Consider the following 112930-nt stretch of genomic DNA (forward strand, 5'->3'; position numbering starts at 1 on the left):
AGCGTGAGGGAAACGCCCGGTTACATTCCGAACCCGGAAGCTAAGCCTCACAGCGCCGATGGTACTGCAGGGGGGACCCTGTGGGAGAGTAGGACGCCGCCGAACAATCTTTGGAGGACCCCTGGTCACCAGCGTTCAGCTGGGACCAGGGGTCCTTTTGTTTTTACAATGCTTGCAGTACCTAAGACAGGAGTCACCATGTCCACCAACTCTCCCGACGAGCGACCGGAGCGCGACCAGCGGCGACGGGACAGTGGTGACCGCGGTGACCGTGGTGACCGGGGCGGCTTCCGCCGGGACAACGACCGCCGTCCCAACGACCGTGCCGGCTACGGCCGGAGCGATGGCCGCCGGAGCGACGACCGCCGTGACGACCGTGGCGACCACCGTCCCTCCTTCCGCCGTGACGACGACCGCCGTAGCGATGACCGTCGTGGTGGTGGCGGTTTCCGCCGCGAGGGTGAGCGGGGCGCGCGTCCGGGCTTCCAGCGCGACGACCGCGACCGTGGTGACCGTGGCGGCTTCCGCCGTGACGACCGGCGCGATGACCGTCGCGACGACCGCGGTGGCGACCGCCCCTCGTTCCGCCGCGACGACCGCAGCGGCGACCGTCCCTCGTTCCGCCGTGACGACGACCGCGGTGGCCACGGCCAGCGTGGCGGCGACCAGCGTGGTGGCGGCTTCGGACGCCGGGACGACCAGCGCGGTGGCGGCTTCGGACGCCGGGACGACCAGCGCGGTGGCTTCCGCCGCGACGACCGGCGTGACGACCGCCGCGATGACCGTGGCGGCGACCGCCCCTCGTTCCGTCGTGATGACCGCAGCGGTGACCGTCCCCCCTTCCGCCGCGACGACGACCGCCGTAGCGATGACCGCCGTGGTGGTGGCGGTTTCCGCCGCGAGGGTGAGCGCGGTGCGCGTCCGGGCTTCCAGCGCGACGACCGCGACCGTGGTGACCGTGGCGGCTTCCGCCGCGATGACCGTCGTGACGACCGCACCGGCGACCGCCCCTCGTTCCGCCGCGACGACCGCACCGGCGACCGTCCCCCGTTCCGCCGCGACGACCGTGGCAGCGACCGTCCCCCGTTCCGCCGCGACGACCGTGGCAGCGACCGTCCGTCCTTCCGTCGCGACGACGACCGGGGTGGCCACGGCCAGCGTGGCGGCGACCAGCGCGGTGGCGGCTTCGGACGCCGGGACGACCAGCGCGGTGGCTTCCGCCGCGACGACCGGCGCGATGACCGCCGCGATGACCGTGGCGGCGACCGCCCCTCGTTCCGCCGCGACGACCGCAGCGGTGACCGTCCCCCCTTCCGCCGCGACGACGACCGCCGTAGCGATGACCGCCGTAGCGACGACCGCGGTGGCTTCCGCCGTGACGACCGCCGTGGCGACGACCGCGGTGGCTTCCGTCGTGACGACAGCCGTGGTGAGCGGGGTGGCTTCCGGGGCCGGGACGACCGGGACGCCCGTGGGCCGCGCCGTGACGACCGGGGCGGACGCCCCGGCGGCTTCCGCGGCCACGATGACCGGGACAGCCGGGACAGCCGGGACAGCCGGGACGACCGCCGTGGCGGTGGCCGGTTCCGCGACGAGCGGGACCGGGACCGGGAGCCGATCAAGCGGCTGCCCATCCCGGAGGACGTCACCGGCGACGAGATCGACAAGGACGTCCGGCAGGAGCTCCAGAGCCTGCCCAAGACGCTCGCGGAGGACGTCGCCAAGAACCTGGTGATGGTCGCCCGTCTGATCGACGAGGACCCCCAGAGCGCCTACGGCTACTCCAAGGTGGCTCTGCGTCTGGCCTCCCGCGTGGCCGCCGTACGCGAGGCCGCAGGTTTCGCCGCGTACGCGAACCAGAAGTTCGGCGAGGCCCTCGCCGAGTTCCGGGCGGCCCGGCGGATGACCGGCACCGTCGAGCTGTGGCCCGTGATGGCCGACTGCGAGCGCGGGCTCGGACGGCCGGAGAAGGCGCTGGACATGGCCGGCGCCCTCGAGGTGCACAAGCTGGACAAGGCCGGACAGGTCGAGATGCGGCTCGTGGCCGCCGGTGCCCGGCGGGACATGGGCCAGCTGGACGCGGCCATCGTGACCCTGCAGAGCCCGGAGCTGGCCTCCAACTCGGTCCAGCCGTGGACCGCGCGCCTGCGGTACGCCTACGCCGACGCCCTGCTGGCCGTCGGCCGGGAGCGCGAGGCACGCGAGTGGTTCGCGAAGGCCGTCGAGGCCGACCGGGACGGCAGCACCGACGCCTCCGACCGGCTCGCCGAGCTGGACGGCGTGGAGTTCGTCGACGCCCTGGCCGAGGACGCTCCCGAGGACGCCCTCGAAGACGCTCCCGAGGACGCCCTCGAAGATGTCTCCGAGGATGCTTCCGACGAGACCGAGGAGCCCTCCGGCAAGTCCTCCGAGGACCACGCGGAGAACGCCGAGGTCGCGGAGAACGCCAAGGTCGCCGAGAACGCCGAGGACGCGAAGGCCGCGGAGAACGCCGAGAACGCCGAGGACGCGAAGGCCGCGCAGGACGCAGTGGACGCGGAGGACGGCGACAAGGACTGACGCCGCTCACCGGCGACGTCACCGGAAGAGAAGCCGACGAGAAAAGGGCAGGCCCCCCGGGGCCTGCCCTTTTCCGTATCGCCGTTCTCTTCCGTATGCCGTCCGCTCAGATCTCCAGGGCCCGCAGCACCAGCCCGGACGCCGGTTTCGGACCGAACGACGTGGACTTGCGGGGCATCGTCACGCCCTGCCGGGCCAGGTCGCGGACGACCTCCTCGCGGACGGGGTGCATCAGCACGGCCGTGGCACCGTCGCGTTCCGCCTTCTCGACCGTCGCGGCCGTGTCGTGGATGTAGGCGACGTGGGCCGGCGAGTCCTCGGGGATGTGCCACACGTGCTCCAGCAGCACGGTGTGCAGGACCGTGGCGTCCAGGGAGCGCCAGGCGGACGGGCGGTCCGTGCGGATGGTGCGGGCCAGCAGGTCCGGGTCGGGCCGGTCGACCAGGTGGAAGGCGCCGTCGCCGGCCAGCAGGAAGGCGTTGCCGTCCCGGGCCGCGTCCGCGAGCGCCGCCAGGGCGTCGGGAAGGGGCTTGTCGAGGCGCCGTACCCGGAACCGGCCGTCCAGCGCCCGCAGCGCGTCCGCGACCGGCAGGCCGTGCAGCAGCCGGTGGATGGCGCGCACCCGCAGCGGATAGCGGGCGGTGTCGACCAGCAGGACCAGGCCGTAGTCCCAGGGGCTGGGGGAGGGGTGTTCCGCGCGCAGCCGGCGGTAGGTGGCCCAGCGGTGGTGGCCGTCGGCGATCAGGGCCTGCCGGCCGGCCAGGTCGGTCCGGACCCGGGCCAGGACCTCGGCGTCGGTGAGGGACCACAGGCGGTGCCGGAAGCCGTCCTCGGTGGTCGTGGCCAGCAGCGGCGGGCGCTCGGCCGTGCGCTCGACCACCTCGGCGGCCGCGCCGTCGCCGCGGTACGTCAGCAGCAGCGGCTCCAGGTTGGCGCGGGTGGCGCGCATCAGCGCCGCCCGGTCGGCGACCACGGGCGGCATGACGTCCTCGTGCGGCAGCACCACGCCCTCGGCGGGCTCCGTGACCCGCAGCGCGCCGATGATGCCGCGCTGGAGCAGGCCGTCGCCGTCGCGCTGCTCGTACACGTACAGGCCGGGGTCCGGGTCGGCGACGAGGATGCCCTCGGCCAGCCAGCGGCGCAGCGTGTCGGCGGCCTGGTCGGTGCGGGCGCTCGGGGAACCGGCCTGGGGCAGGATCAGCCGGACGATGTTGTGCGGGTCGGCCGACTGGAGGTGGTGCAGGCCGTCGGGCCGTACGACGACGTCGTAGGGAGGGGAGGTGACGGAGGCGAGGCTGCCGACCCGGTCAGGGTCGTAACGGAGACCTCGGAACGGGGTGAGTTCCAGGCCGCGGCGCGTCGTTGCCTCCGAGTGACCTGCTGTCTTCATCCCGGCATCGTACGTGTGCCGGTGGCATGCGGGATGATCGAGGGAAGGCGAGTCGACGAGGAGCGATACGGATATGAGCCAAGGCGTCAGGACGAGGCCCGAGGGCAGTGGGCGGCCCCTGAGCGAGACGTACGACACGGCGCTGCTCGATCTGGACGGGGTGGTGTACGCGGGGGGCAGCGCGATCGCGCACGCGGTCGACTCGCTGGCGACGGCGCGGGCGGGCGGGATGCGGCTCGCGTACGTCACCAACAACGCGCTGCGGACCCCGGACGCGGTGGCCGGGCACCTGACGGAGCTGGGCATACCGACGGGCGCGGACGACGTCATCACCTCCGCGCAGGCCGTCGCCCGGCTGATCGGCGAGCAGTTGCCGGCCGGGGCGCGGGTGCTGGTGGTCGGCGGCGAGGGGCTGCGGGTGGCGCTGCGCGAGCGCGGCCTGGTGCCGGTGGAGTCGGCGGACGACGACCCGGCGGCGGTCGTGCAGGGCTACGGCGGCCCGGACCTGCCCTGGAAGCGGTTCATGGAGGCGTCGTACGCGATCCGGCGGGGACTGCCGTGGTTCGCGTCCAACACCGACCTGACGATCCCGAGCGGCCGGGGCATCGCGCCGGGCAACGGGGCCGCCGTGGAGGTGGTGCGGATCGCGACCGGTGCCGAGCCGCAGGTCGCGGGCAAGCCGCTGCCCCCGATGCACCGGGAGACGATCATCCGGACCGGGGCCCGGCACCCGCTGGTGGTGGGCGACCGGCTGGACACGGACATCGAGGGCGCGTTCAACGGTGGGGTGGACTCGCTGCTGGTGCTGACCGGTGTCACCGACGGCGCGCAACTGCTGGCCGCGCCGCCCCGGCACCGGCCGACGTATGTGGACGCGGATCTGCGCGGGCTGCTCGGCGGGCAGCCGGAGGTCACCGAGGAGGGGGACGGCTTCCGCTGCGGCGGCTGGACGGCCGCGCCCGGCGACGGACGGCTGGAGCTGACGGGCGACGGTGCGCCGCTGGACGGGCTGCGGGCGCTGTGCGCGGCGGCCTGGACGGCGGCCGGCGACGGCTCCTGCGCGCTGGACGGGGAGAAGGCACTGACCCGGCTCGGTCTCTGACGGGCCGGCGGCACACCGGGGATCGAGAAGCAGCGCAGGGTAGGCTAACCTAACTCCGTGTTGGTCGACAGTCCTCCGGTACCGCGCGCGGAGAACGCCCCCGCGCCCCCAACCCGCCGAGCGGCCAGGGCCCTTGGGCTCCTGCTGTCCGCCGTGCTCCTGGTGCTCGTCGCGCTGGCGAGCATCGCGGTCGGGGCCAAAGGACTGTCCCCGGAGCAGGTCTGGCACGGCCTGTTCCACGACACCGGGACGTACGGCGACGTGGTCGTGGACGAACGGCTCTCGCGCACGGTGCTCGGCCTGCTGGTCGGCGCCGCGCTCGGGCTGGCGGGCGCGGTGCTCCAGGCGCTGACCCGCAATCCGCTGGCCGATCCCGGGCTGCTCGGCATCAACGCGGGCGCCTCCGCCGCCGTCGTCACGGCCATGACCTGCTTCGGCGTCACCAGCCTCACCGGCTATGTGTGGTTCGCGTTCCTGGGCGCGGCGGCGGTCGGCGCGCTGGTGTGGTTCCTCGGCGGCGGCCGGGGCGCCACCCCGGTGCGGCTGGCACTCGCCGGCACGGCGATCAGCGCGGCCCTGTACGGCTATCTCCAGGCCGTGATGATCACGGACGGCGCGGCCCTGGGCAGGATGCGCTTCTGGACGGTGGGCTCCCTGGCCTCGGCGGACCGCTCGACCATCCTCCAGGTGCTGCCGTTCCTCGCGGCCGGCACCGTCCTCGCGCTCGCGCTGGCCCGGCCGCTGAACGCCGTGGAGATGGGCGACGACACCGCCCGCGCCCTCGGCGCCCACCTCGACCGCACCCGCGCGCTGGCCATGCTGGCCGCGGTGGTGCTGAGCGGCGCCGCGACGGCCGCCTGCGGCCCGATCGTCTTCGTCGGTCTGATGGTGCCGCACGTCGTGCGCTCCTTCACCGGCCCCGACCTGCGCTGGATCCTGCCGTACGGCACGCTGCTGGCGCCCGTGCTGCTGCTCGGCGCCGATGTCATCGGCCGGGTCGTGGCCCGGCCGGCCGAGCTCCAGGTCGGCATCGTCACCGCGGTCGTCGGCGGCCCGGTCTTCATCTTCCTCGTACGACGGCGCAGGACGGCCCAGCTGTGAAGACGTACTCCAAAAGCCGTGCCGTACGCCTCCCCGGCGGGCTCTCCCTGCGCCTGGACCCGCGCGCCCTGCTCGTCGTGGTCCTGCTGCTGGCCGGGGCCGGAGCGGCCGGTGTCGCGCTGATCGGCACCGGCGACGCGAGGATCCCGGTCGCCGACGTGCTGCGGACGCTCGCCGGGCAGGGCACCGCCTACCAGGACTTCATCGTCAACGAGCTGCGGCTGCCCAGGGTCCTCGTCGGACTGCTGGTCGGGGCCTCGCTCGGGCTCGGCGGCGCGCTGTTCCAGTCCGTCTCCCGCAATCCGCTCGGCAGCCCGGACGTGCTCGGTCTGTCGCAGGGCTCGACGGCCGGCGCGCTCGTCGTGATCGTGCTGCTGTCCGGCAGCGCCGCCCAGGTGACCGTGGGCGCCCTCGCCGGCGGCCTGGCGACCGGTCTCGCGGTCTACGCGCTCGCCTGGAAGCGGGGCGTGCACGGGTACCGGCTGGTCCTGGTGGGCATCGGTGTCAACGCGATCGCCACGGCGGTCAACGGCTATCTGCTCACCAAGGCCGACCTGGTCGACGCGACCCGCGCGGTGGTGTGGATGACCGGCTCGCTCAGCGGCCGGGACTGGGAGCAGGTCTGGCCGCTGCTCGGGCTGTGCGCCGTCGTCGTCCCGCTGGTCCTCGTCAACGCCCGGGGCCTGCGGATGATGGAGATGGGCGACGACACCGCGCACGCGCTCGGTGTGCGCGTCCAGCGGGTCCGGCTGCTGCTGATGGTCTCGGCCGTGCTGCTCACCGCCGCCGCCACGGCCGCCGCGGGCCCGGTCAGCTTCGTGGCGCTGACCGCGCCGCAGCTCGCCCGCCGCCTCACCCGCTCCCCGGGACCCAACCTGGTGCCCTCGCTGTGCATGGGAGCGGTGCTGCTGGTCGCCGCGGACTGGGCCTCGCAGCGCGCCTTCGGCGCCGACCAGCTGCCCGTCGGCGTCGTCACCGGCGTCCTCGGCGGCGCCTATCTGCTGTGGCTGCTGGTCGCCGAGCGCAAGGCGGGCCGGATATGAGCGCCACCCCCGAGTCCGACCGCAAGAGGAGCACCGTGAACCGCCTGTCCGCCGAGAACGTCACCCTCGCCTACGACCAGCGCGTCATCGCCGAGCAGTTGTCGGTGGAGATCCCCGACCACTCCTTCACGGTGATCGTCGGCCCGAACGCGTGCGGCAAGTCGACGCTGCTGCGGGCGCTGTCGCGGATGCTGAAGCCGAGTCAGGGCCGGGTGCTGCTGGACGGGCAGGCCATCCAGTCGCTGCCGGCGAAGAAGGTCGCGCGGACCCTCGGCCTGCTGCCGCAGTCGTCCCTCGCGCCCGACGGCATCACGGTCGCCGACCTGGTCGGCCGGGGCCGCTACCCGCACCAGGGGCTGCTGCGCCAGTGGTCGGCGCAGGACGAGCGGGTCGTGCGGGAGTCGATGCGCCAGACCGGGGTGGCGGAGCTGGCCGGCCGGTACGTGGACGAGCTGTCCGGCGGGCAGCGCCAGCGCGTGTGGATCGCCATGGCGCTCGCCCAGCAGACCCCGCTGCTGCTCCTGGACGAGCCGACCACCTACCTGGACATCCAGCACCAGATCGACGTCCTCGACCTGTGCGCCGAACTCCACGAGGAGCAGGGCCGGACGCTGGTGGCGGTGCTGCACGACCTCAACCACGCCGCCCGCTACGCCACGCACCTCATCGCGCTGCGCGGCGGCAGGGTGATCGCCGAGGGCGCCCCGAACGACATCGTCACGGCCGGGCTGGTCGAGGAGGTCTTCGGGCTGCGCTGCCAGGTCATCGAGGACCCGGAGACGGGCACCCCGCTGGTGGTGCCGGCGGCCCGCAGGACCCGCGCCGGGCGGGTCACAGCAGCTTCCTGAGCCGGAACAGGTCCAGCAGGCCCGCCTCCAGCCGTACCCGGCCCGAGCCCCAGGCGGTGGCGAAGTCCAGCGCGCCGTCCACCAGGGCCACCAGGTCGTCGCCGGTCAGGGCGAGCCTGATCCGGGCCTTCTCCCGGGGCGGCCCCGGGTGGGTCGCGTCGACCTCGATCCGGCCGCCGGTCATCCGGCCCGCGAAGGTGACGTCCAGATCGGTGAGGTGGCAGCTGACCGAGCGGTCGAGCGCGGCGGCGGCGCGGGCCCGGCCCTCGGCCCCTCGCATATTGGCCGAAAACCGCCCCAGTGCGGCGCGGCACTCCTCGATCGTGGCCATCGCCCCCGACGGTACCGCGGCGGTTCGGGGTAGCGTCGGGGCATGAGCGAGTCCGTCTCCGCGGCCGAGACCGCCAGGCCGGCCGAGTACGCCACGCGGGCCGGGCACGACCACGGTCCCGACTACGACCGTGAGGCCGGGCCCGAGCAGGAACCCGTACCCGGGTCCGGGCGTGCGTCCGGACAGGAGCCCGGGTCCGGGCTCGACCCCGCCGCCCCGGCCCCGCTGGACATCCCGCGCACCCCCACCGGCGACGCCGGGATCGACGCCCACCTGGACCGGCTGGGCGACGCCGACCACCTCGCCACCGACGGACACCTCCAGGTGTACGAGGATGTACACCGGGGGCTGCGCGACGCGCTCACCGCGCTCGACGCCCGCCCGGGACCTCCGGCGCCCCCACGGCCTTACTGAAGCAGGAGCTGAACCGAACGTGGCAGGAGTCGCACGTCGCCGCCTCGACGCCGAGCTGGTCCACCGCAAGCTGGCGCGCTCGCGCGAGCACGCCAGCCAGCTGATCGCCGCCGGCCGGGTCAGCGTCGGCAAGATGGTGGCGACCAAGCCGGCCACCCAGGTGGAGACCGCCGCGGCCATCGTCGTGCGGGCCGACGAGAGCGACCCGGGCTACGTCTCCCGGGGCGGCCACAAGCTGGCGGGCGCGCTGGAGGTCTTCGTGCCCGGCGGGCTCGTCGTCGAGGGCCGGCGCGCGCTGGACGCCGGCGCCTCCACCGGCGGCTTCACCGATGTCCTGCTGCGCGCGGGCGCCGCCCATGTCGTCGCCGTGGACGTCGGTTACGGACAGCTCGCCTGGTCGCTGCAGAGCGATGAACGCGTCACCGTCAAGGACCGTACGAACGTACGCGAGTTGACGCTCGACGCGATCGATGGGAAACCCGTGGACCTTGTCGTGGGCGATCTGTCCTTCATCCCGCTCGGCCTGGTGCTGCCCGCCCTGAAGCAGTGCGCGGCCCCGGACGCCGACCTGGTGATGATGGTCAAGCCGCAGTTCGAGGTGGGCAAGGACCGGCTCGGCAGCGGAGGTGTCGTCCGCAGTCCGCAACTGCGGGCGGAGACCGTGCGGCAGGTGGCCGGGCGGGCGTGGGAGCTGGGGCTCGGGGTGCGGGGCGTGACCGCCAGTCCGCTGCCCGGCCCCTCGGGCAATGTCGAGTACTTTCTCTGGCTGCGGGCGGGGGCACCCCGGGTGGACCCGGCCGACGTCGACCGTGCAGTGGCGGAGGGGCCGCGTTGACACAGAACCTGGCGCGTACTGTTTTCCTGCTCGCCCACACCGGGCGGCCCGCGGCGATCCGCAGCGCGGAACTCGTCGTCAAGGGCCTGCTGCGGCATGGCATCGGGGTGCGGGTGCTGGAGGAGGAGGCGCGCGACCTGCCGCTCCCGGACGAGGTCGCCCTGATCAAGGAGGCCACCCCGCAGTGCCTGGACGGGTGCGAGCTGCTGATCGTGCTCGGCGGCGATGGCACCCTGCTGCGCGGCGCCGAGTTCGCGCGGGCCTCCGGGGTGCCGATGCTCGGCGTCAACCTCGGGCGCGTCGGGTTCCTCGCGGAGGCCGAGCGCGACGACCTCGACCGGGTGGTGGACCGGGTGGTGTCGCGGTCGTACGAGGTCGAGGAGCGGATGACCGTCGACGTCGTCGTGCACCGCAACGGCGACATCGTGCACACCGACTGGGCGCTGAACGAGGCGGCCGTGCAGAAGGCCGGCGCCGAGAAGCTGCTGGAGGTCGTGCTGGAGATCGACGGGCGGCCGGTGACGGGGTTCGGCTGCGACGGGGTCGTCCTGTCCACGCCCACCGGGTCCACGGCGTACGCCTTCTCCGCCGGGGGACCGGTGGTCTGGCCGGAGGTGGAGGCGCTGCTGATGGTGCCGATCAGCGCGCACGCGCTGTTCGCCAAGCCGCTGGTGACCTCGCCGGACTCGGTGCTCGCGGTGGAGGTGCTGCCGCACATCCCGCCCGGCGTGCTGTGGTGCGACGGCCGGCGGACGGTCGAGCTGCCGCCCGGCGCGCGGGTGGAGGTGCGGCGCGGGGCCGTGCCCGTGCGGCTGGCCCGGCTGCACCACTCGTCGTTCACGGACCGGCTGGTGGCCAAGTTCGCGCTGCCGACCACGGGCTGGCGCGGGGCACCGCACCACTCCTCCGAGTGAGACCGCCGGGCCATGTGCGTTCCCGGCCCCGGACCTCGTATGGTCTGTTCCGTGCTGGAGGAGATGCGGATACGGTCGCTCGGGGTCATCGACGATGCCGTGGTCGAGCTGTCGCCGGGGTTCACCGCGGTCACCGGTGAGACGGGCGCGGGCAAGACCATGGTCGTCACGAGCCTGGGGCTGCTGCTCGGCGGCCGGGCGGACCCGGCGCTGGTGCGGATCGGGGCCGGCAAGGCGGTCGTGGAGGGACGGATCGCCGTGCCCGCCGGCGCCGCCGCCGTGCTGCGCGCCGAGGAGGCCGGGGCCGAGCTGGACGACGGCGCCCTGCTGATCAGCCGTACCGTCTCCGCCGAGGGCCGCTCCCGGGCGTTCCTGGGCGGGCGCAGCGTGCCCGTCGGGCTGCTCGCCGAGCTGGCCGACGACCTGGTGGCCGTGCACGGGCAGACCGACCAGCAGGGACTGCTGAAGCTGTCCCGGCAGCGGCAGGCGCTCGACCGGTACGCGGGCGACGCCGTCGCCGTGCCGCTGACCAAGTACAGCGAGGCCTACCGGCGGCTGCGGGCCGTCTCCGCCGAGCTGGAGGAGATCACCACGCGGGCGCGTGAGCGGGCGCAGGAAGCCGACCTGCTCCGCTACGGGCTGGACGAGATCGCCGCCGTGGAACCCCGGCCCGGCGAGGACGCGGAGCTGGCCGAGGAGGCCGAGCGGCTCGGGCACGCCGAGGCGCTGGCCTCCGCCGCGACGGTCGCGCACGCCGCGCTCGCGGGCAATCCCGAGGACCCCGAGGGCATCGACGCGGCCACGCTCGTCGCGGGCGCCCACCGGGCCCTGGAGGCCGTGCGCGGCCACGACCCGGCGCTGGCCGCGCTCGCCGACCGGATCGGGGAGATCGGCATCCTGCTCGGTGACGTGGCCGGTGAGCTGGCCGGATACGCCGACGACCTGGACGCCGACCCGCTGCGGCTGGCCGCCGTGGAGGAGCGCCGGGCCGCGCTGACCGCGCTGACCCGCAAGTACGGCGAGGACGTGGACGCGGTGCTGGCCTGGGCCGAGCGCGGCGCCGCCCGGCTCACCGAGCTGGACGGCGACGACGGGCGGATCGCGGAGCTGACCGCCGAGCGGGACGCGCTGCGCACCGGTCTCGGGGCGCTCGCGCAGGCGCTGACGGACGCGCGGACCGAGGCCGCCGAGCGGTTCGCCGCGGCGGTGACCGCCGAGCTGGCCTCGCTGGCGATGCCCCACGCGCGCGTGTCCTTCGACATCCGGCAGACCGAGGACCCGGAGGGCGTCGAGGTCGACGGCCGGACGGTCGCCTACGGCCCGGCCGGCGTGGACGAGGTCGAGCTGCTGCTCGCCCCGCACCCGGGCGCCCCCGCGCGGCCCATCGCCAAGGGCGCCTCCGGTGGCGAGCTGTCCCGGGTCATGCTCGCGGTCGAGGTCGTCTTCGCGGGCACCGATCCCGTGCCGACGTACCTGTTCGACGAGGTCGACGCCGGAGTCGGCGGCAAGGCCGCGGTCGAGATCGGCCGCCGGCTGGCGAAGCTGGCCAAGACCGCGCAGGTCGTCGTGGTCACCCATCTGCCCCAGGTCGCCGCGTTCGCCGACCGCCAGCTCCTGGTGGAGAAGACCGACGACGGCTCCGTCACCCGCTCCGGCGTTAAGGTCCTGGAGGGCGAGGACCGCATCCGCGAACTGTCCCGCATGCTGGCGGGCCAGGAGGACTCGCAGACGGCCCGGGCCCACGCGGAGGAACTCCTGGCCACGGCCCGCGCGGAGGTCTGAGGGACCCGGAGGCGGGAGCGGCCCGGAGCGGGGTCCCTAGAGTGGGGCCGTGATCGACAAGCGCGCGCTCCGCTCCCTCCTGCCGGCCGCAACCCTCACCCGGACCGGCCAGACCCTGCTGCGCGCCACCGCGCCCGGCGGGCGCGGGCGGTGGGAGCGCAGGAACCACGCCGGGCGGGACGTCGGGATGTACGCCGGGCCCGCCGTGGCGATCGGGGCGGCGGTGGCCGCCGGGCGGGTGTGCCCCGCGGCCGGGATCGCGGTGCTGGGCGCCGGGGCGTGCGGGGCCTACGACGATGTCGCCGGGGATCACCGGCGGGGGTTCCGGGCGCACCTGCGCGCGCTGCGGGACGGCGAGGTCACCAGCGGGTCCGTGAAACTGTTCGGTATAGCGGCCGCGGGGCTGGCGGCGGGCGCGCTGCTGAAGGAGCGGCCGCTCGACAAGCTGCTCGCCGGGGTCGTGATCGCCGGGACCGCCCACTTCGTGAACCTCCTCGACGTACGGCCGGGGCGGGCCGCCGGCGCGGTGGCCCTGCTCGCGGCGCCGGGGCTGCTGCGGGCGGGGCCCGGGACCGGGCCGGCCGCCGCCGCGCTGGGGGCCGCCGCCGCTGTGCTGCCCGACGACCTCGGCGAGCGGGTCATGCTCGGGGACACCGGGGCGCACGCCCTCGGTGCCGCGCTCGGGGCGGCCGTGGTGGCGCGGAACCAGCGCGCGGGATTGCTCGCGCACGCCGTCGCCCTGGTCGCCGCGGCCCGTCACGGGGACCGGGTGACCGCCTGGGCGCGGCGCACGGCACGCGGCTGACCTCGCCCGATGCCCGCGGGCACCGCCCCGGCGGGGTGAGCCTGGCCTCGCCCGTGCGGGTGATGTGCTCCGGCGCGTTGCCCCGGTCCGCCGTCCGCTGCGCCCGCCCGGATGTGCCCGAACGGCCCTGCGCCCTGGCATGCTTGGCGCGGAACGCGGGGCGGCCCAGGAGGCCGAACGGTCCGTGCGGGAGGCGCGCGGGATGCGTCCTTCCGCCCCCCGGAGCCCGCTACCTTCGGTACGTTTCCCCGTGACCCCTCCCCGTGAACCAGGAGCCCCGGCCCCGTGACCCCCGTGAGCCCTCTGAGCAGCAACGCACCGCACGGCCAGTCGCCGCTGCGCACCGTGCAGGTGCTCGGCGGAGGCAACACCGGCAGCAGCGCGCACGTGCGCTCCCTGGCCGAGGGACTGGTGGCGAGGGGCGTACGGGTCACCGTGTGCGCCCCCACCGAGGCCGACCGCGCCTACGACTTCACCGGCACCGGCGCCGGCCACGTGCACGTGCCGCGCAGCAGCGACCCCGTCTCGGTGGCCGCGCTCCGCACGGCCTGCGCCCACGCCGACCTGGTGCACGCGCACGGCCTGCACGCCTCCTTCCGGGCCGTCCTCGCGCTCAGCGGGCGCACCACCCCGCTGGTGGTCACCTGGCACGGCCGCGCCCACGCCGAGGGCCCGCGGGCGCACCTGCTGCGGCTGCTGGAGCGGCGGGTGGCCAGGACGGCGGCCGTGGTCCTCGGCACCAGCCCCGAACTGGTCGACCGCGCCCGGCGCAGCGGCGCGCGCGACGCCCGGCTCGCCGCCGTCGCGCTGCCCGGCCGGCACCGGCCCGGCGGCCCGTCCGGCGCCCACGGCGGCACCGCCGCCGACCCCGACCGGCGCCGGCCCAAGGTCCGCGCCGAACTCGGCGCCACCGGCCGCCCGGTGATCCTGGTGGCCGGCTCCCTGGACCGCCACCGCGGCTACGACGTACTGCTCGACGCGGCCCGCTCCTGGCGGGAACTCGACCCGGCGCCGCTGGTGGTGATCGCGGGGGAGGGGCCGCTGCGGCCGGTGCTCCAGCGGCGGATCGGCGACGAGGAGCTGCCGGTACGGCTCCTCGGGCGCCGCGAGGACGTGCCCGAACTGCTGGCCGCCGCCGACCTGGCCCTCCTGACCGGCGCCCCGGAGCCGCGGCCCGTCCTCGCGCAGGAGGCGCTGCGGGCCCGCGTGCCGCTCGTCGCGCCCCGGACCGGCGGCATCCCGGACCTCGTCGGCGACGCCGCCGCCCTCGTCCCGTACGGCGATCCGGCGGCCCTCGCCGACACGGTCGTACGGCTGCTCGCCGACCCCGAGTGGTGCGCGCTGCTGCGCGAGCGCGGCACCCGGCAGGCCGCGACCTGGCCGACCGAGGAGGAGACCGTGGCGCAAGTGCTCAGCGTGTACGACGAACTGACCCAGCCGCGGCCACTGCCCTAAGCGACGTGCCGGCGCGCCCGCAGGGCCAGGCTGAGCGCCAGCACCGTCTGCGGGTCGTCCAGGTCGGTGCCGAGCAGCTCGCCGATGCGGGCGAGCCGGTTGTACAGCGTCTGCCGGTTGAGGTGCAGCTCGCGGGCCGTCTCCGCCTTGCGGCCGGCGTGCGCGAGATAGGTCTCCAGCGTCGGCAGCAGCGGCGGCCGGGAGCGCTGGTCGTGCGCGCGCAGCGGGCCGATCGCCCGGTCCACGAAGGCCGCCAGGTCCGGATGGTCCCGCAGCCGCCACAGCAGCAGGTCGATGTCGAGGCGCCGGGCGTCGTACCAGGGCCGGTCGGGCAGGCCCTGCGCCGCCGTCGCCGTCTCCGCCGCGTGCCGCAGCCCCGCCGAGGCCGCCGCCCAGCCGCCGGCCACCCCGACCACCACCACCGGCGGCGGCGAGCCCGGCCGCCGCATCCCGGCCCGCTCCGCCCCGGCCCGCAGCGCCGCCGCGACCCGGTCCGCGACCGCCGCCCGCTCCGGCTCCGCGCGCAGCCCCAGCAGCACCGGCACCCGGCCCTCCACCGGCCGCACCCCCAGCAGCACCGGCACGCCCACCGCCGCCAGCCCCTCCGCGACCGCCCGGGCCAGCACCGCCCAGCCCCCGCCGGCCGGGAGCGTGTCCCCGAGCCGCATCACCACCGGCAGCAGCGGGCCGTCACCGGGCCGGAAGCCGAGCACCCGGGCCTGCGCCGGCGCGTCCTGGGCCGCGATCCGGCCCTCGGCCAGATCGGTGAGGAAGTCACCGCGCCCGCGCGCCGCCAGCTCCTCCTCCTGCCGGGCCTGCATCAGCACCACCGCCAGGATGCCCGCGGTCCGTTCCGCGGCGATCCGGTGCACCGGGGCCGGCGCCGCGCAGACCGGCGGCAGGACCAGCCGGGCGCGCACCGACCCCGACGTGCCGGGCCCGCCGCCGGGCACGTCCACCAGCACCGAACCGGCCGGCGGCGGGCCCTCCTTGTGCGGGCCGCGCAGCCCCTCCCACACCTGGAGCGGATCGGCGCCCTCCGGCCCGGCCCCGGCGGCGTACAGCAGCCGGCCGTCGGCCGTCTCCAGGAACACCGGGTTGCCGCTGAAGTCGGCCAGGATGCCCAGCACCTGCGGCACCCCGCCACCGCCCAGCAGCGCCTCGGTGCAGCGCCGGTGCACCTCCTCGGCGCGCTGGAGCAGCGCGTAGTGGCCGTTGACGATCTCCGTGTGGATCTCCTCGGTCACCGTCACGAACGGCACCTCGCGATGGAGCTGGACCAGCGGCAGGCCGGCCGTCCGGGCCGTCTCCACCAGCGCCGCCGGCAGCCGGGCGAAACGCGGGCCCAGCTCCACCACCAGGGCGGCGATCCCGCGCTCGGCCAGGGTCCGCACGAACGCCCGCTGCTCGGCCGGCCGGGTGCCGAAGCCGTAGCCGGTGGTGAGCAGCAGCTCGCCGCCCTTGAGCAGCGAGGCGATGTTCGGCACCTCGCCCGCGTGCACCCAGCGCACCGTGCGGCCGAGCCGGTCGGCACCCGCCACGATCTCCGGCAGCCCGCTGCGCAGGCCGGGCAGCTCCAGGGCCCGCCGCACGGTGATCCCGGCGCCCTGGGTGTCGAAACGGTGGTCGGTACGGCTGTCCATGCAGCGGACGCTACCTGCGCAAACGCGCCGACGACAGGTGCGCGGGCCGGCTACAGCGGGCGGATGTTGTGGTTGGCGCGGAAGACGTTGTCGGGGTCGTAGCGCCGCTTCACCCGCTCCAGGCGCAGCAGGTTCCCGGCGCCCAGCCCCGCCCGCACCCGCTCGGCGCCCTCGTCGCCGACGAGGTTCAGCGGGACGGCGTCCGCGCTCCACGGTCCGAGAGCGGCCCGCGCCTCGCGCACCCAGCCGGCCGCCCGCTCGTCGTCGGCCGGGTCCGCCCACGCCGCGTGCGGGTGCGCGGTCCAGGGAGCGTCCCGGCCGGACACCGGGGACCCGCGCGGGCCCGCCGCGACCGCCCCGCCTCCCGGGAACAGCGCGAGCCGGGTCCCGGCCGGCTCCGGCGCGGCGGCCGCGCGGGCGCAGAACGCCTCCACCGCCGCGTCCGGCAGCCCGGTCAGACACTGCGCCGACCAGTGGGCGCGCAGCCCGGCCGGGGTGTCGAGCAGGCGCTGCGCGCCGGCGTACGGCAGGTCGCCGGCCAGCTCCGCGTCGTACGGCAGCGCGCGCAGCGGCGCGGCGAGCGCGCGCAGTCCGGCCCAGGGTCCGGCGTAGGTCAGCAGCGCCGCGCACAGCGGCCGGCCGGCCGGCGCCCACGGCCCGCGCGGCCCGGTGACGCACAGCACCGCGCCGCCCACCTCGTCCGGGCCGGTACGGATGATCTCCCGGAAGGCGCGGACCACCCGCGGTCCGTGCCGTGGCGCGAAGGCCAGCAGGGCGAGGGAGAACTCCGGCAGCGGGTGCAGCCGCAGGGTGAGCGCGGTGGCGACGCCGAAGTTGCCGCCCGCGCCGTGCAGCGCCCAGAACAGCTCGGGATGCTCGCCGGCACTCGCCCGCACCCGCTCCGCGCCGGCGGTTACCAGCTCGGCGCCGAGGAGGTTGTCGGCGGCCAGGCCGAAGACCCGGTCCAGCCAGCCGGTGCCGCCGCCGAGGACGAAGCCGGCCACGCCGACGGCGGAGTCCCGCCCGCCGGTCGTCGCGAGCCCGTGAAGCTGGGCGGCCCGGTCCAGCCGGCCGATCGTGGCGCCGCCCTCGACCCGGGCCGTCCCGGCCGCCGGGTCGACCGTCACCCGGCGCATCCGGCGCAGGTCCACCAGGAGCGCGCCGTCCGCCCCGGCCCCGCCGGCCAGGCCGTGGCCGCCGCCGCGCACCGCGACGCGCAGGTCCAGCTCCCTGGCGAAGCGCACCGCCCGCACCACGTCGGCCGTGTCCGCGCACCGGGCGATCACGGCCGGCCGCCGTTCGGCCCGCGCGTCGAAGACCGCACGGGCCGCGTCGTACCCCGGGTCGTCCGGGGCGAGCACCTGGCCGGCCAGCTCCGCGCGGAGCGCGGCCAGAGCCGTGTGCGCCTTGGAACGGAGAGCCATCACCCGCCCCCTGCCGGAAGGGAACTCCCTCCCAGCGTAGGCCGCGCCCCGCGGACGGCGGGGCGCGCCCGTCCGGGCGGGGCGGCTAGCCGCCGTACGCCCCCGAGGCCGTCAGCCGCAGCGCGGTGTCGATCAGCGGGACGTGGCTGAACGCCTGCGGGAAGTTGCCCACCTGGCGCTTCAGGCGCGGGTCCCACTCCTCGGCGAGCAGACCGAGGTCGTTGCGCAGCCCGAGCAGCTTCTCGAACAGCCGGCGGGCCTCGTCCACCCGGCCGATCATCGCCAGGTCGTCCGCCATCCAGAACGAGCAGGCCAGGAAGGCGCCCTCGTCACCCGGCAGACCGTCCACGCCCGCGTGCCGGCCCTCGGTCGGGTAGCGCAGGATGAACCCGTCCGGGGTGGACAGCTCCCGCTGGATCGCCTCGATGGTGCCGATCACCCGCTTGTCGTCCGGCGGCAGGAAGCCCATCTGCGGGATGAGCAGCAGCGAGGCGTCAAGCTCCTGGGAGCCGTAGGACTGGGTGAAGGTGTTGCGCTCCTTGTCGTAGCCCTTCTCGCACACGTCCCGGTGGATGTCGTCGCGCAGCTCGCGCCACCGCTCCAGCGGGCCGTCCGCGTCCCCGGACTCGATCAGCTTGATCGTGCGGTCCACCGCGACCCAGGCCATCACCTTGGAGTGCACGAAGTGCCGGCGCGGCCCGCGCACCTCCCAGATGCCCTCGTCCGGCTCCTGCCAGTGGTCCTCCAGGTAGCGGATCAGCTTGAGCTGGAGCAGCGAGGCGTAGTCGTTGCGGGCCAGGCCCGTCATGTGGCCCAGGTGCAGGGCCTCGGTAACCTCGCCGTACACGTCGAGCTGGAGCTGGTGCGCGGCGCCGTTGCCGACCCGGACCGGGGCGGACCTCTCGTAGCCCGGCAGCCAGTCCAGCTCGGCCTCGCCCAGCTCCCGCTCGCCGGCGATGCCGTACATGATCTGGAGGTTCTCCGGGTCGCCGGCGACCGCCCGCAGCAGCCACTCGCGCCAGGCGCGGGCCTCCTCGCGGTAGCCCGTGCGCAGCAGCGAGGACAGGGTGATCGCCGCGTCCCGCAGCCAGGTGTAGCGGTAGTCCCAGTTGCGCACGCCGCCGATGTCCTCCGGCAGGGAGGTGGTGGGCGCGGCGACGATGCCGCCGGTCGGGGCGTAGGTGAGCGCCTTGAGGGTGATCAGGGAGCGGATCACCGCCTCGCGGTACGGCCCGTGGTACGTACACTGCTCGACCCACTCGCGCCAGAAGCTCTCCGTGGCCTCCAGGGACTGTTCCGGCTCGGGCAGGGCCGGGGGCTCCTTGTGCGAGGGCTCCCAGGAGATCGTGAACGCGATCCGGTCACCGGGGCCGACCGTGAAGTCGGCGTAGGTCGTCAGCGCCTTGCCGTAGGTCTCGGCCTCCGTGTCGAACCACACGGAGTCCGGCCCGGCGACGGCCACCGTGCGGCCCTCGTGCTTGTGCACCCACGGCACCACCCGGCCGTAGGAGAACCGCATCCGCAGGGCCGAGCGCATCGGCACCCGGCCGGTGACGCCCTCCACGATCCGGATCAGCTGCGGGGCGCCGTCCCGCGGGGGCATGAAATCGGTCACGCGCACGGTGCCGCGCGGGGTGTCCCACTCGGACTCCAGGATCAGCGAGTCGCCGCGGTAGCCGCGCCGGGCGGCCGTGGGCGGCGCGGCGTCGGCGGCGTGCGCCGGGCCGAGCCGCCAGAAGCCGTGTTCCTCGGTGCCCAGCAGGCCGGCGAAGATGGCGTGCGAGTCGAAGCGGGGCAGGCACAGCCAGTCCACCGTGCCGTCCCGGCAGACCAGTGCGGCGGTCTGCATGTCTCCGATGAGTGCGTAGTCTTCGATGCGCCCGGCCACGTGCAACTCCAGTCGAACGGCCACGTCACCCCCGCGCAGGGGGATATCGCTTAGTGCGGTCAAGGGGTCGTTGTTATGCGTCGTTGAGCGGTGAAGCAAAGCAGTCCGCCGAGCCTTGAGGCAACAACACGACAGTCCTTGCTCAACGAACTGCCGCGCTCTCGTTGTTCCGGTGATACAGGCGGGGGTGTGCCCGTCGTTCCGGCCGGGCGCGGCAGTGAGTGTCCGAGCAGGATACGACGCACGTAGATGATGTGTGTGCCGCTCCGGGCAACCCGTGTGAGCCGAACGGATGAGCGGCGGGTGATTACCGTGTGTCTGGGTGGTGCCCGGAGTGACACGAGTGACACCTGCGGGTCCGCAGGGTGCCCGGGCGGGTGCGGAGCGTGGCCGGAAGCCATCCCGTTCCGGCGCTGATACCCTGGTAGCCCGTGGACCGGTGGGAGAAAAACCCCCGAACCGCAGCGACGGCACCCCCGGAGATCCCCGGGCGGGAAGCCGCCCGGCATCACAGACAGCGACCACGGGAGCCCCCTCTTGGCCATGCCGCCCAAATCCTCGACGACCAAGCACATCTTCGTCACCGGGGGTGTCGCCTCCTCGCTCGGCAAGGGACTGACCGCCTCCAGCCTGGGCATGCTGCTCAAGGCCCGCGGCCTGCGTGTCGTGATGCAGAAGCTGGACCCGTACCTGAACGTCGACCCCGGCACGATGAACCCCTTCCAGCACGGTGAGGTGTTCGTCACCAACGACGGCGCCGAGACCGACCTGGACATCGGCCACTACGAGCGCTTCCTCGACCGTGACCTGGACGGCAGCGCCAACGTCACCACCGGCCAGGTCTACTCCACGGTGATCGCCAAGGAGCGCCGCGGCGAGTACCTGGGCGACACCGTCCAGGTCATCCCGCACATCACCAACGAGATCAAGCACCGCATCCGCCGCATGGCCACCGACGAGGTCGACGTGGTCATCACGGAGGTCGGCGGCACGGTCGGCGACATCGAGTCCCTGCCGTTCCTGGAGACCGTCCGCCAGGTCCGCCACGAGGTCGGCCGCGACAACGTCTTCGTGGTGCACATCTCGCTGCTGCCCTACATCGGCCCGTCCGGCGAGCTGAAGACCAAGCCGACCCAGCACTCGGTGGCCGCGCTGCGCAACATCGGCATCCAGCCCGACGCGATCGTGCTGCGCTGCGACCGGGAGGTGCCCACCGCGATCAAGCGGAAGATCTCCCTGATGTGCGACGTGGACGAGGCCGCCGTGGTCGCCTGCCCCGACGCCCGCTCCATCTACGACATCCCCAAGGTCGTGCACACCGAGGGCCTGGACGCCTACGTGGTGCGCAAGCTGGACCTGCCCTTCCGGGACGTGGACTGGACCACCTGGGACGACCTGCTGGACCGGGTGCACAACCCCGACCACGAGATCACCCTGGCCCTGGTCGGCAAGTACATCGACCTGCCCGACGCCTACCTGTCGGTCACCGAGGCCCTGCGCGCCGGCGGGTTCGCCCACCGCGCCCGGGTGAAGATCAAGTGGGTCACCTCCGACGACTGCAAGACCCCGGCCGGCGCCAAGGCGCAGCTGGCGGACGTGGACGGCATCTGCATCCCCGGCGGCTTCGGCGACCGCGGTGTGCTCGGCAAGGTCGGCGCGATCCGCTACGCCCGCGAGAACCGGATCCCGCTGCTGGGCCTGTGCCTGGGCCTGCAGTGCATCGTGATCGAGGCCGCCCGGAACCTGGCCGGCATCACCGACGCCAACTCCACCGAGTTCGACCCGGCCACCGGCCACCCGGTGATCTCCACCATGGCCGAGCAGCTCGACATCGTCGCCGGCGAGGGCGACATGGGCGGCACGATGCGGCTGGGCATGTACCCGGCCAAGCTGGCCGAGGGCTCCATCGTCCGCGAGGTCTACGACGGCAAGGAGTACGTCGAGGAGCGCCACCGGCACCGCTACGAGGTGAACAACGCCTACCGCGCGGAGCTGGAGAAGAAGGCGGGCGTCCTGTTCTCCGGCACCTCCCCGGACGGCAAGCTGGTGGAGTACGTCGAGTACCCGCGTGACGTCCACCCCTACCTGGTCGCCACGCAGGCCCACCCGGAGCTGCGCTCCCGGCCGACGCGCCCGCACCCGCTCTTCGCCGGCCTGGTCAAGGCGGCGGTCGAGCGGAAGACCGCCGAGTAACACACCGGTTGTACGGTGGCCGGGGTGCGTACCCGCAAGGGCGGGCACCCCGGTCTCTGTTCCCGGCCGGACCCGCGACGTGTCCGGCCGGCTGTGTGGGAAAGACGTGGAAGGACAGGCATGACGATCAAGGACACTCCCGCGGAGTGGGAGATCCGGGCGACGGAGACCCCCTTCACGGGCAACAAGACCTCCGTGCGCACCGACGACGTGGTCATGCCCGACGGCTCGGTGGCCCGCCGGGACTACCAGGTCCACCCCGGCTCGGTCGCCGTCCTCGCCCTGGACGAGGAGGACCGGGTCCTGCTGATCAACCAGTACCGGCACCCGGTGCGGCACAAGCTGTGGGAGATCCCGGCCGGCCTGCTGGACGTGCCCGGCGAGAACCCGCTGCACGCCGCCCAGCGGGAGCTGTACGAGGAGGCGCACGTCAAGGCCGGCGACTGGCGGGTGCTGACCGATGTGTACAGCACGCCCGGCGGCTGTGACGAGGCCGTGCGGATCTTCCTCGCCCGGGACCTGTCCGACGCCGACGGGGAGCGCTTCGCGGCGGAGCACGAGGAGACCGACATGGAGCACGCGCGCGTGCCGGCCGACGAGCTGGTGCAGCGGATCCTCGCCGGTGACGTGCACAACAACTGCCTGGTGGTCGGCGTCCTCTCGCTGGTCGCCGCCCGCGGCGGGGCCGGGCTGGACGCCTTGCGCCCGGCCGACGCGCCCTGGCCGGCCCGTCCGTTCGGGAACTGACGGGCACGTCCATGGCCCGCGCCGGCCGTCGGGAGCCGGCCGGCGCGTCCTGCCCGGCGCGTCCCTTCGGCAGTCGGCCGGTCGGCGCGCGCCTTCGGTAACCGGCCGGCCCGCGCGTCCGTCCAGGGGCTGTCCGGTGCTTCCCGCCCACCCGGACCTCCCGGCAGGCCCGCACCCGTCCGGGGGACTGGTGTGACGATCGCCTGATCCGATCGGGGGATGCGTGCGCCGCGCTCCTCCGGGCACGTCGCAGAGCGTGAACTAGGCTCTTGAACGCCCGTACCGGAAGACACCGGCGGGCTTGCGCGTGCGGTGGGACGGGAGTGTGGCCCGTGACGGATCAGGTGGTGGACACAGACGGCGCGGAGCTGCCCGCGCACCCGGCCACGAAGGACCGATTCCTGGGCCGTAGCCGGGAGTTGAAGGAACTGCGCGCCGACATCGAGCGCGCCGGACTGGACACCCTGTCCGGCCGCAAGGCGCCCCGCGCGCGCGTGCTCCTCATCGCGGGCCGCCCCGGTTCCGGCCGGACCAGCCTCGCCGGGGAACTCGTCCGGCGGATCGCCGGCCGTTACCCCGACGGCGTGCTGCGGGCCCGGCTCAGCGAGCCCGGCGGCACGCCGGTGCCCGTCGAGCAGGTGGCCCGCGACCTGCTCGGCGCGCTCGGACTGCCCGCGCCCGCGGGAGCCGCCGAGGACGACCTCACCGCGGCCCTGCGGGCGGGCCTCGCCGGCCGGCGGGCGCTGCTCCTGCTGGACGACGCGGCCGGCGCCCGACAGGTCGACGCGCTGCTCCCGGACAGCCCGGACTGCCTGGTGGTCGCCGTGTCCCGGGGCCCGCTCACCGGGATCGCGGACGTCCGCCCCTGCACGCTCGGCGGTCTCGACACCAAGTCGGCGGTGGAACTGCTCACCGGCTACACCGGCGCGGTCCGCGTCACCGTCGACCCGCGCTCCGCGGAGAGCCTGGTGGAGGCCTGCCAGGGCCATCCGGCCGCGCTGGTGCTGGCCGGCGGCTGGCTCGCCGCCCGCCCCATGTCCGCCGTCTCCGACCTCGCCAAGCGGCTGCACGCGGCCACCGAGGACGGCACGGAGGGCGCCGACGGCACTCCGCTGTCGCGTGTCTTCCGGCTCGTGTACGACCAGTTGCCCGCACCGGCCGCCCGGATACTGCGCCTGCTCAGCCTCGCCCCGGCCGGGCTGGCCGACCCGCACACCGCCTCGGCCCTGGCCGGCTGCTCGGTCGACGCCGCCCGCGCCACCCTGGACGACCTCGTCGCCCTCGGCCTGCTGCGCCCGGTGTCCTCCCCGCTGCCCCAGTACGAGGTCCCCGGCTGTCTGCACCCGCTGCTGCGCGCCCTGGCCGAGAGCCAGGAGCGGCCGGCGGAGCTGCAGCTGGCCCGGGCCCGGATGCTGGAGCGGACGGTACGGCTGCTCCAGTCCTGCCGGGCGATCACCGAGACGGACAGCCCGCAGGCCCGGGAGAAGCTGAGCGGCATGCCCCGGGCGCTGCGCTTCCCGAACCCGCGGGCCGCCGCCGACTGGCTGCGGCTGCGCCGGCCCGCCCTGCTGGCGTCCGTGCGGCTCGCGGTGGCCGACGGCGAGCTGGACACCCTCGCCCGCCGGCTGATGTCCCAGCTGGTCCGGGCGCTGGCCGCGCACGAGGGGACCCAGGCCGCCGCGCCCGACCTGTACGGCGTGCACCGCTTGGTCCTGGACGTCGCCGAGCGGCGCGGGCTGCCCCGGGAGAAGGCCGCGGCCCTGCTGAACCTGGGCGATCTGGACGCGCAGACCGGCCGCACCCGGGAGGCGCTGGCCCGCTACCGGGCCGCGCTGGACGCCGGACGCGAGGCGAACGACCCGTACGCGACCGGCCGCGCGATGGAATCCGTAGGCGGCGCCTACCAGGAGCTGGGGGACCACGACCGGGCCGCCGACTGGTTCGGCCGGGCGCTGGCCGAGCGGCTGGCCCGCGGCCAGGCCCCGGAGGCCGCCCGGCTCTACGGCAGGATCGGCACCGCGCACACCTACGCCGGCCGCTACGGCGAGGCGCTGCGCAACTGGCGGGCCGCCCTCGCCGGCTACCGCAGGAGCGGCGATGTCGCCGCGAGCGCAAGGGCGTTGAGCGAGATCGCCCGGGTGCAGGAGTACGCGGGCCGGCCCGAGGAGTCGCTGCGCACCTGCCAGGAGGCCGTGGAGTGGGCGCGGCGCGCCGAGGACGGCCGGCTGCAGGCCGCTCTGCAGCTGCGGCTGGCCGACACCCTGGACCGGCTCGGCGACCCGGCGGCGGCCCGCCTGCACCGCGCGGCGGCGGAGCGCATGCTGGGTGAGGAGGCACCGGAGGGCGACGCCGAGCCGGAACACGACGCTAACGCCTGCGAAATCCGCAGTGCATCCAGTGAAGATTGATGCAATGAAAGGCTAGACAGCCGGAACGCCTTCATTAAACTGGCTCTGCCGCACTTTCTCCTGCGGTGTCTCCCGGTGTGCCCCCGCATGTCTGGGTACGTCTGCATTGCACCCCCATACCCTCTGAGCCAAGGACCGTGATCGACGTGAAGGTCGGCATCCCCCGCGAGGTCAAGAACAACGAGTTCCGGGTGGCCATCACCCCCGCCGGTGTGCACGAGCTGGTGCGCCACGGCCACCAGGTCGTCGTCGAGCGCGGCGCCGGCCTCGGCTCCTCGATCACGGACGAGGAGTACGTCTCCGCCGGTGCCGGCATCCTCGACACCGCCGACGAGGTGTGGGCCGCCGCCGACCTGCTGCTGAAGGTCAAGGAGCCGATCGCGGAGGAGTACCACCGGCTCCGCAAGGACCAGATCCTCTTCACCTACCTGCACCTGGCCGCGTCCAAGGAGTGCACGGACGCGCTGCTGGAGTCGGGCACCACGGCCATCGCCTACGAGACCGTCGAGCTGCCGAACCGCGCCCTGCCGCTGCTCGCCCCGATGTCCGAGGTCGCGGGCCGGCTGGCCCCGCAGGTCGGCGCCTACCACCTGATGCGCGCGGCCGGCGGCCGCGGTGTGCTGCCGGGCGGCGTCCCGGGCGTGACCCCGGCCAAGGCCGTCGTCATCGGCGGCGGCGTCTCCGGCTGGAACGCCACCCAGGTCGCCGTCGGCATGGGCTTCGACGTGACCCTGCTCGACCGCGACATCAACAAGCTGCGCGAGGCCGACAAGATCTTCGGCACCCGGGTCAAGGCGATCATGTCCAACGCGTTCGAGCTGGAGAAGGCCGTCCTCGACGCCGACCTCGTCATCGGCGCGGTCCTCATCCCGGGCGCGAAGGCCCCGAAGCTGGTCACCAACGAGCTGGTGTCCCGCATGAAGCCGGGAAGTGTCCTTGTCGACATCGCGATCGACCAGGGCGGCTGCTTCGAGGACTCGCACCCGACCACGCACGCCGAGCCGACCTTCCGGGTCCACAACTCGGTCTTCTACTGCGTCGCCAACATGCCGGGCGCGGTGCCCAACACCTCCACCAACGCGCTCACCAACGCCACGCTGCCGTACATCGTCTCGCTCGCCAACAACGGCTGGGTCGAGGCGCTGCGCCGGGACGCCGCGCTCGCCAAGGGTCTCAACACCCATGACGGCAAGGTCGTTTACAAGGAGGTCGCCGAGGCCCACGGCCTGGACCACGTCGAGCTGGAGTCGCTGCTCGGCTGAGCCCGCCAGCGGCTGACGGCCAGGTGAGCCGCCAAGTCACCGCGAGCAAAAAGGCGATTCGTCAACACGACTCGTCAACCGCACACACCCGGCCGGACCTTGCCCGACAAGGTCCGGCCGGATGTGTGTATGGTCACTTTGCGGCTCTCGGTCAACTCGCCTCGAACGTAACCCTTCGACCGATTCGCACACCGGTGAAACCTGCGGTGCGACGGCCGTACGCCCTTGACAGCGACATGTTTCATTGCCGACACATCCTGCCGGGTCCGGCGGATTGTGTTGCTGCGGACCGCCGACACGCCATAGAGTCGCCAACCGTCGGCATGGTGCCACGCTGACCTTGTCTAGAAGTTTCCTGGTCACCAAGGAGGTAAGACGACTTGTGAATGAGTCGACATTTTCTCCCGGGGGTGGTCAACCAGGAATGCCGGTCCGGGGCCAGGGCCCCGCGGGATTCGAGGCTGTCGGCTCCGTAGCTGTGCGCACCTTCGCAGCCCACCAGAGTTCCGGTCCGCAGACGGCCGGGACAGCACACCAGAGCATGGATGGCCATCACGTGAACGCCATGGCCGGCGACGGAAGTGGCGCGCCCCACAACCACTTCGCCGACTACGACGAACTGCCCGAGGGGCACTTCTACGACCCCGACGCCGAGTACGAGCCGGATCCCGAGTACGCGGCCACGCTCGCGCCCGACGCGGCCCGTCAGCGCCGTGAGCGCGTCGGCCCGACCGGACGCCCGCTGCCGTACTTCCCGATCCCGGGCCCGCTGACCGACCACGGCCCCGCGAAGATCATCGCGATGTGCAACCAGAAGGGCGGCGTCGGCAAGACCACGTCGACCATCAACCTGGGTGCCGCGCTCGCGGAGTACGGCCGGCGCGTGCTGCTCGTGGACTTCGACCCGCAGGGCGCGCTGTCGGTGGGACTCGGGGTCAACCCCATGGAGCTGGACCTCACCGTCTACAACCTGCTCATGGAGCGGGGCATGTCCGCGGACGAGGTCCTGCTGAAGACGGCGGTCCCCAACATGGACCTGCTGCCCTCCAACATCGACCTGTCGGCCGCCGAGGTCCAGCTGGTCTCCGAGGTCGCGCGCGAGTCGACGCTCCAGCGGGCCCTGAAGCCGCTGCTGCCCGACTACGACTACATCGTGATCGACTGCCAGCCCTCGCTCGGCCTGCTCACCGTCAACGCGCTGACGGCCGCTCACAAGGTGATCGTGCCGCTGGAGTGCGAGTTCTTCGCGCTGCGCGGTGTGGCCCTGCTGACCGAGACCATCGAGAAGGTCCAGGAGCGGCTCAACCCCGAACTGGAGCTGGACGGCATCCTCGCCACGATGTACGACTCGCGCACCGTGCACAGCCGTGAGGTGCTCGCGCGGGTCGTCGAGGCGTTCGACGACCACGTCTACCACACGGTCATCGGGCGCACGGTCCGCTTCCCGGAGACCACGGTCGCCGGCGAGCCGATCACCACGTACGCCTCCAACTCCGTCGGTGCCGCCGCCTACCGCCAGCTCGCCAGGGAGGTGCTCGCCCGGTGTCACGCCGAGTGAGTCTGCCCGGGGCCGACGAACTCTTCCGTACGACAGGAGGGACGGCGCTCCAGCCGTCGACTCCCCGGCGCGGCGCGGGCGGCGAGGCCCGGGTGCCGGCTCCCGCGGGGGAGAGCGACGAGACGGCCGCCGCCGAGGACGCACCGGCGTCGGTGCCCGTCCGGGGCGGGGACGGAGAGGGCGCGGAGCACGCGGCGGCGGAGGCCGAGCCGGCCGACGCCGGCGAGTCCCGCAGCCGCCCGGTGCGCCGGCAGCAGGCGCCGGACGCCGCCGCACAGCCGCGCAAGCGCGGCCGGTCGGCGTCCCGGCGGCCCAGCGGGCGCGAGCGGCACGACGAGAAGATCACCGTGTACGTCTCGGCCGAGGAACTGATGGACCTGGAGCACGCGCGTCTCGTGCTCCGCGGTGAGCACGGGCTCGCGGTGGACCGCGGGCGGATCGTCCGCGAGGCGGTGGCCGTGGTCCTGGCCGACCTGGAGTCCCGCGGGGACGCGAGCATCCTCGTACGCCGGCTGCGCGGACGGTAGCGATAGCCTGCGGGGGCTATGACCTCGTACGGAGCCCCTGCCCCCGGCGCAGCCGCCGGCCGCCGGCGTGCGCTGGGCCGGGGCCCGGGCACCTCGCCGGCCGGGCCGGCGGAACCCCGGGAGCCCGAGGAATTCCGGGAGCCCGAGAAGCCTGGCGAGCCTGGGGAGCCGACCGCGCCGGAGGACCGGCCCGTCGAGCCGGCGGTACGGCCCGTCGAGCCTGAGGTACGGCCCGTCGAGCCGGCGGTACGGCCCGTCGAGCCTGCGGTACGGCCCGTCGAGCCTGCGGTACGGCCGGCCGGGGCCAGGGCACGGCGTGGCGGGCCCGAGCGGCCCGGGGAGCCCGTCGAGCCCGGCGAGGCCCCGGAACAGGCCCCCGGGCCGCCCAGCGGGCCCGAGCCGTCCGAGCCGCCCCAGGGCTCCTCCGACGGTGTCTTCACGGTCCGGCTGGCGAACTTCGAGGGCCCCTTCGACCTGCTCCTCCAGCTGATCTCCCGGCACAAGCTGGACGTCACCGAGGTCGCCCTGTCGAAGGTCACCGACGAGTTCATGGCGCACATCCGGGCCATGGGACCCGACTGGGACCTGGACCAGACCACGGAGTTCCTGGTGGTGGCGGCCACGCTGCTCGATCTGAAGGCCGCCCGGCTGCTGCCCGCCGCCGAGGTGGAGGACGAGGCCGACCTCGCGCTGCTGGAGGCCCGGGACCTGCTGTTCGCGCGGCTGCTCCAGTACCGCGCCTACAAGCAGGTCGCCGACATCTTCGGCCGGCGGCTCGACGAGGAGGCCCGGCGCCGTCCCCGTACCGTCGGACTCGAACCGCACCACGCCGAACTGCTGCCCGAGGTCGTCATCAGCATCGGTCCCGAGGGCTTCGCCCGGCTCGCGGTCAAGGCGATGCGGCCGAAGCCCCGGCCGCAGGTGTACCTCGACCACATCCACGCCCCGCTGGTCAGCGTCCGCGAACAGGCCGCGATCGTGGTGGCGCGGCTGCGCGAGCTGGGCGAGGCCAGCTTCCGGGTGCTGGCCGGGGACGCCGGTGACACGCTCACCGTCGTGGCCCGGTTCCTCGCCCTGCTGGAGCTGTACCGCGAGAAGGCCGTCGCCCTGGAGCAGGAGGCCGCGCTCGGGGAGCTGACCGTGCGCTGGACCGGCGGCGACGCGGACCCGGCGCCACTGGTCACGGACGAGTTCGACCGGCCAACGGAGCCGCCGAAGGAGGAGGAGAAGCCGTGAGCGAGCAGACCGCCGGGGCACAGGCCGTCGCCGGCCTCGATCTCAAGCCGGCCCTGGAGGCCGTGCTCATGGTCGTGGACGAACCCGCGACCGTGCGGCACCTGGCGAAGATCCTGGAGCGGCCCGAGCGGCTGATCGCGGACGCCCTGCGCGAGCTGGCCGACGAGTACACGGCCCAGGGCCGCGGCTTCGAGCTGCGGTACGTCGCCGGCGGCTGGCGCTTCTACACCCGCGCCGCCTACGCGCCCGCCGTCGAACGGCTGGCGCTGGACGGCCAGACCGCCCGCCTCACCCAGGCGGCACTGGAGACGCTGGCGGTGGTCGCCTACCGCCAGCCGGTCAGCCGCAGCCGGGTCTCCGCCGTACGCGGAGTCAACTGCGACGGCGTCATGCGCACCCTCCTCCAGCGCGGTCTGGTCGAGGAGGCGGGCGCGGAACCCGAAACAGGTGCGATCCTGTACAGGACGACGAACTACTTCCTGGAGCGGATGGGCCTGCGCGGCCTGGACGAACTTCCGGAACTCGCGCCCTTCCTCCCGGAGGCGGAGGCGATCGAGGCCGAGACCCAGGAGGGAGTCCCGTCGTTCGACCCGGACGCGCCCGACGCGCCCGGCGGTCAGGACGCAGACGACTAAGACGGAAAACCTTGATGCGAAGCAGCGGCAGCGGCAAGAGCGGCGGGCGCGGTAACTACCGCGGAGCCGGCAACGACAGGGACCAGAAGCAGGGGCAGGGCCGTCCCAGCAAGCCCCGCCCCGAGGAGCGCCGCTACGACGTGGGCCCGGGGGCCACCAAGGACGGCCCCAAGGCCGGACGCGGCGGTGCCGCGCGAGGCGGTGCCAAGGGCGGCCCGAAGCGGCCCCAGCCGGGCGGCCGCAGCGCCCCGGCGCGCTCGCGGGAGTACGACACGCGGGTCGAGGAGCGCAACCGGGAGCGGTACGCCGGCAAGAAGGACGTCAAGCTGCCGAAGACCTTCCCGGGCGCCGAGCAGGAGGGCGAGCGGCTGCAGAAGGTCCTCGCCCGCGCGGGCTACGGCTCCCGGCGCTCCTGCGAGGAGCTGATCGAGCAGGCCCGGGTCGAGGTGAACGGCGAGATCGTCACCGAGCAGGGCCGCCGGGTGGACCCGGAGAAGGACGAGGTCAAGGTCGACGGCCTGACCGTGGCGACCCAGTCGTACCAGTTCTTCTCGCTGAACAAGCCCGCCGGCGTCGTCTCCACGATGGAGGACCCGGAAGGCCGGCAGTGCCTCGGTGACTACGTCACCAACCGCGAGACCCGGCTCTTCCACGTCGGCCGGCTGGACACCGAGACCGAGGGTGTCATCCTGCTCACCAACCACGGCGAGCTGGCGCACCGGCTGACCCACCCCAAGTACGGCGTGAAGAAGACCTACCTCGCGGCCATCGTCGGCCCGATCCCGCGCGACCTGGGCAAGCGCCTGAAGGACGGCATCCAGCTCGAGGACGGCTACGCGCGCGCGGACCACTTCCGGGTGGTGGAGCAGACCGGCAAGAACTACCTGGTCGAGGTGACCCTGCACGAGGGTCGCAAGCACATCGTGCGCCGCATGCTGGCGGAGGCGGGCTTCCCGGTCGAGAAGCTGGTGCGCACCGCCTTCGGCCCGATCACCCTCGGCGACCAGAAGTCGGGCTGGCTGCGCCGCCTGTCGAACACCGAGGTCGGCATGCTGATGAAGGAAGTCGACCTGTAGCAGGCCCTTGCGGTCCGCTCGTCATCCCCTTTATGGTCAAGCTGACGATAAAGGGGATGATGATCCGCATGTCCGCACGAGCCGCAACCGGCGCACTCCTCGGCCTCGCCCTCGGGGACGCCCTCGGCTACCCGGCCGAGTTCAAGACCGTCCCGCTGATCCTGTCCGAGTTCGGACCCTGGCGGGAACGGGAACTGCCGCGGCCCGCCCGCGTCTCCGACGACACGCAGATGACCCTCGCCGTCGGGCGCGCCCTGCGGACCGCGACCGGGCACGGCGCCCTCGCCCCGCAGGGCCTGGAGCGGGCCCTGCGCGAGGAGTTCGTCGCCTGGTACCGGTCGCCGGAGAACGACCGGGCCCCCGGCGCCACCTGCCTCGCGGCCTGCGACCTGCTCCAGGACGCGCGCCGGCCCTGGCAGGACGCCAGCCGGACCGGGTCCAAGGGCTGCGGCGCGAACATGCGCGTCGCCCCGATCGGCCTCGCCCCCGGGCTCAGCGGTGAACAGCGTGCCGGCGCCGCCCAGTTGCAGGCCGCGCTCACCCACGGCCACCCCACCGCGCTGGCCGCCTCCGACCTCACCGCCCACGCCGTCCACCTGCTCGCCCGGGGCGCCGACCCCGCCGGACTCGTCGGACAACTGCGCTCCTACGCCCTGGACCACCGCACCCGCTACCACCACGCCTGGCTGGGCGACCTGTGGACCCGCGCCCAGGACCCGGACCCCGAGCACTTCATCGCACGCGGCTGGGACGAGTGCCTGGCGGTCCTCGAACGGCTTCAGCGGGCCGCCCGGACCGTCTCCCCGGAGACCGACCCCTGCCTCGCCACCGGCCAGGGCTGGATCGCCGAGGAGGCGCTCGCCACCGGCCTGCTGTGCTTCCTGCTCTTCCCCGGCGAACCCCTCACCGCGCTGCGCCGGGCCGCCTGCACCGAAGGCGACTCCGACTCCCTCGCCTGCCTCACCGGAGCGTTCGCCGGTGCCTGGCTGGGCGCGAACGCCTGGCCCGCCGGCTGGACCGGCAGGATCGAGTACCGAGAGGGCCTGTCGGCGCTGGGAACGCTCTGGGACGCTTAGGCCCATGATCGACGACCTCGACATAGACCTGGCTCCGGTGGTCGCGGAACAGCCCGACCCGGTGCTGTTCGCCACCGTCTGCGGAGCCCACCTCCACGGCTTCCCCTCGCAGGGCTCCGACGTCGACCTGCGAGGCGTCCATCTGCTGCCCGCCGCCGACCTCCTCGGACTGCGCGAGCCGGCGGAGACCCGCTCGCGCACCTGGGTCCGCTACGGCGTCGAGCTGGACCTCGTCACCCACGACCTGCGCAAGTTCGTCCGGCTGATGCTCCGCCGCAACGGCCATGTGCTGGAGCAGCTGGTCTCGCCCCTGGTCGTGCACACCTCCGAGGCCCACCGGGAGCTGACCGCGCTGATCCCCGGCGTCCTCACCAGCCGCCACGCCCACCACTACCGCGGCCAGGCGGTGACCCAGTGGCGGCTGTTCGAGAAGACCGGCGAACTCAAGCCGCTGCTCGGCACCTTCCGGGTGCTGCTGACCGGCGTCCACCTCATGCGCACCGGCGAGGTCCAGCCGCACCTGCCCACGCTCGTGGAACAGGCCGGCGGCCCCGCGTACCTGCCCGAGCTGATCGCCGCCGCGAAAGAGCACGGACACGGCGCCGCCGACGTCGACCGGACGCGGGCGGAGGACGACGTGGAGCGGCTGCACACCGCGCTCGACGAGGCGCAGGCCGGCTCGGCCCTGCCCGCCGCGGCCGGCGCCCGCGACGCGCTGCACGATCTGGTGGTCCGGCTCCGGCTGCACGGCTGAGGCCCTCCCCGCCCGGAACGCGCCCAGGGCCGTACGCCCGCCGCTCAGGCCAGGTGGATCGCGTCCCCGTGGACCATGATCGGCGCCTCGGGCAGCGGCCGGGTCGCGGGGCCGTCGGCCACCGAGCCGTCGGTGATGCGGAACCTGCTGCCGTGGCAGGGGCAGTCGATGGTGCCGTCCGCGACCCGGTCCACCGCGCAGCCCTGGTGGGTGCAGACCGCCGAGAACGCCTTGAACTCCCCCTTCGCCGGCTGGGTCACCACGATCTTCCGGTCCGGGAAGACCTTGCCGCCGCCCTCGGGGATGTCACCGGCCGCGGCCAGCCGCGGCCCGGCGGGAGAGGCCTCCCGCGCGGCCGGTGACGTCTCCTCGGCGGCGGGGGACGCCGGGGACGCCGACGCCGCAGCGTCGCCGTCCCGGTCGCCGCCGCACCCCACGCATCCCAGGGCGAGCGCGCCGGCGCCCGTGGCGAGGAGTGTGCGCCGTGTCGCTGGCTGGGTCATCGCAGACCTCCGTACAGAAGTGCATATCGGTGCATACCGGATCACCCGCATCGTCTCAGCGGGCGGGCGGCGCACGTCCGTACCGCGCGGGCTGACTACGCTGGACGGACCAAGAACAGAACACGCACGTCAGCGAGGAGCAGCGCCGTGGCGGTACGAGCGGTCCGGGGGGCCGGCCCCCCGGTGAGGGACGGGGCCGGCCACCCGGCGCAACGGGCCGCGGAGCCGGACACCTCCCGCGCCGGCGCCGACCGCGTCTGCCCCGCCGCCACCCCGCGCAAGGACATCGCCCAGTGAGAACCGCACTCGTCATCGGAACCGGTCTGATCGGCACCTCCGCCGCCCTGGCCCTCGTCCGGCGCGGCGTGACCGTCCACCTCGCCGACCACGACCCCGGGCAGGCCCGCACGGCCGCCGCGCTGGGCGCCGGCACCGACGAGGCGCCCGCCGGCCCGGTCGACCTGGCGCTCGTCGCCGCACCGCCCGCCCATGTGGCCCGGGTGCTCGCCGACGCGATGCGCCGGGGCGCGGCCCGCGGCTACCTGGACGTCGCCAGCGTCAAGGGCGGCCCCCGCCGCGAACTGGAGGCGCTCGGCCTGGACCTCACGGCCTACCTCGGCACCCACCCGATGTCCGGTCGGGAGAAGTCCGGCCCGCTGGCCGCCACCGCCGACCTCTTCGAGGGCCGCCCCTGGGTGCTCACCCCGACCCGGGACACCGACACCGAGGTGCTGAACCTCGCCCTGGAACTGGTCTCGCACTGCCGGGCCGTACCGGTCGTCATGGACGCCGACGCCCACGACCGCGCCGTCGCCCTCGTCTCCCACATGCCCCACCTGGTCTCCAGCCTGGTCGCCGCGCGCCTGGAACACGCCGATGAGGCCGCCGTACGGCTGTGCGGGCAGGGCATCCGGGACGTGACCCGGATCGCCGCCTCCGACCCGCGCATGTGGATCGACATCCTGTCCGCGAACCCGGGCCCGGTCGCCGACCTGCTCTCCGACGTCGCCGCCGACCTGGACGGGACGGTCCGGGCGCTGCGCGCCCTGCAGTCCGCCGACGAGGCCGAGCGGACCGCGGGGACCGCGGGCATCCGGGACGTGCTGCGCCGGGGGAACGCCGGCCAGGTGCGGGTACCCGGCAAGCACGGGACCGCGCCGCGGACCTACGAGACCGTGGTCGTCCTCATCGACGACCAGCCCGGCCAGCTCGCCCGGATCTTCGCCGACGCGGGCCGCGCCGGGGTGAACGTCGAGGACGTCCGCATCGAGCACGCGACCGGGCAGCAGGCCGGTCTCGTGCAGCTGATGGTGGAGCCGCAGGCGGCGGCGCCGCTGAAGGAGGCGCTGCGGGAGCGGGGCTGGGCGCTGCGGCAGTAGCACCCGGCACCGGATGCCGCACGCGTCCGGACGAGTGACCCGTACCCAGTAACCTTGTGCGGGGCGCTCTCGCTCCCCGCCTCCCCGCCCGCACCGCCCAGGAAGGTGTCCCCCCGTGGAAAACGGCGCCGCCCCGACCGCCAAGCCCGTGATCGTCGCGATCGACGGTCCCTCCGGCACGGGCAAGTCGAGCACGTCGAAGGCCGTCGCCGCGCAGCTCGGCCTCAGCTACCTGGACACCGGTGCCCAGTACCGGGCGATCACCTGGTGGATGGTGACCAACGGCATCGACCTGGAGGACCCCACCGCCATCGCCGCCGTGGCCGGCAAGCCGGAGATCGTCTCCGGCACCGACCCGGCCGCGCCGGCCATCACGGTCGACGGCGTGGACGTGTCCGCCCCGATCCGCACCCAGGAGGTCACCTCCAAGGTCAGCGCGGTCAGCGCGGTGCCCGAGGTGCGCACCCGGATCACCGAACTGCAGCGCTCGCTGGCCGCCGCCGCGGAGCACGGCATCGTGGTCGAGGGCCGGGACATCGGCACGACCGTCCTCCCGGACGCCGACCTGAAGATCTTCCTCACCGCCTCCGCGGAGGCCCGCGCGGCCCGCCGCAGCGGCGAGCTGAAGGGCGCCGACGTCAACGCCACCCGCGAGGCCCTGATCAAGCGGGACGCGGCCGACTCCAGCCGCAAGACCTCGCCGCTCGCCAAGGCCGCCGACGCGGTCGAGGTGGACACCACCGAGCTGACCCTCGCCCAGGTAATCGAGTGCGTCGTCACCCTGGTCGAGGAGAAGCGAGCCGCGAAGTGAGCGGGTTGCCGGCCGTGTCGGAGCGGGGCGCCGAGGTCGGGCGGCGCATCGGCGTCGGCCTGATGTACGGGCTGTGGCGGCCGCGGGTGCTCGGCGCCTGGAAGGTGCCGGCCACCGGCCCGGTGATCCTCGCCGTGAACCACTCCCACAACATCGACGGGCCGATGGTGATGGGCGTGTCGCCCCGGCCCACCCACTTCCTGATCAAGAAGGAAGCCTTCGTCGGCCCGCTGGACCCCTTCCTGACCGGCATCGGCCAGCTGAAGGTGGACCGCACCACGGCCGACCGGGGCGCGATCACCCAGGCCCTCGGCGTGCTGGCGGCCGGGGGAGTGCTGGGCATCTTCCCGGAGGGCACCCGGGGCGAGGGCGACTTCGCCGCGCTGCGCGCCGGGCTCGCCTACTTCGCGGTCCGCGGCGAGGCGCCGATCGTCCCCGTGGCCGTGCTGGGCAGCTCCGACCGGCCCGGCCGGCTGACCAAGGCGCTGCCTCCGCTGCGCTCCCGCGTCGACGTCGTCTTCGGCGACCCGTTCGACGCGGGCGACGGCAGCGGACGGCGCACCCGCGCGGCGCTGGACCAGGCGACCGAACGCATCCGGAAGCAGCTCACCAGCCACCTGGAAAACGCCAGGCGCCTGACCGGGCGCTAGGCGACACTTGAGTAGTGGATCAGCCCTTTTGGGGCCGGTGCACCGATCACCACCGATGAACGACGAGGTACGGACTTCATGAACGACGACATCCAGCCCGCCGGCTCGGCCGAGCACGAGTACGAGCACGGGGCTCTCGGCGACGCCGAGTACGCGCAGTTCATGGAGCTGGCCGCGGAAGAGGGCTTCGACGTCGAGGACGTCGAGGGCGCCATCGAGGCGGCGGGCCACGGCCCGCTGCCCGTGCTCGCCGTCGTCGGCCGCCCCAATGTCGGCAAGTCGACGCTGGTCAACCGGATGATCGGCCGCCGCGAGGCGGTCGTGGAGGACCGGCCGGGCGTCACCCGCGACCGCGTCACCTACGAGGCCGAGTGGGCCGGCCGCCGTTTCAAGGTCGTCGACACCGGCGGCTGGGAGCAGGACGTCCTCGGCATCGACGCCTCGGTGGCGGCCCAGGCCGAGTACGCGATCGAGGCGGCCGACGCGGTCGTCTTCGTCGTGGACGCCAAGGTCGGCGCGACCGACACCGACGAGGCGGTCGTCCGGCTGCTGCGCAAGGCCGGCAAGCCGGTGGTGCTCTGCGCCAACAAGGTCGACGGCCAGAGCGGCGAGGCCGACGCGGCCTACCTGTGGAACCTCGGCCTCGGCGAGCCGCACCCGGTCTCGGCCCTGCACGGCCGGGGCACCGGCGACATGCTCGACGCCGTCCTGGAGGTGCTGCCGGACGCACCCGAGCAGTCCTTCGGCACGGCCCTCGGCGGTCCCCGCCGCGTGGCCCTGATCGGCCGCCCGAACGTCGGCAAGTCCTCGCTGCTGAACAAGGTCGCCGGCGAGGAGCGCGTCGTCGTCAACGAGATGGCGGGCACCACCCGCGACCCGGTCGACGAGATCATCGAACTCGGCGGCAAGTCCTGGAAGTTCGTCGACACCGCCGGCATCCGCAAGCGGGTCCACCTCCAGCAGGGCGCCGACTACTACGCGTCGCTGCGCACCGCCGCCGCCGTGGAGAAGGCCGAGGTCGCCGTCGTCCTGGTCGACGGCTCGGAGTCCATCTCCGTGCAGGACCAGCGGATCATCACGATGGCGGTCGACGCGGGCCGCGCGCTGGTCGTCGCCATCAACAAGTGGGACACCCTGGACGAGGAGCGCCGCTACTACCTGGAGCGGGAGATCGAGACCGAGCTGGGCCAGGTGGCCTGGGCGCCGCGGGTGAACGTCTCGGCGCGCACCGGCCGCCACATGGAGAAGCTGGTCCCGGCGATCGAGACGGCCCTCGCGGGCTGGGAGACCCGGGTCCCCACCGGCCGGCTGAACGCCTTCCTCGGCGAGCTGGTCTCGGCCCACCCGCACCCGGTCCGGGGCGGCAAGCAGCCGCGCATCCTGTTCGGCACCCAGGCCGGCACCAAGCCGCCGCGGTTCGTGCTCTTCGCCTCCGGCTTCATCGAGGCGGGCTACCGGCGCTTCATCGAGCGCCGGCTGCGCGAGGAGTTCGGCTTCGAGGGCACCCCGATCCACATCTCGGTGCGGGTGCGCGAGAAGCGCGGCACGAAGAAGAAGTGACCCGAGCGGGTACGACATGACGGGCGGCCCCTGGTTCTCCAGGGGCCGCCCGTCGTTCGTGCGGGTCCGTCAGGCACCCCGGCGCGGTCCCGGCGGCAGCGCGGCGGCCGGGACGTACTGCGCCCCGGTGTCCTGCTGCCGTCCCAGCGTGCCGACCCGCTGCCACTGCGACTGCTGCCGCGCGCTGTAGGCCCCGGCGCTGTAGGCGCTGTACGTGCTGCCGAAGGTGCCCGCGCGGTGGTCGCCGTAGCGCCCGCTGCCGTCCGGGAACTCGCCGAACGGGCTGAACCTCAGCCCCTCCTCGCCGCTGCGGTCCCCCGGCAGGGTGCGGAAGGCCTTGACCCACTCCGTGTAAAGCGCGTCGTAGATCGGCGTGGCCGAACCGCCGCAGTGCTCCTGCGCCGACCGGGCAGCGGGCACGGAGGAGAAGGACCGGCGTGGAGAAGCGTCGTATGCGTGCACGTATGTCCAAACGACCGGGACCCCAAAGGGATGCGGTCGTACCACTCTCCGGTGCGGTCCGGTCCGCACGACGGGTCCCGGCTCACGTCCCCGCGAGCGGCAGCGCCGCGGCGACCAGCCGGCCGCTCGCCGCCGCCTTGTCCAGCGCGTCGCGCAGCAGGTCCTCCCGGGGCTGGCGTCCGATGGAGCCCACCGGCGCCGCGAACAGCAGCACCTGCTGGTGCTTGTTGGCGGCGGCCCGCCAGCCGTCGGTCACCTGGAGCGGCTGGTGCGCCTGCCACCACGCCACCGGCTGTCCGCCGTTGCTCCCCGGCTGGAGCACCGCGTGCAGCCGGCCCACGGCCAGCAGGACGGACCAGCCGTGCAGCACCGGAGGCACGGAGGACAGCTCGGTCACCGGCAGGAAGCCCTGTTCGACCAGGAGCGGCAGGAAGTCGTCGCCGGGGCCGGCCGTGCCCGGGCGGACGATCGGCGAGGTGGGCTCGACGACGAGCGCGGGGTGCAGCTCGCCGTCGAGCAGGACGAGGCCGCTGGTCACGCCGAGCACCGCCTGCTCGGGCACGGTCCTGTCCGGCACACCGCCGGGCACCTGCTCGTCCGCGGCGCCGATGGACCGGACGGCGCCCTGCAACTGCTCCTCCGTGACCTGGACGACCTGCGAGGGCAGGCAGCCGGCGTGGGCGAAGGCGAGGACGGCGGTCTCGTCGCCGACGAACAGGACGGTGCTGGTGCGCTCCTGCTCGGAGTCGCCCGGGGTGCGACAGGACGTGCAGTCGTAACTGCCCGGGGCGTTCTCTCCGGCGAGCAGCCGGTCGGCTTCTTCGTCGCCGATCTCGGCGCGTACGGCGTCGCTGACGTCGAGCATGCGCGGCACGGGTGGCTCCCTCGGGATGGGGTGCTGGGGTCGGCCGGGTGGCTCCCGGCCGATGAGCCCCCGGGGTTGCGGGCTCATGAAGAAGACAACGGGCGTCCTGTGGTGGGAGTCACGCCCCGGGCCGGACCGGTTCGGACCTTCCGCCGTACGCGGTCACCTTCGGTGCGGTTTCGGCCACGGACCGTCAACTCCGGATTTCTTCAAGGAACTTGAAGGGGTGAGGTGGGTCACAAGTCAACGCGGCCGGTGGTCGAAAAATCGGGAAATCGAACCATGTAGTGGGTGACCGGAAATCGCCGCTACCTCCGGTAACGGGCAACTGGCCTGGCCGGACGGCGGGTTGGTTGATTCCCGCGGCCCGTCCTCCCTAGATTCCTCCGCCGTGTGCAACGAGCACCGCTCGGGTACGTCCGCCGGCCGGCGTCAGGCAGAGCACAGCGCCTGCACCGGTCACGACGGGCGGGGCGGGGCGCGCGGCGGCCGCGGGTCATGCGCGGCCGGGGCGTGCCGCGTCCGGGGGAGCCCGGGTTCGTGGAGAGGGAACTACATGTCCGAGTGTGCCGATACCACCCGTAGCACCGCCCGTCCCGACAGCGCCCGCAAGGGCCGCACCACGGCCGCGCTCGCCGGGGCCGCCCTGCTGGCCCCGCTCGGCCTGCTGGCCGCGACCGGCAACGCCGCCGCGGCGGACAACGGAGTGTGGGACCGCATCGCCCAGTGCGAGAGCGGCGGCAACTGGCACATCAACACCGGCAACGGCTACTACGGCGGGCTCCAGTTCTCCGCCTCGACCTGGCGCGCGTACGGCGGCTCCGCCTACGCCCCGACGGCCGACCAGGCCTCCAGAAGCGCGCAGATCTCCGTCGCCACCCAGGTCCAGCAGGCCCAGGGCTGGGGCGCCTGGCCGGTCTGCTCGGCCCGCGCCGGGGCGTACGGCGCCGCCCCCGCGGCGGCCCGCACCGGCTCCGCCGGTACGCAGTCGTCCCAGGGCGGCACGACGACGAAGTCCGCACCGGCCGCCTCCGCACCCGCAGCCTCCGCCCCTGCGCGGACACCGGAGCGTCCGGCCACCGGCACCGGCCGCGCCGCCTCCAGCGGCGGCTACACCGTCCGCGAGGGCGACACGCTGAGCATCATCGCCGCCCGCCACGGGACCACCTGGGAGCGGATCTACGCCGCCAACAAGGCCGTCATCGGCGACGACCCCGACCTGATCGTGCCCGGCCAGAGCCTCGCGCTCTGAGCGCCGGCACACCGCGCGACCGCGGCCGCCGTCCCGGCACACCCGGGGCGGCGGCCGTCCGCGTCCCTCTTCCCGGCGGCCGCGCGGCCGGCGCGGACCGGGGTGGACCGGTGCGGCGGCGGCCGGGAACGGGAGCCCGGGCCGTGCGGGATCCGCGCGCACCAGCGGTGCCGTGTCCCCGCCGGTCCGCCGGGCGGTCAGCGCGCTGCCCGCCGGGCGCCGCCGGACGGCCGTGTGCCGAATCCGTGAAAATTCCCATGGCCCGTCAGCTGCGGTACGCCCGCACGGGATTGCCCGACAATCGCGTCCCGGCCCCGCCCCGATCCCCACTGCGGCGCTTTCCGCAGGTAATTCGGCAGGCCCTTCCGGCGCGCGTAAATTGTGTTCGAATACCCCGGTAAGCCGAACGGAAACCCCCGTACGTGTGATGGTGTCCGGCAAAACGCGGAACGGGAAGCTGTGACGAAGATGTGACCGGGGGCGGACACTTCTCATACCCGGCCGTGCCCGGCTAGCGTGGCCTCATGGCACCGATCACCCCTCCGCCGACGGAGCCCCAGGACAGTCCCGACGGTTACGTCGGCCTCGACGCGGCGCACGCCGAGCGCCTCGCCCGGCGGCGCGGCTGGCCGACGGTGCGGTCGCTGCCGCCGGGCGCGATCATCACCATGGAGTACCGGGCCGGACGGCTGAACTTCGAGGTACGGGACGGCCGGGTGGCCCGCGCCTGGAAGGGCTGACCTCCGGCGGTGACTCCCGGCGGCGCGGCGCGGCCCGGCGCTGCGGACGCGGCCACGGCGAAGGCCCCGGCTCCCTCTCCGGGAGCCGGGGCCTTCGTGCGACCGGGCGTCGGCGGTGGCGCGGCGCGCGAAGCGGTGGTGCGTACCGGACTTCGCCGCCGTGACGCTTCGTACCCGCCGTGGCGTTTCGTGCCCGCCGTCAGCCGCCGGTCAGCGGGCGGGCGGCCGGCTGGGACGTGCCGCGGGGCAGGCGGTCGGCGTGCGGCGGCCGGCGGCTGCCCGCCGGGGTGACCGGGGTGCGCTCCGAACGGGCCGTGTGCGGTCCGGGTGCCAGGTGCACCAGGCCCCGGGAGGCCCGGGTCGAGGCGGCCGGCTCGCGGGCCGGCTGTTCCGCCGGGGTGCCGAGCGGCCGCAGCAGGACCGGTGCGACCGGGACGGCGGGCTCGGGCACGGTCCGGCCGCGGCGGTCGCGCCAGCGGTCGCGCAGGTCGAACAGGACCAGCTCGGCCCTGGCGATCAGCGGCTCGCACCAGGGCAGCGCCAGCAGGATCAGCAGGCCGGCGGCCCAGCCCAGCAGCACGTCGCTCAGCCAGTGCGTACCGAGGTAGACGGTGGTGAGGCCGACGCCGAGCGAGGTGACCGCGGAGAGGGCCGACAGCCAGCGGCGCGCGCGCGGGGTGGAGGCCAGATAGGCGAGGATGCCCCAGGTCACGACCGCGTTGGCGGTGTGGCCGCTGGGAAATATATCGCCGCCCAGACCCATCTCGTTCGAGCCGATCACGGTCGCGTAGTGCGGGCCGAGCCGTCCCATGCCCAGCTTGGCGGCGCCGACGGTGACGTTCAGCAGCAGCAGCGAGGCGGCGAGGGTGAGCAGCGGGCGGACGGTGTGCTGCCGCCAGGAGCGCCAGCCCAGCCAGGCCGCGACCATCACGGCGGTGGGGCCGCGCTGGCCCAGCACCACGTAGTAGTCGAGGAACGCGTGGATCTGCGGCCACTGCTGGTACGGCCGGAAGAACATGACCTGCCAGTCCAGCCGGACGAGCCAGGACGTGGTGACGATGGCCCACACGATCGCGAGGTAGAAAGCCAGGGTCGCGGAGAACAGCACGACCCGGTGCCGGCTCATCCTCGGCACATCGATGTGGGCCGGTCGTTCCGGCTCACGGTCCAGTCTGGCGAACACCCGGTCCAGACGCCGGGTGAGGTTTCGTTCGGTACGCACCCAATCGACGTTACAGCGAGTGAGCTGTGTTCCCGGTCGAAACAGCGGCTTTGTGATGACGATGTGATGTGGGAAACGTCTCAAGGGCGCCCAGAATTCCCGGGATTCCGCAATCCGGGAAGCCCGGTCGGGTCAATTCCTTTGATCATGCCGGGTGTTGTTTATATGGCGCTTATGAATGCGTTAACCCGGTCCTGGTGCGGAATTCTCCCGGACGTCATCGGCCCGTCCTGTCGATCATGGCGGACCGGAACCGTTCAGCCAGAAGGCGCCGTAGACCGCCGCCAGGACCGCCAATCCCGCCGTGACCAGGGCCGAACGGGAGGTGCGCGCCCGGGCCAGGGCCCCGGCGAGCGGCAGCAGCAGCGGGAAGGCGGGTATCAGCAGCCGCGGCTTGGAGCCGAAGTAGCTCGACGCGCACAGGGCGAGGGCGAGCACGACCCCCGTGTAGACCAGCAGCCCGGCCGGCTGACGCTCGCGCACCCCGGTGACGTACAGCCAGATGAGCAGGGCCACCCCGGCGATCAGGCCGCAGCCGGCGAGGGCGGACGGGAACGACGTGAACTTGTCGGCCACGAAGCGGGCGAAGGCGTAGCCGCCGTCGAAGCCGTTGCGCCAGCCGGCCTGTACGTCCAGATAGCCGAGTGGGCCCCCGCCGGTGCGCCGGCCCACCCACAGGACGTAGCCGGCGGCGCCGAGCGGAGCGAGCAGCATGCCGAGCGCCCGGCGCGTGGCCAGGGCGCGCGGTGACGGGAGCGCGCCGGGCGGGCGGAGCGGAGTGTGCGGGGCAGGGAGTGCGCCGGTGGCGCGCTCGTCGTGGTGCGCGCCCGGCGCGTGCCGCGTGCTCCGCGCTCGCGCGAACGAGATCAGGCCCGCCGTCCACACCGCGGCGATCACCGCCGCTCCCACCGGCCGGGTCAGCCCCGCCAGCGCCGCGAGCGCGCCGGCGCTCACCCACCGCCCGGTCAGCACCGCGTACAGGGACCAGGCCGCCAGCGCCGTGAACAGTGACTCGCTGTACGCCATCGACTGCACGACGCCGACCGGCAGGACCGCCCACAGCAGGACGGTGAAGAACGCCGCGCGGGGGCCGCGCACGTGCTCGGCGACCGCGAAGATCCCGGCCGCGGCGGCGAGCGAGGCCAGGACGCTCACCGTGAACCCGGCGTCCGCGTACGACAGCGGCGTGAGCGCGTGCAGCAGCCGCTCCAGCCAGGGCAGCAGCGGGAAGAACGCCAGGTTGGAGTGGACGTCCCCGTTCGGCAGCCGCACCTCGTAGCCGTAGCCCAGCTCGGCGACCCGCGTGTACCAGAGCGCGTCCCAGCGGGCGGTCAGCAAGGTGTGCGCGCTGGTGCCGCGCGCGGCGCTCCACACCGCCAGCACGGCCAGCCCCAGGGCGCGGACCGCCGCGTAGCCCAGCAGGGCCGGGGCCGCCCGGCGCGGAAGAGGGGCGCGGGGCGGGGCCACGCGCGGGTCAGGATCGGTCACGGGCCCGATTATCGACGGCGGTCCGGACCGGACCTGCGGCCGGGTCACGGCAGGCCGGCAGCGGCGTGCTGTACGCCACACGGGTTGCCTCGCGCGGGTGAGAGGTCCGCCACGCGGCCCCGAGGCGGACTCGCGTACGCTGACGAGCCACCCGCGTGGGTTCGCGCGGGCCGGAGACGCCGCTCCGCTCCGGCCGCACGACAGGGAGTCCCCGTCCCGTCGGTCCGCCCCACGCGAGGGATCATCTGGGAGGTACGTACATGTCCGGGACGACCACGGCTGCCGTCCGGCAGCACGGTCGGGTGGCCGGAGCCGGTGCCCACCGGTGGGTCGTCCTCGTCGTCCTCTGCGCCAGCCTGCTGCTCGTCGCCCTCGACGCGACCGTGCTGCACGTGGCGGTCCCCGCCGTCACCGAGGACCTCAGGCCCGGCGCCGTGGAACTGCTCTGGATCGTCGACGTCTACCCGCTGGTCTGCGCCTCGCTGCTGATCCTCTTCGGCACCCTCGGCGACCGGATCGGCCGCAGACGGGTCCTGCTGCTCGGCTACGGCCTGTTCGGTGTCGCCTCCGCCCTGGCCGCGTGGGCGGGGAGCGCGGAACTGCTGATCCTGGCCCGCGCGCTGCTCGGCGCCGGCGGCGCGATGATCATGCCCGCGACGCTGTCGATCCTCCGCGAGGTCTTCCCGGACCGGCGCGAGCGGGCCGTGGCCATCGGCGTGTGGAGCGCGGTGGCGGCGGTCGGCGCGGCGGTCGGACCGCTGCTCGGCGGCTTCCTGCTGGAGCACTTCTGGTGGGGCTCGGTCTTCCTGGTCAACATCCCGCTCATGCTGATCAGCATTCCGGCGGGCCGGCTGCTGCTGCCGGAGTCCCGGGGCGCGGGCGACGGCCCGTGGGACGTGACCGGCGCGCTGCTGGCGGCGGCCGGGCTCTTCGGGGCCGTCCTCGGGGTGAAGCGGCTCGGCGGGGGAGAGGCGGCCGGCCTGTTCACCGTGGTGCCGCCGGCGGCCGGCTGCGCCCTCCTCCTGCTCTTCGTACGGCGGCAGCGCCGCCACCCGTACCCGCTGGTGGACCTGCGGATGTTCCGCCGGCCCGCGTTCGGCACCGCGGTGGGCTGCATCGTGCTGGCCATGCTCGCGCTGGTCGGCCTGGAGCTGATCGCCGCCCAGTACCTGCAACTGGTGCTCGGCCTGTCCCCGCTGGAGACGGGCCTCAGACTGCTGCCGCTGACCGTCGCGGCCATGGTGGCGGGCCTGGCGGGTGCGCGCGTCCTGCGCCGCTTCGGGCCGCGCCGGACCGTGTGCGCCGGCTTCTGCCTGACCGCCGTCGCGGTGCTGACCCTGACGGCGATGGGCGGCACCGACGACCCGCCGCTGCTGCTGACCGGCTTCGTGCTGCTGGGTCTCGGCCTGGAGACCACGCTCTTCGGCGCCTACGAGTCGATGCTGAGCGAGGTCCCGGCCGATCGGTCCGGCGGGGCGGCGGCGATCGGCGAGACGTCGTACCAGCTCGGCGCCGGCCTGGGCATCGCGCTGCTGGGCAGTGTGATGAACGCGGCCTACGCGCCGGGGCTGCGCGCGGTGCCGGGTGTGCCGCGGCGCGCGTCGGCCGCGGCGGGCCACTCGCTCGGCGAGGCCTACGAGGTCGCCGGCCGGCTCGGCGGGCCCGCCGGGGCCGCGCTGCGCCGGGCGGCGCGGGAGTCGTTCGTGCACGGGCTGCATGTGACGCTGCTGGTCAGCGCGGTCCTGCTGCTGCTGGGCGCGGTGCTGGCGCTGCGGCTGCCGCGGCTGATGCAGTGTGGTGCGGAGCCGGCCGGTGACGGGGTGGGACTGCCGGCGCCCCGGGAGGCGGAAGGCGGCGGCCCCGGCGCCGCGGGTCCCCGGCCGGCCTCCTCTGGACGTGCGGGACACCGCACCGTAACGTCGGCCGGAGAGCCGTAACTAGCGCTGCTAGTTTTGTCGAGTCTTCCTCCCGGAGGGTGTCTCATGTCCGCGTCCGCGAAGCTGCCCCCGTTCGACGCCGCCGACCCGCTCGGCATCGACGACCTGCTGGAGCCGGAGGACCTGGCCGTCCGGGACACCGTCCGCGCCTGGGCCGCCGACCGTGTGCTGCCGTACGTCGCCGACTGGTACGAGCGGGGCGAGCTGCCCGGCATCCGCGACCTCGCCCGGGAACTGGGCTCGCTCGGCGCGCTCGGCATGTCGCTCACCGGCTACGGCTGCGCGGGCGCGAGCGCCGTGCAGTACGGCCTGGCCTGTCTGGAGCTGGAGGCGGCCGACTCGGGCATCCGGTCGCTGGTCTCCGTGCAGGGCTCCCTCGCGATGTACGCCATCCACCGGTTCGGCGGCGAGGAGCAGAAGCAGCAGTGGCTGCCGCGCATGGCCGCCGGTGAGGTGATCGGCTGCTTCGGGCTGACCGAGCCCGACCACGGCTCCGACCCCGCCGCGATGCGCACCCACGCCAAGCGCGACGGCGACGACTGGGTCCTCAGCGGCCGCAAGATGTGGATCACCAACGGCTCGGTCGCCGGGGTCGCGGTCGTCTGGGCGCAGACCGAGGAGGGCATCCGCGGCTTCCTCGTGCCCGCCGGCAGCCCCGGCTTCTCGGCACCGGAGATCAAGCACAAGTGGTCCCTGCGCGCCTCGGTGACCAGCGAACTGGTCCTGGACGAGGTCCGGCTGCCCGGTACGGCCGTGCTGCCGGAGGCCGTCGGGCTGCGCGGCCCGCTCAGCTGTCTCTCGCACGCCCGGTACGGCATCGTCTGGGGCGCGATGGGCGCCGCGCGCAGCAGCTTCGAGACCGCCCTCGACTACGCCAGGTCACGGGAGCAGTTCGGGCGGCCCATCGGCGGCTTCCAGCTCACCCAGGCCAAGCTGGCCGACATGGCGGTGGAACTGCACAAGGGGATTCTGCTCGCCCACCATCTGGGGCGGCGGATGGACGCCGGCCGCCTGCGTCCCGAGCAGGTCAGCTTCGGCAAGCTCAACAACGTCCGCGAGGCCATCGAGATCTGCCGTACGGCGCGGACGATCCTCGGTGCCAACGGGATCTCCCTGGAGTACCCGGTGATGCGGCACGCGACCAACCTGGAGTCGGTGCTCACCTACGAGGGCACCGTCGAGATGCACCAGCTCGTGCTGGGCAAGGCGCTCACCGGGCTCGACGCCTTCCGGTGAGCCCCGTCGACAGGCAGGGCCGGTGAACGGCCCTGCCTCAGCTCTGGTTGAAGAAGCCGTCGGAGCGGTGCGCGGACGCCTCACCGCTGATGATCTCCGTGTCGGCGGGGGTGAGCAGGAACACCCGGTTGGACACCCGGTCGATGGAGCCGCGCAGCCCGAAGATCAGCCCGGCCGCGAAGTCCACGACCCGCTTGGCGTCGCCGGGCTCCATGTTGGTGAGGTTCATGATGACCGGGACACCGTCCCGGAACAGTTCGCCGATGGCGCGGGCGTCCCGGAAGCTGTCCGGGGTCACCGTGCCGATCCGGCGGCCCTTGTCCTCGGCCGTGTCCGTGGCCACCTTCACCCGCGGGTCGGTGACCCAGGCGTCCCCGGACTCGGTGCCCTCGGAGTAGTCGTCGTCGTAATAGCGCTCGTCATCGTTGTCGTCGACGAGGCCGAGCCATGCACTCGCCTTGCGTACCGATCCCATGGACGCCTCCTCTCACAGCGTTCTCTCTTGCTTTCCGCACCCCTATGGTCATCCATGATGCGGACGGCGTGCCAAGTGGATAGACGCCGCGCGGGGGGTTTGTGACGGTACTGGTGCACAGCGGATCCGTCGAGAGTCCTTGTGCCCCAAGGGCCGAGACTCATACGGCTGCTGACTGAGAGTGAAATATGATTGTTCGCGGCGGACGGGTGACGGGCGGTGCGTCCGGGTGAACGCCGGACTCGTCACACAAACGCGGCGTGCGGGTCCCCGGCCGGGAACCCGCACGCCGCGCTGCCGTGCCGGACGGTGTCGCTGTCAGTTCGTCAGCTCCGGCGGGCTGATGCGGGATTCCTTGATCGCCGAGCCCGTCGTGCCCCACTTCTTGAGGATTTTCTCGTAGGAGCCGTCGGACAGCAGCTTGTTGACGGCCGCCTGGAAGGCCGGCGTCAGCGCCGAGCCCTTCTTGAAGGCGAAGCCGACGTCCAGGCGGTGGTACTCGTTGAGGAACTTCAGTCCCTCCTGGTGCGCGACGGCATAGCGCAGGCCGTTGATCGTGGACATCACCACGTCGCTGCGGCCCTGCTGGACCGAGGACCAGATCGCGCTCGGCTCGGCGTACGTCTGGATCTGGTACGCCTTCTTGCCCGCGTCGGCGCACACGTGCTTGTTCTGCTCCAGCGTGGCCTCGAACGTGGTGCCGGCGCCGGTCGCGATGTTCAGACCGCACAGCTGCCTGAGATCGGTGATCTTCGACAGCTTGCTGTCCTTGCGGGTGGCGAAGCCCTGCCCGTCGTTGACGTAGGTGACGAAGTCGATCGTCTTGCGGCGCTCGTCGGTGACGCCGAAGTTGCTCGCGCCGAAGTCGTACTTGCCGCTGTCCAGGGCGGGCAGGATCGCCTCGAAGCCGGCCTGCTCCACCTTCAGCTTGATGCCGAGCACCCGGGCGACCGCCTCGGTGAAGTCGACGTCCTGGCCGGTCAGGGTCTTGCCGTCGGAGAGGTAGGCGGTGCCGGGCGGGGTGCCGCCGACGCTGACCGCGACGGTGAGCTTGGTGGTGCCGGCGGGCAGCAGCTTCGCCGCGGCCGGGTCCTTGCGCACGCCGGAGACGACATCCGTGGTGGGCACCTCGGCGTTCTTGGCCGCCACTGCGGAGGCGTCCGCGCCGCCCGGGCCGCCGGATCCGGAGCCGCAGGCGGTGAGCAGCAGGGCGGCCGAGGTGATCAGGGCGAAGGGCATGGCGTGCCGGTAAAGGGACGTACGCATCGGGTAGCGGTCTCCTGAAGCAGAAGGGTGTGCGGAAGCGCGAGGGGAGGGGAGCGCGTGTGAAGGCGGCAACGCGGAGAGAACGCGAGAAGGTCCGCCGCGAGGGGCGGACGCGCGCAGGGGGTCAGCTCAACAGGAAGAGGACCACACGCGACCGAAGTCGATGTGGGAGCGGGTGACCAGCCACTGCTGTGGATGCATGGGCCAAGTGGAACAGGCATCCGGTTCCGCGTCAACTGACTTGAGATGTACGGCTCACAGTATGGACAGCCTTGACAGTGCACCGAAACGCCCACGTACTCTCGACGCACGGTCCTGCTGAGGGGCTCGGCCGTATCCGCGCCGCGCGGCGCGCTCGTGTGAAGGCATCACCCGTTCCGACGATCCCACGCGTCACGGAGCCTTCCCATGTCATCCGACACCCTCGCCAAACTTCCCACCGCCTCGGACACACCCGAGCCCGCGGACGCCCCGCGGATCGTCCCGCAGCGCCGCTACGGCCAGTGGACGGCGGCCGCCGCCGTCCTCGTGCTGCTGGGGTTCGCCGTCAACTCCGTCCTGCGCAACAAGGCGTTCCAGTGGGACGTCGTCGCCGACTACTTCACCTCCGACTCGATCCTGCGCGGACTGTGGCTCACGCTGTGGCTGACCGCCGTCGTGATGGTCCTCGGCTTCGCCCTCGGCACCCTGCTCGCCGGGTTCCGGCTGTCCGCCAACCCCGTGCTGCGCGCGGTCAGCTGGGGTTACGTGTGGCTGTTCCGGTCCATCCCGATCCTGGTGCAGCTGCTGCTGTGGTTCAACATCGGGGCGCTGTACCCGCAGGTGCTCGGTGTGAAGACCGTCAACCTGCTCAGCCCGGTCGCCGTCGCGGTCGTCGGCCTCACCCTGCACGAGGCCGCCTACGCCGCCGAGGTCGTCCGCGGCGGCATCCTCTCCGTCGACCGCGGGCAGATCGAGGCCGCCCAGGCGCTCGGCCTCGGCCGGCTGCGGCGCTGGTGGCGGATCGTGCTGCCGCAGGCGATGCGCTCCATCGTGCCGCCCGCCGCCAACATGCTGATCGGCACCCTCAAGGGCACCTCGATCGTCAGCATCATCGCCGTCAACGACCTGCTGTTCTCCGCCCAGTTGGTCTACCACCGCACCTATCAGGTGATCCCGCTGCTGATGGTCGCCACCCTCTGGTACACCGTGGTCACCTCGCTGCTCGGCATCGGCCAGTACTACGTCGAGAAGCGCTACGCGCGCGGCACGGTGAACGCCCGATGAGGCGGCAGCTGGTGATCGTCGGAGCCGGGCCGCGGGGGACCGGCATCCTCGAACGCCTGGCCGCCAACGCGCCCGAGCTGTACGAGGGGGCGGGCCTGGACATCCACCTGGTCGACCCGCACCCGCCGGGCGGCGGACGCATATGGCGGCAGGCGCAGTCCCCGCTGCTGTGGATGAACTCGCAGGCCGAGGACGTCACCATGTTCACCGACGACACGGTGGTCATGGACGGCCCGGTCCGCGAGGGCCCCACCCTGCACGAGTGGGCCGGGCTGGCGGGCCGCACCTTCCCCGACCGCCGGCTCCAGGGCCGCTATCTGCGCTGGGTGTACGAACGGGCCCGGGACGCCCTGCCCCCGGACGTCACCGTCCACCACCATCCGCACCGCGCCCTGCGGGTCGACGGGCCGCGCGAGGGCCGGCAGCGGGTGTGGCTGGAGGGCCGCCCGCACCCGCTCCTCGCCGACCTGGTGATCCTCGCCCTGGGCCACCTGGACGCCGAACCCGACGGCGAACAGGCCGCACTGGCCGCCTACGCCCGGGAACACGGCCTGACCCACCTGCCGCCCGACTTCACCGCCGACAGCGACCTCTCCGCGCTCAAGCCCGGCGAACCCGTCCTCGTCCGCGGCTTCGGGCTGGCCTTCGTCGATCTGATGGTGCTGCTCACCGAGGGACGCGGCGGACGGTACGAGGGCGAAACGTATCTGCCCTCGGGGCGGGAGCCGGTGCTGTACGTCGGCTCCCGGCGCGGGGTGCCGTACCACTCCAAGATCGGCTACGACTGGACCGGCGACCGGCCCCCGCTGCCCCGCTTCTTCGGGCCCGCCGAGGCGGAGGAACTGCTGGCCCGGCCCGGCGGGTTCGACTTCCGGCGCGATGTGTGGCCGCTGGTCGAGAAGGAGCTGGGCTTCGCCCACTACCACCGGCTCTTCACCGCCCACCCCGGGCGCACCGCGATGGCCTGGGCCGACTTCGAGGAGAAGTACGCGGCGGCCGACGGCCCCGCCGAGACCCGGGCCCTGGTCGCCGCCGCCGTGCCCGACCCGGCCGACCGGCTCGACCTCGCCGCGCTCGACCACCCGCTGGACGGCGTGCGCTACGCCTCCCACGACGCCTTCCAGGACGGGCTGCGCGACTACATCGACGCCGACCTGCGCCGCCGGCACGACCCGGCGCACAGCCCCGACCTGGCCGTCTTCCTCGGACTGCTCTCCGTCTACGGGCAGCTGGTGCGGCTCGGGGACATCGGTCCCTGGTGGCACGGGTTCTTCAGCTACCTGGCGTCCGGGCCGCCCGCGCCCCGGCTGCGGCAGATGCTCGCGCTGTCCCGGGCCGGGCTGCTCCGGTTCGTCGGGGCCGGGATGACCGTCACCGCCGAGGACGGCGTGTTCCGGGCCGCCGGCGCCACCGTGCCCGGCTTCTCCGTCGAGGCCCGCGCGCTGGTGGAGGCCCGGCTGCCCGACCCCGCCGTCGGACGGGTCCGCGACGGCCTGCTGCGCGGCCTGCGCGCCGACGCCGCCGAGACCCCCGACGGGCTGCTCCGGGTCGACCCCGTCGACGGCCGCGTCCTGGACACCGCCGGGCGCCCGCACCCGAGGCGGTTCGCGCTCGGCCCGTACACCGACACCCGCACCCCCGGCGTGTTCACCCGCCCGCGCACCGGTGGTCCCGCGTTCCGGCAGAACGACGCGACCGCCCGGGCGGTGCTGTCCTTCCTCCGCGCCCCACGAACAAAGGAACTCGCGCGATGAGCGTCATGGTCGACATCCGGTCGGTGCACAAGAGCTTCGGCTCGCTCGACGTGCTCAGGGGCATCGACCTCCAGGTGCGCGCCGGTGAGGTCACCGTCGTGCTGGGCCCGTCCGGCTCCGGCAAGTCCACCCTGCTGCGCACCATCAACCACCTGGAGAAGGTGGACCGGGGCGAGATCAGCGTGGACGGCGCGCTGATGGGCTACCGGCGGTCCGGGGACAAGCTGTACGAGCTGCCCGAACGCGAGGTCCTGCGGCAGCGCACCCGGATCGGGTTCGTCTTCCAGAACTTCAACCTCTTCCCCCACCTCACCGTCCTGGAGAACGTCGTCGAGGCGCCGGTGTCCGCGCTGAAGCGGCCCCGGAAGACGGCCGTGGAGAACGCGCGCCGGCTGCTGGAGCGGGTCGGGCTCGGGGACAAGGCCGACGCCTACCCGCGCCAGCTGTCCGGCGGGCAGCAGCAGCGGGTGGCCATCGCGCGGGCGCTCGCGCTGGAACCGAAGCTGCTGCTGTTCGACGAGCCGACCTCGGCGCTCGACCCCGAACTGGTCGGCGAGGTGCTGGACGTGATCCGGGACCTGGCGGCCCAGGGCACGACGATGATCGTCGTCACGCACGAGATCGCCTTCGCCCGGGAGGTCGCCGACACGGTGGTGTTCATGGCCGACGGCCGGATCGTGGAACAGGGGCCGCCGGCCGCGGTGCTGGGCGCTCCGCGGGAGGAGCGCACCCGGGCGTTCCTGGCGAAGGTGCTGTGAAGGTGGGGGACATGGGGCCGGGGTACGGCGCCGCACGGCCGGGGCGGCAGGGACGTACGCCCGCGCGGCGGGCACGGGGGTGCCGGGGATGAACGGGCTGCTGCACCTGGCCGCCGCCCTCGACCAGCCGGCCGCCGCCGGCCGGCCCGGTGTGCTCGACGGCGGGGCCTGCGCCGAGCTGGCCCGGCTCGCCGAACGCGGCGGGCTGGACTTCGTGACGCTGGACGACTCCTTCGCCCGGCCCGGACCCGACGCGCTCGGCGTGCTGTGCCGGGTGGCGCCCGCGACCCGGCGGATCGGACTGGTGCCGACGGTCACCACCACCCACACCAAGCCCGTCCAGGTGCAGGCCGCCGTGGCCACCCTGGACTGGATCAGCCGGGGCCGGGCCGGCTGGCGGATCGACGTGTCCGCCACCGAGGGGGAGGCCCGGCTGTTCGGCCGCCGGCCCGCGGCACCCGCCGACGCCCTGTGGCAGGAGGCCGGCGAGGTCGCCGACGTGGCCGCGCGGTTATGGGACAGCTGGGAGGACGGCGCGGAGATCCGGGACGTGGCCGCCGGCCGCTTCCTCGACGGCGACCGGGTGCACCGCGTCGACTTCACCGGCACCGCCTTCTCGGTCCGGGGCCCGTCGACCGTGCCCCGGCCGCCGCAGGGCCACCCGGTCCGCGTGGTCGACGCCACGGACGGCCCCGCCCGCGCGGTCGCCGCCCGGTACGCGGACGTGGCCCTGGTCCGGGCCGCCACACCCGCCCGGGCCGCCGAGGCCCGTGCCGCGCTGCGGGAGGCCGCGGCCGCCTGCGGACGCGGCCCGGACGTGCCGCGGGTCCTGGTGAGCCTGCTGGTGGACCTCGGCGACGGCGAGCACGCGGCCGAGCCGGGGCACGGCGGCGGCGGTCCGCGGATCACCGCGCAGGGCCCGCTGTACCGGGGCGGCCCGGTCGACCTCGCGGAACTGGTGGCCGGCTGGCACGCCGAGGGCGTCACGGACGGCTTCCACTTCGTCCCGGTCGCACCGCGCCGCGATCTGGAGCGGCTGGTCAACGGCACGGTGGCACTGCTCCAGCACCGCGGTCTGTTCCGCACCTTCTACCCGGGCGGCACCCTGCGCGAGCACCTGGGCCTGGCCCGGCCCGCGGGCCGGTACGCCCTGACCGGGGGAGCCTCGTGACCGTACGCCACCAGGTGCATCTGGCGGCCCTGGCACCGGGGGCCGGCCGGGACGGCGACGCGGCCGGCCGGTCGGTGTGGGCCGGCACCCGCGCCGGCTCGCGGCTCGCGTTCGCCACCTACGAACGGCTCGCCGGCACCGCCGAGCGCGGTCTGTTCGACTTCCTCCTGCTCGACGAGGAACCGCCGCTGCCCGAGCACCGCGGCCGGCTGCACGAGCTGGACCCGGTGGGCGGGCCCGAGCCGGTCGCCGTGCTGAACGCGCTCGCCGGGATCACCACCCGGCTCGGGCTGGCCGCCACCGTGAACGCCGTCTTCGGGGAGCCGTACGAACTCGCCCGCAGGCTGGCCACCCTGGACCACCTCAGCGCGGGCCGGGCGGGCTGGCGGGTGACGGCGCCGGCGGATGTCCGCCGGGGCCCGGACCACCGCTTCGAAGGGCCCTTCGACCCCTGCGGCCGGGCCGCCGAACTCGTCCTGGCGGCCCGGCGGCTGTGGGATTCGTGGAGCCCCGGCGGGGTGCCCCGGCCGTTCGCCCACCGCGGCCGGTACTTCGACATCGCGGGCGAGTTCGGGCTGCCCCGCTCGCCCCAGGGGCAGCCCGTGGTGATCCAGTCCGGGGAGACCGAGCGGGCCCGGGAGCTGGCCGCGGCCTCGGCCGACGTGCTCCTGGTCCGGCACGCCCCGCCGGGGCCGGCCCGCGCCCGCTACGCCGACGTCAAACGGCGGCTCGCGGCGTACGGCCGTACCCCGCGCGACCTGCGGATCATGTCCCTGATCACCGTCGTCCTCGGGGACACCGCGGCCGAGGCGCAGGAGCGGGCCGCCGGGATCAGACGGCACCTGGTCACCCCGCGGTACGCGCTGTACGCGCTGGAGCGCGTCTGGGGAACGGACCTGCCCGGATACGACCCGGACGGCCCGCTGCCCGACAGCGAGCCGGAGACCCGCGACCCCCGCCTGCGCGCGCTCGCCGCCCGCTGGCGGGCGCTGGCCGAGGAGAAGGGGCTGTCCGTCCGGGAGACGGTGATCGAGGCGAGCGGCCGGCAGTCCTTCGTCGGCACGCCCGACACGGTCGCCGCCGATCTGCACCACTACGCCGGGCAGGGGGCCGCCGACGGGTTCGTCCTGGTGCCGCAGCTCCCGGCCGGCGGGCTGGAGGAGTTCGTGGACCGGGTGGTGCCGCTGCTCCAGGAACGCGCCGCGTTCCGCACGGAATACCGGGGCGACACGCTCCGCTCCCATCTCGGGGTGCCGGGAGGGATCACCGATGAAAGGAATCTGAGATGACGACCGATGCGTCCGACGCCTGGAAGCAGTGGCACGAGCAGCGGGTGGAGAGCGTCTCGGCGCCCTACGGACCGCTCGCGCTGACCGCGACGCACTGGATCGAGGACTATCCGGAGGGGCGACTTCCGGACATTCCCGGGAACTGGGTGGCGGACGGCGACGGCGTGGTCCTCACCGCCGCCGCGGCCGACGGCCTGACCGTGTCCGGACGGCCCTTCACGGGCGAGGTCCGGCTGGCCGCCGACCAGGGCCCGGAGGCCGAGTCGCAGGTCGCGCTGGGTGCGCGGCGGCTGGTCGTCCTGGTGCGCGAGGGCGTGTGGGGCGTGCGGGTGTACGACCCCGAGTCCGCCGCCCGGCGGACCTTCCCGGGCATCGAGGCCACTCCCTACGACCCCCGCTGGGTGGTGCCGGGCCGGTTCACGCCGTACGAGAGCACGCGCACGATCCGGGTCGGCAACGCCGACGGCCGGGAACGCGGCTTCGCCCTCGCCGGCGAGCTGACGTTCCCGCTGGCCGGCCGGGAGCGGACGCTGAAGGTCGCGCAGCTGCCGGACGGGCGGCTGTGGGCGGTGTTCGCCGACGCCACCAGTGGGAGCACCAGCTTCCGGTTCCGCTTCCTGTACCCGCAGGCACCGGACGCCGAGGGGCGCACGAGCGTCGACTTCAACCGGGCCCAGCTCCCGCCGTGCGCCCTCGCCGACCACTTCATCTGCCCCTTCCCGGCCCCCGGCAACACGCTGGACGCGGCCGTCGAGGCGGGTGAGCGCCGCGTGGGCTAGGCGTTCGGGTGGTGGGGAGCGTGGTCCGACGGCCGAAAGGCACTCTTGTGCCGACCGGCCGTTCGGCCGAATACTCCCCACCAGCGCTTGTCAGGGGCATGCGTATGCCGAATCCGGCCGGGTCCCTGGCTGCGCCTCACGGGCCCCGACCCCACGCGGGCCCCCGACTTCCCTTGGAGGGAACGAAACGTGAGGATCAAGCGCACCACTCCCCGCGCCGGCACCACAAGACGCACCCGGCTGACCGCCGTGGCCGCCGGCTTCCTCGCCGCCGCCGCGTTCGCCGCCCCCACCGCCAACGCCGGTGACGCCCACACGTTCAGCGCCGCCCAGCTCACCCAGGCGAGCGACTCCGTCCTCAAGGCCGACGTCCCCGGCACGGCCTGGGCGGTGGACGCCCGGACCCACCGCGTCGTGGTCACCGCCGACAGCACGGTGACCCAGGCCGGGATCGCCAAGATCAAGAAGCAGGCCGGCGCGGCCGCGGACGCCCTGGTCGTCAAGCGCACGCCGGGCAAGTTCAACAAGCTGATCTCCGGCGGCGACGCCATCTACGCGAGCAGCTGGCGCTGCTCGCTGGGCTTCAACGTCCAGGACTCCAGCGGCGCCTACTACTTCCTGACCGCCGGGCACTGCACCGACGGCGCGGGCACCTGGTGGTCGGACTCCTCCCACTCCACCACGCTCGGCACCACGGCCGGCTCCAGCTTCCCCGGCAACGACTACGGCATCGTGCGCTACACCAACAGCTCGGTCGCCAAGTCGGGCTCCGTGGGCAGCCAGGACATCACCAGCGCGGCCACGCCCTCCGTGGGCACGACCGTCTACCGGCGCGGCTCCACGACCGGTACGCACAGCGGCCGGGTCACCGCGCTCAACGCGACGGTCAACTACGGCGGCGGCGACGTCGTCTCCGGTCTGATCCAGACCACCGTCTGCGCCGAGCCCGGCGACTCCGGCGGCCCGCTGTACGGCGGTACCACGGCCTACGGCCTGACCTCGGGCGGCAGCGGCGACTGCACCTCCGGCGGCACGACGTTCTTCCAGCCGGTCACCGAGGCGCTGAGCGCCTATGGAGTGCACGTCTTCTGACCGGCCCCGCACCGGTCCGGCCCCCGCGCGCCCCAGGGCACGCGGGGGCTTCGTCATGCGGTCGCGCAGATGTTTGCGCAGGTCGGAGGGGTGCTCCGATAAGTCGTACACATGTTCGGAATGGAGGTAGGGTGGGAAGAGAAGTAGGGAACTAGTGTTCGAGAGTCGTTCGGGACTCCATGTGTGCGGGAGGTGGCTGTGCCGGGCTTCGCGCATCTGCACACCGTCTCCGGGTTCTCCCTGAGGTACGGGGCGTCCCACCCGGAGCGGCTGGCCGAGCGCGCCGCGGAACGGGGCATGGGCGCCCTCGCCCTGACCGACCGCGACACCCTCGCCGGCACCGTGCGCTTCGCCAAGGCGTGCGCCGGGGCGGGCGTCCGTCCGCTGTTCGGAGTGGACCTGGCGGTGGCGGCGCGGCGGACCGCGCCGCGGGAGCGGCGGCGCACCCCGGTGCGCGGCGGCGCCTTCGTGGACGAGTCGGCGCCCCGGGTGACCTTCCTCGCCCGGGACGGCGCCCGGGGCTGGGCCGGCCTGTGCCGGCTGGTCACGGCGGCGCACGCCGGGGGAGGGACCCCGCTGCTGCCGTGGACCGCCCACCGGGACGACGGACTGCTGGTGCTGCTCGGACCGGAGTCGGACGTCGGACGGGCACTCGCCGCCGGGCGGCCCGACCGGGCGGCGGAGCTGCTGGTCCCGTGGCGCGAGGTCTACGGCGACGCGCTGCGGCTGGAGGCCGTCTGGCACGGGCGGACGGGCACGGGGACCGGTTCCCTGCGGCTGGCGGCCCGTACCGTCGGGTTCGCCGCCGAGCAGGGGGTGCGGCCGGTGCTCAGCAACGCCGTCCGGTACGCCGATCCCGGGCAGGGACCGGTCGCCGACGTGCTGGACGCCGCGCGCCGTCTGACGCCGGTCGACCCGCGGGGCGGGCTGGACTCGGGCGAGGCGTGGCTGAAGGACGGGCGGGCCATGCTGGACGCCGCCGAGCGGGTCGTGGAGGCCGCCGGGTTCCGGCGGGAGGCCGCCGGCCGGCTGCTGGAGCAGACCCGGGCCGCCGCCGCCGAGTGCCGGGTCGACCCCCGGGACGACCTGGGCCTGGGCAGCGTGCACTTTCCCGAGCCGCACCTCGTCGGCGCCGGCCGGCGCACCGCGCAGCGGGCGCTCGCCTCCCGGGCGGCGGCGGGCATGCTGCGGCTCGGCTACGGCGGCCGGCGCGCGTACTGGGAGCGGATGCACGACGAGCTGGACATCATCGCCCACCACGGCTTCGCCTCGTACTTCCTGACGGTCGCCCAGGTCGTTGACGACGTCCGGGAGATGGGCATCCGGGTGGCCGCCCGCGGCTCCGGCGCCGGGTCGCTCGTCAACCACCTGCTGGGGATCGCGCACGCCGATCCGGTCGAGCACGGACTGCTGATGGAGCGCTTCCTGTCCAGGGAGCGGGTGGTGCTGCCCGACATCGACATCGACGTGGAGTCCGCGCGGCGGCTGGAGGTCTACCGGGCGGTCATCGGCAGGTTCGGCGGCGAGCGGGTCGCGACCGTCGCCATGCCGGAGACCTACCGGGTCCGGCACGCCATCCGGGACGTGGGCGCCGCGCTGTCCATGGACCCGGCCGAGATCGACCGGGTCGCCAAGTCCTTCCCGCACATCCGGGCCCGGGACGCCCGGGCCGCCCTGGAGGAGCTGCCCGAGCTGAGGCGGCTGGCGGCGCGCAAGGAGGAGTACGGCAGGCTGTGGGAGCTGGTGGAGGCGCTCGACGCGCTGCCGCGCGGGATCGCCATGCACCCGTGCGGGGTGCTCCTGTCCGACGCCTCCCTGCTCGCCCGTACGCCGGTGGTGCCGACCAGCGGCGAGGGGCTGCCCATGGCGCAGTTCGACAAGGAGGACGTGGAGGACCTGGGGCTGCTCAAACTGGATGTGCTGGGCGTGCGGATGCAGTCGGCGATGGCGCACGCGGTCGCCGAGGTGGAGCGGGCGGCCGGGCGGCGGATCGACCTGGACGCGGTGCCGCCCGGGGACCCGGAGACGTACCGGCTGATCCGCTCGGCCGAGACGCTGGGCTGCTTCCAGATCGAGTCGCCCGGCCAGCGGGACCTGGTGGGACGGCTCCAGCCGAGCACCTTCCACGACCTGGTCGTCGACATCTCGCTGTTCCGGCCCGGGCCCGTCGCCGCCGACATGGTGCGGCCCTTCATCGAGGCCCGGCACGGCCGGGCGCCGGCGCGCTATCCGCACCCGGACCTGGAGGAGGCGCTGGCGGGGACGTACGGGGTCGTCGTCTTCCACGAGCAGGTCATCGACATCGTCGCCACCCTGACCGGCTGCGGACGGGGCGAGGCCGACCGGGTGCGGCGCGGACTGTCCGACCCGGAGTCGCAGGGACGGATCCGGGTGTGGTTCGCGCAGCGGGCGGCGCTGCGCGGGTACGACGCGGAGACGATCCGGCGCACCTGGGAGATCGTGGAGGCGTTCGGGTCGTACGGCTTCTGCAAGGCGCACGCCGTCGCCTTCGCCGTGCCCACCTACCAGTCGGCGTGGCTGAAGGCCCATCACCCGGCCGCCTTCTACGCCGGACTGCTCACCCACGACCCCGGGATGTACCCGAAGCGGCTGCTGCTGGCCGACGCCCGGCGGCGCGGGGTGCCGGTCCTGCCGCTGGACGTGAACGTCTCCGGGGCCGCCCACCGGATCGAACTGGTGTCCGAATCACCGGAGGTGTGGGGACTGCGGCTCGCCCTCCGCGACGTCCACGGCATCAGCGAGGCCGAGGCGCGGCGGATCGAGGACGGACAGCCGTACGCCTCCCTGCTGGACTTCTGGGAACGGGCCCGGCCCAGCAGACCGCTGGCCGGACGGCTCGCCCAGGTGGGCGCGCTGGACGCCTTCGGCGCCAACCGGCGCGATCTGCAACTGCACCTGACCGAGCTGCACCGGGGCGCCCGGGGCGGCGGCGGTGGCCAGCTCCCGCTCGCCGGGGGCCGGCGGACCGCGCCGGCCGGGCTGCCGGACCTGACCCCGGCGGAACGGCTCAGCGCCGAGCTGGGCGTGCTGTCCATGGACACCTCGCGCCATCTCATGGACGACCACCAGGAGTTCCTGGCGGAGCTGGGCGTGGTCTCCGCGCGCCGGCTGCGCGAGGTCCGGCACGGGGAGACCGTGCTGGTCGCGGGCGCCAAGGCGGCCACCCAGACCCCGCCGGTCCGGTCCGGCAAGCGGGTCATCTTCTCCACCCTGGACGACGGCACGGGCCTGGTCGACCTCGCGTTCTTCGACGACTCCCACGACGCCTGCGCCCACACCGTCTTCCACTCCTGGCTGCTGCTGGTGCGCGGAGTGGTGCAGCGGCGCGGACCGCGCAGCTTCAGCGTGGTGGGCTCCGCCGCCTGGAACCTCGCCGACCTGGTGGAGGTGCGGCACGCGGAGGGCCTCGACGGGGTCGCGGCCCGGCTGGCCGGACCGTCCGGGACCACGACGGAGGACGGCGGCGGGGACGGTCCGCTCCGGGCCCGGCTCGCCGGTTCCGACGGACGGCCGGCGCCGGCCGGCTCCGCCGCCCCGGGCGCGGGGACGGGCCGGACGATCCGCCTGCCCACGGGCTACGAGATGCACCCCTGGGCCGATCTGCGGCCCGCGGGTCAGGACGCCGCGCAAGCACCCGCGGCGATACGGAAGTTGTGGCACCAGAGTCCGGGGAGTGCGGGATGACCATCCTCTGCGTACGTTTCCAGCTGCCGCCGGCGTCCGAGGCGGCCCTGCCCGGACTGCTCGGGCTGCTGGAGGAGTTCACCCCGGTCGTGGAGGCGCTGCCGCCGGACGGGGCGCTGGCCGATCTGCGCGGCGCCGAGCGGTACTTCGGGCGCGACGCGGTGGAGCTGGCCTCGGTGATCCGGGTGCGGGCCCTCGCGCGGTACGGCGTCGACTGCGTGATCGGCGCCGGTCCGGACCCGATGCTGGCCCGCGTGGCGCTGCGCGACGCCCGGCCCGGGACGACCCGCGCGGTGCCCGCGGACGCCGTCGCCGGGTTCCTCGCGGACAAGCCCGTGACCGCGCTGCCCGGCGTCGGCCCGGCGACCGCCCGCGTCCTGGGCGAGTACGGCCTGGACACCCTGGGCCGGGTCGCCGCCGCACCGCTGTCCACGCTCCAGCGGCTGATCGGCGCGCGGGCGGGCCGGGAGCTGCGGGAGAAGGCGGGCGGCGTCGACCGCGGCCGGGTCGTCCCGAACGGCGTCGCGCGGTCGCTGATGACGGAACGGGCCTTCGGCATCGACGAACTGGACCCGGACCGGCACCGCAAGGCACTGCTGTCGGCCACCGAGGAGATCGGCGCCCGGCTGCGCGCGGTGGAGAAGGTCTGCCGCACCCTGACCCTGACCGTGCGCTACGCCGACCGCTCCGCGACCACCCGCAGCCGCGCCCTGACCGAGCCGACCGCGCACTCGGCGGCCCTGACGAAGGCGGCCTACGGCATGTACGAGGCGCTCGGGCTCCAGCGCGCCCGGGTCCGCGCGCTCGCCCTGCGCGCCGAAGACCTGACCTCCGCCGACCGGGCCGCCCACCAGCTCACCTTCGACCCCGTGGACGAGAAGGCCCGCCGCATCGAGGAGGTCGCGGACCGCGCCCGGGCGAAGTTCGGCCCCCACGCGATCCGTCCGGGCACGCTGGCGGCCTGACCGGCGGGGCCGCTCCCGGGCCCGGCGGGCGCCGGGTCCGGTGAGCACCGGAAGTTTTTACCGACGCGTAACTTCACGCGTGCGCTACTCGCCCGTAACTTGACGGATGAACAGCATCCCGTGATCCGGATCACAGGGTCAGGCCCGTGCACCCCCCTTGAGCCGCAAGGAGATCACACGATGCTGCCCTGGAAGAGAGCGCTCAGACCGCTCGCCGCGCTGCTCCTCGGCGTCGCCGCCGCCCTCGTGCCGGCCGCCGCCGCAAGCGCCTCCGGCACCGCCGCCGCCGCCCCCAGCCGGGGCTGGAACGACTACACCTGCAAGCCGTCCGCCGCGCACCCCCGCCCCGTCGTCCTCGTCCACGGCACCTTCGGCAACTCGGTCGACAACTGGCTCGGCCTCGCCCCGTACCTCACGGACCGCGGCTACTGCGTCTACTCGCTCGACTACGGCCGGCTCCCCGGCGTCCCCGTCTTCCACGGCCTCGGACCCATCGCCGAGTCCGCCGGGCAGCTGTCCGCCTTCGTCGACCGGGTGCTCGCCGCGACCGGAGCCGCCAAGGCCGACCTGGTCGGCCACTCCCAGGGCGGCATGATGCCCCGCCACTATCTGAAGTTCCTCGGCGGCGCCGCCAAGGTGAACGCCCTCGTCGGCCTCGCCCCCGACAACCACGGCACCGACCTGGACGGCCTCACCCGCCTGTTGCCGTACTTCCCCGGCGCCGCGGACCTGCTCGAAGCCGCCACTCCCGGCCTCACCGACCAGATCACCGGCTCCGACTTCGTCACCCGGCTCAACGCGGGCGGCGACACCGTCCCCGGAGTGCGCTACACCGTCATCGCCACCCGGTACGACGAGGTGGTGACCCCCTGGCGCACCCAGTACCTGAGCGGCCCCGGCGTCCACAACGTCCTGCTCCAGGACCTGTGCCCGCTGGACCTGTCCGAGCACCTCGCGATCGGCCTGACCGACCGGATCGCCTTCCACGAGGTGGCCAACGCCCTCGACCCGGCCCACGCCACCCCCACCACCTGCGCCTCGGCCCTCTGAGGCCCGTCGGGGCCTGTCCGGCCTGAGCCGCCGGACAGGCCCCGGCACCTCACCACCGGTGACGGCGCACCGGGCGCGATCCCGTGGGTGATCCGAAGCTAGCCCGGGGACGGCGGGAAGTCGCCGGCCGCGGCGATCCTTATGGTCTGCTTAAGGCTGCGCTGAGCCCCCGCTCAGACGGAGGCGTCAGCCGTCGGGCCACCAGACGCGTGCGATGTCCTTGCGCACCTCCGGGCGGTCCGCCGGGCGCTCTCGCGCCTCCTCGCGGATCCGCCGGCTGTCGGTCCTCTTCGGGAGCTTTTGCAGGGTCACACGGCGCATGGCTGCCTCCTCCAGTGCCCGCCGGGCTCCGCTGTGCGCGGAGGCGGACGTTTGTGGCGAGAGTTCCTCGGGTGCCGGTATGTCGGTGGCGGCTGTCACGACCGCACTGTCAGTGGCGTGTGTCACCCTCTGGGCATGACGAGCGAGAACACGTCCAGCGTTGCGGCTGCCCAGGAAACGGACTGGGATGCGCGGGCCGCCGCTTTCGACGACGAACCGGACCACGGGCTGCGCGATCCCGAGGTCCGCGCGGCCTGGGCCGGCCGCCTGCGCGCCTGGTTCCCCGCGCCTCCCGCCCACGTCCTCGACCTCGGCTGCGGCACCGGCAGCCTGGCGCTCCTCGCCGCCGGACAGGGCCACCGCGTGACGGCCGTCGACCGCTCCCCGGCGATGACCGAGCGCGCCCGGGCCAAGCTGACCGGGCACCCGGCGGAGGTCCTGCGCGGGGACGCCGGGGCCCCGCCGGTGGGCGGGCGGCGCTTCGACGCGGTCCTGGTCCGGCATGTGCTGTGGGCCCTGCCGGACCCGGCCGGCGCGCTGCGGCACTGGCGGGAGCTGCTGCGGCCCGGCGGCCGGTTCGTGCTCGTGGAGGGCGTCTGGGGAACCCTCGCGCCGGTCGGCATACCCGCCGATCGGCTCACCGCCCTGCTGGAGCCGCTGGTCCGGGAGGCGCGCGTGGAGCGGCTCTCCGGGGACTCGGCGCTGTGGGGCAAGGAGGTCGACGACGAGCGGTACGCAGTGGTGGCCATGGTGTGACCCGGTGACCCGGTGACCCGGTGACCCGGTGACCCGGTGACCCGGTGACCCGGTGACCCGGTGACCCGGTGACCCGGTGACCCGGTGACCCGGTGCCGCCCGGCCCGGTCAGGCCAGCAGCGCGGTGAAGCCGCCGTCGCGGACCGCCAGCGCCTCCAGCGTGTCGAGCGCGGCCACCGCGGCGGCCGCGGCCCCGGGGTCCGCCGCCGCGAGCCCGCCGGCGGCGAACTCGTCCTCGTCCAGGCGCCGCACGTCCCGCCCGTCGGCCGACCGCCACAGGTCCAGGTCGAGGTCCTCCACGACCAGCTCCGCGCCCGAGCGCACCGCGGGGCGTGTGACGTCGCAGTACCAGCCCTTGACGGAGCCGTCCGCGGCGCGGACCTCCTTCACCGCGTACCACCGGTCCCGCCAGTAGTACTCGGTGAACACATCGCCCGGCTCGAACCGCACGAACCCGAAGTCGCGGACCCCGGCACCCGCCCACGGCGCGCGCACGGCGATCCGGGTGCCGTCGTCCTGGAGCAGCTCCGCCGGGTAACGGATCTTCGTCCGGCCCGCCTTGCGCAGGACGACCTCCAGCCGGCCCGCCGGTTCAGCAGAGTTCGCGGACAGGGCGCACCTCCGGGTTCGGATTCCGCATGAGCACGGTCATGAGCAGGCACCGTACGGGCCGGGAGACCGGACCGCCTCTGATTTTCCGGCGGATGCGGGACAATCGCCCCTGTGAGCCTGAAGATCCGCATCGATGACAGCGCGCCCCCGTACGAGCAGGTGCGGGCGCAGATCTCCGAGCAGGCGCGGTCCGGGGCGCTCCCGGTGGGGTACCGGTTGCCGACCGTGCGCGGGCTGGCCGAGTCCCTGGGGCTCGCGGTGAACACCGTGGCCAAGGCGTACCGGGCGCTGGAGGGCGACGGGGTGATCGAGACGCGGGGCCGCAACGGCACCTTCGTGGCCGCCGCCGGCTCGGCCGCGGAGCGCGAGGCGTCCCTCGCCGCCCAGGCGTACGCCGAGCGGGCCAGGCGGCTGGGGCTGGGCGAGCCGGAGGCCCTGGCCGCCGTACGCGACGCCCTGCGGGCGGCCTACGGGGGGTAGGGGGCCCACCGCCCCAGGCCGGGGCCCGGCAGCCCCGGGCCGGCCCCGGCACCATCGCGCCGTACCGGCCGGAGAGGACAAGCCGACCGGGCCGCCGCTCGCCTCTCGCCCGCCGGTGGCGGGAGGTCGCGTGTGTCTCGCCCGCCGGTGGCGGGGCAGGTCACGTGCGTCTCGCCGGTTCCGGTGCGCGGCTGGTCGGCAGGCCCGCTCGCCTCGCCGTCCGGGCGAACGCCACCGCGTCCGCCACCGCCGCACCGCCCGGATCGTTGTTGAAGTACGCGTACACGTCCTCCCCGTCCGGCCAGGTGGTCGCGATCCGGTCCGCCCAGGTCTCCAGGCTGCGCCGGCCGTAGCGCGGCCAGGGGCGGGCCCGGCCCTGGTGGAAGCGGACGTAGCCCCAGCCGGTGGTGCGCCACAGCGGTGTGACCGGGCGGGCCAAGACGTCCGCCCAGCACAGAGCCGCGCCCCGGGACGTCAGCACCTCGCGCACCTCGGCCGTCCACCAGGAGTCGTGCCGGGGTTCCACCGCGACCCTCGTGCCGGGCGGGAAACAGGCCAGGCAGGCGTCCAGCAGGGCCGGGTCCGCGCGCAGGGTGGGCGGGAGCTGGAGCAGGACGGGGCCGAGCCGGTCGCCGAGGCCCGCCGCCTGCGTCAGCAGCCGGTGCACCGGTTCCCCGGGCTCCTTCAGCCGCTTGACGTGGGTGAGGAACCGGCTGGCCTTGACCGCGACCACGAAGTCCGGCGGCACCCGGCCCCGCCAGGCGGCGAAGGTGTCGTAGGACGGCAGCCGGTAGAACGCGTTGTTGACCTCCACGGTGGCGAAGAGCCGCGTGTACTCCTCCAGCCACAGCCGCGCCGGCACCCCGGCCGGGTAGACGAGGTCCCGCCAGTCCTTGTACTGCCACCCCGACGTGCCGACATACAGGGTCATACCCTCATGAAAGCACTCACAGGTACAGCCCCGCGTCCGCTCCCTCCCGCGCCCCCGGCACCGAGGTCGGCGAGGTGCCCCGGCGCAGCGCGTACAGCTCGGCCAGGGTCGCGCCGTCCCGGCCGACGCCCTGCTCGGTGCCGAGCCAGTCCACCGCCTCCCGGCGGGTCAGCGGGCCCACCTCGATACGGGCCAGGCAGCGGCCGGGCCGGACCACGGCCGGGTGCAGTCGCTCCAGGTCCTCGTTGGTGGTGACCCCGACCAGCACGTTGCGTCCCTGGCCGAGCAGCCCGTCGGTGAGGTTCAGCAGCCGGGACAGGGCCTGGCCCGCCGTGTGCCGGGCCTCGCCGCGGATCAGCTCGTCGCAGTCCTCCAGCAGCAGCAGCCGCCAGCGGCCCTTGCCCGCGCCGTCGTCCTCGCCGATCGCGATGTCCATCAGATAGCCGACGTCGGAGAAGAGCCGCTCGGGGTCCAGGACGCAGTCGACCTGGCACCAGTCCCGCCAGGAGCGGGCCAGCGTGCGCAGCGCGGAGGTCTTGCCGGTGCCCGGCGGGCCGTGGAGCAGCAGCAGCCGGCCGGCGATGTCGTCGGGAGTGGTCCGCATCAGACGGTCCATGGCGCCCGCCACCGGTGCCGTGTAGTTGCCCCGGACCTCGTCCCAGGTGCCGGCGGAGATCTGCCGGGTGGTGCGGTGCGGGCCGCGCCGGGGCGAGACGTACCAGAAGCCCATCGTCACGTTCTCGGGCTGCGGTTCCGGCTCGTCGGTCGCGCCGTCCGTGGCCTGGTCGAGGATGCCCTTGGCCAGTTCGGCGCTGGTCGCGGTGACCGTCACGTCCGCGCCCCGGTTCCAGCGGGAGACCAGCAGGGTCCAGCCCTCCCCCTCGGCGAGGGTGGCGCTGCGGTCGTCGTCGCGGGCCACCCGCAGCACCCGGGCGCCGTCGGGCAGCAGGGTCGCTCCCGAGCGCACGCGGTCGATGTTCAGCGCGTGTGAGAACGGCTGCTCGCCCGTCGCGAAGCGGCCGAGGAACAGCGCGTCGACGACGTCGGACGGCGAATCGGAGTCGTCGACGTGGAGCCGGATCGGCAGAGCGTCCTGTGGGTTCGCGGCCATGCCGCCCATGATCCGGCACGGACGGGCTCCGCGCACGGTATTTCCGCCCTGACGTTCCGTCGGAGGCGGCCCCGCTCGCTGTGGACGGAAGTTGACGGATGATCGGCCAATATGACATGTCCACGTAATAACTGAGCGGTGAACGACATGCGGCGAATATGTTGAGAGGGCAAAAGTTTTGGCATGGACACTTCCCGTCAACGCGCGTAGTTGCTACGAAAGTTACGGCAGAGATCCTGCTAAAGGAGGTTCCATGAGACGTTCCCGTTTCACCGGATTCGTGACCTCGCTCCTCCTCGCCGCCGGCCTCGGTCTCACCGGGGCCGCTTCGGCGCAGGCGTCCCCGACAGCGGCGGCCGGCGGCTATGTGGCGCTCGGCGACTCCTACTCCTCCGGGGTGGGCGCCGGCAGCTACATCAGTTCGAGCGGCAACTGCGACCGCAGCACCAAGGCGTTCCCGTACCTGTGGAACGCCGCCCACAGCCCCTCCTCGTTCGCCTTCAACGCCTGCTCGGGCGCGACGACGGACGACGTACTCGCCGGCCAGCTCGGCTCCCTGAACTCCTCCACCTCACTGGTGTCCCTCACGGTCGGCGGCAACGACGCGGGCTTCTCCGACGTCATGACGACCTGTGTGCTCCAGTCCGACAGCACCTGCCTGTCCCGGATCAACACCGCCAAGGCGTACGTCGCCAACACGCTCCCCGCCAAGCTGGACGCCGTCTACAACGCGATCACGGCCAAGGCCCCGTCCGCCCGGGTGGTCGTCATCGGCTACCCCCGCTTCTACCTGCTGGGCCAGACCTGCCTCGGCCTCTCCGAGACCAAGCGGTCCGCGATCAACGACGCCGCCGACTACATGGACGCCGTCATCAAGACCCGTGCCACCGCCCACCACTTCGCCTTCGGCGACGTCCGCACCACGTTCACCGGCCACGAGATCTGCTCCGGCGACTCCTGGCTGCACAGCGTCGACTGGCTCGACATCGGCGAGTCGTACCACCCGACCGCGGCCGGCCACTCCGGTGGCTACCTGCCGGTGTTCACCAGCGCGGCGTGACCGTACGGGCTCGCCCTTCCGGGTGAAAACTCCGGGCCGTCACCGGGCCGGGCACGTGAGATCGCCCACGTTCCGTCCGCTCCCGGCCGTCCCCGCGGACGGCCGGGAGCGCGGTACCGGAGTGATCGCTTCCGTGTCCGCGCGCGAGGCCGCCGTCACCCTCGCCGGACCCGGCGGCCCGCCCGCCGGGCTCGGCCCCTCCCTGGCGTCACCCGCCGTAACCACCGGACCGGACGCCGGACCAGCTCGCCCCGCCGGCCTGCCGATTGTCCAACTCACCCTGAAATCGGTCGGATTCGGAGAGTAGTCACCGAGGGATGGTCAACCCCCTTACAGGGAAGGTGAATCCTGTGCCCGAGATACCCGTGTGCTCCACCGGGGCGATAGGGTTAGCCTGCCCGGGCCGGGTGACTCGTACGGGTGGGGAGTGACATGGAACAGATAACAGTACGCAGCAGGGCCAGGGTCCCTGCGATCACCTGCGGGAGCAGCGCGACCAGTTCGCGCCTCGACCGCCATCTGTCGGTGCTGGCGGGACCCGCCATACCGCAGCGGGAGACGGTCGAGGCGACCTCGCTCATGCGTGAGCTGACGGCACGTGCTCCGGTACACGCGCGCAGCGACCGGGGCGCGCGGGTCAGCCGCGTCTCCCTCTTCGCGCCGCTGCGCCGGCTGCGCCGCTCGCTGTTCGGCGGTCACTGACCGCGCCGCGGGTCCCCCCACCCGGGCAGGGGGGCCGCGCTCAGGCCGCCACACCGTCCCGGCGCAGCGCTGCCACCTCGTCGTCCGTCATCCCCACGGCACGCAGCAGCGCTTCGGTGTGCTGCCCGAGCGCGGGCACGTCACCCATCCGTAGTTCGTCTCCGCCCGGCAGCGTGAGGGGCGGCAGCAGCGCCTGAAGCGGCCCGGCCGGCGTTCCCACCCGGCGCCACCGCCCCCGGGCCGCGAGCTGCGGATGCTCCGCCAGCCCGCGCAGATCCCGCAGTCGGGCGCAGGCGATGCCCGCCCTCTCCAGCCTGGCCACCGCCTCCTCGGTGTCCAGCACCCGCAGCGCCCCGGCGACCAGCGCGTCGGTCCGCTCCCGGTGTGCGACCCGCGCGGCGTTCGTCGCGTACGCCGGGTCCGCGGCCAGCTCCGGGCGGCCGATCACCTGTCCGGCCAGCCGCCGCCACTCGCGGTCGTTCTGCACGGACAGCAGCACCCGCCCGCCGTCCGCCGTCGGATAGGCGTCGTACGGCGCGATCACGGCGTGCGCGAGCCCGGTGCGGACGGGCGGCTCGCCGCCGTGCATCGTGTGGTGCAGCGGATGCCCCAGCCACTCCGCGAGCGCCTCCAGCATCGACACCTCCACCGGCCCGCCCCGTCCGGTCGTCCCGCGCCGTACCAGCGCGGCGAGCACACCGGAGAACGCGTACATGGCCGCCGCGATGTCCGCCGCCGGGATGCCCGCCTTCACCGGCTGCTCCGGCGTCCCGGTCACCGACACCAGCCCCGACTCGCACTGCACGAGCATGTCGTAGGCCCGCTTGTCCGCGTACGGCCCCGAGCCGCCGTAGCCCGAGATGTCCACCGCGATCAGCCGTGGGTGGGCGGCGCACAGCGTGGCCGCGTCCAGGCCGAGCCGGGCCGCCGCGCCGTGCGCGAGGTTCTGCACGAACACGTCCGCGTCCGCCACCAGCCGCCGTACGACGTCCAGGCCGCGCGGGTCCTTCAGGTCCAGCGCGAGGGACTCCTTGCCGCGGTTGCACCACACGAAGTGCGAGGCGAGACCGCCGGCCGCGGTGTCGTACCCGCGCGCGAAGTCGCCGCCGTCGACCCGCTCCACCTTGATGACCCGGGCGCCCAGGTCGGCGAGCTGCCGGGTGGCGAACGGCGCGGACACGGCCTGCTCGACGGCGACGACGGTGATGCCCTCCAGGGGCAGGGGGAGTTGCTCCATGGGGTGGATGATCTCCCCTGGCCTCCGCTGCTGTCAGCAGCGCGGGGTCACCCGGCCCGTGCGTACCGGCGCACCGCGAGCGGCAGGAACAGCGCGGTCAGCGCCAGACTCCAGGCGAGCGCCCCGGCGACCGGGTGCGCCACCGGCCAGGCGGCGCCCTGAGGGACGGGCGCGTTGCCGAAGAGGTCCCGCAGGGCGGTCGTCACCGCGCTGATCGGGTTCCACTCGGCGAGCGTGCGCAGCCAGCCCGGCAGGTGGTCCGTGGGGATGTACGCGTCCGACAGCAGCGGCAGCACGAAGGAGGCGGCGCCGAGCTGCCCGGCGGCCTCCTCGCTGCGGGTCAGCAGACCCAGGAACACCCCGGCGCAGGTGCAGGCGAACCGGAAGAGCAGCAGCAGCGCCACGGCCCCGGCCGCCCCGGCCGCGGACCCCTCGATCCGCCAGCCCACGGCCAGCGCCACCAGCAGCAGCGGCACGGTCCCGACGGCCGTGACGACGAGGTCCGCGACGGCCTGCCCGAGCGGTACGGCGGCCCGGCTCACCGGCATCGTGCGCAGCCGGTCCGCCACACCCCGGTGGACGTCCTGCGCGGCCTGGAACATACCCGTCATCACCCCGCCGGCGGCCGTGGCGACGAGCAGTCCGGGCACCAGGAAGGAGCGGTACTCGCGGCCCGGCATGGCCAGGGCGCTGCCGAACACATAGCCGAAGAACAGCAGCATGTTGACCGGCATCATCAGCGTCAGGACCGTCAGCCCCGGGTTGTTGCGGACCCGGCGCAGCTGGCGGCCCGTCATCGCCAGTCCGTCGTACGCCCATGCGCTCACGCGGCACTCTCCTCGTTGTGGGCGGACTCTCCGGTGAGCCGCAGGAAGACGTCGTCGAGGGTGGGCGGCCGGATGCCGGCGTCCAGCAACGGCACGCCGGCCGCGTCCAGTTCGCGCACCAGGCGGGGCAGGGTCAGCGTGGGGTCGGTGGTGACCGCGCCGACCGCGTTCCGCTCCCGGTCGAACACGGGCTCACGGCCGGTCAGCCGGTCCAGCACGGCCGCGGCCCGCGCCAGCGCGCCGGCGTCGGCGACGACGGCCTCCACGGACGACCCGATGAGCGCCTTGAGCGCGGCGGGGGAGCCGGAGTGGGCGACCCGGCCCCGGTCCACCAGGGCGATGTCGTCGGCGAGCAGGTCGGCCTCCTCCAGGTACTGCGTGGTCAGCAGCACGGTCGTGCCCTCCTCCTTCAGTTCGCGCACGGTCTGCCGGATACGGGCGCGGCTGGCCGGGTCGAGTCCGGTGGTCGGCTCGTCCAGGAAGAGCACGTCGGGCCGGCGGACCAGGCTCGCGGCGAGATCCAGGCGGCGGCGCATGCCGCCCGAGTACGTCGACGCCTTCCGGCCGGCCGCCTCGGTCAGCCCCAGGCGCTCCAGCAGTGCGTCCGCGCGGGCGGCCGGCCCGCGCACCCGGTGCAGCCGGGCGAACAGCCGCAGGTTCTCCCGGCCGGTGAGGTCCCCGTCCACCGTGGCGTACTGCCCGGTGACCCCGATCCGGCGGCGCACGGCCGCCGCCTCCCGCACCAGGTCGTGTCCGGCGATCCGCGCCGAGCCCGCGTCCGGGCGCAGCAGCGTGGTCAGCAGCCGCACCGCCGTCGTCTTCCCCGCCCCGTTCGGCCCCAGCAGCCCGCAGACCGTGCCCTCGGCGACGGCCAGGTCCAGCCCGCGCAGGGCCCGCACAGCGCCGAAGCGCTTCTCCAGACCTTCACTAAGTACAGCGTACGTAGTAGTCATGCCGGGACCATACCGCACTACGTACGGTGTACGTAACTACGATGGTGGCCGAGGTGATGATCCATGGCAGTCCGAGGGGCCGTCCCCGAGGTGATCTGGGCGCGCCCCGAGCGCACCGGCCGGGGGCCGAAACCGGCGTACACGCGCGACGACATCGCCGCCGCGGCCGTCCGGATCGCCGATGCGCGGGGGCTCGACGCCGTGTCGATGCGGCACGTCGCGGCCGAGCTGGGCTGCGGCACCATGTCGCTGTACAACTACGTCCCCCGCAAGGAGGACCTGTACGAGCTGATGGTGGACGCGGCCGGCGCGGAGCACGAGGCGTGGGAGCCGAGCGGCGACTGGCGGGCCGACATGCGCCGGGTCGCCCGGCAGACCCGGGAGCTGATGCGCCGGCACCCGTGGTTGCCGCGCCTGATGTCACCCGTCTACGGCTTCAGCCCGAACGCCCTGCGCTACCTGGAGCACTGCCTGGCCTGCCTGGACCCGCTGGAGGCGGCGTACGGCACCAAGCTGGAGTGCATCGCGATGCTGAACGGCATGGTCACGACGTACGTCCGCAACGAACTCGACACCGCCGAGCGGGTGCGCGCTTTGCCCTGGTCGGAGGAGCAGGAGAACGCGGTCCGCATCGCCTACCTGGGCGGCCGGATCGCCAGCGGCGCCTATCCGAGGATGGCGGCGGCCTTCCTGGCGGACGCGGGACCGATCGACCTGGAAGCGGTGTTCGAACGGATGGTGGAACGGGTCATCGATTCCTTCGACCCGGAACGGGGGAGCCGGTGAGAGGGCGGCGGTCCGGAACGGGGGCCGTGCGTCGGTGACGACGCGGAGCGCGGGGGCCGTGAGTCGGTGGCGGCCCGGAGCGGGCGAGCCGTGAACCGGTAACGGTCCGGAGCCGGGGAGCCGGTGAACCGGCGGCGATCCCGAGCGGGGGCCGTGTGTCGGTGGGGTGTCCGGTGGTACCCCGGCTGACGGTCGCGCCGGGCCGGTGCGCCGGCGGTCAGAGCAGGGCGAACTGGCCGTCCGGGCCCTCCTCCTGGTGGTCCAGGACCGAGGCGGGGCGCCGGGAGCGCTCCGGAACCGGCAGGACGCCCGCCTCCCGCAGTTCGGCCGCCGTGACCGGGGACGTCACCTCCAGTCCGTCCCGCAGGGCCCGCACCTCCGCCAGCAGCGCCAGGACCGTGATCAGCTCCAGCAGCTCCGACGTCCACTCCTGCGGCCAGGACGCCGGGCGGATCGCGGCGAGCGTGCCCGGCCCGGCCGGGGCGGTGCGGGCCGAGAACCAGGACGGGAGCACCCGGACCCCGGCCACCTCGAACTCCCAGACCCCGGGCGGGACCGGGGAGATACGGCCCTCCTCCAGGTACAGGGCCTCCTCGTCGGGGTCGTAGCGCAGCGCGAGCGGGCGCGGAGGCAGGGGCGCGCGCACGTACGGCCGGCGCCCGCCCGGCAGCCGGGGGCGCTCGCCGTCCCGCCGCATCAGCCACAGCGCCCGGCGGCCCAGCTCCACGCCGGAGGCCCACAGGTCCGGGTCCGCGGTGAGCGGGACGGTCAGGTCCGGGCGGACCGCCGCCACGATCCAGGCCAGCAGGTCCGGTGCCGGGACACGGACGCCCAGCCGGGCCGACAGCAGGTTTGGCAGGCCGGGGGCGAGATTCGGTTCGGCGGCGCCGGGGCGGCGGTAGAGCGGGCGGATCCGGCCGGCGCGCAGGGCGGGCAGCAGCCCGGTCGCCAGCAGCGGCAGGCCCGCGTCGCCCGACTCCACCGTGAACACCTGCCCCGCGTCCGCCACCCGCCACAGCTCCGGGCGGGCCGCGTCGATCAGCCGGTGGTCCGGGATCAGCCACTGCTCGTCGAAGGGGGCGGCGAGCACCCGCACCGGCTCCGCGCAGGGCCCTTCGGCGCGCGCGAGCCGCCGCGTCCCCGTGGACTGACCGGGCAGCTGGCCCACCGCCGAGGTGAGCGCCCGCGCGCGGGTCGGCTCGAACAGGGCCTCCCGGTCCGGGCCTTCGGCCTTGAGCAGGGCGTCCCAGCGGGCCCGCAGCGAGGCCGCGTCCGGTGCCGCCGGCCAGGCGCGGCCCAGCCGCAGCGGTGCGACGGACCACGGCATGAGGTCCGCCAGCGGCGGCGCGTCGTCGTGCGTCACGCTGGGCATGGTACGGCCTGACCCGCCCCGCGATCAGGTGGCGTCGAGCGTGACGGTGAACGAGAACCGGTCACCCCGGTAGTGGATGACCGCCACGTCCAGTACCCGGCCCGCGGAGTCGTACGTCACCCCCGTGTAGTGCAGGATCGGGCTGAGCAGCGGCACGTCGAGCAGCCGGGCCGTCTCCGGGTCGGCGAGCCGGGCCTCCACGGTGTCCGTGATCCGGCTGATGTCCGCCTTCACCACGTCCCGCAGCACCTTCGTCATCGGCCAGCGGACCAGGTCCCGCGGGTCGATCCGCTCCGCCAGATCGGGACGGATGTGGTTCACGGCGTGGTTGGTCGGCTCGCCGGTCTTCTCGTCGCTGCGCAGCCGGTGGTACGACGCCACCTCCGCCAGCTCCGGGAAGTACTCGGTGAGCCCGGCCGGCACCGGCACCCGGCCGTGGTCCAGCAGTTCGGTCGTCATCCCGGACTGCTGGGCCACGATCGCGTCCACCGAGCCCAGCAGCCGCACCGGCGTCCCGCGCCGCGCCCCGGGCTCGATAAACGTGCCGCGCCGCCGGTGCCGGCTGATCAACCCCTCGTCCTCCAGCTCCTTCAGCGCCTGCCGCATGGTCAGCACGCTCACGCCGTAGTGCTCGGCCAGCCGTTCCTCGGTGGGCAGGCGCAGCGGGTCGGCGGGGGAGCGGCCCAGTATCGAGGCGCGCAGCGACTGCGACACCTGGTACCACAGCGGCAGCTTGCGGTTCAGGACGATCGAATCCGGAGCGAAGGAGGTCACGCGGCTATCCGTACCCGGCGGGGAACGTCCGGCGCAATGGCGCCGGTCATCCCCGGAAGTGACGTTCCAGTCCGCGCCACACGTCGTCGTAGCGCTGCTGGAGGTGGTCCGCCCCGGCCGCCCGCGCGGTGAGCGTCACCGGCCAGCGGGTCTCGAACATGAAGGCCAGCCCGTCGTCGACCTTCTGCGGCCGCAGCTCGGCCGCGCTCGCCCGGTCGAACGTCTCCCGGTCCGGGCCATGGGCCGACATCATGTTGTGCAGCGAGCCGCCGCCCGGCACGAAACCCTCCGCCTTGGCGTCGTACGCGCCCTCGATCAGGCCCATGTACTCGCTCATCACGTTCCGGTGGAAGTACGGCGGCCGGAACGTGTCCTCGCCCACCAGCCAGCGCGGCGCGAAGACCACGAAGTCCACACCGGCCAGGCCCGGCGTGTCCGACGGAGAGGTCAGGACCGTGAAGACCGACGGGTCCGGGTGGTCGTAGGAGATGGTGCCGATCACATTGAACCGGCGCAGGTCATAGACGTACGGCACATGGTTGCCGTGCCAGGCGACCACATCCAGGGGACTGTGGTCGTAGGTGGCCGTCCACAGGGAGCCGCAGAACTTGTTCACCACCTCCACCGGGCCCTCGACGTCCTCGTACGCGGCGACCGGCGCCCGGAAGTCCCGCGGGTTCGCCAGGCCGTTGGCGCCGATCGGACCGAGGTCGGGCAGCCGGAACGGCGACCCGTAGTTCTCGCACACATAACCGCGCGCGGACTCGTCCGTCAGCTCCACACGGAAGCGCACCCCCCGCGGGATCAGCGCGACCTGGGCCGGCTCCACATACATTCGGCCGAACTCGGTGTGCAGCAGCAGTCCGCCGCGCTCGGGCACGATCAGCAGCTCACCGTCGGCGTCCGAGAAGACCCGCTCCATCGAGGCGTTGGCGTGATAGAGGTGCACCGCCATGCCCGTGCGCTGGGTCGCGTCGCCGTTGCCGCCCAGTGTCCACAGGCCGCCGAGGAAGTCGGTGCCGGCCGGCGGCTCGGGCAGCGGGTTCCAGCGCAGCCGGTTGGGGTCGGGCACGGTCTCGGTGAACGGCGCCGTGCGCAGCGCGCCCTCGCCGGTGCGGGTGAACGCCGGGTGCGCGGCCGAGGGGCGGATGCGGTACAGCCACGAGCGCCGGTTGTGCGCCCGCGGCTCGGTGAACGCCGTACCGCTCAGCTGCTCGGCGTACAGGCCGAGCGGTGCGCGCTGGGGCGAGTTGCGGCCCTCGGGCAGGGCGCCCGGCACCGCCTCCGAGGCGTGTTCGTTGCCGAATCCGGTCAGATACGACAGCCCCTCGGCGGTCTTCCGTACGTCCCCGCTCATGATCGCTCCTCGCGTCCCGATTCCTATGCGACACCGTAGGAATGAGTGCGGGCCCGCGCAAGAGCATTCCCGGGTCCTCCCTCCGGGGTATGGCCGGAACCCGACTCGAGGGGGATCCGGGGCGGCTGGGCGCTGTTCTACGCTCCGGATCATGTCGTGGACGAAGTGGACGCGTGGACGGCTCGTCGCGCTCGCGGTGTGCGTCCTGCTGCCGTGGGGGGCGGCGGCCTGCGCGGCCGGCGAGGCGCACGGGGGCGGGGTCTCGCCCTCGCCCGTGGGCAAGGTGCTGGACGGCACCGACGAGACCGGGCGCAACCTGCGCGAGGTGCCCCCGCAGGGCGCGCCCGAGGTCGCCGTCGAGGTCGCCCCGGACCCGGCCGGCGGCTGGGACGTCCGGCTGGCCCTGCGCCGCTTCCGCTGCTCGGAGCCCGGCACGCGCCCGGTCGCGGTCCTCGGCCGCGGACTCGTCCACCTCTTCGTGGACGGCCGCCGGGTCGCCCGGCTGCGGTCCCGGACCCACCATCTGCCCGCCGGCCTCGTCCCGCACGGCACCCACCGGATCACCGCCCGTCTCTACGCCGACGACGGCACGGTGTGGGCGGTGCACGGCAAGCCGGTCCAGAGCACCGCCGACATCACGGTGTCCGACCAGGAACCGCCCCCGGCACGGCGGTCCCCGCGCACCCCGGGTACGCCGGGTACGTCGCGCACCCCGGGTACGCCGAGTACGCCGGGTACGCCGGAGGGCTGAGCCCGGTCGGCGTGCCGGCCGGATGACGGCTCACCGGAGGCCCGCCGGGCGCCCGGCCACCGTCCGGACCGGCCCGGGAAGGCCACTGCTCACAGCCTCGTCCCCGGCGGGTGAGTGGACCGCCCGCCCGTCTCCGTACTCTGGGGCGAGCTTCACCGGACCGCGGCGGAAAGGCATCATGAAGCCCGTGCCCCACGCGACATCGCTCCGCCGCGCGCCCGTCCAGCGGCGCAGCGCCGAACGGCTGACCAGAATCCTGGACGCCTGCGCCGACCTGCTCGACGAGGTCGGCTACGACGCCCTGAGCACCCGCGCCGTCGCCCAGCGCGCCGGCGTCCCCATCGGCTCGGTCTACCGCTTCTTCGGCAACAAGCGGGAGATGGCCGACGCCCTCGCCCAGCGCAACCTGGAGCGGTACGTCGAGCGCGTCACCGAGCGGCTGGCGGAGAGCCGCACCGGGGGCTGGCGGGCCGCCATGGACGCCGTCCTGGACGAGTACCTGGCCATGAAGCGCACCGCGCCCGGCTTCTCCCTGGTCGACTTCGGCAACCAGATCCCGGTCGGCTCCCGCCACGGCGAGCCCAACACCCGGGTCGCCGACCGGCTGACCGAGCTGCTGGCCGGCCATCTCGCCCGCACCCCGGACGCCGGCCTGCGGCGGGTGTTCCTGGTCGCCGTGGAGGCCGCCGACACCCTCGTGCAACTGGCCTTCCGGGTCGACCCGCAGGGGGACGAGGCGGTCATCGCCGAGACCCGGGACCTGCTGCGGGCCTATCTGGGCCGCGTACTCGACTGAGACCGGCCACCCCGGTCACACCGGACCGGTTCCGTGCCGGACCGCCGCCCGCGCTGCCCGACGCCGTACCCGCTGTCCTGCTCCCACTGCCGTGACCTGGACTTTCGCGCTTATTGCTCGCGCCTCACCATCTTGTTAACGCCGAGTGAACGGACCTAACGTCATCGCACCGCCGGCCCCCAGGTGGGATGTTCAAGGGCGAACGTTAGGTAACCATTCATGCTCACCATCCTCGGCTTCGCCATGATCGCGACCTTCCTGGTCCTGATCATGCTGAAGAAGATGTCGCCGATCGCGGCGCTCGTGCTCATCCCCGCGCTGTTCTGCGTGGGCGTGGGCAAGGGCGCCAAACTGGGCGACTACGTCATCGACGGCGTCACCGGCCTCGCGCCCACCGCGGCGATGCTCATGTTCGCGATCGTCTACTTCGGCGTGATGATCGACGTCGGTCTCTTCGACCCGGTCGTGCGGGGCATCCTGCGGTTCTGCAAGGCCGACCCGCTGCGGATCGTGGTCGGCACGGCGGTCCTCGCCGCGATCGTCTCCCTGGACGGCGACGGCTCCACCACCTTCATGATCACCGTCTCGGCGATGTACCCGCTGTACAAGCGCCTGAAGATGTCCCTGGTCGTGATGACCGGTGTCGCCGCCATGGCCAACGGCGTGATGAACACCCTGCCCTGGGGCGGCCCCACCGCCCGCGCCGCCACCGCGCTGAAGCTGGACGCGAGCGACATCTTCGTACCGATGATCCCGGCCCTCGCCACCGGCCTGCTGTTCGTCTTCGTCCTCTCCTACGTCCTCGGCCGCCGCGAGCGCAGCCGGCTCGGCGTGCTCACGCTGGACGAGGTGCTGGTGGAGGAGAGCGAGACGGTGCTGGTCGGCGCCGGCGCCGGGAGCGGGCCCGCGGCCGGCGCCGCCGCCGGGGCCGCGGACGACGCGCCCGAGGACGACGGCTTCCAGGGCCTGGACCCGGACCGCCCCACCCTGCGCCCGCGGCTGTACTGGTTCAACGCGCTGCTCACCGTCGTCCTGCTCACCGCCATGATCATGGAGTGGCTGCCGATCCCGGTGCTGTTCCTGCTCGGCGCGGCCCTCGCCCTGACCGTCAACTTCCCGCACATGCCGGACCAGAAGGCCCGGATCGCCGCCCACGCCGAGAACGTGCTCAACGTCTCCGGCATGGTGTTCGCCGCCGCCGTCTTCACCGGCGTCCTCCAGGGCACCGGCATGGTCGACCACATGGCCACCTGGCTGGTGGACAACATCCCCGCCGGCATGGGCCCGCACATGGGCCTGGTCACCGGCGTGCTGAGCATCCCGCTCACCTACTTCATGTCCAACGACGGCTTCTACTTCGGCGTCCTGCCGGTGCTCGCCGAGGCGGGCCAGGCGCACGGCGTCTCCGCGGCGGAGATCGCCCGCGCCTCCATCGTCGGCCAGCCGCTGCACATGTCCAGCCCGCTCGTCCCGGCCGTCTACGTCCTGGTCGGCATGGCCAGGGTGGAGTTCGGCGACCACACCCGGTTCGTGGTCAAGTGGGCCGTGCTCACCTCCCTGGTGGTGCTCGGCGCGGGCCTGCTGTACGGCATCATCTGAGCACGCAGGAAAGGGACTTCGCCCATGGCGCCCGGTGGCGACCGCGGCTGGCTGCTCCGTCTCGTCATCGCCTTCGGCTGCGCGCAGGGCGCCGTGTCGATGGCCCGGCCCGCCGTCTCCTACCGGGCCCTCGCGCTCGGCGCCGACGAACGGGCGGTCGGTGTCATCGCCGGGGTGTACGCCCTGCTGCCGCTGTTCGCCGCCGTACCGCTCGGCCGCCGCACCGACCACGGCCGCTGCGCCCCGCTGCTGTCCGCCGGCGTGGTCCTCATCGCGGGCGGCTGCGCGCTCAGCGGCCTCGCCGGCTCGCTGGGGGCGATGGCCCTGTGGAGCGGCGTCATGGGGCTGGGACACCTGTGCTTCGTGATCGGCGCCCAGTCGCTGGTGGCCCGGCAGTCCGCACCGCACGAGCAGGACCGCGACTTCGGGTACTTCACCATCGGCGCCTCGCTCGGCCAGCTCGCCGGACCCCTCGCCGCGGGCGCCCTCGTCGGCGGCGAGGGGCCCGGCGGGCTGGCCCGCAGCAGCGCGCTCGCCCTCGTCACGGCGGGCGCGGGCGCCGCGGCCGCGTTCGCCTCGCTGTGGCGGATCGAGGACCTCACGGCCGCCGGCCCACGCCCGCCGCGTGCCGGGCGGGTGCCGGTCGCGGGCATCCTGCGGACCCGGGGCGTGCCCGCGGGCATCCTGATCAGCCTCTCGGTGCTGTCCGCGACCGACATCCTCACCGCCTACCTGCCGGTGGTCGGCGAGCACCGGGGCATCGCACCGTCGGTCGTCGGCGTCCTGCTCGGCCTCCGGGCCGCCGCCAGCATCGCCTGCCGGCTCGTCCTCACCCCGCTGCTGCGGCTGCTCGGCAGGCCCGTGCTGCTCACCGCGACCTGCCTGCCGGCGGCCCTGCTGTGCGCGGCGGTCGCGCTGCCGGTGCCGGTGTGGGCGCTCGGCGTGATGCTCACGGCCCTCGGCTTCTGCCTGGGCGTGGGCCAGCCGCTGTCGATGACGACGGTGGTGCGGGCCGCGCCCGAGGAGGCCCGTTCCACCGCGCTCGCGCTGCGGCTGACCGGCAACCGGCTCGGCCAGGTCGCCGCCCCGGCCGCCGCGGGCCTGGTGGCCGGTCTGGCCGGCGTGGCTGCGCCGTTCGTGCTGCTCGGGGTCCTGCTGCTGGTGTCGTCGGGCGTGGCGCTGCGGACGCCGGAGCCGCGCCGGGAGACCGCCGGACGGGTGGCGGGGGAGCGGCGGCGCGGCTCGCGGTTGGGCCGCACGAGCGATATCTGACGGCGCGCCGGGCGTCGCTGCCGGGGGTCGCGCGGGGGATGGAGCAGAGTCCAGGCGAAAGAGCGATTTGTATGAAAATCGTCTGAACTCGGAGGAATGCGCATGCCCACCCTGACACTCCCCCGTGCCGTCGGTTCCCGCGCGGGCGCCACAGTCGTCCTCACCGCCCTCGCCGCGGCGGGTGCTTCATGGGTGGCGGCGCCGAACGCGGCGGCCCAGGGGGAGAACGGCGACATCCGGATCCACAACGCGCGCTCGACCAATCCGCCGTCGTTCGTCGGCTCGGCCAAGGACGACCCGGTGGTCTGCAAGTTCTTCCTGGAGGCCCTCAACTTCGACACCCTGACCAGCATCGCGTACACGATCACGCCCCAGCCCCCGCTGCCCACCGCCGCCACCGTGACGGGCATCATCCAGCTCGCGGGCGGTGCCGGGCACACCGATGTGCTGGGACTGGCGGACGGACAGTACAAGATCAGCTGGACCGTGGGCACGCCCCCGGCCCTGAAGGAGAAGGTCTTCCGCGTCAACTGCCACGACGGCCGGGCGGAAGGGGCGCCCGGCGGGCAGATCGAGGACCACCAGCAGAACAACGGGTCCTGGGGACAGAGCGACCACGACGGCCCGAAGGGCGGTGTGCACGCGGGCGGCGGCGGCCTCATCGACACGGCCGCCGCGTACGCGCCGGTGGCCGGGGCGGCGGCCGTGGGCCTGTTCGCCGTCTGCGGTGTCGTGTACCTCCGGGTGATCCGCCGCCGGCCCCATGGCGCCGCGTAGACGCCGACGCAGGCCCTGGTACCGGACCCGCGCCTACCGCCTCGCCAGGACGGCCGTGCTGGCGACCGTCCTGGCCACGGTGGTGTCGCACTGCGGGCCGGACGGCAGGCGGGGCGGCCCGTCCGTGGCGGCGGCCCAGGACTCCCGTGCCCACGCGGCCCGGCCCGCCCCGGCCGCGCCGCCGCCCCGCCCGCTGCCCCGGTCCCGGCCGACGTCCTTCCGGGTGCCCTCGCTGGGCATCGACGCCCCGGTCGTCCCGCTGCGGCTGGACGCCGGCCGGGAGCTTCAGACACCGCCGGTGGACCGGCCGGAACTGGTCGGCTGGTACCAAGGCGGTGCCACCCCCGGCGAGACCGGCACCGCGATCGCCGTCGGGCACCGCGACACCCGGTCCGGGCCCGCCGTGTTCGCCGGCCTCGCCCACATCGGCCCCGGCCGGACGGTCGAGGCGCGGCGCGCGGACGGCCGTACCGCCGTCTACTCCGTGGACCGGGTGAAGGTCTACGACAAGGCCGGCTTCCCCGACCGGGAGGTCTACGGCTCGACCGGGCGCCCGGAGCTGCGGATCATCACCTGCGGCGGCCTGTTCAGCCGGCGGACCGGCTACACCAGCAACGTGGTGGTCTTCGCGCACTTCAGCGCGGTGAGGTGACGCGGCCCGGCCGGCGCGGACGTGCGGGTCCGGGCCGGCCGGGGTCCGTCCGCGACGGTGCCCCGGCACGGGCAGGGCCCGGGAAAGTCTGGCGCAGCAAAACTATCATCGCTAGTTTGTGTGCCGGACGACGCGGACCCGCCGGGAGGACACACCATGAAGGCACATGACGCGCTGTACATCGACGGCGCCTGGCGCCCCGCCGCGGACCGGGACGTGATCGAGGTCGTCAACCCCGCCGACGAGCAGGTCATCGGCCGGGTTCCGGCGGGCGGCGCGCTGGACGTCGACACCGCCGTACGGGCCGCGCGCGCCGCCCTGCCCGGCTGGGCCGCCACGCCGCCGGCCGAACGCGCCGCGCGCCTCACCGCCCTGCACGGCGCCCTCGTGGCCCGCAAGGACGAGATCGCCGGGACGGTCACCGCCGAGCTGGGCTCACCGCTGAAGTTCTCCGAGGCGGTGCACACCTCCATGCCGATCGCGGTCGCCGCCTCCTACGCCGAGCTGGCCGCGACCCACGCCTTCGAGGAGAAGGTCGGCAACTCCACCGTCCTGCACGAGCCGGTCGGCGTGGTCGGCGCCATCACGCCGTGGAACTACCCGCTGCACCAGATCGTCGCCAAGGCCGCCCCGGCCCTCGCCGCCGGCTGCACGATCGTCCTCAAACCCGCCGAGGACACCCCGCTCACCGCCCAGCTGTTCGCCGAGGCGGTGCACGAAGCCGGCGTGCCCGCGGGCGTGTTCAACCTGGTCACCGGAGTCGGCCCGGTCGCCGGACAGGCCCTCGCCGAGCACCCCGGCGTGGACCTGGTCTCCTTCACCGGCTCCACCGCGGTCGGCCGGCAGATCGGCGCGGTGGCCGGCGCGGCCGTGAAGAAGGTCGCCCTGGAACTCGGCGGCAAGTCCGCCAACGTCATCCTGCCGGGCGCCGACCTCGCCCGGGCGGTGAACGTCGGCGTCGCCAACGTCATGGCCAACTCCGGCCAGACGTGCAGCGCCTGGACCCGCATGCTGGTCCACCGCGACCAGTACGCCGAGGCCGTCGAGCTGGCCGCGACCGCCGCCGCCAAGTACGCCGACCGCATCGGCCCGCTGGTCAGCGCCAGGCAGCAGGAACGGGTGCGCGGTTACATCGACAAGGGCGTCGCGGAGGGCGCCCGGCTGGTCGCGGGCGGCCCCGGAACCCCGCACGAGCGCGGCTACTTCGTCAGCCCCACCGTCTTCGCCGACGTGACCCCGGACATGACGATCGCCCAGGAGGAGATCTTCGGCCCGGTCCTGACGATCCTGCGCTACGAGGACGAGGAGGACGCCCTGCGCATCGCCAACGGCACGGTGTACGGGCTCGCGGGCGCGGTCTGGGCCGCCGGCGAGGAGGAGGCGGTGGCCTTCGCACGCCGCATGGACACCGGCCAGGTCGACATCAACGGCGGCCGGTTCAACCCGCTCGCGCCCTTCGGCGGCTACAAGCAGTCCGGCGTCGGCCGGGAACTCGGCAGCCACGGTCTCGCCGAGTACCTGCAGACCAAGTCCCTCCAGTTCTAAGGGAGCACGAGACCCATGGCCGTACGAGCCGCCGTCCTGCCCGCCATCGGCGCACCGCTGGAGATCACCGGGATCGAGCTGCCCGAACCGGGCCCCGGACAGGTCCGGGTCCGCCTCGCCGCCGCCGGCGTCTGCCACTCCGACCTGTCCCTGGCCAACGGCACCATGCGGGTGCCGGTCCCGGCCGTCCTCGGCCACGAGGGCGCCGGCACGGTCGTCGCCGTGGGGGAGGGCGTCACCCAGGTCGCGCCGGGCACCGCCGTGGTGCTCAACTGGGCGCCCTCCTGCGGCACCTGCCATGCCTGCGGGCTCGGCGAGGTCTGGCTGTGCGCCAACGCGCTGAACGGCGCCGCCGAGGTGTACGCCCGCACCACCGGCGGCACACGGCTGCACCCCGGCCTGAACGTGGCCGCGTTCGCCGAGGAGACGGTGGTCCCCGTGTCCTGTGTGCTGCCGGTGCCGGACGGGGTGGAGCCGGTGGACGCCGCCCTCCTGGGCTGCGCGGTGCTCACCGGCTACGGCGCCGTCCACTACTCGGCGCGGGTCCGCGCCGGGGAGAGCGTCGCCGTGTTCGGCGCCGGCGGGGTGGGCCTCGCCGCCGTCCAGGCGGCCCGGATCGCGGGCGCGTCGCGGATCATCGCCGTCGACGTCTCGCCCGCGAAGGAGGAACTCGCGCGGGCGGCCGGCGCCACGGACTACGTCCTCGCCTCCGACACCACGCCCCGCGGGATCCGCGCCCTGACCGGAGGGCAGGGCGTCGACGTCGCCGTGGAGTGCGCGGGCCGCGCGGTCTCCATCCGCGCCGCCTGGGAGTCCACCCGCCGGGGCGGCCGGACGACGGTCGTCGGCATCGGCGGCAAGGACCAGCAGGTCACCTTCAACGCCCTGGAACTCTTCCACTGGGGCCGCACCCTGGCGGGCTGTGTCTACGGCAACTCGGACCCGGCCCGGGACCTGCCGATCCTCGCCGAACACGTCCGCGAGGGCCGCCTGGACCTGTCCGTCCTGGTCACGGAACACATCGGCCTGGAGGGCATCCCGGCAGCCTTCGACAACATGCTGGCAGGCAAGGGCGGCCGGGCACTGGTGGTCTTCTGAGCGATTCGGAGACGCCCGGCGAGGGCCGGGCGGGGCCCCGGGCGGCCGGCCACGGCGAACCCGCCCGGCCGGCCACGACGAACCCGCCCGCCGGTCACCGGCCCCGCCCCTCGGCCGCCGCGCTCAGCGCGCCGCGCCGGGCGGACCCGTTCGGCTGGTCACGGCGTCCCGCCCCCGGGCCGCCGCGCTCACTGCGCCGCGCCGGGCGGCCCCGCTCGGCTGGTCGCGGCGTCCCGTCCCCGGGTCGCCGGGGTCACTTCGCCGCGCCGGGCGTATCTGTCCGGCTGGTTACGGCGTCCCGTCCCTCGTGTCGCCGTGCTTATCGCGCTGCGCCGGGCGGGTCCGCTCGGCTGGTCGCGGCGTCCCGTCCCCGGGTCGCCGGGGTCACTTCGCCGCGCCGGGCGTATCTGTCCGGCTGGTCACGGCGTCCCGTCCCTCGTGTCGCCGTGCTTATCGCGCTGCGCCGGGCGGGTCCGCTCGGCTGGTTACGGCGCCCCGTCCCCGCGCCGCCCCGCTTACCGCGCTGCGTCGGGCGGACCCGCCCGCCTGGTTACCGTGCCCCCTCGCCCGCCCGCCGCGCCGGCGGACCTGCCCGGCCGGTCACCGGCCCCGCCCCTCGGCCGCCGCGCTCAGCGCGCCGCGCCGGGCGGACCCGTTCGGCCGTCACGGCGTCCGTCACGGCGTCCCGCCCCTCGGCGCCGCGCTGAGCGCGCCGCGCCGCGCGCCGGGCGCACTTGCCCGGCCGGTCACGGCGAACCCGCCCGCCCGGCCCCGCGCCCCTTCCCCGGGCCGCCGTGCTGATCGCGCTACGCCGGGCGACCCGCCCGCCCAGTCACCGCGCCCCGCCCCTCGGCCGCCGCGCTCAGCGCGCCGCGCCGGGCCGGGCAGTGCTCGTTTTCCCGAGGTGGTGACCCGGACGGACTGCCCGGGTGCGGGCGGCGAGTGGGCCGCACGGTGTGGCCGGGGCCCCGGCAAGGGGCGGTGGAGCGTCAGAGCCGTACCTGCTCGTACTGTTGCGCCAGTCCGTCCAGCAGTGCGCCGAGTCCCGTTTCGAAGGCCCGCTCGTCGATCTTCTCCTGCTGCTCGGCGAGCAGGTGGGCCTGGCCGAGGTGGGGATAGTCGGCCGGGTCGTAGGCGCTCGCGTCGTCCACGAAGCCGCCGGCGAACGAACCGAGCGCCGAGCCCATGATGAAGTACCGCATCAGCGCGCCGATGGAGGTGGCCTGCGCGGGCGGCCAGCCCGCGTCGACCATCGCGCCGTAGACCGCGTCGGCCAGGCGCAGCGCGGCGGGACGGCGGCCGGGACCGCGGGCGAGGACCGGGACGATGTTCGGGTGGTCGCGCAGGGCGGCCCGGTAGGAGACGGCCCAGTCGTGCAGCGCGGTCCGCCAGGGCCGGCCGTCCTCGAACATCGACAGGTCGACCAGCGCGCTGACCGAGTCCGCGACGGCCTCCAGGATCTCGTCCTTGGTGCGGAAGTGGTTGTAGAGCGAGGGCCCGCTCACGCCCAGTTCGGCCGCGAGCCGGCGGGTGGAGACGGCCGTCAGCCCCTCCCGGTCCACGAGGTCCCGGGCCGTCGCGACGATCCGGTCGGTGCTGAGGAGGGGCTTGCGCGGTCGGGCCATGGCGCACATAGTAGGGCTGCGGCCGTAAACTAGCAGTGCTAATTTAAAGGTACGGATTTCAAGATCCATCGGTGTCGGTCTGGTGTGGGGTGATCTCGTGGTGAACCTGGGGCTCAGCGAGGAGCAGGCGGCCGTACGGCGGCTCGCCCGGGACTTCGTGGAGCGCGAGATCGCCCCGCACGTGGTCGCCTGGGACCGCGCCGAGGAGGTCGACCGGGCCATCGTCGGGAAGCTGGGCGACATCGGCTTCCTGGGGCTGACCATCGACGAGGAGTACGGCGGCTCGGGCGGCGATCACCTCGCGTACTGCCTGGTCACCGAGGAGCTGGGCCGCGGCGACTCCTCCGTCCGCGGCATCGTCTCCGTCTCCCTCGGTCTGGTCGCCAAGACGATCGCCGCCTGGGGGGACGAGGAGCAGAAGCGGCGCTGGCTGCCCGGACTCACCGCGGGCCGGTACATCGGCTGCTTCGGCCTCACCGAGCCCGGCACCGGCTCCGACGCGGGCAGCCTCACCACCCGCGCCGTGCGCGACGGCGACGCGTACGTCCTGAACGGCACCAAGATGTTCATCACCAACGGCACCTGGGCCGATGTCGTCCTGCTCTTCGCCCGTTCCACCGACGCGCCCGGCCACAAGGGCGTGTCCGCCTTCCTGGTCCCCGCGGACACGCCCGGCCTGACCCGCCGCACCGTCCACGGCAAGCTGGGCCTGCGCGGCCAGGCCACCGCCGAACTGGTGCTGGAGGACGTGCGCGTGCCCGCCTCGGCCCTGCTCGGCCCCGAGGGCAAGGGCTTCTCCGTCGCCATGTCCGCGCTGGCCAAGGGGCGGATGTCCGTGGCCGCCGGCTGCGTCGGGATAGCCCAGGCCGCGCTGGACGCGGCCGTCCGGTACGCCGGTGAGCGCGAGCAGTTCGGCAAGCCCATCGCCCGCCACCAGCTGGTGCAGGAGCTGATCAGCGACATCGCGGTGGACGTGGACGCGGCCCGGCTGCTGACCTGGCGGGTCGCCGACCTGATCGACCGCGGCGAGCCGTTCGCCGTCGAGTCCTCCAAGGCCAAGCTGTTCGCCTCGGAGGCCGCCGTCCGCGCCGCAAGCAACGCCCTCCAGGTCTTCGGCGGCTACGGCTACATCGACGAGTACCCGGCCGGCAAACTCCTGCGTGACGCCCGCGTGATGACCCTCTACGAAGGCACCAGCCAGATCCAGAAGCTGCTCATCGGACGCGCCCTGACCGGGGTCTCGGCGTTCTGAGTACGCGCCTGAGTATCCCGGCGGATGTGCCGCGGGCCCCGGCCGCCGATGCTGGGGCCATGAGCGACACACCGGTCAAGCAGCAGAACACGGCCGCCTTCTACGGCCAGGCCGTGGCCTCCTTCGCCGTCGCCATGGCGGCCACCGGCATCGGCATCCTCCGGCTGGACGCGAGTGCCTGGGTGCGCGGCTTCCTGGCCGTCGCGGTCCTGTACCTCGTCACCTCCGCGTTCACCCTCGCCAAGGTGGTCCGGGACCGGCAGGAGGCCGGGCAGATCGTCAGCCGCGTCGACCAGGCCCGGCTGGAGAAGCTGCTCGCCGAGCACGACCCCTTCGAAAAGCTCTGACCGGCCGCTCTAAGCGCTCGCTCACCGTCGGCGGTATGGTGGTGCTCCTGTCACCGAGAGGGGCGAGCGAGCGATGAGTACGGCGCGGGAGACGACCGGCGGCGAAGTGGAGCCGTGGGAAGAGGTCACCCCTGACGCGGCCCGGCGGCTGCTCGTCGCCGCCGTCGAGGCCTTCGCCGAGCGCGGCTACCACGCGACGACGACCCGGGACATCGCGGGCCGCGCCGGCATGAGCCCGGCCGCGCTCTACATCCACTACAAGACGAAGGAAGAGCTGCTTCACCGGATCAGCCGGATCGGCCACGACAAGGCCCTCGACATCCTGCGCACCGCGGCCCGCCGCGAGGGCGGCGCCACGGAGCGGCTGGCCGACGCGGTCGGCTCCTTCGTCCGCTGGCACGCGGGCCGGCGCACCACCGCGCGCGTCGTGCAGTACGAACTGGACGCCCTCGGCCCCGAGGCCCGCGCGGAGATCGTCGCGCTGCGCCGCCAGGTGGACGCGGAGGTGCGCGGCATCATCGAGGACGGCGTGGCCGCGGGGGAGTTCGACGTCCCGGACGTCCAGGGCACCACGCTCGCCGTGCTCTCGCTGTGCATCGACGTGGCCCGCTGGTTCAACGTGGCCGGTCCGCGCACCCCCGAGGAGGTCGGCGCGCTCTACGCCGGCCTCGTGCTGCGCATGGTCGGGGCCCGTTAGACCCGCTCGCCTGGATCATGCCGGGCTCGCGGGCCCCGGCCCTGCGGGCTACAGGTAGTACCGGGCCACCGACTCCGCGACGCACACCGGCTTGTCGCCGCCCTCGCGCTCCACGGTGAACGCGACCGTCACCTGCACCCCGCCGGTGACGTCCTCCACGCCGGTGACCGTCGCCGTCGCGCGCAGCCGGGACCCGACGGGGACGGGTGAGGGGAAGCGGACCTTATTCGTGCCGTAGTTGACGCCCATCTTCACGCCCTCCACCCGCAGGAGCTGCGGCCCGAAGAGCGGGAGCAGCGACAGGGTGAGGTAGCCGTGGGCGATCGTGGTCTTGAACGGCCCGGCGGCGGCCTTCTCCGGGTCCACGTGGATCCACTGGTGGTCCCCGGTCGCCTCGGCGAACAGGTCGATCCGCTGCTGGTCGATCTCCACCCAGTCGGTGTACCCCAGCTGCTCGCCCACCGCCGCCTTCAGCTCGTCGGGGGAGGTGAAGGTCCTCGGTTCTGCCATGTTCCCGGCCTCTCGCTCGGATCTCTAAGCAACTGCTTAGCATGGTCGGGTCGCGGGAGGATGTCAACGGACGCGAGGCCGGCCGGACCAGGCGCTCTCTGTAGGCTCTGAGGAGTGCCCCAGATTCCCGAGAAGATCCACGAGCTGACCGTGGGCCAGTTGTCCGCGCGCAGCGGAGCCGCGGTGTCCGCCCTGCACTTCTACGAGTCCAAGGGCCTCATCTCCAGCCGGCGCACCTCCGGCAACCAGCGCCGGTACAGCCGCGACACGCTGCGCCGGGTCGCCTTCGTCCGCGCGGCCCAGCGGGTCGGCATCCCGCTGGCCACGATCCGGGAGGCCCTGGCCGAACTCCCCGAGGAGCGCACACCGACCAGGCAGGACTGGGCGTGGCTGTCGGAGAAGTGGCGCTCGGAACTGGAGGAGCGGATCCGGCAGCTGAACCGGCTGCGCGACCATCTCGCCGACTGCATCGGGTGCGGGTGCCTGTCCCTGGAGACGTGTGTGCTGTCCAACCCGGACGACGTGTTCGGCGAGCGCCTGACGGGATCGCGGCTGCTGTCCGAGGGCCGCTGAGCGGTCCCACCGGGGTGGGCCGGGCATCTCGTGCCGGGTGCCGGGTGCCGGGTGCCGGGTGCCGTTTTCCGGGTGCGGGTCCGGGGTGGTCGCGCGCGCCGTTCCCCGCGCCCCTAGGGGACGGGCGGGGGCGGGGGCAGGTGGGTCAGGGCCTCGGTCACCAGGTCGGCGTTGGACCCGGCCGGGCGGCCGTCGAACAGCAGCAGGGTGTCCTCCAGGCCGATCCGGGTGGCCAGACCCAGGCGGCCCGCCAGCCGCAGCACCGGCCAGGCACCGCCCTCCTCGCCGTGCAGCAGCACCGGACGGCCGTGTCCCGGGGGCAGCTCCGCCAGCAGCGCCCGCGCCGACGCCTCGGCGGTCGCCGGGTCCGGGTCCGTCACCTCGGCCAGCACCCGCAGCACCTCCGGCGCGAGCGCGGAGGCCGCGAACCGGCGCGCTCCCGCGGTGCCGGACCAGATGCCCGCCTCCACGGCCACGCCCCTGCCGAGCAGTTCCCCGGCGAGCTCCTCGGCCCCGGGCTCGTGCCAGTTGACCGAGGCGAAGTCGGGCAGCACCGGCCAGGAACGCACCCGGGCGAGCCGGGCCGCCGGGTCCGGCTCCGCCCAGGCACCGGTGGTCACCCCGACCGGCACCGGCACCCGCGCGCGTATCGCCTCCAGCGCCGGGCCGAGGACGTCCGGCGCGAGGCTGTCCCGCCCGCACGGCGTCTTCGGATGGACGTGCACCGAGGTGGCGCCGGCCGCCACCGCCTCGGCCGCCGCACGCGCCAGTTCCTCCGGGGACACCGGGATCCTCGCGCCGTCGGCCGCCGACCGGCTCCCGTTGAGACACACCTGCACCATGACCCCCATCGTGCCGGACACCACCGACGGCCCCACCCGCTCACCGGCCCCCGCCGGGCTCCCCGCGCAAGGGGCACGGCATCCCCGGCGCGCCCCCGCGCCCGCCCGCTCGCGGTGTCAGGCCGACATCAGCAGCTGTCCCAGCTTGGCGTCCTGAAGGGCGCGCGAGCTGAGCACCGGCAGCGGCACCAGGATGCCGCAGTCCACACAGACCGGACCGGACGACGGCTCGTGGTCCAGGCCGCGCCGCCACACCAGCCGCTCGCCGGCGCAGACCGGGCACGTCGAACCCGGCTCCCGCTCCAGGGCGGCGATCAGCCGGCGCAGCACCTGGGCGAGCGGCGCCTCGGGGTGCACCCGCGGGTCGTCGCACCACGCGACCCCGAAGCCGCCCCAGGTCCTGCGGTGCCAGTCGTCCACGCTGCCCGGCCGGCGCAGCCCGTCGTGCTTCTCCTTCCTGCGCCGCTCGGTGAAGTCCGTCTCGTAGCGGAGCCAGACGTCACGTGCCTCCTCCAGCTCCTCCAGCGCGGCCACGAGCCGCGCCGGATCGGGGGAGCGGTCCTCGGGGCCGAAACCCGCCCGGGAGCACAGATGGTCCCAGGTCGCCCGATGCCCGTAAGGGGCGAACTTCTCCAGGCACTTGCGCAGTGAATACCGCCGCAGCGCCAGATCACAGCGTGGGTCGCGTACCTGTCTTGCCAGACTCCGGAAACCGGCCATCGCCCTGCACCTCCGTCACACCTGCACCTGTACTTCGGTCACTTCGGCGTCGTCGCACGGACGTCGCCGAATAGACGTATCGACAGGCGATTCGGCTCCATCTCTGCTCCCGTTCTCCTTGCGGACTCCGGAAAGTGACGCATGTTCACCTTTAATCGTGGGGATACCGGCGGTAACGTTCGGCCACCCCAGTCGCTAGGAGCTGCCATGCCACGGCGAATCCCACGGAACGCCCCTGACAGACTGAGAACGTCCCGTCGACTCCCCGGGTTCCTGAAGACCGCGTCCGTATGCGTCCTCGTCGCCGGTCTCCTCGTCCCCTTCACACACACCGCGGCGGCGGCACCCGGCGTCACGGCCGCCAACGACTACTGCGGCGGCCGGTGTTCGGACATCCTGCCGCCCGGCGAGAACGGCACCGCGACCCTCGCGCAGATCCTGCTCAACCAGGCGTTCGGCACCCAGCCGGCGCACGCCGAGGACCAGCTCGGCCCGTACGCCGCCCTGGCCACCGGCTATCCCGCCGTCACCGACGCCAAGATCAACAGCTTCTTCAACGACGCCTCCTTCGGCGTCCCCGCCGACCAGGTCGCCTCCACCGAGCAGCCGGCCGGCCGCGGCGACGTGACGATCGTCCGGGACAAGAAGACCGGGGTGCCGCACATCACGGGCACCACCCGGTACGGCACCGAGTTCGGCGCCGGGTACGCGGCGGGCGAGGACCGGCTGTGGCTGATGGACGTGTTCCGGCACGTCGGCCGCGGCCAGTTGACCTCCTTCGCCGGCGGAGCACCCGCCAACCAGGGTCTGGAGCAGCAGTTCTACCGCAACGCGCCCTACACCGAGGCCGACCTCCAGGCGCAGATCGACCACGCGACCACGCAGAACGGCGCCCGCGGCCAGCAGGCCCTCGCCGACGTCAAGGCGTACCTCGACGGCATCAACGCCTACATCGACGCCTCCGACAGCGGCCGCTACTTCCCCGGCGAGTACGTCCTGACCGGCCACAAGGACTCGATCACCAACGCCGGCACCATAGAGCACTTCAAACTCACCGACCTGGTCGCGCTGGCCTCCGTGGTCGGCTCGCTGTTCGGCTCCGGCGGCGGCGGGGAGGTGAACAACGCCCTGTCCCTGCTCGCCGCCCAGGCCAGGTACGGCGTGGCGGAGGGCACCCGGATCTGGGAGTCCTTCCGGGAACGCGACGACCCCGAGGCCGTCCTCACCGTCCACGACGGCAAGACGTTCCCCTACGGCGTCAAGCCCGCCGACCCGCAGGGCCAGGCCCTGCCCGACACCGGCACGGTCACCCAGGAACCGCTCGTGTACGACCGTACGGGCAGCGCCTCGGCCGCGGCCGCGAAGAGCACCTCCGCGACCGCCGCCCGGACCGCCCTCGGCTCCGCCCGGCGCGGTATGTCCAACGCCCTCGTGGTGAGCGGCGAACACACCGCGAGCGGCCACCCGGTCGCCGTCTTCGGCCCGCAGACCGGCTACTTCGCCCCGCAGCTGCTCCTGCTCCAGGAGATCCAGGGCCCCGGCATCAGCGCTCGCGGCGCCTCCTTCGCGGGCCTGAGCATGTACGTCGAACTCGGCCGCGGCCAGGACTACTCCTGGAGCGCCACCACCTCCGGCCAGGACATCATCGACACCTACGCGGTCGAGCTGTGCCAGGACGACTACCACTACCTCTACCACGGCACCTGCACGGCCATGGAGAAGGTCGAGCAGAAGAACGCCTGGAAGCCGACCGTGGCCGACGGCACCGCCGCCGGGTCGTACACCATGCGCGTGTGGCGGACCGAGTACGGCCCCGTGGCGTACCGGGCCACCGTCGGCGGCAAGAAGGTCGCCTACACCACGCTGCGCTCCTCCTACCTGCACGAGGCCGACTCCATCATCGGCTTCCAGATGCTCAACGACCCCGACTACGTCAAGGGCCCGGAGGGCTTCCAGAGCGCGGCCCAGCACATCAACTACACGTTCAACTGGTTCTACGCCGACTCCCGGCACACCGCGTACTACAACAGCGGTGACAACCCGGTCCGGGCGAGCGGCGTCGACGGCGAGTTCCCGGTGTGGGCCCGGCCCGCCTACGAGTGGCGGAACTGGGACGCGGCCGCCAACACCGCCGACTACACCCCGGCCTCCGCCCACCCCCACTCCGTCGACCAGGACTACTACATCTCCTGGAACAACAAGCAGGCCGGCCAGTACGCGGCGGCCTCCTGGGGCGACGGCTCGGTGCACCGCGGCAACCTGCTGGACGACCGGGTGAAGAAGCTGGTCGCGGCCGGCGGGGTGACCCGAGGTCAACTGGTGGCCGCCATGGCCGACGCGGGCCTCGCCGACCTGCGCGCCGAGGACGTGCTGCCCAGGCTGCTCAAGGTGGTCACCTCCACGCCGGTCACCGACCCCGCGGCCGCCGCGGCGGTCGACAAGCTCCGGGCATGGGTGAGCGCCGGCGCCCGGCGCACCGAGACGTCGGCCGGTGCGAAGAAGTACGCCGACGCCGACGCGATCCGGATCCTGGACGCCTGGTGGCCGCTGCTGGTCAAGGCGGAGTTCGAGCCGGGACTCGGCAGCGACCTGTACAGCGCGATCACCGGCAGCCTGCCGGTCGACGAGGCCCCGTCCGCCGGCCACGGCCCGACCGGCGCGCACGCCGGCAGCGCCTTCCAGTACGGCTGGTGGTCCTATGTCGACAAGGACATCCGGGCCGTGCTCGGCGAGCCGGTGCGGGGCGGACCGGGCCGGACGTACTGCGGCGGCGGCAGCCTCGGCGCCTGCCGGGACCTGCTGACCGGCACGCTGAAGCAGGCGGCCGCGATGACCGCCGCCCAGGTCTACCCGGGCGACGACCAGTGCTCGGCGGGCGACCAGTGGTGCGCCGACTCGATCGTCCAGCGCGCCCTGGGCGGCATCAAGCACGGCCGGATCAGCTGGCAGAACCGGCCCACCTACCAGCAGGTCGTGGAGTACACCTCGCACCGCTGAACCCCGGCCGGCACACCCCGGGCGGCGGACCGGCCCACCCCGCCGCCCGGGACACCGGGGACCCGCACGACCACGGCCCGTGCCGGTCCGCTGCGTCGTGTGCCGTGGGTCAGGTGATGCGGCCCGCCGCCAGTACCAGGCGGGCCAGTTCGGGGTGGACGATGTCGCAGTGCGCGCCGGCCGGCGCGCCGCCGCGCCGGACCACGGCCGCCGCGTCCACGTTGACACAGCCCGACGCCGGCAGCCGGCCGCCGAGCGCCGCCGCCAGGTCCAGGCGGGCGGTGCCCGGCACCGCCTGCACCCCGTCGTGCCCGAGGGCGCCCCAGCGCGGGCCCAGCACGGCCGCGATCTCGCCGCCCGCGCAGGCGCGGTCGTCCCCGGCGAGCCGCGCGGCCAGCGGATAGAACGTGCCGAGGGCCGCGTCGTACCGCGAGTGGCAGCACACCACCGGCCCGTCGACGCGCCGCTGGAGGTCCCGGAGCGCGCCCGACCGGTCCGGCGCGTGCGGCAGCCGGGCCGCGAACGCGTAGTGCGAGAAGGCGCCTTGCAGCAGGGTCACCGAGGCCACCACGCGCACGTCCGCGGGCAGCGCGCGCAGCGCGAACGCCACCAGCCGGCCGCCGAAGCTGTGCCCGACCAGATGCACCCGCACGCCGGGCGCCGCGCCCGCCAGCCGCCCGAGCAGCGGCCCCAGGCCCCGCTCGCCGACCGTCCCGGCCCGCCGCTTCATCCGGTAGTACGCCGCCTGCCGCAGCAATTCCTTGGCGCCGTCCCACGGGTTGGGGAGGGCGAACGGGGCGCCGGGCGGGCCGAGCGCGGCCAGCGCCCCGGCGAGCTGGTCGCAGGCGGCCACCGGATCCCCGCCGAACAGGACCGGTTCACCGTCCTCGTCGGTGTCGGCCACCGCCTGCCGTCCGTCCTCGTCCGGCAGCAGCCGCACCAGCCGCCCGAACTCGGCGAGCCCCGCGCTGCCGGCCGGCCGCTCGTCCAGCAGCCGGGCCAGCCGGTCCAGTACGGCCGCCTGGCCCGGGAAGGTCGCCAGCAGCGCGCGCCGGGTCTCCTCGTCCAGCGCCGGGCGCGGCCCGGCCTGGGCCGCCAAGGACGCCGGGAAGTCCGGGATCGGCTCGTCGCTGAACCGCATCGACGGCCAGAGCACGCCGACGTACCCGAGCCGGGCCCTCGGCGCCAGCTTCGGCAGCGGCGCGAAGAAGCGCCGGTACAGCGCGGTGGCGCCCGAGCGGTCGCTGTTCCAGCCGTGCGAGAAGACGATCAGGTCGCGGACGCCGTGATCGGCGACCTGGGCCAGCAGCCGGTCGCGTTCCGCGCCGTCCACGTCCCCGTCCGCGTCGAAGGTCAGCTCCCAGTAGGGAGTCACGCTCATCCCAGGATCCGCCACGCCGGGCTCCCCTCGCCGTCCCGCACCAGGTCCCCCGCGCGTCATCGTCCTGCGGGAAAGCGGAGTTGGCCAGCTCCCGTGGGCTACTTGTAGAGGAGATATTCCTTCCGCACCCGCCGGAACGCGGCCAGCTCCTCCTGCCAGGCGCCCGTCACCTCGTCGGTGTCCGCTCCCGCGTCGATCATCGTGCGCACCCGGGCGGAACCGGTCAGCTTGTCGATCCAGTCGTCGGACCGCCAGGCGAAGCCGTCCCACACCTTCCGGGCCGTGACCAGCAGCGCGATCCCGGTGCGCACCGGGTCGTAGGCGGCCCGGTCGGTCACGTGGATCTGCACCCCGCCGACGGTCCTGCCCTGGAACTTGGAGAACGTCGGCGTGAAGTACGCCTCCCGGAACCGGACGCCCGGCAGCTCCAGGCCGTTCACGGCGGCGGCCCAGCGCCCGTCCAGGCCCTCGGCGCCCAGGAGTTCGAACGGCCGGGTCGTGCCGCGTCCCTCGGAGAGGTTGGTGCCCTCGAACAGACAGGTGCCGGAGTACACCAGCGCCGTGTCCGGCGTCGGCATGTTGGGGCTCGGCGGCACCCAGGGCAGGCCCCAGGCGTCGTAGAACGCGCCGCGTCGCCAGCCCGACATGCGGACGGTCTCCAAGGACACCGGCGTGGTCAGGAACTCGCCGTTGAACAGCAGCGCCAGCTCCGCGACGGTCATCCCGTGCGCCTGCGCGATCGGCTGCCGGCCGACGAACGTGGCGAACTCCCGGTGCAGCACCGGCCCCCGGGCGTCGCGTCCGGTCACCGGGTTCGGGCGGTCCAGGACGACGAACCGCTTCCCGGCGAGCGCGGCCGCCTCCATGCAGTCGTACAGCGTCCAGATGTACGTGTAGAAGCGGGCGCCCACGTCCTGGATGTCGAAGACGACCGTGTCCACGCCGGAGGCGGTGAAGACGTCGGCGAGCGCCCGGCCGCTCTTGAGGTACGTGTCGTACACCGGCAGCCCGGTCGCCGGGTCGTCGTAGCGGCCCTCGGAGCCGCCCGCCTGCGCGGTGCCCCGGAAGCCGTGTTCGGGGCCGAAGACCGCCGTCAGCCCGGCCCGCGGGTCCGCGTGCATCACATCGACGATGTGCGCGGTGTCGCGGGTGACGCCGGTCGGGTTGGTGACGACCCCCGTCCTGCGGCCGGCCAGGACCGCGTAGCCGTCGGCCGCCAGCCGCTCGAAGCCGGTGCGCAGCCGCGCCGGGCGCGGGGCGTGCGCCGGCAGGGCCGTCGTCGTCGCCGAGGCGAGCAGGGTACGTCGGGACAGGTGCATGGGTTCCTCCCGGTCCGTGGGCGGCTGCCGGCGCGCGCCTCCCTTTGAGGGTGTGGCAGTCGCCCTTTCCTTTACACATACCGACTGGTTAGTCTGGCGTGGCTCGAGTCGCGCGTGTCGAAGGAGACCGATGGTGGAAGCCCTGCGGGATGCGGGAGTGATCGTCACGGGAGCGGGTGGAGGAATCGGGGCCGCGCTGGCCCGCCGGTTCGCCGCCGCGGGCGCCCGGGTCGTGGTGAACGACCTCGACGCCGGGAAGGCGGAGGCGGTGGCCGCGGAGATCGGCGCGACCGCCGTGCCCGGCGACGCCTCCGCGATCGTCGCCGACGCCCGCGACGCGCTCGGCGGCACGGTGGACGTCTACTGCGCCAACGCGGGCGTCGCCTTCGAGGACGGCGACCTCGGCGGGGCCCTGGACGAGCGGACCTGGGCGACCTCCTGGGACGTCAACCTGATGGCCCACGTCCGCGCCGCCCACACCCTGCTGCCCGACTGGCTGGAGCGGGGCGGCGGGCGGTTCGTCGCCACCGTCTCCGCCGCCGGACTGCTGACGATGGTCGGGGCGCCCTCCTACAGCGTGACCAAGCACGGCGCCTACGCCTTCGCCGAGTGGCTGTCCCTCACCTACCGCCACCGGGGCGTCAAGGTCCACGCCATCTGTCCGCAGGGCGTCCGCACCGACATGCTCGCCGCCACCGGCAGCGCGGGCCACCTGGTGCTCCAGGCCGACGCGGTCACCCCGGAGGCCGTGGTCGACGCGCTCTTCGAGGGCATCGCGCAGGACCGCTTCCTGATCCTGCCGCATCCCGAAGTCGCCGGTTTCTACCAGGGGCGGGCCGCTGAGCCCGAACGCTGGCTCGCCGGCATGAACCGCATCCAGCAGAAGTGGGAGGCCGCCCGGTGACCGCCTCCCCGTACGCCGCCCGTCCCTGGCTCGCGCTCCTGCACAGCGCCCAGCGCGCCCCCGTCGACCCGGCCGACTCCCTGGTGCACGCCCTCGGCGACGCCGTCGCCGCGGCCCCCGACCGGACCTTCCTGACCTACTTCGACGCCCGGCTGAGCTACCGCGAGACGGACGAGCTGAGCGACGCCGTCGCCGCCCACCTCGTCGCGCGCGGCCTGGAGCGCGGCGACCGGGTGGCCGTCCTGCTCCAGAACTCGCCGCACTTCGCGCTGGCCGTCCTCGGCGCCTGGAAGGCGGGCGCGACCGTCGTCCCGGTCAACCCCATGTACAAGTCGGGCGAGGTCGCGCACGTCCTGCGCGACGCCGAGGCGGTCGCGCTGGTCTGCGCCGACCGGGCCTGGGAGACCTATCTGCGGCAGACGGCCGCCGGCTCGCCGGTGCGGATCGTGCTCACCGCCTGCGAGCGCGACCTCCAGACCCGCGACGACCCGCGTGTGCTGGCCTTCGAACGGCTCCCGGCGGCCCCGGACGCCGACGACCTGCTGGCCGTCGCCCGGCAGGGCGGCCGGGCCCCCGCGGACCGCCTGCCGCGCCCTGACGACACCGCGCTGATCAGCTACACCTCGGGCACCAGCGGCACCCCCAAGGGCGCCACCAACACCCACGCCAACATCATGTACAACGCCGAGCGGCAGGCCACCGGACTCGGCCTGCCCGAGGCGCCCGTCTACCACGCCCTCGCGCCCCTGTTCCACATCACCGGCATGGTGTGCCAGTTCGGCGCCTGCCTGGCCGGCGCGGGCACCCTGGTGCTCACCTACCGCTTCGAACCCGGCGTCGTCCTGGACGCCTTCACCGAGCACCGCCCGCACTACACCGTCGGCCCCGCCACCGCCTACATGGCGCTCGCCGCCCACCCGGACGTCACCCGGGAGCACTTCGCCTCCTTCGCCTACATGTCGTCGGGCGGCGCCCCGGTGCCGCCCGCCCTGGTGGAGCAATTCCGGGAGCGCTTCGGGCCGTACCTCCGCGTCGGCTACGGCCTCACCGAGTGCACCGCCCCCTGCGCCTCCGTGCCGCCGCACCTGGAGGCGCCGGTGGACCCGGTCTCCGGCACCCTGTCCGTGGGCCTGCCCGGCGCCGACACGGTCGTGCGCATCCTGGACGAGCAGGGCGCCGAGGTGCCTCTCGGGGAGCAGGGCGAGATCGCCGTACGCGGCCCGCAGGTCGTGCCCGGCTACTGGCGGCGGCCCGACGCCACCGCCGAGACCTTCCCGGACGGCGAGCTGCTGACCGGAGACATCGGGTTCATGGACCGGCAGGGCTGGCTCTACGTCGTGGACCGCAAGAAGGACATGATCAACGCCTCCGGCTTCAAGGTGTGGCCGCGCGAGGTCGAGGACGTCCTCTACACCCACCCGGCGGTGCGGGAGGCGGCCGTCGTCGGCGTGCCCGACGGGTACCGTGGCGAGACCGTCAAGGCCTACATCAGCCTCCGGCCGGGCGCCGGGACGGCCCCCGGGGAACTCGCGGCGTACTGCAAGGAGAGACTGGCCGCCTACAAGTATCCGCGTCAGGTGGAGATCCTGCCCGAGCTGCCCAAGACGGCGAGTGGCAAGATCCTCCGTCGGGAACTGCGTTCCCGCACCGACCAGGACTAGCAGCAGAACGGAAAGGCGGGTGGCGGAAGTGCCCAGGACGACGGACGGAGACGGGACGCCCGTCCCGCAGCGGCTGCTGGCCGCCGCCACCCGGCTCTTCGCCGAGCAGGGCTACGACCGCACCTCCGTGCAGGAGATCGTGGAGGCGGCCGGCGTCACCAAGGGAGCGCTGTACCACTACTTCGGCTCCAAGGACGACCTGCTGCACGAGGTGTACGCCCGGGTGCTGCGCCTCCAGCAGGAGCGGCTGGACACCTTCGCGCACGCGGACGAGCCGGTGGAGAAGCGGCTCAGGGACGCGGCGGCCGACGTGGTCGTCACGACGATCGAGAACCTCGACGACGCGATGATCTTCTTCCGCTCCATGCACCACCTCGGCCCGGAGAAGAACAAGCAGGTACGGGCCGAGCGCCGGCGCTACCACGAGCAGTTCCGCGCGCTGGTCGAGGAGGGCCAGAAGGAGGGCGTCTTCTCCACGGCGACCCCGGCCGACCTGGTGGTGGACTACCACTTCGGCTCCGTCCACCACCTGTCGACGTGGTACCGGCCCGACGGCCCGCTCACCCCGCAGCAGGTCGCCGACCACCTCGCCGACCTGCTGCTGCGCGCCCTGCGGCCCTGAGCGACGGGCCCCGCGCGCCCGACGGGTCCGAGGTGAGAGGCCGGGGTGGGCGTCTAGTCGATGATCTCCTTGAAGAACAGGACCGCGGAGGCGCCGCTCGCGGCCCCCGCGCTCACCGCGACCGGCCACGCGTTGCCGGCCAGTGCCGCCAGGACCGCGGCGCCGGTGCCGGCCAGCGCGGCCAGCAGGAACACGATGGCGGCGCGCTGGGTCAGGAGCGGCCCGTCCCCGCCGGGCCGCCCGGGATCGGCCCGGGACACCGTGCCACCCCTCACCGGGCCCGGCCGGCCGGGGCACCCGCCGGCGCCGGGAGCGGCTCGCCCACGCCGTCCCGGTCCGTCAGCAGCCACGGGTCCTGGGCGGCCCGGACGAGCGTGAACTCCACCCGGCCGGCCGCGTCCGTCCGCACCCCGTGCACGGCGGGCTCGGGCAGGCTGTTGTAGTGGAACGGGGTGGAGAAGTAGTACGCGCCGGTGTCCGGGACCACCACGAGGTCGCCCGGCGCGAGCGGCGGCAGCGCGCGGTCGCGGGCCAGCAGGTCGCCGGCGAAGCAGGCCGGGCCGGCGATGTCCTGCCGGACGGTCCGGCCCCCCTTGGCCGTGCCGTGCGGGCCGTACGCCTCGATCCGCAGCGGCCAGGCGTCCGGGCTGAACACGGTCCGGGTGGCGACCTGCGCACCGGCGTGGGTCACGGCGATCGGCCTGCCCCCGGCGCTCTTGGTGTACTCGACGTAGGCGGCCATGAAGCCGTTCTTGGCGAGCACCGAGCGGCCGAACTCGGTCACCACCCGGTACCGGCCCGCGAACAGTTCCGGGGCGTGGGCCCGCAACTGCCCGACGTAGTCGGCGAACGTCGGAGTCACCTCGTCGTCGGCGAAGTTGACGGGCAGTCCGCCGCCGATGTCGATGCCCTCGACCCGGCTCTCGCCGAACGCCGCCGTCACCTGGCCGGCGAACTCCACCGCCTGCGCCACCCCGCGGGCCATGAGGTCGAGCGGGCAGCCCTGCGACCCGGTGTGCGTGTGCACCCAGGTCAGCCACGGGTAGGCGGCGAACGCCCGCAGCAGCCGCTCCCGGTTGCCGGGGTCCGCCAGCGGCACACCGAACTTCGAGGTGTTCGTGGCGGTGCTCATCGCGGCGATGGAGCCGCCGCCGACCTGGCAGTTGAGCCGTACGCCGATCCGTGACGCGGAGGGGCGCACGGCCAGCAGCGCGGCGATCCGCTCCAGTTCCTGGAAGCTGTCCGCGTTGACGGTCACGCCCAGGGACAGGGCCCGCTCCAGCTCGGCGCGGGTCTTGGCCGGGGAGTCGAAGACGATCCGGCCGGCCGGGAAACCGGCCGCCAGCGCCCGGGCCAGCTCGCCCGCCGTGGCGACCTCGCAGCCCATGCCCCGGTGCTCCAGCTCCCGCAGCACGGGCCCGAGGCAGTTGGCCTTCGCGGCGAACGTGTGGGTGACGCCGGGCAGTTCGGGGGCGCCGGGAAAGGCGTCGTGCAGCGCCCGGACCGTGGCGGCGACGCCGTCGAAGTCCACGAAGGCGGCCAGCGGGGACTGATCCGGGTCCAGCAGGCCCTGCCGCACGGCTTCCTTCAGGACGTGCTCGCGGCGGGCGGCGGCGTGGGGCACAGCGGTCATGGTGCACCTTCCGGTGGGTCGGGGCGGCGGCCCGGGACCGATTCCCGGGGCGCGTTCCCAGACTGCGCGCCGCGCCGGCGGGCCGTCTTCGTCGGTTCGGCAGAGACACCCGCCCCGCGACGGGGCCCGGACCGGGTATCCGCGGGGTCCGGGACCACGCCTTCGGCCGCGGCGACGAAGCCGGGGCCCCGCGTTGGTGCGGACGCACGAACGGCGACCGGGTACGCCCGGTGCAGACCCCGTGCCCTGGCGTCCGGCTCACGCCCTGTGTCCTGCTTACACCCCGTGCCTCGGCGCGCGGCTCACGCCCTGTGCCCGGCGTCCGGCTTACGCCCCGTGCTCTGGCTCACCCCCCGCTGCCCGGCTCCCGTGCCGGTTCCTCCGGAGCGAGGCGCAGTTGCAGGTGGGCCAGCAGCCGGGCGTCCGGGCTGTCGAGGTCCAGGTCCGACACCGCGGTGATCCGGCCCAGCCGGTACCGCAGGCTGTTGGGGTGCAGCGAGAGGCTGCGCGCGGCGGCCGGCACATCGCCGAAGTGGTCCAGATAGGCCCGCAGCGACTCCACGAGCCGGCTGCCGGAGTGCGCGGCGTCGAACGCGGCCAGCCGCGCCACCGAGGTCCCCGGCGGCAGCTCCACGTTCCGCAGCGCCTCCAGCACCTGGAGCACGCCGATCGTGTCGGCCACGTCCTCGACCCGCGCGACCGTGCGCGCGCCGCCGGTCCGGACGAGGGCCTTCAGCGCCTGCTCGGCGCTGCGGCGCGACCGCGCGGCAGCCTCCAGCGCCGGGACCACCTCGCCCAGCCCGGCCCGTACCGGTGTGCCGGTGGCCGCCGACAGCCGGACGGTCAGCGAGGTGCCGAGCGCCGTGACCTGCTCGCGGGCCCGGTCCGGGTCCCGCTCCAGCGCGCTGACCAGCAGCAGGGCCCGGCCGCCCGCCGGCACCACCACGATCCGGTGAGCGAGGGCCGCGCAGTGCAGGGCGAGCAGGGCGTACATCCGGGACGGGTCGCCGGACGCGTCCGGCCCGGGGCCGCCGGTGCCGGTGCCCACCGCCAGGACGGCGCACGGCTCGCGCGCCGGCAGCGCGGCCCGTTCGGCCAGCACCTCGGCGGAGCCGCGCTCCTCCAGCAGGGCCCGCGCCGCGTCCTCCACCAGCCGGCTGTCCACGCCGCGCGTACGGTGGTGCAGCAGGTGCGGGGCGGCGGCCCGGGAGGCCGCGCGCAGGGCCTCCGCCGCGTTCGGCGCCAGCGGGCGGCCCGCGACCGCGGCCACCCAGACCGACCCGAGCACCTCACCGCCGGCGCGGACGGCGCACACCAGGCGCTCGGGGTCGTCGCCCTGGGCGCGCCGGTGCAGCACGTCGTCCGTCATCCACAGGGCGCGGAAGAACCCGGCGTCGCGCATGGCGGCCACCCGCCAGGCGGGCACCCGCCGGCCGAGGATGGTCAGCCGGCGCATCTCGTCCACGTTCTCCTCGGTGGAGGAGTACGCCAGCACCCGCGACTCGGTGTCCTCGATGGTGACCGAGCCGCCGACCAGGGCGGCCACCGCGTCGGCCAGCCCGTCGAGGTCGCCCAGGACCAGGCCCCGGGCCTCGGGTAACGGCGGCAGGCCCGCCGCGGCGAGCCCGGCCCGCAGCACCGCGACCAGTTCCTCCCACCGGTACCAGGTGCGGAAGAGCACCGCCGTACCGGTCTCCCGGGCGGCGGCCCGCAGCGCGCCGGCGGCACCCTCGGGGCGGTCCGGGCCGAAGACCACACCGGCGGCCCCGGCGGCCCCGGCCCGGCGGACCACGTCCACCGCCTGCGCCGACCCGGCCGCGACCCCGACCGCGAGCACCAGCTCCCGCGGCCGGATCTCCGGGGCCAGCACGTCCAGCACGGTGACGCCGCCGACGGCCACGGCGAGACCGCCGGGCGCCGTGTCCGGTTCCAGGGCGCCCGGGCCCACCACCGACAGCAGCCGCTCCAGGCTCACCCCGGGCCCGGACGCCGTGTTCCACTCCGCGCGGTCCCGCGACTCGGACACGCTTCCCCCTCGGCACCCCGGCGGCCGCCCCCCGGCCGCTTTCGGCAGGGGTACGACACCACACACCGGGCGTGCGCTCAATGGGTTCCGCGGATACGTACCCGGCGGCCGGACGCCCGGGTACGGAGGAGTCACCGGTCCGGATGCCAAGGACCCACGGGGACAGGTGCCATGAGGTCACCGGAACAGGTGTGATGACGTCACATGTACTTCTTCAGCTCCCGGCGGGCCAGCGACCGCTGGTGCACCTCGTCCGGGCCGTCGGCCAGCATCAGCGTGCGGGCGCTCGCGTACAGCTCGGCCAGCGGGAAGTCCTGGCTGACCCCGCCCGCGCCGTGCAGCTGGATCGCGCGGTCCAGGATGCCGACCACCGCGCGCGGAGTGGCGATCTTGATGGCCTGGATCTCCGTGTGGGCGCCCTTGTTGCCGACGGTGTCCATCAGCCAGGCCGTCTTCAGCACCAGCAGCCGCAACTGCTCGACGGTGACCCGGGCGTCGGCGATCCAGTTCTGGACGACGCCCTGCCGGGCCAGCTCCTTGCCGAACGCCGTACGGGACACCGCCCGCCGGCACATCAGCTCGATCGCGCGCTCGGCCATGCCGATCAGCCGCATGCAGTGGTGGATGCGGCCGGGCCCGAGCCGGGCCTGGGCGATGGCGAAGCCGCCGCCCTCCTCGCCGACGAGGTGGGTCACCGGCACGCGCGCGTGGTCGAAGACGACCTCGGCGTGGCCGCCGTGCGCGTGGTCCTCGTACCCGAAGACCCGCATCGCCCGCGTGACCGTGACGCCCGGGGTGTCCCGCGGGACCAGCACCATGGACTGCTGGCGGCGGATGTCGGCGCCGTCCGGGTCCGTCTTGCCCATCACGATGAAGATCTCGCAGTCCGGGTTCATCGCGCCGGAGATGTACCACTTGCGGCCGGTGACGACGTACTCGTCGCCGTCCCGCTCGATGCGCGTGGTGATGTTCGTGGCGTCCGAGGAGGCCACCTCGGGCTCGGTCATCGCGAACGCCGAGCGGATCTCGCCGGCCAGCAGCGGTTCCAGCCAGCGCTTCTTCTGCTCCTCGGTGCCGAACTGGGCCAGCACCTCCATGTTCCCGGTGTCGGGCGCCGCGCAGTTGGTCGCGGTGGGCGCGAGGTGCGGGGAGCGGCCGGTGATCTCGGCGAGCGGCGCGTACTGGAGGTTGGTCAGCCCGGCGCCGTAGTCGGTGTCCGGCAGGAAGAGGTTCCACAGGCCCCGGCGGCGTGCCTCGGCCTTCAGCTCCCCGACCACGGCCGGGGTGTCCCAGGGCGAGGCGAGCGCGGCCCGCTGCTCCTCGGCGACCGTTTCGGCCGGATAGACGTGCTCGTCCATGAAGGTGAGCAGCCGGGCGCGCAGTTCCTCCGTGCGCGCGTCGAACGTGAAGTCCATGTGCGGTCAGCCTTCCTGGAGAGTAGTCAGTCCGTGGCGGATGAAGACGGGGACGAGGTCGCCGATGCGGTCGAAGCCGCGGCCGACGGTCTGGCCGAGCGTGTAGCGGTAGTGGATGCCCTCCAGGATCACGGCCAGCTTGAACCAGGCGAACGCCGTGTACCAGGAGACGGCCGACACGTCCCGCCCCGAGCGTGTGGCGTACCGTTCGATCAGCTCGCGCGGGTCGGGGTGCCCCGGCGCCTCGGCGGTGGTGGAGACGGGCGAGTCGGGCATGCCGAGCGGCCGGCTGTACATGACCAGCAGGCCGAGGTCGGTCAGCGGGTCGCCGAGCGTGGACATCTCCCAGTCGAGGATGGCCGTGATCCGGTCGTCGTCGCCGATCAGGACGTTGTCCAGGCGGTAGTCGCCGTGGACGACGGCCGGGGCCGGCGAGGCGGGCAGGGCCCGGCCGAGCGCCGCGTGCAGTTCGTCGATGCCCGGCAGGTCGCGGTTGCGGGAGGCGTCCAGCTGCTTGCCCCAGCGGCGCAGCTGCCGGTCCAGGAAGCCGTCCGGCCGGCCGAAGTCGGCGAGCCCCACCTCGGCGGGGTCCACGGCGTGCAGCTCGACCAGCGTGTCCACCAGCGCCAGCACCGCGTTGCGGGTGCGCTCCGGGCCGAGCGGGGCGATCTGCCCGGCGGTGCGGTACGGGGTGCCCTCGACGAACTCCATCACATAGAACGGCGCCCCGAGCACCTCCTCGTCCTCGCACAGGAGCACCGGGCGCGGGACCGGCACCCGGGTCGGGTGCAGGGCGCTGATGACCCGGTGCTCGCGCTTCATGTCGTGCGCGGTGGCCAGCACATGGCCGAGCGGCGGGCGGCGGACGACCCACTTCGAGGTGCCGTCGGAGAGCGCGTAGGTGAGGTTCGACCGCCCGCCCTCGATCAGCCGTCCGGTGAGGGGGCCGTTCACCAGACCGGGGCGCTCGCGGTCGAGCAGGACGCGCAGCCGGTCCAGGTCGAGCCCGGGCGGGTGGTCGGCGCTCATACATCACTCCTAGGGGCGGGTGGACACATCCCGACTCATGATGCCGACCGGTCGGTATGCCGTCCAGTGCGAAGAGCGAAGATCCCCCCGGACGTGACCGGCACCACGCCCGCCGACGACCCGGGACGGCCGCCGACGCCACTTAGCGCCGCCACGCCGCGCCGCGCACGCCGCCGGCACCGTCACACCGCCCGTGCGGGCCGCCTGCGCTGCCGCGCCGTCCGTACACGCCGCTCCGGGCCCGCCGTCCCCGCCCGCTCGACTCCGTGCCGCCGCGCCGTGCGGGCCGCCCGCTCCGCGCCGCCGCCCGCGCCGTCGCACCACCCGTGCGGGCCGCGCGCTCCTCGCCGGCGTGCCGCCGCCCGCGCCGTCCGTGCGCGCTGTCCCTCCCTTACCGCGCCGCCGCGCCGTGGCCGCCGTCCTCGACCGCTCCGCGCCGCCGCACCGCCGCGCCGCAGCGCCGTGCGGCCGTCCGCGCGTGCCGCCCGCTCCGGGGCCGCCGCCCCCAAACGCTGGACTCCGCGCCGCTTCCCGTGCGAGCCGCCCGCTCCGCGCCGTCGACCGTCGCGCCGTCGACCGTCGCGCCGTGCGTGCCGTCCGCGCCGTGCGTGCGCGCCGCGCCGTACCCGACCGCTCGACTTCGTGCCGCCGCGTCGTACCCGCCGTCCCCGCCCGCTCCACTCCCTGCCGCCGAGCCGCCCGCTCCGCGCCGCACGCGCCGTCCGTGCGCGCCGCTCCCGGCCCGCCCTCCCCGATCGCTCCACTCCGTGCCGCCGCACCGCTCGCGCCGCGCCGGGCCACCACTCCGCGCGCCGCCCAGATCCGCCGTCCCGGCATGGCCGCCGCCCCCTCCGCCGTCCGCGCGCCACCCGGACCCGCCGTCCCAGACTCGCCGCCCCGACCCGAAACGCCCCACCGGGAACGCCCGGCCCGCCACGCCCGACCCGAAACGCCCGACCCGTCACGCCCCACCCGGAGCACCCGGTCCGCCACGCCCGACCCGAAACGCCCGACCCGTCACGCCCCACCCGGAACACCCGGTCCGCAACACCCCACCCGAAACCCCGGCCCGTCGCGAAGGTAGTTCACCGGGTCGTGTAGCGGGACCCGTGCATCCGGTCGGGGGTCCGCGGTGGTCATGGCGTGCGTCTCCACGGGTACCGGGTGGTGACGGAAGACAGGCCGCCGGGCCGGCCCCGTACACCGGCCGGCCCGGTCGCGCGGCGTACGAGTACCCCGGAGGTCGAGGACGTGAAGGGCATCAGCTACCGCTGCTACGGCGGACCCGAGGTGCTGGAGTACGGCGAACTGCGCGACCCCAAGGTGGGCCCGGACCAGGTGCTGGTCAAGGTGCGCGCGACGGCCGTCAACCCGGTCGACTGGAAGTGCCGCGAGGGCTACCTCGACCCCGTCCTGGACGCCGTCTTCCCGGTGGTCCCCGGCTGGGACGTCAGCGGGGTGGTCGTCCGGCCCGGCGCCGCGGTCACCGAGTTCTCCGCCGGCGACGAGGTCATCGGCTACGTCCGCGAGGACTTCCTCTCCCGGGGCACCTGCGCCGAGTACGTCGCCGCCCCCGTGCGCACGCTGGCCCGCAAGCCGCGCAACCTGTCCTTCGAGGAGGCCGCCGGACTCCCGCTGGCCGGACTCACCGCCTACCAGGTGCTGGTCAAGGCCCTGGAGGTCCAGCGGGGCGAGACCGTCCTGGTGCACGCGGCGGCCGGCGGGGTCGGCTCGCTCGCCGTCCAGCTCGCCGCCCACCTCGGCGCCCGGGTCATCGGCACGGCCGGCGAGTCCCACCACGACTACATCCGGGCCCTGGGCGGCGAGCCGGTGGCCTACGGCGACGGTCTGACCGAACGGGTGCGCGGGCTCGCTCCCGAGGGCGTGGACGCGGTCTTCGACACCGTCGGCGGCGACACGCTGAAGGTCTCCGCCGGTCTCCTCGCCCCGCGGGGCCGGCTGGCGTCGATCGCCGACCCGGAGGTGCTGGAGCACGGCGGCCGGTACGCCTTCGTCCGCCCGGACGCCGAGGACCTCGCGCACTTGGCGGACCTGGCGGAGCGGGGCGTCGTCTCCGTCCACGTCCAGCGGACGTTCCCGCTGGAGCGCACGGCGGACGCGCACCGGCTGAACCAGGAGGGCCACACCCGCGGCAAGATCGTGATCACCGTCGGCGAGGAGCCCTCCTAGCCGGTCACCAGCACCGCCGCGCACACCGCCAGCGCCACCGCGTACAGCACCGCGGCCGTCGCCTGGCGGGGCGCGAGCGCGGACGGCCGGGGCGACGCGGCCAGGGCGCGGACGCGGTGATGGGCCACCCGCAGGAAGCCCAGCCACAGCGCGCACGTCACCGCGCACGCCAGCACCCCGGCGGCCGTCGGCCCGCCGCGCAGCGCCGTCCGCACCGCCAGCACGGCGGCCACGGCGGCCGACAGCGTCGTACGCCGCCAGGCCAGCCGGGTGCGCTCCGGCTGGAGCCCCGGGTCCCGGCGCGCCGGCCCGGGCGTCACCCCTCCCACCCGACCAGCACCACCACGATCATCGCGACCGCCACCACCGCCACCACCAGGCTCAGCACCGCCGGGAACCGGGACGCGGGCAGGTCCTCGCCGCGCCGCATCGCCCGCTCGCAGCGCACCCAGTGGTTCACCGCGCGCAGGGAGCACAGCACACCGGCCGCGAGCAGCGCGAGCGCGAGCCCGGCCCGCCACGCCCAGCGCAGGTCGGGCAGGAACTGGTCCACCGCGAAGCCGCCGCCGATCAGCGCCAGCGCGGTGCGCAGCCAGGCGAGGAAGGTGCGTTCGTTCGCCAGGGAGAACCGGTAGTCGGGCGTGCGGCCCTCCTGCCGGACCCGTTCCGGCGCGAACCACAACCGGAGGTTGCGTACGAATGCGCTCATCGGGCCGACCCTACCCGGCGGTCACCGGCCCGCCCGGAACGCCCGCAGCCGCTCGTACGCCGCCAGCCCGTCCGGCACCCACTCCCACGCGCCGAGCCGCCCCGCGACCTCCTCCTCGGGCAGGAAGGCGTGCCACTCGACCTCCTCCGGCTGCGGGCGCACGGGCAGGTCGCAGCGCACCTCGTACACCGCCGACCACCAGCTGTGCCCGGCGCCGTCGTCGTACAGGAACGTGAACAGGTGGTCCGGCCGGGGCAGCCCGGTCACGCCCAGTTCCTCCTCGGCCTCCCGCAGCGCCGCCTCGTCGTAGGACTCGCCCGCGCCGACGACCCCGCCGACGAACATGTCGTACCGGGAGGGGAAGACCAGCTTGGTCGCCGTACGCCGGTGGACGAACAGCCGGCCGGCCGCGTCCCGCGCCTGGACGAACACACAGCGGTGGCGCAGTCCGCGCGCGTACGCCTCGCCGCGCGGGCACCGGTCGACGACCCGGTCGTGCTCGTCGACGATGTCGATGATCTCGTCAGCAGGGTTCATGACCGGTATCCAAGCAGGGCGCCCGCGGCTACCGGCGCTGGAGGTTGCGGACCGGCCGCCCCGCCTCCTGCGGGCCGCACGGCATCGCCGGATGCAGCCCGAGCAGCACGATGCCGCCCACCACGGCCGCGAGCCCGGCCGCCTCCCAGGCCAGCGCCCCGGTGTCGGTGCGCAGCCGGTCGCCGAGGAAGCCCACCCCGCACAGGATCCCGGCGAGCGGTTCGGCAGCGGTGAGCGCGGGCAGCGACATGCGCAGCGGTGCCGTCTCGAACGCGCTCTGCACCAGCACCAGACCGGTGACCCCGCAGGCCACCACGCCGTACGGCTGCCAGTCGGTGAGCAGTCCACGGAGGCCGTCGGCGGCGAACAGGGTGCCGCTGACCCGGGTCAGCGCGTCCTGCACGCCGTACAGCAGCCCCGCCGCCAGGGACAGCAGCACCGGGCCCCAGCTCAGCCGGGAGCGCTTGCCGTACGCCGTGAGGACCAGGGCCGCGCCCACCACCACGCCGATGATCAGCCAGTGCCGCAGCGGGTCGGCGACGGCCGTGCCGCCGCGCGGCTCGCCCGCCATGATGAACGCGCTGACGCCGCCCGCGAGCACCAGCAGACCGGCCCAGCCCTGCCGGCCCAGCGGCTGTCCGGTCTGGTACCGGGAGAGGGCGAGGGCGAACAGCAGGTTGGTCGCGAGCAGGGGTTCCACCAGCGAGATCTCGCCCTTGCCGAGGGCGACCGCGCCCAGCACCATGCCGGCCACCATCAGCCCGAGGCCGCCGAGCCAGCGCGGCATCCGCATCAGGTCGAGCAGCAGCCGGAAGGAGAGGAAGTCGCCGAGCGGCGCCTTCTGCGCCGCGTTCTGCTGGAGGACGAAGCCGAGGCCGAGACAGCAGGCCGCGCTCACGCCGAGAAGGAGAACCAGAACGGACACGCTGTGTACCTCGATCATCCGGCCGGACCACCCACGTGCAGGGGCCGACTGTAGCGCCACAGGGACGGCAATTTCCCCGGAAGTACCCGGAACCGGGCGGTTGACTCGCCATCGTCCGCGACCGGCGGGCGGGGCGCCATGGCGTACGCCACAGAAAGCCGGGGCGTCCGGCCCGGTACGGCATGGCATACGCCACAGGAAATTCCCCGGATGTCACCCGAACGTCATCCGGCCCACCTGCGCCGGAAGGCGCATGGCCCGCTGGTGGCGCGGTAGTTGAAGGCAGTAGCTGCGATGTCCCGCTTGACGCGATCCTTGGCTGGGGGTTTGCTGTGCGTGATCGGTCGATGGCAGCCCGAGAAACAGGAAGCTCCGCGGTGCCCCCTTCCCCGCCTCTGCTCGGCGTGCGCCGGGCCGCAACGGACCCGTCCGGCGAGACCGCCCACGACGACTCCGGTGCCTTCGACGCCACCCTCGGCGACACCCCGCTGCGCGCCGCCCGCGCCGCCCTGGCCCAGGGCCGCCGCCAGGCCGCCCGTGCCCTGCTGGCGCGCACCGGCGACGACTGGGACCGCCGCGGCCATCGGCTGACCGTGCTCGCCCGGGACCCGTACGCCGCCGCCTGGGCGAGCGACTGGCTGGCCGCCGAGCCCGGCTCCGCGGACGCCGCCACGCTCTTCGCGCTGGCCCTGGTCCACCGGGCGCTGCGCGGCAAGGAGGAGGCCGGTCCGGCCCGCGCCGCCTGCGCCACGGCCGCGGCGCAGGCCCCGGCCGACCCCACGCCCTGGCTCGGCCTGCTCCTGCTGGCCCGTGCCTTCGGCCCGCGGAGCGTGCTGTTCGACACCTTCGCCGAGCTGCGCCGCCGCCATCCCGAGCACCACCAGGGCCACCACGTGCTGATCGCGTGCCTCGCCGAACGGCCCGGGGGCGGCCGGGCCGAGTGCCACGAGGCGTACGACGTCGCCGAGCTGGCCGCCGCCCGGGCGCCCGCCGACTCGCCGCTGGCCGTCCTGCCGGTGGTCGCGTACGCCGAGCGGTACCGGGTCCTGGCCGCGGCCGGCCTGGCCCCCGCCGACCCGGCCGCCTCCCGGCACTGGTCCGGCCCCCGGGCCCGGCGCCTGCTGCGCGCCTCCTTCGACTGGTGGCTGGAGTGGGAGCACGACGAACACCCGCGCCGCCTCGTCGACCTCAACCACCTGGCGTTCGCCCTGTCCTGCGCCGGCCGCCCGGCCGAGGCCGCGGCCCTCTTCCAGCGCATCGGCGACCACGCCACCCCGGCGCCCTGGTCCTACGCCCACCGCGACCCCCGCGCCGCCTTCCGCGCGGCACGCGCCCGCGCGCTCGGACCGTCCGGCCCCCGGGACACGGCGGGGAGCGACGCGCGGCCGGGAGCGGCGCCTGACCGGACGTGACGCTCGGCCGGACGTGAGGCGTGGCCGGGAGAGTGGCGGTCGGCCGGGGGTGACGCACGGCTGGAACGGACGCGTGGCCGGGGCTGAGGCACGGCCGGAACGGACGCGTGGCCGGGGCTGACGCTGGGCCGGACGTGAGGCGTGGCCGGACGTGACGGTCGGCCGGGGGTGACGCACGGCTGGAACGGACGCGTGGCCGGGGCTGAGGAACGGCCGGTCGTGAACGTGTGGCCGGAACTGACACGCGGCCGGAGCTGACACTCGCCCGCAAGTGGTGACGGAAGTCTGACGCCTGGCCCGAGCACCTGGCCCCGCGCGGTCCCGAGTGCTCGAATGGCTGTGTGAACCCTGAACGATCCCGGGAACCGGACCCCGAACGGGACGGCCGGCCCCTAGGCCGCCGGGTCTTCCTCGGCACCCTCGGCCTGGGCGCCCTCGGCGTGGTCGCGGCGCCCGCGCTCCAGCGCGGCCTGGAAGGCTTCCTCGGCGGCGTCGCCGGCCAGGACCCCACCGGCCTGACCGGTCTGCTGCCCAACGGCGGCGGCTTCCGCTACTACTCCGTCGCCGCCTCCGTCCCGCACCGGGCCGCCGCCGACTACCGCCTCGCCGTCGACGGCCTCGTCCGCCACCCGCGCCGCTACACCCTCGCCGAGCTGCGCGCCCTGCCCCAGACCCGGCTGGTCAGGGACGTCCAGTGCGTCACCGGCTGGCGGGTGCCGGGCACGTCCTTCGAAGGCGTACGCCTGTCCCGCCTGCTCGACGCGGCGGGCGTGAGCCCCTCGGCCGAGGCCGTCCGCTTCACCTGCTTCGACGGCACCTACTCCGAGAGCCTCACCCTGGACCAGGCCCGCCGCCCGGACGTCCTGGTCGCGCTGCGCATGCGGGACGAGGACATCGGCCACGACCACGGCGGCCCGGCCCGGCTCTACGTCGCCCCGATGTACTTCTACAAGTCGGCGAAGTGGCTCTCCGGCATCACGGTCACCGACCGGGTGCGGCCCGGCTACTGGGAGGAGCTCGGCTACGACGTCGACGCCTGGGTCGGCCGCTCGAACGGACGCGGCGATGCGCCCACCGGCTGACGGCCCGGCCCCGCCCGGCGCCCGCGTCCGGCGCTTCACCCGCGCCGGACGCCTGGTGCACCGCGGCACGGC

General features: G+C 74.2%; 103 protein-coding genes, 1 rRNA gene and 1 pseudogene (1 of these 105 cut by a window edge). 68 read left to right on the plus strand and 37 right to left on the minus strand.

Annotation, left to right across the window (positions count from 1 at the left end):
* From rrf to ACH4OA_RS15255, 3 genes and pseudogenes are all read left to right on the plus strand, one after another.
* Window positions 1-105 (plus strand): 5S ribosomal RNA (gene rrf, locus ACH4OA_RS15245); the annotation flags it as partial.
* Between the two features lie 63 nt (window positions 106-168).
* A pseudogene (locus ACH4OA_RS15250) lies at window positions 169-1206 on the plus strand (hypothetical protein); the annotation flags it as partial.
* A 420-nt stretch (window positions 1207-1626) separates the two neighbouring features.
* Window positions 1627-2559: a hypothetical protein gene (locus ACH4OA_RS15255; RefSeq protein WP_397969589.1), complete on the plus strand. Its 933-nt coding sequence runs from the start codon at window positions 1627-1629 to the stop codon at window positions 2557-2559.
* A 106-nt stretch (window positions 2560-2665) separates the two neighbouring features.
* On the opposite strand, the gene ACH4OA_RS15260 is transcribed toward ACH4OA_RS15255, so the two are convergent.
* Window positions 2666-3949 (minus strand): DUF1015 domain-containing protein, encoded by a 1284-nt coding sequence (locus ACH4OA_RS15260; RefSeq protein WP_365879397.1) that lies wholly within the window; start codon window positions 3947-3949, stop codon window positions 2666-2668.
* 73 nt (window positions 3950-4022) lie between these two features.
* Between ACH4OA_RS15260 and ACH4OA_RS15265 the strand changes: the two genes are divergently transcribed.
* The 4 genes from ACH4OA_RS15265 to ACH4OA_RS15280 are packed head-to-tail and all read left to right on the plus strand — an operon-like array spanning window position 4023 to window position 8043.
* Window positions 4023-5051: an HAD-IIA family hydrolase gene (locus ACH4OA_RS15265; RefSeq protein WP_397969375.1), complete on the plus strand. Its 1029-nt coding sequence runs from the start codon at window positions 4023-4025 to the stop codon at window positions 5049-5051.
* A gap of 57 nt (window positions 5052-5108) precedes the next feature.
* A complete protein-coding gene (locus ACH4OA_RS15270) occupies window positions 5109-6152 on the plus strand; it encodes a FecCD family ABC transporter permease (protein WP_397969376.1) in 1044 nt (347 codons plus the stop codon).
* Window positions 6149-7195 carry a FecCD family ABC transporter permease gene (locus ACH4OA_RS15275; protein WP_397969377.1) on the plus strand — a complete coding sequence of 349 codons (1047 nt, stop codon included), beginning with the start codon at window positions 6149-6151 and terminating at the stop codon, window positions 7193-7195. The genes ACH4OA_RS15270 and ACH4OA_RS15275 overlap by 4 nt, the downstream gene beginning before the upstream one ends.
* Window positions 7192-8043, plus strand: coding sequence for an ABC transporter ATP-binding protein (locus ACH4OA_RS15280; RefSeq protein WP_397937182.1), 852 nt, complete (start codon window positions 7192-7194; stop codon window positions 8041-8043). The genes ACH4OA_RS15275 and ACH4OA_RS15280 overlap by 4 nt, the downstream gene beginning before the upstream one ends.
* On the opposite strand, the gene ACH4OA_RS15285 is transcribed toward ACH4OA_RS15280, so the two are convergent.
* Window positions 8027-8374 (minus strand): sterol-binding protein, encoded by a 348-nt coding sequence (locus ACH4OA_RS15285; RefSeq protein WP_365879406.1) that lies wholly within the window; start codon window positions 8372-8374, stop codon window positions 8027-8029. The two genes, ACH4OA_RS15280 and ACH4OA_RS15285, sit on opposite strands and share 17 nt — an antisense overlap.
* A 42-nt stretch (window positions 8375-8416) precedes the next feature.
* Here ACH4OA_RS15285 and ACH4OA_RS15290 point away from each other — a divergent pair, with 42 nt between their 5' ends.
* From ACH4OA_RS15290 to ACH4OA_RS15315, 6 genes are all read left to right on the plus strand, one after another.
* The gene (locus ACH4OA_RS15290; RefSeq protein WP_397937180.1) at window positions 8417-8788 is read left to right on the plus strand and encodes a hypothetical protein; all 372 of its coding nucleotides are present in this window, start codon (window positions 8417-8419) and stop codon (window positions 8786-8788) included.
* Between the two features lie 19 nt (window positions 8789-8807).
* A complete protein-coding gene (locus ACH4OA_RS15295) occupies window positions 8808-9623 on the plus strand; it encodes a TlyA family RNA methyltransferase (protein ID WP_365879410.1) in 816 nt (271 codons plus the stop codon).
* The gene (locus ACH4OA_RS15300) at window positions 9620-10537 is read left to right on the plus strand and encodes an NAD kinase (protein WP_365879412.1); all 918 of its coding nucleotides are present in this window, start codon (window positions 9620-9622) and stop codon (window positions 10535-10537) included. The genes ACH4OA_RS15295 and ACH4OA_RS15300 overlap by 4 nt, the downstream gene beginning before the upstream one ends.
* A gap of 39 nt (window positions 10538-10576) precedes the next feature.
* Entirely contained in the window at window positions 10577-12319 is a 1743-nt protein-coding gene (gene recN / locus ACH4OA_RS15305) for a DNA repair protein RecN (protein WP_397969379.1), read from the plus strand.
* Between the two features lie 49 nt (window positions 12320-12368).
* A complete protein-coding gene (locus tag ACH4OA_RS15310) occupies window positions 12369-13124 on the plus strand; it encodes a hypothetical protein (protein WP_397969380.1) in 756 nt (251 codons plus the stop codon).
* Window positions 13125-13418: 294 nt separating this feature from the next.
* Window positions 13419-14579 (plus strand): glycosyltransferase family 4 protein, encoded by a 1161-nt coding sequence (locus ACH4OA_RS15315; RefSeq protein ID WP_397937176.1) that lies wholly within the window; start codon window positions 13419-13421, stop codon window positions 14577-14579.
* Here the strand turns inward: ACH4OA_RS15315 and ACH4OA_RS15320 are convergent.
* The 3 genes from ACH4OA_RS15320 to ACH4OA_RS15330 form a co-directional block, all read right to left on the minus strand.
* Window positions 14576-16222, minus strand: a complete 1647-nt coding sequence (locus ACH4OA_RS15320; protein WP_397969381.1) for a PucR family transcriptional regulator — start codon at window positions 16220-16222, stop codon at window positions 14576-14578. The genes ACH4OA_RS15315 and ACH4OA_RS15320 overlap by 4 nt on opposite strands.
* A 50-nt stretch (window positions 16223-16272) precedes the next feature.
* Window positions 16273-17646: an FAD-binding oxidoreductase gene (locus ACH4OA_RS15325; RefSeq protein WP_397969383.1), complete on the minus strand. Its 1374-nt coding sequence runs from the start codon at window positions 17644-17646 to the stop codon at window positions 16273-16275.
* Between the two features lie 85 nt (window positions 17647-17731).
* Window positions 17732-19534 carry a glycoside hydrolase family 15 protein gene (locus ACH4OA_RS15330; protein WP_397937206.1) on the minus strand — a complete coding sequence of 601 codons (1803 nt, stop codon included), beginning with the start codon at window positions 19532-19534 and terminating at the stop codon, window positions 17732-17734.
* Between the two features lie 543 nt (window positions 19535-20077).
* Here ACH4OA_RS15330 and ACH4OA_RS15335 point away from each other — a divergent pair.
* The 11 genes from ACH4OA_RS15335 (at window position 20078) to ACH4OA_RS15385 (ending at window position 33006) form a co-directional block, all read left to right on the plus strand.
* Window positions 20078-21727 (plus strand): CTP synthase, encoded by a 1650-nt coding sequence (locus ACH4OA_RS15335; protein ID WP_365878405.1) that lies wholly within the window; start codon window positions 20078-20080, stop codon window positions 21725-21727.
* Window positions 21728-21847: 120 nt separating this feature from the next.
* Window positions 21848-22474, plus strand: a complete 627-nt coding sequence (locus tag ACH4OA_RS15340) for an NUDIX domain-containing protein (protein WP_397969385.1) — start codon at window positions 21848-21850, stop codon at window positions 22472-22474.
* Between the two features lie 332 nt (window positions 22475-22806).
* Window positions 22807-24882 carry a tetratricopeptide repeat protein gene (locus ACH4OA_RS15345; RefSeq protein ID WP_397969387.1) on the plus strand — a complete coding sequence of 692 codons (2076 nt, stop codon included), beginning with the start codon at window positions 22807-22809 and terminating at the stop codon, window positions 24880-24882.
* Between the two features lie 137 nt (window positions 24883-25019).
* Complete coding sequence (gene ald, locus ACH4OA_RS15350) at window positions 25020-26144, plus strand: alanine dehydrogenase (RefSeq protein WP_365878227.1); 1125 nt, start codon at window positions 25020-25022, stop codon at window positions 26142-26144.
* A 424-nt stretch (window positions 26145-26568) separates the two neighbouring features.
* Window positions 26569-27702, plus strand: coding sequence for a ParA family protein (locus ACH4OA_RS15355; RefSeq protein WP_397969388.1), 1134 nt, complete (start codon window positions 26569-26571; stop codon window positions 27700-27702).
* The gene (locus tag ACH4OA_RS15360) at window positions 27687-28229 is read left to right on the plus strand and encodes a hypothetical protein (RefSeq protein WP_365878224.1); all 543 of its coding nucleotides are present in this window, start codon (window positions 27687-27689) and stop codon (window positions 28227-28229) included. Before ACH4OA_RS15355 ends, ACH4OA_RS15360 begins: the two co-directional genes overlap by 16 nt.
* 18 nt (window positions 28230-28247) lie before the next feature.
* Window positions 28248-29465 (plus strand): segregation/condensation protein A, encoded by a 1218-nt coding sequence (locus tag ACH4OA_RS15365; protein WP_397969390.1) that lies wholly within the window; start codon window positions 28248-28250, stop codon window positions 29463-29465.
* Window positions 29462-30100 carry an SMC-Scp complex subunit ScpB gene (gene scpB, locus ACH4OA_RS15370; RefSeq protein ID WP_365878220.1) on the plus strand — a complete coding sequence of 213 codons (639 nt, stop codon included), beginning with the start codon at window positions 29462-29464 and terminating at the stop codon, window positions 30098-30100. Before ACH4OA_RS15365 ends, scpB begins: the two co-directional genes overlap by 4 nt.
* Before the next feature lie 14 nt (window positions 30101-30114).
* Window positions 30115-31176, plus strand: a complete 1062-nt coding sequence (locus tag ACH4OA_RS15375) for a pseudouridine synthase (RefSeq protein WP_397937165.1) — start codon at window positions 30115-30117, stop codon at window positions 31174-31176.
* Between the two features lie 68 nt (window positions 31177-31244).
* Entirely contained in the window at window positions 31245-32252 is a 1008-nt protein-coding gene (locus tag ACH4OA_RS15380; protein WP_397969391.1) for an ADP-ribosylglycohydrolase family protein, read from the plus strand.
* A 4-nt stretch (window positions 32253-32256) separates the two neighbouring features.
* A complete protein-coding gene (locus ACH4OA_RS15385) occupies window positions 32257-33006 on the plus strand; it encodes a DNA polymerase beta superfamily protein (protein ID WP_397969393.1) in 750 nt (249 codons plus the stop codon).
* Between the two features lie 44 nt (window positions 33007-33050).
* On the opposite strand, the gene ACH4OA_RS15390 is transcribed toward ACH4OA_RS15385, so the two are convergent.
* Window positions 33051-33509, minus strand: coding sequence for a Rieske (2Fe-2S) protein (locus ACH4OA_RS15390; RefSeq protein WP_397969395.1), 459 nt, complete (start codon window positions 33507-33509; stop codon window positions 33051-33053).
* Between the two features lie 147 nt (window positions 33510-33656).
* Here ACH4OA_RS15390 and ACH4OA_RS15395 point away from each other — a divergent pair, with 147 nt between their 5' ends.
* The 5 genes from ACH4OA_RS15395 to der all read left to right on the plus strand — a co-directional run bounded on the left by ACH4OA_RS15395 (window position 33657) and on the right by der (window position 37909).
* Window positions 33657-33806, plus strand: a complete 150-nt coding sequence (locus ACH4OA_RS15395) for a hypothetical protein (RefSeq protein WP_397937157.1) — start codon at window positions 33657-33659, stop codon at window positions 33804-33806.
* Window positions 33803-34888 carry a prephenate dehydrogenase gene (locus ACH4OA_RS15400; protein WP_397969396.1) on the plus strand — a complete coding sequence of 362 codons (1086 nt, stop codon included), beginning with the start codon at window positions 33803-33805 and terminating at the stop codon, window positions 34886-34888. The genes ACH4OA_RS15395 and ACH4OA_RS15400 overlap by 4 nt, the downstream gene beginning before the upstream one ends.
* A gap of 115 nt (window positions 34889-35003) precedes the next feature.
* Window positions 35004-35699 (plus strand): (d)CMP kinase, encoded by a 696-nt coding sequence (gene cmk, locus ACH4OA_RS15405; RefSeq protein WP_365878208.1) that lies wholly within the window; start codon window positions 35004-35006, stop codon window positions 35697-35699.
* A 62-nt stretch (window positions 35700-35761) separates the two neighbouring features.
* Window positions 35762-36349: a lysophospholipid acyltransferase family protein gene (locus ACH4OA_RS15410; protein WP_397949373.1), complete on the plus strand. Its 588-nt coding sequence runs from the start codon at window positions 35762-35764 to the stop codon at window positions 36347-36349.
* A gap of 78 nt (window positions 36350-36427) precedes the next feature.
* A complete protein-coding gene (der, locus tag ACH4OA_RS15415) occupies window positions 36428-37909 on the plus strand; it encodes a ribosome biogenesis GTPase Der (RefSeq protein ID WP_365878204.1) in 1482 nt (493 codons plus the stop codon).
* A gap of 69 nt (window positions 37910-37978) precedes the next feature.
* Here the strand turns inward: der and ACH4OA_RS15420 are convergent, their stop codons facing one another.
* Together ACH4OA_RS15420 and ACH4OA_RS15425 are read right to left on the minus strand one after the other, a co-directional pair.
* Window positions 37979-38371, minus strand: coding sequence for a hypothetical protein (locus ACH4OA_RS15420; RefSeq protein WP_365878202.1), 393 nt, complete (start codon window positions 38369-38371; stop codon window positions 37979-37981).
* A gap of 82 nt (window positions 38372-38453) precedes the next feature.
* Window positions 38454-39245 carry a hypothetical protein gene (locus ACH4OA_RS15425; RefSeq protein ID WP_365878200.1) on the minus strand — a complete coding sequence of 264 codons (792 nt, stop codon included), beginning with the start codon at window positions 39243-39245 and terminating at the stop codon, window positions 38454-38456.
* Window positions 39246-39792: 547 nt separating this feature from the next.
* On the opposite strand from ACH4OA_RS15425, the gene ACH4OA_RS15430 reads away from it, so the two are divergent.
* Together ACH4OA_RS15430 and ACH4OA_RS15435 are read left to right on the plus strand one after the other, a co-directional pair.
* Window positions 39793-40488 carry a transglycosylase family protein gene (locus ACH4OA_RS15430; RefSeq protein WP_397969398.1) on the plus strand — a complete coding sequence of 232 codons (696 nt, stop codon included), beginning with the start codon at window positions 39793-39795 and terminating at the stop codon, window positions 40486-40488.
* A gap of 524 nt (window positions 40489-41012) precedes the next feature.
* The gene (locus tag ACH4OA_RS15435; RefSeq protein WP_397969400.1) at window positions 41013-41228 is read left to right on the plus strand and encodes an I78 family peptidase inhibitor; all 216 of its coding nucleotides are present in this window, start codon (window positions 41013-41015) and stop codon (window positions 41226-41228) included.
* A gap of 199 nt (window positions 41229-41427) precedes the next feature.
* Here ACH4OA_RS15435 and ACH4OA_RS15440 read toward each other — a convergent pair whose 3' ends face one another.
* Window positions 41428-42450, minus strand: coding sequence for a phosphatase PAP2 family protein (locus tag ACH4OA_RS15440; RefSeq protein WP_397969402.1), 1023 nt, complete (start codon window positions 42448-42450; stop codon window positions 41428-41430).
* A 237-nt stretch (window positions 42451-42687) separates the two neighbouring features.
* Window positions 42688-43938, minus strand: a complete 1251-nt coding sequence (locus ACH4OA_RS15445; protein ID WP_397969403.1) for a glycosyltransferase family 39 protein — start codon at window positions 43936-43938, stop codon at window positions 42688-42690.
* Window positions 43939-44198: 260 nt separating this feature from the next.
* Between ACH4OA_RS15445 and ACH4OA_RS15450 the strand changes: the two genes are divergently transcribed.
* Together ACH4OA_RS15450 and ACH4OA_RS15455 are read left to right on the plus strand one after the other, a co-directional pair.
* Entirely contained in the window at window positions 44199-45875 is a 1677-nt protein-coding gene (locus tag ACH4OA_RS15450) for an MFS transporter (RefSeq protein ID WP_397969404.1), read from the plus strand.
* 45 nt (window positions 45876-45920) lie between these two features.
* On the plus strand, window positions 45921-47111 hold the full coding sequence (locus ACH4OA_RS15455; RefSeq protein WP_397949371.1) for an acyl-CoA dehydrogenase family protein: 1191 nt from the start codon (window positions 45921-45923) through the stop codon (window positions 47109-47111).
* A gap of 37 nt (window positions 47112-47148) precedes the next feature.
* On the opposite strand, the gene ACH4OA_RS15460 is transcribed toward ACH4OA_RS15455, so the two are convergent.
* Together ACH4OA_RS15460 and ACH4OA_RS15465 are read right to left on the minus strand one after the other, a co-directional pair.
* Window positions 47149-47586 carry a cell division protein SepF gene (locus ACH4OA_RS15460; protein ID WP_103812297.1) on the minus strand — a complete coding sequence of 146 codons (438 nt, stop codon included), beginning with the start codon at window positions 47584-47586 and terminating at the stop codon, window positions 47149-47151.
* Window positions 47587-47904: 318 nt separating this feature from the next.
* A complete protein-coding gene (locus ACH4OA_RS15465) occupies window positions 47905-48852 on the minus strand; it encodes an ABC transporter substrate-binding protein (RefSeq protein ID WP_397937143.1) in 948 nt (315 codons plus the stop codon).
* Window positions 48853-49260: 408 nt separating this feature from the next.
* Here ACH4OA_RS15465 and ACH4OA_RS15470 point away from each other — a divergent pair, with 408 nt between their 5' ends.
* From ACH4OA_RS15470 to ACH4OA_RS15515, 10 genes are all read left to right on the plus strand, one after another.
* Window positions 49261-50118: an amino acid ABC transporter permease gene (locus ACH4OA_RS15470; protein ID WP_365877618.1), complete on the plus strand. Its 858-nt coding sequence runs from the start codon at window positions 49261-49263 to the stop codon at window positions 50116-50118.
* A complete protein-coding gene (locus ACH4OA_RS15475; protein ID WP_365877620.1) occupies window positions 50115-51872 on the plus strand; it encodes an FAD/NAD(P)-binding protein in 1758 nt (585 codons plus the stop codon). The genes ACH4OA_RS15470 and ACH4OA_RS15475 overlap by 4 nt, the downstream gene beginning before the upstream one ends.
* Window positions 51869-52630 carry an amino acid ABC transporter ATP-binding protein gene (locus ACH4OA_RS15480; protein WP_365877622.1) on the plus strand — a complete coding sequence of 254 codons (762 nt, stop codon included), beginning with the start codon at window positions 51869-51871 and terminating at the stop codon, window positions 52628-52630. The genes ACH4OA_RS15475 and ACH4OA_RS15480 overlap by 4 nt, the downstream gene beginning before the upstream one ends.
* An 88-nt stretch (window positions 52631-52718) precedes the next feature.
* Entirely contained in the window at window positions 52719-53801 is a 1083-nt protein-coding gene (locus ACH4OA_RS15485) for an LLM class flavin-dependent oxidoreductase (RefSeq protein ID WP_397969406.1), read from the plus strand.
* The gene (locus tag ACH4OA_RS15490; RefSeq protein ID WP_397969408.1) at window positions 53798-55090 is read left to right on the plus strand and encodes an NtaA/DmoA family FMN-dependent monooxygenase; all 1293 of its coding nucleotides are present in this window, start codon (window positions 53798-53800) and stop codon (window positions 55088-55090) included. The genes ACH4OA_RS15485 and ACH4OA_RS15490 overlap by 4 nt, the downstream gene beginning before the upstream one ends.
* The gene (locus tag ACH4OA_RS15495) at window positions 55087-55869 is read left to right on the plus strand and encodes a DUF1684 domain-containing protein (protein WP_397946627.1); all 783 of its coding nucleotides are present in this window, start codon (window positions 55087-55089) and stop codon (window positions 55867-55869) included. The genes ACH4OA_RS15490 and ACH4OA_RS15495 overlap by 4 nt, the downstream gene beginning before the upstream one ends.
* A gap of 189 nt (window positions 55870-56058) precedes the next feature.
* A complete protein-coding gene (locus ACH4OA_RS15500; protein ID WP_365877628.1) occupies window positions 56059-56961 on the plus strand; it encodes a S1 family peptidase in 903 nt (300 codons plus the stop codon).
* Between the two features lie 198 nt (window positions 56962-57159).
* Entirely contained in the window at window positions 57160-60666 is a 3507-nt protein-coding gene (locus ACH4OA_RS15505; RefSeq protein ID WP_397969591.1) for a DNA polymerase III subunit alpha, read from the plus strand.
* Window positions 60663-61631, plus strand: a complete 969-nt coding sequence (locus ACH4OA_RS15510; protein ID WP_397969410.1) for a DNA polymerase thumb domain-containing protein — start codon at window positions 60663-60665, stop codon at window positions 61629-61631. Before ACH4OA_RS15505 ends, ACH4OA_RS15510 begins: the two co-directional genes overlap by 4 nt.
* A 180-nt stretch (window positions 61632-61811) precedes the next feature.
* Window positions 61812-62681: an esterase/lipase family protein gene (locus ACH4OA_RS15515; protein ID WP_397969412.1), complete on the plus strand. Its 870-nt coding sequence runs from the start codon at window positions 61812-61814 to the stop codon at window positions 62679-62681.
* 186 nt (window positions 62682-62867) lie between these two features.
* On the opposite strand, the gene ACH4OA_RS15520 is transcribed toward ACH4OA_RS15515, so the two are convergent.
* Window positions 62868-63002, minus strand: a complete 135-nt coding sequence (locus ACH4OA_RS15520) for a hypothetical protein (RefSeq protein WP_397937131.1) — start codon at window positions 63000-63002, stop codon at window positions 62868-62870.
* A gap of 135 nt (window positions 63003-63137) precedes the next feature.
* On the opposite strand from ACH4OA_RS15520, the gene ACH4OA_RS15525 reads away from it, so the two are divergent.
* Window positions 63138-63758, plus strand: coding sequence for a class I SAM-dependent methyltransferase (locus tag ACH4OA_RS15525; protein WP_397969413.1), 621 nt, complete (start codon window positions 63138-63140; stop codon window positions 63756-63758).
* 108 nt (window positions 63759-63866) lie between these two features.
* On the opposite strand, the gene ACH4OA_RS15530 is transcribed toward ACH4OA_RS15525, so the two are convergent.
* Window positions 63867-64370, minus strand: a complete 504-nt coding sequence (locus ACH4OA_RS15530; RefSeq protein WP_397937201.1) for a DUF402 domain-containing protein — start codon at window positions 64368-64370, stop codon at window positions 63867-63869.
* A 111-nt stretch (window positions 64371-64481) separates the two neighbouring features.
* On the opposite strand from ACH4OA_RS15530, the gene ACH4OA_RS15535 reads away from it, so the two are divergent.
* Window positions 64482-64850 carry a GntR family transcriptional regulator gene (locus tag ACH4OA_RS15535; protein WP_397937127.1) on the plus strand — a complete coding sequence of 123 codons (369 nt, stop codon included), beginning with the start codon at window positions 64482-64484 and terminating at the stop codon, window positions 64848-64850.
* A gap of 160 nt (window positions 64851-65010) precedes the next feature.
* Here the strand turns inward: ACH4OA_RS15535 and ACH4OA_RS15540 are convergent, their stop codons facing one another.
* The gene (locus tag ACH4OA_RS15540; RefSeq protein WP_397937125.1) at window positions 65011-65781 is read right to left on the minus strand and encodes a DUF72 domain-containing protein; all 771 of its coding nucleotides are present in this window, start codon (window positions 65779-65781) and stop codon (window positions 65011-65013) included.
* Between the two features lie 16 nt (window positions 65782-65797).
* A complete protein-coding gene (locus ACH4OA_RS15545; protein WP_397969415.1) occupies window positions 65798-66892 on the minus strand; it encodes a DUF5925 domain-containing protein in 1095 nt (364 codons plus the stop codon).
* A gap of 253 nt (window positions 66893-67145) precedes the next feature.
* Between ACH4OA_RS15545 and ACH4OA_RS15550 the strand changes: the two genes are divergently transcribed.
* Together ACH4OA_RS15550 and ACH4OA_RS15555 are read left to right on the plus strand one after the other, a co-directional pair.
* Window positions 67146-67952: an SGNH/GDSL hydrolase family protein gene (locus ACH4OA_RS15550; RefSeq protein ID WP_397946621.1), complete on the plus strand. Its 807-nt coding sequence runs from the start codon at window positions 67146-67148 to the stop codon at window positions 67950-67952.
* A 432-nt stretch (window positions 67953-68384) separates the two neighbouring features.
* Window positions 68385-68654, plus strand: coding sequence for a hypothetical protein (locus ACH4OA_RS15555; protein WP_365882107.1), 270 nt, complete (start codon window positions 68385-68387; stop codon window positions 68652-68654).
* Window positions 68655-68694: 40 nt separating this feature from the next.
* Here ACH4OA_RS15555 and ACH4OA_RS15560 read toward each other — a convergent pair whose 3' ends face one another.
* The 3 genes from ACH4OA_RS15560 to ACH4OA_RS15570 are packed head-to-tail and all read right to left on the minus strand — an operon-like array spanning window position 68695 to window position 71671.
* On the minus strand, window positions 68695-69891 hold the full coding sequence (locus ACH4OA_RS15560) for a CaiB/BaiF CoA-transferase family protein (protein WP_365882109.1): 1197 nt from the start codon (window positions 69889-69891) through the stop codon (window positions 68695-68697).
* 47 nt (window positions 69892-69938) lie between these two features.
* Window positions 69939-70718 carry an ABC transporter permease gene (locus ACH4OA_RS15565; protein ID WP_397937120.1) on the minus strand — a complete coding sequence of 260 codons (780 nt, stop codon included), beginning with the start codon at window positions 70716-70718 and terminating at the stop codon, window positions 69939-69941.
* Window positions 70715-71671 carry an ATP-binding cassette domain-containing protein gene (locus ACH4OA_RS15570; RefSeq protein WP_397969417.1) on the minus strand — a complete coding sequence of 319 codons (957 nt, stop codon included), beginning with the start codon at window positions 71669-71671 and terminating at the stop codon, window positions 70715-70717. Before ACH4OA_RS15570 ends, ACH4OA_RS15565 begins: the two co-directional genes overlap by 4 nt.
* Before the next feature lie 63 nt (window positions 71672-71734).
* Between ACH4OA_RS15570 and ACH4OA_RS15575 the strand changes: the two genes are divergently transcribed.
* Window positions 71735-72457 (plus strand): TetR/AcrR family transcriptional regulator, encoded by a 723-nt coding sequence (locus ACH4OA_RS15575; protein WP_397969418.1) that lies wholly within the window; start codon window positions 71735-71737, stop codon window positions 72455-72457.
* A gap of 217 nt (window positions 72458-72674) precedes the next feature.
* On the opposite strand, the gene ACH4OA_RS15580 is transcribed toward ACH4OA_RS15575, so the two are convergent.
* From ACH4OA_RS15580 to hmgA, 3 genes are read right to left on the minus strand one after another with little or no spacing between them, the layout of a single operon-like run.
* Window positions 72675-73829 carry a type ISP restriction/modification enzyme gene (locus ACH4OA_RS15580; protein ID WP_397969420.1) on the minus strand — a complete coding sequence of 385 codons (1155 nt, stop codon included), beginning with the start codon at window positions 73827-73829 and terminating at the stop codon, window positions 72675-72677.
* Between the two features lie 24 nt (window positions 73830-73853).
* Window positions 73854-74603, minus strand: a complete 750-nt coding sequence (locus ACH4OA_RS15585; protein ID WP_397969421.1) for a GntR family transcriptional regulator — start codon at window positions 74601-74603, stop codon at window positions 73854-73856.
* A gap of 46 nt (window positions 74604-74649) precedes the next feature.
* Complete coding sequence (gene hmgA / locus ACH4OA_RS15590; RefSeq protein WP_397969423.1) at window positions 74650-75960, minus strand: homogentisate 1,2-dioxygenase; 1311 nt, start codon at window positions 75958-75960, stop codon at window positions 74650-74652.
* Window positions 75961-76111: 151 nt separating this feature from the next.
* Here hmgA and ACH4OA_RS15595 point away from each other — a divergent pair, with 151 nt between their 5' ends.
* The 8 genes from ACH4OA_RS15595 to ACH4OA_RS15630 all read left to right on the plus strand — a co-directional run bounded on the left by ACH4OA_RS15595 (window position 76112) and on the right by ACH4OA_RS15630 (window position 84450).
* On the plus strand, window positions 76112-76711 hold the full coding sequence (locus tag ACH4OA_RS15595; RefSeq protein ID WP_397969425.1) for a hypothetical protein: 600 nt from the start codon (window positions 76112-76114) through the stop codon (window positions 76709-76711).
* A 178-nt stretch (window positions 76712-76889) separates the two neighbouring features.
* A complete protein-coding gene (locus ACH4OA_RS15600; RefSeq protein ID WP_365941588.1) occupies window positions 76890-77507 on the plus strand; it encodes a TetR/AcrR family transcriptional regulator in 618 nt (205 codons plus the stop codon).
* A 219-nt stretch (window positions 77508-77726) separates the two neighbouring features.
* Window positions 77727-79106 (plus strand): CitMHS family transporter, encoded by a 1380-nt coding sequence (locus ACH4OA_RS15605; RefSeq protein ID WP_397937107.1) that lies wholly within the window; start codon window positions 77727-77729, stop codon window positions 79104-79106.
* 24 nt (window positions 79107-79130) lie between these two features.
* A complete protein-coding gene (locus ACH4OA_RS15610) occupies window positions 79131-80378 on the plus strand; it encodes an MFS transporter (protein WP_397946617.1) in 1248 nt (415 codons plus the stop codon).
* A gap of 102 nt (window positions 80379-80480) precedes the next feature.
* Window positions 80481-81155 (plus strand): hypothetical protein, encoded by a 675-nt coding sequence (locus tag ACH4OA_RS15615; RefSeq protein ID WP_365882965.1) that lies wholly within the window; start codon window positions 80481-80483, stop codon window positions 81153-81155.
* Window positions 81142-81807, plus strand: coding sequence for a class F sortase (locus ACH4OA_RS15620; RefSeq protein WP_397969426.1), 666 nt, complete (start codon window positions 81142-81144; stop codon window positions 81805-81807). Before ACH4OA_RS15615 ends, ACH4OA_RS15620 begins: the two co-directional genes overlap by 14 nt.
* 156 nt (window positions 81808-81963) lie before the next feature.
* Window positions 81964-83352, plus strand: coding sequence for an aldehyde dehydrogenase family protein (locus tag ACH4OA_RS15625; RefSeq protein ID WP_397946615.1), 1389 nt, complete (start codon window positions 81964-81966; stop codon window positions 83350-83352).
* 15 nt (window positions 83353-83367) lie between these two features.
* Window positions 83368-84450, plus strand: a complete 1083-nt coding sequence (locus ACH4OA_RS15630; RefSeq protein WP_397969428.1) for a Zn-dependent alcohol dehydrogenase — start codon at window positions 83368-83370, stop codon at window positions 84448-84450.
* A gap of 989 nt (window positions 84451-85439) precedes the next feature.
* Here the strand turns inward: ACH4OA_RS15630 and ACH4OA_RS15635 are convergent.
* On the minus strand, window positions 85440-86075 hold the full coding sequence (locus ACH4OA_RS15635) for a TetR/AcrR family transcriptional regulator (protein ID WP_397937097.1): 636 nt from the start codon (window positions 86073-86075) through the stop codon (window positions 85440-85442).
* Between the two features lie 100 nt (window positions 86076-86175).
* Here ACH4OA_RS15635 and ACH4OA_RS15640 point away from each other — a divergent pair, with 100 nt between their 5' ends.
* From ACH4OA_RS15640 to ACH4OA_RS15650, 3 genes are all read left to right on the plus strand, one after another.
* Window positions 86176-87327: an acyl-CoA dehydrogenase family protein gene (locus tag ACH4OA_RS15640; protein WP_397937200.1), complete on the plus strand. Its 1152-nt coding sequence runs from the start codon at window positions 86176-86178 to the stop codon at window positions 87325-87327.
* Between the two features lie 59 nt (window positions 87328-87386).
* Entirely contained in the window at window positions 87387-87674 is a 288-nt protein-coding gene (locus ACH4OA_RS15645) for a YiaA/YiaB family inner membrane protein (protein WP_365876575.1), read from the plus strand.
* A 73-nt stretch (window positions 87675-87747) separates the two neighbouring features.
* Window positions 87748-88371 (plus strand): TetR/AcrR family transcriptional regulator, encoded by a 624-nt coding sequence (locus ACH4OA_RS15650; RefSeq protein ID WP_397969429.1) that lies wholly within the window; start codon window positions 87748-87750, stop codon window positions 88369-88371.
* Between the two features lie 48 nt (window positions 88372-88419).
* Here the strand turns inward: ACH4OA_RS15650 and ACH4OA_RS15655 are convergent, their stop codons facing one another.
* Entirely contained in the window at window positions 88420-88881 is a 462-nt protein-coding gene (locus ACH4OA_RS15655) for a MaoC family dehydratase (RefSeq protein ID WP_365876579.1), read from the minus strand.
* Between the two features lie 114 nt (window positions 88882-88995).
* Here ACH4OA_RS15655 and soxR point away from each other — a divergent pair, with 114 nt between their 5' ends.
* Complete coding sequence (gene soxR / locus ACH4OA_RS15660; protein WP_397969431.1) at window positions 88996-89454, plus strand: redox-sensitive transcriptional activator SoxR; 459 nt, start codon at window positions 88996-88998, stop codon at window positions 89452-89454.
* 113 nt (window positions 89455-89567) lie between these two features.
* Here soxR and ACH4OA_RS15665 read toward each other — a convergent pair whose 3' ends face one another.
* Both ACH4OA_RS15665 and ACH4OA_RS15670 read right to left on the minus strand, forming a co-directional pair.
* Window positions 89568-90296, minus strand: a complete 729-nt coding sequence (locus ACH4OA_RS15665; RefSeq protein WP_397969433.1) for a 3-keto-5-aminohexanoate cleavage protein — start codon at window positions 90294-90296, stop codon at window positions 89568-89570.
* A 117-nt stretch (window positions 90297-90413) separates the two neighbouring features.
* Window positions 90414-91016 (minus strand): hypothetical protein, encoded by a 603-nt coding sequence (locus tag ACH4OA_RS15670; RefSeq protein ID WP_365876586.1) that lies wholly within the window; start codon window positions 91014-91016, stop codon window positions 90414-90416.
* A 207-nt stretch (window positions 91017-91223) separates the two neighbouring features.
* Between ACH4OA_RS15670 and ACH4OA_RS15675 the strand changes: the two genes are divergently transcribed.
* Window positions 91224-94013 carry a penicillin acylase family protein gene (locus ACH4OA_RS15675; protein WP_397937093.1) on the plus strand — a complete coding sequence of 930 codons (2790 nt, stop codon included), beginning with the start codon at window positions 91224-91226 and terminating at the stop codon, window positions 94011-94013.
* Between the two features lie 109 nt (window positions 94014-94122).
* On the opposite strand, the gene ACH4OA_RS15680 is transcribed toward ACH4OA_RS15675, so the two are convergent.
* Window positions 94123-95409 carry a serine-threonine protein kinase gene (locus ACH4OA_RS15680; RefSeq protein ID WP_397969435.1) on the minus strand — a complete coding sequence of 429 codons (1287 nt, stop codon included), beginning with the start codon at window positions 95407-95409 and terminating at the stop codon, window positions 94123-94125.
* Window positions 95410-95492: 83 nt separating this feature from the next.
* Window positions 95493-96713 (minus strand): DUF1343 domain-containing protein, encoded by a 1221-nt coding sequence (locus ACH4OA_RS15685; RefSeq protein WP_365876592.1) that lies wholly within the window; start codon window positions 96711-96713, stop codon window positions 95493-95495.
* Between the two features lie 130 nt (window positions 96714-96843).
* Here ACH4OA_RS15685 and ACH4OA_RS15690 point away from each other — a divergent pair, with 130 nt between their 5' ends.
* The 3 genes from ACH4OA_RS15690 to ACH4OA_RS15700 are packed head-to-tail and all read left to right on the plus strand — an operon-like array spanning window position 96844 to window position 99900.
* On the plus strand, window positions 96844-97617 hold the full coding sequence (locus ACH4OA_RS15690) for an SDR family oxidoreductase (protein WP_397937087.1): 774 nt from the start codon (window positions 96844-96846) through the stop codon (window positions 97615-97617).
* The gene (locus ACH4OA_RS15695) at window positions 97614-99278 is read left to right on the plus strand and encodes a class I adenylate-forming enzyme family protein (protein WP_397969437.1); all 1665 of its coding nucleotides are present in this window, start codon (window positions 97614-97616) and stop codon (window positions 99276-99278) included. Before ACH4OA_RS15690 ends, ACH4OA_RS15695 begins: the two co-directional genes overlap by 4 nt.
* A gap of 28 nt (window positions 99279-99306) precedes the next feature.
* On the plus strand, window positions 99307-99900 hold the full coding sequence (locus ACH4OA_RS15700) for a TetR/AcrR family transcriptional regulator (RefSeq protein WP_365876598.1): 594 nt from the start codon (window positions 99307-99309) through the stop codon (window positions 99898-99900).
* A gap of 53 nt (window positions 99901-99953) precedes the next feature.
* On the opposite strand, the gene ACH4OA_RS15705 is transcribed toward ACH4OA_RS15700, so the two are convergent.
* From ACH4OA_RS15705 to ACH4OA_RS15725, 5 genes are all read right to left on the minus strand, one after another.
* Window positions 99954-100160 (minus strand): hypothetical protein, encoded by a 207-nt coding sequence (locus tag ACH4OA_RS15705; protein ID WP_365876600.1) that lies wholly within the window; start codon window positions 100158-100160, stop codon window positions 99954-99956.
* A gap of 11 nt (window positions 100161-100171) precedes the next feature.
* Window positions 100172-101533, minus strand: coding sequence for a diaminopimelate decarboxylase (locus tag ACH4OA_RS15710; protein WP_397969439.1), 1362 nt, complete (start codon window positions 101531-101533; stop codon window positions 100172-100174).
* A 346-nt stretch (window positions 101534-101879) separates the two neighbouring features.
* On the minus strand, window positions 101880-103559 hold the full coding sequence (locus ACH4OA_RS15715; protein ID WP_397969441.1) for a PucR family transcriptional regulator: 1680 nt from the start codon (window positions 103557-103559) through the stop codon (window positions 101880-101882).
* Window positions 103560-103759: 200 nt separating this feature from the next.
* Window positions 103760-104974, minus strand: coding sequence for an acyl-CoA dehydrogenase family protein (locus ACH4OA_RS15720; RefSeq protein WP_397937079.1), 1215 nt, complete (start codon window positions 104972-104974; stop codon window positions 103760-103762).
* A gap of 6 nt (window positions 104975-104980) precedes the next feature.
* Window positions 104981-106003: a phosphotransferase family protein gene (locus ACH4OA_RS15725; protein ID WP_397946610.1), complete on the minus strand. Its 1023-nt coding sequence runs from the start codon at window positions 106001-106003 to the stop codon at window positions 104981-104983.
* Window positions 106004-107254: 1251 nt separating this feature from the next.
* Here ACH4OA_RS15725 and ACH4OA_RS15730 point away from each other — a divergent pair.
* Window positions 107255-108193 carry an NADP-dependent oxidoreductase gene (locus tag ACH4OA_RS15730; protein WP_397937077.1) on the plus strand — a complete coding sequence of 313 codons (939 nt, stop codon included), beginning with the start codon at window positions 107255-107257 and terminating at the stop codon, window positions 108191-108193.
* On the opposite strand, the gene ACH4OA_RS15735 is transcribed toward ACH4OA_RS15730, so the two are convergent.
* Genes ACH4OA_RS15735 through ACH4OA_RS15750 form a run of 4 tightly spaced genes read right to left on the minus strand, consistent with a single transcriptional unit; the run spans window position 108190 to window position 110364 of the window.
* Window positions 108190-108522 carry a DUF202 domain-containing protein gene (locus ACH4OA_RS15735; RefSeq protein ID WP_397937075.1) on the minus strand — a complete coding sequence of 111 codons (333 nt, stop codon included), beginning with the start codon at window positions 108520-108522 and terminating at the stop codon, window positions 108190-108192. The two genes, ACH4OA_RS15730 and ACH4OA_RS15735, sit on opposite strands and share 4 nt — an antisense overlap.
* Window positions 108510-108902, minus strand: coding sequence for a YidH family protein (locus ACH4OA_RS15740; protein WP_397937073.1), 393 nt, complete (start codon window positions 108900-108902; stop codon window positions 108510-108512). Before ACH4OA_RS15740 ends, ACH4OA_RS15735 begins: the two co-directional genes overlap by 13 nt.
* A 21-nt stretch (window positions 108903-108923) precedes the next feature.
* A complete protein-coding gene (locus ACH4OA_RS15745) occupies window positions 108924-109439 on the minus strand; it encodes an NUDIX domain-containing protein (RefSeq protein WP_365883688.1) in 516 nt (171 codons plus the stop codon).
* Between the two features lie 28 nt (window positions 109440-109467).
* Window positions 109468-110364, minus strand: coding sequence for a DMT family transporter (locus ACH4OA_RS15750; RefSeq protein ID WP_397946608.1), 897 nt, complete (start codon window positions 110362-110364; stop codon window positions 109468-109470).
* A 377-nt stretch (window positions 110365-110741) separates the two neighbouring features.
* On the opposite strand from ACH4OA_RS15750, the gene ACH4OA_RS15755 reads away from it, so the two are divergent.
* From ACH4OA_RS15755 to ACH4OA_RS15765, 3 genes are all read left to right on the plus strand, one after another.
* Window positions 110742-111776 (plus strand): hypothetical protein, encoded by a 1035-nt coding sequence (locus ACH4OA_RS15755; protein WP_397946607.1) that lies wholly within the window; start codon window positions 110742-110744, stop codon window positions 111774-111776.
* Between the two features lie 341 nt (window positions 111777-112117).
* On the plus strand, window positions 112118-112858 hold the full coding sequence (locus tag ACH4OA_RS15760; RefSeq protein ID WP_397969442.1) for a molybdopterin-dependent oxidoreductase: 741 nt from the start codon (window positions 112118-112120) through the stop codon (window positions 112856-112858).
* Window positions 112842-112930, plus strand: partial view of a cytochrome b/b6 domain-containing protein gene (locus tag ACH4OA_RS15765; protein ID WP_397946606.1) — the 5' end (the start) only. It continues 538 nt past the right edge of the window; only the first 89 of its 627 coding nucleotides appear in the window; the start codon lies at window positions 112842-112844; the stop codon falls past the right edge of the window. The genes ACH4OA_RS15760 and ACH4OA_RS15765 overlap by 17 nt, the downstream gene beginning before the upstream one ends.

It is taken from the genome of Streptomyces sp. NPDC017095 (assembly GCF_044332325.1).
Taxonomy (GTDB): domain Bacteria; phylum Actinomycetota; class Actinomycetes; order Streptomycetales; family Streptomycetaceae; genus Streptomyces.

Coding starts and splice junctions, on each gene's coding strand:
- ACH4OA_RS15610 (WP_397946617.1), top strand. CDS start 79,131: ATGGCGCCCGGTGGCGACCGCGGCTGGCTGCTCCGTCTCGTCATCGCC.
- ACH4OA_RS15685 (WP_365876592.1), bottom strand. CDS start 96,713: ATGCACCTGTCCCGACGTACCCTGCTCGCCTCGGCGACGACGACGGCC.
- ACH4OA_RS15265 (WP_397969375.1), top strand. CDS start 4,023: ATGAGCCAAGGCGTCAGGACGAGGCCCGAGGGCAGTGGGCGGCCCCTG.
- ACH4OA_RS15355 (WP_397969388.1), top strand. CDS start 26,569: ATGCCGGTCCGGGGCCAGGGCCCCGCGGGATTCGAGGCTGTCGGCTCC.
- ACH4OA_RS15280 (WP_397937182.1), top strand. CDS start 7,192: ATGAGCGCCACCCCCGAGTCCGACCGCAAGAGGAGCACCGTGAACCGC.
- ACH4OA_RS15495 (WP_397946627.1), top strand. CDS start 55,087: ATGACGACCGATGCGTCCGACGCCTGGAAGCAGTGGCACGAGCAGCGG.
- ACH4OA_RS15460 (WP_103812297.1), bottom strand. CDS start 47,586: ATGGGATCGGTACGCAAGGCGAGTGCATGGCTCGGCCTCGTCGACGAC.
- ACH4OA_RS15475 (WP_365877620.1), top strand. CDS start 50,115: ATGAGGCGGCAGCTGGTGATCGTCGGAGCCGGGCCGCGGGGGACCGGC.
- ACH4OA_RS15335 (WP_365878405.1), top strand. CDS start 20,078: ATGCCGCCCAAATCCTCGACGACCAAGCACATCTTCGTCACCGGGGGT.
- ACH4OA_RS15340 (WP_397969385.1), top strand. CDS start 21,848: ATGACGATCAAGGACACTCCCGCGGAGTGGGAGATCCGGGCGACGGAG.
- ACH4OA_RS15290 (WP_397937180.1), top strand. CDS start 8,417: ATGAGCGAGTCCGTCTCCGCGGCCGAGACCGCCAGGCCGGCCGAGTAC.
- ACH4OA_RS15570 (WP_397969417.1), bottom strand. CDS start 71,671: ATGACTACTACGTACGCTGTACTTAGTGAAGGTCTGGAGAAGCGCTTC.
- ACH4OA_RS15430 (WP_397969398.1), top strand. CDS start 39,793: ATGTCCGAGTGTGCCGATACCACCCGTAGCACCGCCCGTCCCGACAGC.
- ACH4OA_RS15545 (WP_397969415.1), bottom strand. CDS start 66,892: ATGGCCGCGAACCCACAGGACGCTCTGCCGATCCGGCTCCACGTCGAC.
- ACH4OA_RS15650 (WP_397969429.1), top strand. CDS start 87,748: ATGAGTACGGCGCGGGAGACGACCGGCGGCGAAGTGGAGCCGTGGGAA.
- ACH4OA_RS15515 (WP_397969412.1), top strand. CDS start 61,812: ATGCTGCCCTGGAAGAGAGCGCTCAGACCGCTCGCCGCGCTGCTCCTC.
- ACH4OA_RS15625 (WP_397946615.1), top strand. CDS start 81,964: ATGAAGGCACATGACGCGCTGTACATCGACGGCGCCTGGCGCCCCGCC.
- ACH4OA_RS15720 (WP_397937079.1), bottom strand. CDS start 104,974: ATGGACTTCACGTTCGACGCGCGCACGGAGGAACTGCGCGCCCGGCTG.
- ACH4OA_RS15510 (WP_397969410.1), top strand. CDS start 60,663: ATGACCATCCTCTGCGTACGTTTCCAGCTGCCGCCGGCGTCCGAGGCG.
- ACH4OA_RS15320 (WP_397969381.1), bottom strand. CDS start 16,222: ATGGACAGCCGTACCGACCACCGTTTCGACACCCAGGGCGCCGGGATC.
- der (WP_365878204.1), top strand. CDS start 36,428: ATGAACGACGACATCCAGCCCGCCGGCTCGGCCGAGCACGAGTACGAG.
- ACH4OA_RS15645 (WP_365876575.1), top strand. CDS start 87,387: ATGAGCGACACACCGGTCAAGCAGCAGAACACGGCCGCCTTCTACGGC.
- ACH4OA_RS15670 (WP_365876586.1), bottom strand. CDS start 91,016: ATGGCCGGTTTCCGGAGTCTGGCAAGACAGGTACGCGACCCACGCTGT.
- ACH4OA_RS15725 (WP_397946610.1), bottom strand. CDS start 106,003: ATGAGCGCCGACCACCCGCCCGGGCTCGACCTGGACCGGCTGCGCGTC.
- ACH4OA_RS15455 (WP_397949371.1), top strand. CDS start 45,921: ATGTCCGCGTCCGCGAAGCTGCCCCCGTTCGACGCCGCCGACCCGCTC.
- ACH4OA_RS15520 (WP_397937131.1), bottom strand. CDS start 63,002: ATGCGCCGTGTGACCCTGCAAAAGCTCCCGAAGAGGACCGACAGCCGG.
- ACH4OA_RS15435 (WP_397969400.1), top strand. CDS start 41,013: ATGGCACCGATCACCCCTCCGCCGACGGAGCCCCAGGACAGTCCCGAC.
- ACH4OA_RS15655 (WP_365876579.1), bottom strand. CDS start 88,881: ATGGCAGAACCGAGGACCTTCACCTCCCCCGACGAGCTGAAGGCGGCG.
- ACH4OA_RS15675 (WP_397937093.1), top strand. CDS start 91,224: ATGCCACGGCGAATCCCACGGAACGCCCCTGACAGACTGAGAACGTCC.
- ACH4OA_RS15635 (WP_397937097.1), bottom strand. CDS start 86,075: ATGGCCCGACCGCGCAAGCCCCTCCTCAGCACCGACCGGATCGTCGCG.
- ACH4OA_RS15385 (WP_397969393.1), top strand. CDS start 32,257: ATGATCGACGACCTCGACATAGACCTGGCTCCGGTGGTCGCGGAACAG.
- ACH4OA_RS15525 (WP_397969413.1), top strand. CDS start 63,138: ATGACGAGCGAGAACACGTCCAGCGTTGCGGCTGCCCAGGAAACGGAC.
- ACH4OA_RS15605 (WP_397937107.1), top strand. CDS start 77,727: ATGCTCACCATCCTCGGCTTCGCCATGATCGCGACCTTCCTGGTCCTG.
- ACH4OA_RS15365 (WP_397969390.1), top strand. CDS start 28,248: ATGACCTCGTACGGAGCCCCTGCCCCCGGCGCAGCCGCCGGCCGCCGG.
- ACH4OA_RS15690 (WP_397937087.1), top strand. CDS start 96,844: ATGGTGGAAGCCCTGCGGGATGCGGGAGTGATCGTCACGGGAGCGGGT.
- ACH4OA_RS15550 (WP_397946621.1), top strand. CDS start 67,146: ATGAGACGTTCCCGTTTCACCGGATTCGTGACCTCGCTCCTCCTCGCC.
- ACH4OA_RS15480 (WP_365877622.1), top strand. CDS start 51,869: ATGAGCGTCATGGTCGACATCCGGTCGGTGCACAAGAGCTTCGGCTCG.
- ACH4OA_RS15260 (WP_365879397.1), bottom strand. CDS start 3,949: ATGAAGACAGCAGGTCACTCGGAGGCAACGACGCGCCGCGGCCTGGAA.
- ACH4OA_RS15465 (WP_397937143.1), bottom strand. CDS start 48,852: ATGCGTACGTCCCTTTACCGGCACGCCATGCCCTTCGCCCTGATCACC.
- ACH4OA_RS15595 (WP_397969425.1), top strand. CDS start 76,112: ATGTCGTGGACGAAGTGGACGCGTGGACGGCTCGTCGCGCTCGCGGTG.
- ACH4OA_RS15555 (WP_365882107.1), top strand. CDS start 68,385: ATGGAACAGATAACAGTACGCAGCAGGGCCAGGGTCCCTGCGATCACC.
- ACH4OA_RS15285 (WP_365879406.1), bottom strand. CDS start 8,374: ATGGCCACGATCGAGGAGTGCCGCGCCGCACTGGGGCGGTTTTCGGCC.
- ACH4OA_RS15410 (WP_397949373.1), top strand. CDS start 35,762: ATGTACGGGCTGTGGCGGCCGCGGGTGCTCGGCGCCTGGAAGGTGCCG.
- ACH4OA_RS15485 (WP_397969406.1), top strand. CDS start 52,719: ATGAACGGGCTGCTGCACCTGGCCGCCGCCCTCGACCAGCCGGCCGCC.
- ACH4OA_RS15665 (WP_397969433.1), bottom strand. CDS start 90,296: ATGGTGCAGGTGTGTCTCAACGGGAGCCGGTCGGCGGCCGACGGCGCG.
- ACH4OA_RS15325 (WP_397969383.1), bottom strand. CDS start 17,646: ATGGCTCTCCGTTCCAAGGCGCACACGGCTCTGGCCGCGCTCCGCGCG.
- ACH4OA_RS15390 (WP_397969395.1), bottom strand. CDS start 33,509: ATGACCCAGCCAGCGACACGGCGCACACTCCTCGCCACGGGCGCCGGC.
- ACH4OA_RS15375 (WP_397937165.1), top strand. CDS start 30,115: ATGCGAAGCAGCGGCAGCGGCAAGAGCGGCGGGCGCGGTAACTACCGC.
- ACH4OA_RS15540 (WP_397937125.1), bottom strand. CDS start 65,781: ATGACCCTGTATGTCGGCACGTCGGGGTGGCAGTACAAGGACTGGCGG.
- ACH4OA_RS15600 (WP_365941588.1), top strand. CDS start 76,890: ATGAAGCCCGTGCCCCACGCGACATCGCTCCGCCGCGCGCCCGTCCAG.
- ACH4OA_RS15575 (WP_397969418.1), top strand. CDS start 71,735: ATGGCAGTCCGAGGGGCCGTCCCCGAGGTGATCTGGGCGCGCCCCGAG.
- ACH4OA_RS15630 (WP_397969428.1), top strand. CDS start 83,368: ATGGCCGTACGAGCCGCCGTCCTGCCCGCCATCGGCGCACCGCTGGAG.
- ACH4OA_RS15615 (WP_365882965.1), top strand. CDS start 80,481: ATGCCCACCCTGACACTCCCCCGTGCCGTCGGTTCCCGCGCGGGCGCC.
- ACH4OA_RS15450 (WP_397969404.1), top strand. CDS start 44,199: ATGTCCGGGACGACCACGGCTGCCGTCCGGCAGCACGGTCGGGTGGCC.
- ACH4OA_RS15745 (WP_365883688.1), bottom strand. CDS start 109,439: ATGAACCCTGCTGACGAGATCATCGACATCGTCGACGAGCACGACCGG.
- ACH4OA_RS15740 (WP_397937073.1), bottom strand. CDS start 108,902: ATGAGCGCATTCGTACGCAACCTCCGGTTGTGGTTCGCGCCGGAACGG.
- ACH4OA_RS15470 (WP_365877618.1), top strand. CDS start 49,261: ATGTCATCCGACACCCTCGCCAAACTTCCCACCGCCTCGGACACACCC.
- ACH4OA_RS15560 (WP_365882109.1), bottom strand. CDS start 69,891: ATGGAGCAACTCCCCCTGCCCCTGGAGGGCATCACCGTCGTCGCCGTC.
- ACH4OA_RS15710 (WP_397969439.1), bottom strand. CDS start 101,533: ATGACCGCTGTGCCCCACGCCGCCGCCCGCCGCGAGCACGTCCTGAAG.
- recN (WP_397969379.1), top strand. CDS start 10,577: ATGGTCTGTTCCGTGCTGGAGGAGATGCGGATACGGTCGCTCGGGGTC.
- ACH4OA_RS15580 (WP_397969420.1), bottom strand. CDS start 73,829: ATGCCCAGCGTGACGCACGACGACGCGCCGCCGCTGGCGGACCTCATG.
- hmgA (WP_397969423.1), bottom strand. CDS start 75,960: ATGAGCGGGGACGTACGGAAGACCGCCGAGGGGCTGTCGTATCTGACC.
- ACH4OA_RS15620 (WP_397969426.1), top strand. CDS start 81,142: ATGGCGCCGCGTAGACGCCGACGCAGGCCCTGGTACCGGACCCGCGCC.
- ACH4OA_RS15380 (WP_397969391.1), top strand. CDS start 31,245: ATGTCCGCACGAGCCGCAACCGGCGCACTCCTCGGCCTCGCCCTCGGG.